The sequence below is a fragment of the Flavobacterium sp. MMLR14_040 genome (genome assembly GCF_033657265.1).
In the GTDB taxonomy this organism is placed as follows: Bacteria; Bacteroidota; Bacteroidia; order Flavobacteriales; family Flavobacteriaceae; genus Flavobacterium.
Genome location: NZ_JAWVWO010000017.1, coordinates 1 through 100652 on the forward strand (window position 1 = coordinate 1; position 100652 = coordinate 100652).

At 34.0% G+C, this 100652-nt stretch carries 82 protein-coding genes; 43 read left to right on the forward strand and 39 right to left on the reverse strand.

The features are described 5' to 3' along the window. Positions 1-290 (forward strand): hypothetical protein (locus tag SD960_RS18375; RefSeq protein ID WP_318805203.1); only part of this gene is annotated, 290 nt, incomplete at its 5' end. 91 nt (positions 291-381) lie between these two features. Here SD960_RS18375 and SD960_RS18380 read toward each other — a convergent pair. The 9 genes from SD960_RS18380 to SD960_RS18420 form a co-directional block, all read right to left on the reverse strand. Continuing rightward, positions 382-1998: an altronate dehydratase family protein gene (locus SD960_RS18380; RefSeq protein ID WP_318805204.1), complete on the reverse strand. Its 1617-nt coding sequence runs from the start codon at positions 1996-1998 to the stop codon at positions 382-384. A 112-nt stretch (positions 1999-2110) separates the two neighbouring features. Further along, on the reverse strand, positions 2111-3553 hold the full coding sequence (locus SD960_RS18385) for a tagaturonate reductase (protein WP_318805205.1): 1443 nt from the start codon (positions 3551-3553) through the stop codon (positions 2111-2113). A 217-nt stretch (positions 3554-3770) separates the two neighbouring features. Beyond that, complete coding sequence (locus SD960_RS18390; protein WP_318805206.1) at positions 3771-4442, reverse strand: bifunctional 4-hydroxy-2-oxoglutarate aldolase/2-dehydro-3-deoxy-phosphogluconate aldolase; 672 nt, start codon at positions 4440-4442, stop codon at positions 3771-3773. A gap of 11 nt (positions 4443-4453) precedes the next feature. Continuing rightward, complete coding sequence (locus tag SD960_RS18395; protein ID WP_318805207.1) at positions 4454-5476, reverse strand: sugar kinase; 1023 nt, start codon at positions 5474-5476, stop codon at positions 4454-4456. Between the two features lie 152 nt (positions 5477-5628). Then, on the reverse strand, positions 5629-7032 hold the full coding sequence (gene uxaC, locus SD960_RS18400; protein ID WP_318805208.1) for a glucuronate isomerase: 1404 nt from the start codon (positions 7030-7032) through the stop codon (positions 5629-5631). Positions 7033-7055: 23 nt separating this feature from the next. Further along, the gene (locus tag SD960_RS18405; RefSeq protein WP_318805209.1) at positions 7056-7847 is read right to left on the reverse strand and encodes a gluconate 5-dehydrogenase; all 792 of its coding nucleotides are present in this window, start codon (positions 7845-7847) and stop codon (positions 7056-7058) included. Positions 7848-7851: 4 nt separating this feature from the next. Further along, complete coding sequence (gene kduI, locus SD960_RS18410; RefSeq protein ID WP_082036969.1) at positions 7852-8688, reverse strand: 5-dehydro-4-deoxy-D-glucuronate isomerase; 837 nt, start codon at positions 8686-8688, stop codon at positions 7852-7854. An 88-nt stretch (positions 8689-8776) separates the two neighbouring features. After that, positions 8777-10093, reverse strand: a complete 1317-nt coding sequence (locus SD960_RS18415) for an MFS transporter (RefSeq protein WP_318805211.1) — start codon at positions 10091-10093, stop codon at positions 8777-8779. Positions 10094-10154: 61 nt separating this feature from the next. Next, on the reverse strand, positions 10155-11600 hold the full coding sequence (locus SD960_RS18420) for an MFS transporter (RefSeq protein WP_318805212.1): 1446 nt from the start codon (positions 11598-11600) through the stop codon (positions 10155-10157). Between the two features lie 454 nt (positions 11601-12054). Between SD960_RS18420 and SD960_RS18425 the strand changes: the two genes are divergently transcribed. After that, entirely contained in the window at positions 12055-12999 is a 945-nt protein-coding gene (locus SD960_RS18425; RefSeq protein ID WP_318805213.1) for an alpha/beta hydrolase, read from the forward strand. A gap of 308 nt (positions 13000-13307) precedes the next feature. Here the strand turns inward: SD960_RS18425 and SD960_RS18430 are convergent, their stop codons facing one another. The 3 genes from SD960_RS18430 to SD960_RS18440 all read right to left on the reverse strand — a co-directional run bounded on the left by SD960_RS18430 (position 13308) and on the right by SD960_RS18440 (position 18462). Beyond that, positions 13308-14738, reverse strand: coding sequence for a PepSY-associated TM helix domain-containing protein (locus SD960_RS18430; RefSeq protein ID WP_318805214.1), 1431 nt, complete (start codon positions 14736-14738; stop codon positions 13308-13310). 77 nt (positions 14739-14815) lie between these two features. Continuing rightward, positions 14816-16048: a DUF4374 domain-containing protein gene (locus tag SD960_RS18435; RefSeq protein ID WP_318805215.1), complete on the reverse strand. Its 1233-nt coding sequence runs from the start codon at positions 16046-16048 to the stop codon at positions 14816-14818. A gap of 20 nt (positions 16049-16068) precedes the next feature. Further along, complete coding sequence (locus SD960_RS18440) at positions 16069-18462, reverse strand: TonB-dependent receptor (RefSeq protein WP_318805216.1); 2394 nt, start codon at positions 18460-18462, stop codon at positions 16069-16071. A gap of 107 nt (positions 18463-18569) precedes the next feature. Here SD960_RS18440 and SD960_RS18445 point away from each other — a divergent pair, with 107 nt between their 5' ends. The 5 genes from SD960_RS18445 to SD960_RS18465 all read left to right on the forward strand — a co-directional run bounded on the left by SD960_RS18445 (position 18570) and on the right by SD960_RS18465 (position 25017). Continuing rightward, on the forward strand, positions 18570-19601 hold the full coding sequence (locus SD960_RS18445) for an AraC family transcriptional regulator (RefSeq protein ID WP_318805217.1): 1032 nt from the start codon (positions 18570-18572) through the stop codon (positions 19599-19601). A 939-nt stretch (positions 19602-20540) separates the two neighbouring features. Beyond that, complete coding sequence (locus SD960_RS18450) at positions 20541-20855, forward strand: hypothetical protein (RefSeq protein WP_318805218.1); 315 nt, start codon at positions 20541-20543, stop codon at positions 20853-20855. Positions 20856-21083: 228 nt separating this feature from the next. Continuing rightward, positions 21084-21773, forward strand: coding sequence for a hydrolase (locus tag SD960_RS18455; protein WP_318805219.1), 690 nt, complete (start codon positions 21084-21086; stop codon positions 21771-21773). An 88-nt stretch (positions 21774-21861) separates the two neighbouring features. Continuing rightward, positions 21862-23646 (forward strand): amidohydrolase, encoded by a 1785-nt coding sequence (locus SD960_RS18460; protein WP_318805220.1) that lies wholly within the window; start codon positions 21862-21864, stop codon positions 23644-23646. Positions 23647-23649: 3 nt separating this feature from the next. Beyond that, entirely contained in the window at positions 23650-25017 is a 1368-nt protein-coding gene (locus SD960_RS18465) for an alginate export family protein (protein ID WP_318805221.1), read from the forward strand. A 129-nt stretch (positions 25018-25146) separates the two neighbouring features. On the opposite strand, the gene SD960_RS18470 is transcribed toward SD960_RS18465, so the two are convergent. Then, positions 25147-25605, reverse strand: a complete 459-nt coding sequence (locus SD960_RS18470; protein WP_318805222.1) for a hypothetical protein — start codon at positions 25603-25605, stop codon at positions 25147-25149. 97 nt (positions 25606-25702) lie between these two features. On the opposite strand from SD960_RS18470, the gene SD960_RS18475 reads away from it, so the two are divergent. From SD960_RS18475 to SD960_RS18490, 4 genes are all read left to right on the forward strand, one after another. Next, positions 25703-26263, forward strand: coding sequence for a 2'-5' RNA ligase family protein (locus SD960_RS18475; protein WP_318805223.1), 561 nt, complete (start codon positions 25703-25705; stop codon positions 26261-26263). Between the two features lie 365 nt (positions 26264-26628). Beyond that, a complete protein-coding gene (locus SD960_RS18480; RefSeq protein WP_318805225.1) occupies positions 26629-27552 on the forward strand; it encodes a helix-turn-helix transcriptional regulator in 924 nt (307 codons plus the stop codon). A 362-nt stretch (positions 27553-27914) separates the two neighbouring features. Next, positions 27915-28640, forward strand: a complete 726-nt coding sequence (locus SD960_RS18485) for an SDR family oxidoreductase (RefSeq protein WP_318805226.1) — start codon at positions 27915-27917, stop codon at positions 28638-28640. A 290-nt stretch (positions 28641-28930) separates the two neighbouring features. Next, the gene (locus SD960_RS18490) at positions 28931-29695 is read left to right on the forward strand and encodes an SDR family NAD(P)-dependent oxidoreductase (RefSeq protein ID WP_318805227.1); all 765 of its coding nucleotides are present in this window, start codon (positions 28931-28933) and stop codon (positions 29693-29695) included. A gap of 91 nt (positions 29696-29786) precedes the next feature. On the opposite strand, the gene SD960_RS18495 is transcribed toward SD960_RS18490, so the two are convergent. The 5 genes from SD960_RS18495 to SD960_RS18515 form a co-directional block, all read right to left on the reverse strand. Further along, positions 29787-30257: a hypothetical protein gene (locus SD960_RS18495; RefSeq protein WP_318805229.1), complete on the reverse strand. Its 471-nt coding sequence runs from the start codon at positions 30255-30257 to the stop codon at positions 29787-29789. Positions 30258-30480: 223 nt separating this feature from the next. Continuing rightward, positions 30481-30921 (reverse strand): hypothetical protein, encoded by a 441-nt coding sequence (locus tag SD960_RS18500; protein WP_318805230.1) that lies wholly within the window; start codon positions 30919-30921, stop codon positions 30481-30483. A 99-nt stretch (positions 30922-31020) separates the two neighbouring features. Further along, complete coding sequence (locus tag SD960_RS18505; RefSeq protein WP_318805231.1) at positions 31021-31494, reverse strand: PepSY-like domain-containing protein; 474 nt, start codon at positions 31492-31494, stop codon at positions 31021-31023. A gap of 86 nt (positions 31495-31580) precedes the next feature. Next, positions 31581-32279 (reverse strand): LytTR family DNA-binding domain-containing protein, encoded by a 699-nt coding sequence (locus tag SD960_RS18510; protein WP_318805232.1) that lies wholly within the window; start codon positions 32277-32279, stop codon positions 31581-31583. Further along, a complete protein-coding gene (locus tag SD960_RS18515; protein ID WP_318805233.1) occupies positions 32276-33316 on the reverse strand; it encodes a sensor histidine kinase in 1041 nt (346 codons plus the stop codon). The genes SD960_RS18510 and SD960_RS18515 overlap by 4 nt, the downstream gene beginning before the upstream one ends. A gap of 165 nt (positions 33317-33481) precedes the next feature. Between SD960_RS18515 and SD960_RS18520 the strand changes: the two genes are divergently transcribed. From SD960_RS18520 to SD960_RS18540, 5 genes are all read left to right on the forward strand, one after another. Beyond that, positions 33482-34867 (forward strand): TolC family protein, encoded by a 1386-nt coding sequence (locus SD960_RS18520; RefSeq protein WP_318805234.1) that lies wholly within the window; start codon positions 33482-33484, stop codon positions 34865-34867. Positions 34868-34877: 10 nt separating this feature from the next. Next, the gene (locus tag SD960_RS18525; RefSeq protein WP_318805236.1) at positions 34878-38162 is read left to right on the forward strand and encodes an efflux RND transporter permease subunit; all 3285 of its coding nucleotides are present in this window, start codon (positions 34878-34880) and stop codon (positions 38160-38162) included. After that, positions 38152-39240 (forward strand): efflux RND transporter periplasmic adaptor subunit, encoded by a 1089-nt coding sequence (locus SD960_RS18530; RefSeq protein ID WP_318805237.1) that lies wholly within the window; start codon positions 38152-38154, stop codon positions 39238-39240. The genes SD960_RS18525 and SD960_RS18530 overlap by 11 nt, the downstream gene beginning before the upstream one ends. An 820-nt stretch (positions 39241-40060) precedes the next feature. Then, complete coding sequence (locus SD960_RS18535; protein ID WP_318805238.1) at positions 40061-40606, forward strand: hypothetical protein; 546 nt, start codon at positions 40061-40063, stop codon at positions 40604-40606. A gap of 273 nt (positions 40607-40879) precedes the next feature. Beyond that, positions 40880-43963 (forward strand): caspase family protein, encoded by a 3084-nt coding sequence (locus tag SD960_RS18540; RefSeq protein WP_318805239.1) that lies wholly within the window; start codon positions 40880-40882, stop codon positions 43961-43963. A 222-nt stretch (positions 43964-44185) separates the two neighbouring features. On the opposite strand, the gene SD960_RS18545 is transcribed toward SD960_RS18540, so the two are convergent. Beyond that, positions 44186-44734 (reverse strand): type 1 glutamine amidotransferase domain-containing protein, encoded by a 549-nt coding sequence (locus SD960_RS18545; protein ID WP_318805240.1) that lies wholly within the window; start codon positions 44732-44734, stop codon positions 44186-44188. Positions 44735-45524: 790 nt separating this feature from the next. On the opposite strand from SD960_RS18545, the gene SD960_RS18550 reads away from it, so the two are divergent. The 5 genes from SD960_RS18550 to SD960_RS18570 all read left to right on the forward strand — a co-directional run bounded on the left by SD960_RS18550 (position 45525) and on the right by SD960_RS18570 (position 48616). Beyond that, on the forward strand, positions 45525-46025 hold the full coding sequence (locus SD960_RS18550; protein WP_318805241.1) for an SRPBCC domain-containing protein: 501 nt from the start codon (positions 45525-45527) through the stop codon (positions 46023-46025). A gap of 198 nt (positions 46026-46223) precedes the next feature. Then, positions 46224-47018, forward strand: coding sequence for a helix-turn-helix transcriptional regulator (locus SD960_RS18555; protein ID WP_318805242.1), 795 nt, complete (start codon positions 46224-46226; stop codon positions 47016-47018). An 83-nt stretch (positions 47019-47101) separates the two neighbouring features. Continuing rightward, positions 47102-47542, forward strand: coding sequence for a DoxX family protein (locus SD960_RS18560; RefSeq protein ID WP_318805243.1), 441 nt, complete (start codon positions 47102-47104; stop codon positions 47540-47542). Positions 47543-47544: 2 nt separating this feature from the next. Further along, entirely contained in the window at positions 47545-47889 is a 345-nt protein-coding gene (locus tag SD960_RS18565) for a dimethylsulfonioproprionate lyase family protein (protein WP_318805244.1), read from the forward strand. Positions 47890-48034: 145 nt separating this feature from the next. Beyond that, positions 48035-48616, forward strand: a complete 582-nt coding sequence (locus tag SD960_RS18570) for a hypothetical protein (protein ID WP_318805245.1) — start codon at positions 48035-48037, stop codon at positions 48614-48616. 194 nt (positions 48617-48810) lie between these two features. Here SD960_RS18570 and SD960_RS18575 read toward each other — a convergent pair whose 3' ends face one another. From SD960_RS18575 to SD960_RS18605, 7 genes are all read right to left on the reverse strand, one after another. Continuing rightward, positions 48811-50229 (reverse strand): gluconokinase, encoded by a 1419-nt coding sequence (locus SD960_RS18575; RefSeq protein ID WP_318805246.1) that lies wholly within the window; start codon positions 50227-50229, stop codon positions 48811-48813. Between the two features lie 5 nt (positions 50230-50234). Next, positions 50235-51551 carry a gluconate:H+ symporter gene (locus SD960_RS18580; RefSeq protein WP_318805247.1) on the reverse strand — a complete coding sequence of 439 codons (1317 nt, stop codon included), beginning with the start codon at positions 51549-51551 and terminating at the stop codon, positions 50235-50237. Between the two features lie 54 nt (positions 51552-51605). Beyond that, positions 51606-52505 (reverse strand): phosphogluconate dehydrogenase (NAD(+)-dependent, decarboxylating), encoded by a 900-nt coding sequence (gene gnd / locus SD960_RS18585; RefSeq protein WP_318805248.1) that lies wholly within the window; start codon positions 52503-52505, stop codon positions 51606-51608. Positions 52506-52620: 115 nt separating this feature from the next. Then, positions 52621-53061 carry a cupin domain-containing protein gene (locus SD960_RS18590; RefSeq protein ID WP_318805250.1) on the reverse strand — a complete coding sequence of 147 codons (441 nt, stop codon included), beginning with the start codon at positions 53059-53061 and terminating at the stop codon, positions 52621-52623. A gap of 95 nt (positions 53062-53156) precedes the next feature. Then, positions 53157-54170 carry a zinc-binding alcohol dehydrogenase family protein gene (locus SD960_RS18595; RefSeq protein ID WP_318805251.1) on the reverse strand — a complete coding sequence of 338 codons (1014 nt, stop codon included), beginning with the start codon at positions 54168-54170 and terminating at the stop codon, positions 53157-53159. A 201-nt stretch (positions 54171-54371) separates the two neighbouring features. Beyond that, on the reverse strand, positions 54372-54767 hold the full coding sequence (locus SD960_RS18600) for a type II toxin-antitoxin system HicB family antitoxin (RefSeq protein ID WP_318805252.1): 396 nt from the start codon (positions 54765-54767) through the stop codon (positions 54372-54374). Positions 54768-54788: 21 nt separating this feature from the next. After that, complete coding sequence (locus SD960_RS18605) at positions 54789-54968, reverse strand: type II toxin-antitoxin system HicA family toxin (RefSeq protein WP_318805253.1); 180 nt, start codon at positions 54966-54968, stop codon at positions 54789-54791. 371 nt (positions 54969-55339) lie between these two features. Here SD960_RS18605 and SD960_RS18610 point away from each other — a divergent pair, with 371 nt between their 5' ends. From SD960_RS18610 to SD960_RS18655, 10 genes are all read left to right on the forward strand, one after another. Further along, the gene (locus SD960_RS18610; protein ID WP_318805254.1) at positions 55340-56263 is read left to right on the forward strand and encodes an SMP-30/gluconolactonase/LRE family protein; all 924 of its coding nucleotides are present in this window, start codon (positions 55340-55342) and stop codon (positions 56261-56263) included. A 387-nt stretch (positions 56264-56650) separates the two neighbouring features. After that, the gene (locus SD960_RS18615; RefSeq protein ID WP_042565432.1) at positions 56651-57244 is read left to right on the forward strand and encodes a TetR/AcrR family transcriptional regulator; all 594 of its coding nucleotides are present in this window, start codon (positions 56651-56653) and stop codon (positions 57242-57244) included. 319 nt (positions 57245-57563) lie between these two features. Further along, positions 57564-58703, forward strand: a complete 1140-nt coding sequence (locus SD960_RS18620; protein ID WP_413230384.1) for an efflux RND transporter periplasmic adaptor subunit — start codon at positions 57564-57566, stop codon at positions 58701-58703. Positions 58704-58714: 11 nt separating this feature from the next. Continuing rightward, entirely contained in the window at positions 58715-61885 is a 3171-nt protein-coding gene (locus SD960_RS18625) for an efflux RND transporter permease subunit (RefSeq protein WP_318805257.1), read from the forward strand. Positions 61886-62015: 130 nt separating this feature from the next. Then, positions 62016-63434, forward strand: coding sequence for a TolC family protein (locus SD960_RS18630; protein WP_318805258.1), 1419 nt, complete (start codon positions 62016-62018; stop codon positions 63432-63434). A gap of 391 nt (positions 63435-63825) precedes the next feature. Continuing rightward, positions 63826-64206 carry a DoxX family protein gene (locus SD960_RS18635; RefSeq protein WP_318805259.1) on the forward strand — a complete coding sequence of 127 codons (381 nt, stop codon included), beginning with the start codon at positions 63826-63828 and terminating at the stop codon, positions 64204-64206. 12 nt (positions 64207-64218) lie between these two features. Continuing rightward, positions 64219-64428, forward strand: a complete 210-nt coding sequence (locus SD960_RS18640; protein ID WP_318805260.1) for a hypothetical protein — start codon at positions 64219-64221, stop codon at positions 64426-64428. A gap of 80 nt (positions 64429-64508) precedes the next feature. Further along, entirely contained in the window at positions 64509-64895 is a 387-nt protein-coding gene (locus SD960_RS18645; RefSeq protein WP_318805261.1) for a VOC family protein, read from the forward strand. A gap of 11 nt (positions 64896-64906) precedes the next feature. Then, positions 64907-65416, forward strand: coding sequence for a DinB family protein (locus tag SD960_RS18650; protein WP_318805262.1), 510 nt, complete (start codon positions 64907-64909; stop codon positions 65414-65416). 9 nt (positions 65417-65425) lie between these two features. Continuing rightward, positions 65426-65887 (forward strand): DUF1440 domain-containing protein, encoded by a 462-nt coding sequence (locus SD960_RS18655; RefSeq protein ID WP_318805263.1) that lies wholly within the window; start codon positions 65426-65428, stop codon positions 65885-65887. A gap of 176 nt (positions 65888-66063) precedes the next feature. On the opposite strand, the gene SD960_RS18660 is transcribed toward SD960_RS18655, so the two are convergent. Then, positions 66064-66225, reverse strand: a complete 162-nt coding sequence (locus SD960_RS18660; protein WP_042565425.1) for a DUF1328 domain-containing protein — start codon at positions 66223-66225, stop codon at positions 66064-66066. Positions 66226-66501: 276 nt separating this feature from the next. Between SD960_RS18660 and SD960_RS18665 the strand changes: the two genes are divergently transcribed. The 8 genes from SD960_RS18665 to SD960_RS18700 all read left to right on the forward strand — a co-directional run bounded on the left by SD960_RS18665 (position 66502) and on the right by SD960_RS18700 (position 77226). Further along, entirely contained in the window at positions 66502-67557 is a 1056-nt protein-coding gene (locus tag SD960_RS18665; RefSeq protein WP_318805264.1) for a pesticidal protein Cry7Aa, read from the forward strand. Continuing rightward, entirely contained in the window at positions 67541-69811 is a 2271-nt protein-coding gene (locus SD960_RS18670; RefSeq protein WP_318805265.1) for a glycosyltransferase, read from the forward strand. The genes SD960_RS18665 and SD960_RS18670 overlap by 17 nt, the downstream gene beginning before the upstream one ends. A gap of 483 nt (positions 69812-70294) precedes the next feature. Beyond that, the gene (locus SD960_RS18675; protein ID WP_318805266.1) at positions 70295-71053 is read left to right on the forward strand and encodes an ABC transporter permease; all 759 of its coding nucleotides are present in this window, start codon (positions 70295-70297) and stop codon (positions 71051-71053) included. Positions 71054-71055: 2 nt separating this feature from the next. Continuing rightward, positions 71056-71835: an ABC transporter ATP-binding protein gene (locus SD960_RS18680; protein ID WP_318805267.1), complete on the forward strand. Its 780-nt coding sequence runs from the start codon at positions 71056-71058 to the stop codon at positions 71833-71835. Positions 71836-71859: 24 nt separating this feature from the next. Beyond that, complete coding sequence (locus SD960_RS18685; RefSeq protein WP_318805268.1) at positions 71860-72714, forward strand: MlaD family protein; 855 nt, start codon at positions 71860-71862, stop codon at positions 72712-72714. Positions 72715-72729: 15 nt separating this feature from the next. Beyond that, positions 72730-75543 carry an AsmA-like C-terminal region-containing protein gene (locus tag SD960_RS18690; RefSeq protein WP_318805269.1) on the forward strand — a complete coding sequence of 938 codons (2814 nt, stop codon included), beginning with the start codon at positions 72730-72732 and terminating at the stop codon, positions 75541-75543. A 6-nt stretch (positions 75544-75549) separates the two neighbouring features. Continuing rightward, complete coding sequence (locus SD960_RS18695; RefSeq protein ID WP_318805270.1) at positions 75550-76023, forward strand: low affinity iron permease family protein; 474 nt, start codon at positions 75550-75552, stop codon at positions 76021-76023. A 3-nt stretch (positions 76024-76026) separates the two neighbouring features. After that, a complete protein-coding gene (locus tag SD960_RS18700) occupies positions 76027-77226 on the forward strand; it encodes an FAD-dependent oxidoreductase (RefSeq protein ID WP_318805271.1) in 1200 nt (399 codons plus the stop codon). 186 nt (positions 77227-77412) lie between these two features. Here the strand turns inward: SD960_RS18700 and SD960_RS18705 are convergent, their stop codons facing one another. Both SD960_RS18705 and SD960_RS18710 read right to left on the reverse strand, forming a co-directional pair. Further along, entirely contained in the window at positions 77413-78366 is a 954-nt protein-coding gene (locus tag SD960_RS18705; protein ID WP_318805272.1) for a bifunctional helix-turn-helix transcriptional regulator/GNAT family N-acetyltransferase, read from the reverse strand. Positions 78367-78604: 238 nt separating this feature from the next. Then, positions 78605-79627 (reverse strand): AraC family transcriptional regulator, encoded by a 1023-nt coding sequence (locus SD960_RS18710; RefSeq protein WP_318805273.1) that lies wholly within the window; start codon positions 79625-79627, stop codon positions 78605-78607. A 232-nt stretch (positions 79628-79859) separates the two neighbouring features. Between SD960_RS18710 and SD960_RS18715 the strand changes: the two genes are divergently transcribed. From SD960_RS18715 to SD960_RS18725, 3 genes are all read left to right on the forward strand, one after another. After that, positions 79860-80345, forward strand: a complete 486-nt coding sequence (locus SD960_RS18715) for a DNA-deoxyinosine glycosylase (RefSeq protein WP_318805274.1) — start codon at positions 79860-79862, stop codon at positions 80343-80345. 257 nt (positions 80346-80602) lie between these two features. Further along, a complete protein-coding gene (locus tag SD960_RS18720; RefSeq protein ID WP_318805275.1) occupies positions 80603-81037 on the forward strand; it encodes a DUF6526 family protein in 435 nt (144 codons plus the stop codon). A gap of 436 nt (positions 81038-81473) precedes the next feature. Next, entirely contained in the window at positions 81474-82394 is a 921-nt protein-coding gene (locus SD960_RS18725; RefSeq protein ID WP_318805276.1) for a hypothetical protein, read from the forward strand. Positions 82395-82710: 316 nt separating this feature from the next. Here SD960_RS18725 and SD960_RS18730 read toward each other — a convergent pair whose 3' ends face one another. From SD960_RS18730 to SD960_RS18755, 6 genes are all read right to left on the reverse strand, one after another. After that, on the reverse strand, positions 82711-84735 hold the full coding sequence (locus tag SD960_RS18730) for a glycoside hydrolase family 97 protein (protein WP_318805277.1): 2025 nt from the start codon (positions 84733-84735) through the stop codon (positions 82711-82713). Positions 84736-84761: 26 nt separating this feature from the next. Next, positions 84762-86006 (reverse strand): glycoside hydrolase family 71/99-like protein, encoded by a 1245-nt coding sequence (locus SD960_RS18735; protein ID WP_318805278.1) that lies wholly within the window; start codon positions 86004-86006, stop codon positions 84762-84764. Between the two features lie 474 nt (positions 86007-86480). After that, positions 86481-87992 carry a RagB/SusD family nutrient uptake outer membrane protein gene (locus SD960_RS18740; RefSeq protein ID WP_318805279.1) on the reverse strand — a complete coding sequence of 504 codons (1512 nt, stop codon included), beginning with the start codon at positions 87990-87992 and terminating at the stop codon, positions 86481-86483. Between the two features lie 24 nt (positions 87993-88016). Next, positions 88017-91037 (reverse strand): TonB-dependent receptor, encoded by a 3021-nt coding sequence (locus tag SD960_RS18745; RefSeq protein ID WP_318805280.1) that lies wholly within the window; start codon positions 91035-91037, stop codon positions 88017-88019. A gap of 25 nt (positions 91038-91062) precedes the next feature. Then, on the reverse strand, positions 91063-92145 hold the full coding sequence (locus SD960_RS18750) for a hypothetical protein (protein ID WP_318805281.1): 1083 nt from the start codon (positions 92143-92145) through the stop codon (positions 91063-91065). Between the two features lie 7 nt (positions 92146-92152). After that, complete coding sequence (locus tag SD960_RS18755) at positions 92153-92677, reverse strand: DUF5004 domain-containing protein (RefSeq protein WP_318805282.1); 525 nt, start codon at positions 92675-92677, stop codon at positions 92153-92155. Between the two features lie 467 nt (positions 92678-93144). On the opposite strand from SD960_RS18755, the gene SD960_RS18760 reads away from it, so the two are divergent. Then, positions 93145-94743, forward strand: a complete 1599-nt coding sequence (locus tag SD960_RS18760; protein ID WP_318805283.1) for a DUF6377 domain-containing protein — start codon at positions 93145-93147, stop codon at positions 94741-94743. A gap of 705 nt (positions 94744-95448) precedes the next feature. Here the strand turns inward: SD960_RS18760 and SD960_RS18765 are convergent. The 4 genes from SD960_RS18765 to SD960_RS18780 all read right to left on the reverse strand — a co-directional run bounded on the left by SD960_RS18765 (position 95449) and on the right by SD960_RS18780 (position 100309). Further along, the gene (locus tag SD960_RS18765; protein ID WP_318805284.1) at positions 95449-96672 is read right to left on the reverse strand and encodes a sterol desaturase family protein; all 1224 of its coding nucleotides are present in this window, start codon (positions 96670-96672) and stop codon (positions 95449-95451) included. 220 nt (positions 96673-96892) lie between these two features. Continuing rightward, the gene (locus SD960_RS18770; protein ID WP_318805285.1) at positions 96893-98179 is read right to left on the reverse strand and encodes a Glu/Leu/Phe/Val dehydrogenase; all 1287 of its coding nucleotides are present in this window, start codon (positions 98177-98179) and stop codon (positions 96893-96895) included. Between the two features lie 451 nt (positions 98180-98630). Beyond that, a complete protein-coding gene (locus tag SD960_RS18775; RefSeq protein WP_318805286.1) occupies positions 98631-99485 on the reverse strand; it encodes an EamA family transporter in 855 nt (284 codons plus the stop codon). Positions 99486-99715: 230 nt separating this feature from the next. After that, positions 99716-100309, reverse strand: coding sequence for a 2OG-Fe(II) oxygenase (locus tag SD960_RS18780; protein ID WP_318805287.1), 594 nt, complete (start codon positions 100307-100309; stop codon positions 99716-99718). Positions 100310-100652: the final 343 nt, after the last annotated feature.

Genomic DNA, 100652 nt, shown 5'->3' on the forward strand with positions numbered 1-100652 from the left:
GAAATATGAGTCATGAACTCGGACGAACGAATAGTTTACCTTGGCTTCCTTTCTCAATCATAAATCTAATCAAATTTCAAAAAACAAATCTAAAGGACGAAGGAGAAATCTCCACAAGTAACTCCGCAATTATAATCGCCAATCTTTGTAGAGCTTCTCGCGGAGATTTCTCCTGCGTCGAAATGACAAACTTTACGATTACTTTGCTAAATGTAGCAGATTTTGCAAACTGCACAAATAATAAGAACAGTACTAAAATGGACTTATATAACTTATATGGTGAGATCTAAAAGCCAAAAGGCAGCCCTTTATGAGCTGCCTTTTTATTAAGTATAGTATATAATATGAACTTATATTACTTATATGGTGACAAATTTCAACCTACAAAGAAACTCCTCTTTTCCAAGGAATAAAGTCGTTTTGGTTTAAAATTGCAGCTTTGGTTTTTACAGTACCGCTAGCCACATCGATAATAAATTCAAGCATTTCGTCAGCCATTTCATCGATTGATTTTTCTCCGGTGATGATTCCACCAGTGTCAATATCGATAATGTCTGACATCTTTTTAGCCAATTCGGTGTTAGATGAAATTTTTACAACCGGTGCAATTGGATTTCCTGTTGGAGTTCCTAAACCTGTTGTAAACAATACCATATTGGCACCCGAACCAACCATCGCAGTTGTACATTCAACGTCATTTCCTGGCGTACATAACAATGTAAAACCTGCTTCATTAATATATTCTCCATAATCGTAAACCCCTACAATTGGTGAAGTACCTCCTTTTTTAGCAGCACCAGCCGATTTCATTGCATCTGTAATTAAACCGTCTTTAATGTTACCCGGAGATGGATTCATATCAAATCCTGAACCTGCATCTACAACTGTTTTTTCGTACCATTGCATTAAGTCTAAGAAACGTTTTCCGTCTTTATCATCTACACAACGGTTAACTAATTCCTGTTCTACTCCACATAATTCAGGAAATTCAGAAAGAATGGTAGTTCCTCCTAAAGCCACTAAATGATCAGATAATACTCCTAAAGTTGGGTTAGCTGAAATTCCGGAGAATCCATCAGAACCACCACACTCTAAACCAATTCTTAATTTAGACAAAGGAGCTGGCTCTCTTTTTATTTCGTTTGCTTTTTTAATGGCTTCGAAAGTATCTTTTACAACACTGCTCAACATTGCTTCAATAGTACCAATTTGCTGTTGATCGTAGATTAAAACAGGTTTTTTACTATTTGGATTAATAGCATCTAAAGCATCTTTGAAGATCTGAATTTGAAGATTCTGACATCCTAAACTCAAAACCGTAGCTCCCGCAACGTTTGGATTGTTTACATAACCAGCCAATAACTTAGCCAGACTATGCGAATCCTGACGAATTCCACCACATCCACCTTGGTGTGTGATGAATTTTACTTCGATATTATTGAATAAATTAGCATCGTTTGAAGCTGCTTCATTTCCTGCACCACCTGTTTCTGTTTTAACCAAAGAACGCAATAACAATTGATAATCGTTTTCTTTTGGTTTCATCAATTCTTTCTCGAAGATATCTTTTAGGATTTCGATGTTTCTGTTTTCACAAAAAACCAACGGAAAAAACAACCAAACATTTTCAGTTCCTACCTGTCCGTCTTCACGGTGATAGCCCTGCCACGTTCTGTCTTTCCACTTGTCTATATTTGGAGAATTCCAGCCAATAGTTTCTGTTTTACCCGTTACTTTATCACTTTCATGTTTTACATTAGCTGTAGAAAGCAATCCGCCTTTTTCGATTCTGGCACTAGCTTTTCCCACTAAAACACCATACATAATAATTCTGTCTCCTACATTAAAAGGAACCATTGCAATTTTATGCTTCATTTTCACATCAGACTCGACAGTAACATCTTGTCCTTCAAAGTTAATCACTTCTCCGGCTGCAAGATTCACTAATGCTACTGCAACATTATCTGAAGGGTTTACTTTTATTAATTTCTTTTGCATGATTGTTATTTTTTAAAGTTGCTAAGTCTCTAAGATACTAAGCTGCTAAGCTGCTAAGATCTGTTCCAAAAACTTAAGAACTTAGTATCTTAGAATCTAAAAACTATTTCAATTAATATTGTTTGCTAAAATTAGCAAAACCTTTTTCTATTCCGTTTTCTTCAATTTCATTTAAGGCCAATACTAAAGCTTTAGATAAACCTTCAATTTTACTTAAATCTTCTCCCCAGAATTCAGTGTTCGCTAATACTTTAGCTACAACTAAATCTGCAGATCCTAATTGCCATGCGTTTTTAAATGCTTCCACTATCTCTGGAGAATCTTTTACAGGTAACGTTTCGTTATTCCAGGTTCCTTTGTAGAACTGAATCAAACTCGCTAATGAAAAAGTCAAATTAACCGGCAATTTTTTATTAGTATTATAATATCCTAATAAACTAGGTAAAACTCTTACCTTGAATTTTGAGATAGAATTTAATGCAATATCAGCCAATGCATGTTTGATAAATGGATTTTTAAATCGGTCCATTACCTCTTCTGAATAGGCTGTAATTTCATTTTTGTCCATATCAAGCGTTTCACTAATTTCACTAATAACGCCGTCTACAAATTTTCCAGTGAAATCTCCGTCAACAGTTTCCATTACTAATTTGTTACCGTACAAAAGCGAAAAAGGAACCATTGCCGTGTGTGCACCGTTTAGAATACGAACTTTAATCATTTTAAAAGGGCGTATATCATCAACGATTTTTACATTCAAATCTGTTTTATGAAAAGGCAATTTTGCTTTTAAATCGTCACCACCTTCAATAGCCCAAAGGAAAAAAGGTTCTGCAGCAACAATTAAATTGTCCTGATAATCTAATTTATTATTGTATTCTTCAATTTCAGCTCTTGGATATCCCGGAACAATTCTGTCAACCAAAGTACTGTGATACGTACAAGCATCTGATACCCAAGTTTTAAATGCATCCTCTAATTTCCATAAATCAACATATTGCAAAATATATTTTTTCAGCGTTTCTGAGTTATAATCAATCAATTCGCAAGGAATGATTGTTACAGCTTTAGATGCATCTCCATTAAAATGTTTGAATCTTTCATATAGTAAAACAGTCAATTTTGCAGGAAATGAAACTGGCGGCTGCATATCCGGAGTATCGCTTTCAATGAATTCAATTCCGGCTTCAGTAGTATTTGAAACAATAAACTGAAGTTCTTCTTCTTTCGCTAAAGCTAAATAATCTGCAAATTCAGTATACGGATTTATTGCTTTTACAATATTAGTGATTAACTCAATATCTTGTATTTTTTCACCTTTTTTAATACCGTTCATAAATAAAGTATAAAGACCGTCCTGATCATTTATCATATTTACCATACCGTCTTTCAAAGGCTGAACCATTGCAATACCAGCATTAAAATCAACTTCTTTATTTAGTTTGTGAAAAGCGTAATCAACAAAAGCTCTTAAGAAATTCCCTTCTCCAAACTGGACAACCTTAATTGGATTTAATTTTTCTAATCCTGTATTTTTTCTGTTTAACTGTTTCATTTTAAATTCTTAAAGTGTTATAAATAACCACTAAATACCTTATTATTTTTATAGAAGTTTCTCTTTTAATTGTAAAAGAAACATTACACTTGTAAGAGTAAAATACAATTTGCTGTGAGGAGTGACAAGCTGTATTTAGCAAGCGTAATGCTCTATTACAAAACGTTAAAATCTAAAAAAAACTGCAATTCAAATAAGGAATCGGTATGATTACTCCTTATTTATTTTTAATATTTTTGATGATATCCAAAACCTGACTCACTTTATTTTTTAAGCCGTCAAAGTCATTTTTATCTAATATATCTTTTGAAATTAATTGTGACCCAAGACCTACACATGTTGCTCCTGCGTTCAACCATGAAGACAAACTCTCCACTGTTGGATAAACACCTCCGGTTGGCATAATATTCGTCCACGGGCAAGGTCCTTTTATCGCTTTAATAAACTCCGGTCCGTAAATATCAGCTGGAAATAATTTTACAATTTCGCAACCTAATTCTTCAGCTCTTGCAATTTCAGAAAGCGTTCCGCAACCTGGCGACCACAATACTTTACGGCGATTACAGGCAATTGCAATATCTTCTCTAAAAACCGGTGTAACAATAAAATTAGCACCTAAACTCATATACAAGGAAGCTGAAGCGGCATCAGTTACAGAACCAACTCCTAACATCATCCCTGGCAATTCAGCCAAAGCATATTTATTTAAAGCACCAAAAACTTCATGAGCAAAATCGCCTCTGCTGGTAAATTCCATTAATCTCGAACCCCCATCATAACAGGCTTTTAGTACTTTTTTACTGATTTCAATATCTGAATGAAAAAATAGCGGAACCATTCCGTTATCTTTCATTTGCTGTGCTACTTCAATTCTTGAATATTTTGCCATTTCTTTATTTTTTATCTTGATACTAATCCCGCAGAATCACCACCAAGCATGTTTTCAACTTCTTTTAACGTAACCAAATTGTAATCGCCGGCAATGGTGTGTTTTAAGCAACAAGCTGCCACTGCAAAATCCAATGCTTTTTGATTATTATTTTGATATTGTAACAATCCATAAATCAATCCGCCCATAAAAGCGTCTCCACTTCCTACTCTGTCTACAACCGGAGTTACCTCTTTTACAGCAGCGTGGTAAATGGCTTTACCGTCAAATAAAACTCCGCCTATTCTTTGATGCGATGCACTTACAGAATAACGTAATGTTGTCGCAACGGTTTTCAAATTCGGAATCAAATCAAATAACTTCGTGTATAAAACCGGAAGCGATTTTTCATCCTGATAATTTGGGTTTACTTTCGGAATTCCCATCATGAAATACGCCGTATCAATATCTCCCAAAATAACATTACTGTACTGTAACATTTCTGGCATAACATCGCTTGGCGCTTTGCCATATTGCCACAATTTTGATCTGTAATTTAAGTCGCATGAAATCTTGATTCCCATTTTGTGCGCCACTTTAATCGCTTCTAAACAAGCTTCTGCAGCGCTCTGAGAAATTGCAGGTGTAATTCCGCTCCAATGAAACCAATCAGCACCTTCCAGAACTTTTTCCCAGTCAATAAGACCTTTTTTAATAGTTGCCATTGAGCTGTGCGCACGGTCGTAAACAACGTTACTTCCCCTTGTTCCGGCACCTGTTTCCAGAAAATAGATTCCTAAACGCTCTCCTCCAAAAATGATATTTTTAGATTCAACGTTCATTTTTCGTATTTCTCTGAGCGCTGATCCGCCAATTTCGTTTTCAGGCAATCTTGTTACAAACTCTGCATTTAAGCCATAATTTGCCAAAGACACACAAACATTAAACTCACCACCTCCATAAGTAGCTCCAAATGCTGTAGATTGTGCAAAACGCAGGTGTCGCTCTGTCGAAAGACGTAACATGATTTCACCGAATGCAACTATTTTACTCATATTATTTTATTATTTTACCAAGTAAAAGGTTTTGTTTTTACCATTAAGAGATTAAGAAAATAAAGTTTTGAGATTAATCAAACGTAACATCGTATAGTATAAACTCTTTCTTCTTGCTTCTATATTCTATTCTCTATATTCTATCTTCTCAATTAAAATTTAAAATACTCTTTCGCGTTGTTGTATGAAATATCAGCAACCAGTTTTCCAATCCACTCCATATCTGCAGGAAGTTCACCTCTTTGTATTTCATCTCCTAAAAGATTACATAAAATACGTCTGAAATATTCATGTCTTGGGAAAGATAAAAAGCTTCTTGAATCTGTTAACATTCCAACAAAACAGCTAATTAATCCCATGTTTGAAAGGGCATTTAATTGCTTTGTCATTCCGTCTTTCTGATCTAAAAACCACCATCCTGAACCAAACTGAACTTTTCCTCTAACGCTTCCGTCGTTGAAATTTCCAATCATTGTAGCCATAACTTCGTTATCAGCCGGATTTAGATTATAAATAATTGTTTTTGTCAATTTATCTTTGCTGTCAAGTGCATTTAAAAACGAAGACAGTTTTTGTGCCTGTGGATAATCTCCAATAGAATCCCAACCTGTATCAGGTCCTAAAATTCTGTGCATACGCGCATTATTGTTTCTTAAAGCACCTAAGTGAAATTGCTGAACCCAGCCAAATTCATGATAAGTTTCAGATAAAAACAATAAAATAGCACTTTGGAATTTCAAAGCTTCCTCAGGAGTTATCGTTTGGTTTTCTCTTTTCTTTTTGAAAATGGAGTTTATTTCGCTTTCTGTAAAGTTTTCAAAATAAATCTGATCTAAACCGTGATCGCTTAATTTACAGCCATTTTGATTAAAGAATTCGATTCTTTTTCTTAATGCAGCGCATAAATCTGTGTAGGTATTAATCGCAATTCCGGATACGTCCCCCAACGTATCCAGATATGCGTTATAGCCATCATTTGAAATAAGGATAGCTTTATCGGGTCTGAACGCTGTACTCATTTTTGTTCCAATTGGGTTTTTAGCCAGTTTCTGGTGAAACTCTAAAGTATCAATTGGATCTTCGGTAGTACAAACTAATTCAGCGTTTACTTTTTTAAGCAAGTTTTGTGTGCTGTATGCTTGAGAATTTATTTTTTCTGAAGTTTCGATATAAATTTTCTCTGCTGATTTTTCATTCAGTAAATCATAAATATCAAAATAACGTGCCAATTCTAAATGTGTCCAGTGATACAAAGGATTACGCATCGTGTACGGAACGGTTTTCCCCCAGTTTAAGAATTTATCCTTATCAGAACTATTTCCGGTAACAAACTGTTCGTTGATTCCTAATGTACGCATTGCACGCCATTTGTAGTGATCTCCGTTGATCCAAACCTGCGTAATGTTGTCAAAGATTTTATCTTCGGTAATAAACTGCGGATTTAAGTGATTGTGGTAATCTATAATTGGCTGATTTTTTGAGTAATTGTGATATAACTCTTCAGCATATTTATTTTCAAGTAAAAAATTATCGTTTATGAAAGTCTTAGCACTCATGTCTTTTTAATTATAATTGAGAATTATTCTTCGTTTGATGGTTTACCAATTGTGGCTAAAATTCCGCCATCAACAAATAAAATATGACCGTTTACAAAATCACTTGCTTTAGAAGATAAAAATATCGCAGCTCCTGCTAAATCACTCGGATCTCCCCATTTTGCAGCCGGAGTTCTGCTAATGATAAAATCGTTAAACGGATGTCCATCAACTCTGATCGGTTTTGTTTGTTCGGTCGCAAAATAACCAGGTCCAATTCCGTTGATCTGAACATTGTATTTTGCCCATTCTGTCGCCATATTTTTAGTCAGCATTTTTAAACCGCCTTTTGCAGCAGCATAAGCACCAACTGTGTTACGACCCAATTCGCTCATCATCGAACAAATGTTGATGATCTTTCCTTGTCTTCTTTCGATCATTCCTTTGGCAACATGTTTGGAAACGATAAAAGGAGAAACCAAATCAATATCAATTACTTCTTTAAAATCGGCAACTTCCATATCGATAAGCGGAATTCTTTTGATGATTCCAGCATTGTTTATCAAAATATCTATTGGTCCAACTTCACTTTCAATTTTAGCTACGGCAGTTTTAACTTCTTGTTCTTCGGTTACATTAAATTTATAACCAACCGCATTAATTCCTTCGCTTTTAAGTTCAGCAACAGCATCATCAATTTTTTGTTGAGATGAATTTCCGTTTACTACAATTGTAGCGCCGGCCTGTCCTAAACCTTTTGCCATTGCCATTCCCAGTCCGTGTGTACTTCCTGTAATAAGGGCAACTTTTCCTTTTATATCAAATAAGTTTGTCATATTCTTATCTTAAATCAGTGATTTTACAAACATCCATATCTCCGTAATCTAAATTTTCACCGGCCATTCCCCAAATAAAAGTATAATTTGAAGTTCCTGAACCTGAGTGAATTGACCAAGGCGGAGAAATTACTGCCTGATGATTGTTCATCCAGATATGTCTTGTTTCCTGAGGTTGTCCCATGAAATGACAAACCGCCTGATTTTCCGGAATATCCAAATAGAAATACACTTCCATTCTACGATCGTGTACGTGCGCTGGCATGGTGTTCCAAACGCTTCCAGGTCTTAGCTCTGTCATTCCCATTTGCAATTGGCAGGTTGTTACAACACTACCGATAATCATTTGGTTTACAGTACGGTGATTTGCCGTTTCCATTGTTCCTAGCTGCAATTTATTGGCTTGTTCCAAACTTACTTTTACAGTTGGATATGTTGTGTGTGCCGGAGCAGAATTAATATAAAATTTAGCCGGATTTTTGCTGTCATCACTTTTAAAGATCACTTCTTTATTTCCGCTTCCAATGTATAATGCATCTTTAAAACCTAATTCATAAGATGTTCCGTCAACCAAAACAGAACCGCTTCCGCCAACATTGATAATTCCCATTTCTCTTCTTTCCAGAAAATATCCAGCTTTAAGCGGATCGATCGTTTCAAGAGTCAAATCTTTTACAGGAACTGCAGAACCTGCAATATAACGGTCGTAATGAGAGTACGTTAAAACAATTTCATTCTCCTGCATTAAATCATCAATTAAGAATTCATTTCTCAATTGTTGTGTATCATATTGTTTAACAGCTTCTGGGCTTGACGCGTATCTTGAACTATATTTTGTCATAATTTTTATTTTAATGTAATCGATTGCACAAAATTATATTTTTATCTTCAAATATCATAATACAAATGAAAAATTATTTGTGTTGATTTTACACTTCTACTTTCTTCATCCTCGGAACTAAAATATGCATGATCAGCCACGCCAGTAAATAAGAGGCTCCGCAGATGCAAAACATAATAAAATATCCCGTTTCTATTTTTCCAAGTTTGGTATAATAAACAAACATATTTTTTTGAATCACTAAAGTTAATAAAATTCCTCCAAGCGCTCCGAACATTCCTCCAATTCCTGTTACTGAGGCAGTTGTCTTTTTAGGAAACATATCTGATACTGTAGTGAAGATATTAGCGCTCCAGGCCTGATGTGCAGAAACAGCCAAACCAATAACTAAAATAGCCAGCCAGATACTTATTGATCCCAGATATTGAGAAAACAATACAGGCAACACTGCAAAGGCATAAAGCAGCATACTTGTTTTTCGTGCTTTATAAGCCGGCCAGCCTTTATTTATTAATTTTAATGGCAGCCATCCGCCTCCAATACTTCCGATACTTCCAATAACGTAAACTAAAGCGCAAGGCCAGATAATTCCTGTTGCAGAAAGTTTATATTCTTTCATTAAGAAATCGGGCAACCAGAATAAGTAAAACCACCATACCGGATCTGTCAATAATTTTCCGATGGCAAAAGCCCAGGTTTGGCGAAAACTTAGTAATTTAAACCATGATACCTTTTCTGTATCTTCGACCTCAGTTGTAATTACTTTATCTGAATTGATATATTCTAATTCGGCCTGAGATAAACGTTTTTGTTTTTCGGGAATTTCATAAAAAACAAACCACAATATCAACCAGACAAAACCCACAATTCCGGTTAAAATAAAAGCCCATTGCCAACCATAATTTTCTGCTACAAAAGGCACAGTCAACGGTACAATGATGGCTCCAATGTTACTTCCGGAGTTGAAAATTCCAGTAGCTAAAGCTCTTTCTTTCTGTGGAAACCATTCTGCTGTAGCTTTAATCGCTGCAGGAAAATTTCCTGCTTCTGTGATTCCTAAAAATACACGAGCAATTAAAAACCCGCCTGTTCCAGTTGCTAATGCATGACCAATTGCGGCCAAACTCCATAAACCTGTTGCTATAGCGTAACCAATTTTAGTTCCTAATTTATCTATAATTCCACCCGCTACCAGCATTCCTAGAGCATAGGCAATTTTAAACGCTAATTCAATATTCGAGTAATCTATAACTTCCTGTTCCGGTGTCCAATGAAAAGCCTCAGCTAAAAAAGGTCGAAGGTAACTAATTACATTTCTGTCTAAATAATTTACGGTTGTAGCAAAAAACACTAAACTACATATTGTCCAGCGGTATTTTCCAATCGCCTGATTAGCTTCATTCATAGGTTTTGGTTGGTTAGGTTAGTTGGTTATTCTATAGCATATAATTTTAAAAAATTGTAATTTAAAGATTTTTAATAGGGCTGTATTTAGGAACTAATGTTTTCATTACGATCCAACCAATTAGGTAACAAACGGCGCAGATAGAGAAAATGATAAAATATCCGGCTTCAATTCCTTTAAAGCCCATAAAAACCATTTCTGTTTCTTTTGCGTGATCAAATAAAAGTCCTGATCCTTTATTAATTAAAGTTGAACCTAAGCCTCCTGCTAAACCACCGATTCCGGTAATAGTTGCAATTGCTTTTTTAGGAAACATATCTCCAACAGTAGTAAAAATATTAGCCGACCATGATTGGTGTGCTGCTCCTGCGATACCAATGATAATAACCGGAATCCAGTAACTGATATATCCTAATGGCTGCGCAATTAATGCTAATAATGGAAAAAATGCAAAAATCAACATCGCTCTCATTCTTCCTTCGTACGGATTCATTCCTTTTTTCTCTACGAAATAAGTTGGCAGCCAGCCTCCAATAATCGAAAGCAACGTAATCATATAAAGCACAAACAAAGGCAAAGCAGCTTGTGTAGAATCCATTCCGTAAACAGAACTTAAATAAGCCGGTGTCCAGAATAAAAAGAACCACCAAACACCGTCTGTCATGAATTTACCAAAGGCAAAAGCCCAGGTTTGTTTGTATTTAAAACAATCTACAAAGGATACCTTTGTTGTAGTTTCAGGAATGTAACCTACAATTTTAGCATCCGCAATATCATCTTGTTGTATATATTCTAATTCTTCGGCGCTAACTCTTGGGTGTCTCTCTGGTTTATCATACATAAAAACCCAAAATCCCATCCAAACAAAACCAAGTGCTCCAATAATAATAAAAGCCATTTCCCAACCAAATGATTTTGCTATAAACGGAATCGAAATTGGCGCTGCCAAAGCTCCAACGGTTGCTCCAGCATTGAAAATACTGGTAGAAAATGCTCTGTCTTTTTTAGGAAAATATTCAGCAGTTGTTTTGATAGCGGCAGGAAAATTTCCGGCTTCACCAATTGCCAGAATAAAACGGGCAAAAATAAATAAGCTTACACTTACGTTGATGACCATTCCGGTGTCGTTAACATTTTTAATGATTTCTTTAGCACCTTCAAAACCTACAAACCAGTTTCCGGTTATGATTCCTGAAGTTGCAATTCCGCAAAATGCATGCAAACACGCACCTACAGACCAAATTCCGATAGCCCAAAGAAATCCTTTTTTAGTATCTAACCAATCCACAAATCTTCCTGCAAACAAAAGAGAAACTGCATAAAAAATAGAAAATAGCGCTGTGATATTCCCGTAATCGTTGTTTGTCCAGTGAAATTCAGGAGCTATAAAATCACTCCATGTTAAAGAAAGTACCTGTCTGTCAAGGTAATTGATAGTTGTTGCAAAAAACAATAGTGCACAAATACTCCAGCGATACTTTCCGGTGTTTTTTTTGATTTGATTCATAATAATGTAATGGTTAGGCTAGTAATGTTTATAAATTTAAAATTTTTAATCTCACAAATAGAGTTTTGGCTAAGTATTGATCCTGAACCATATAACTTCGCTCTGTGCAACAAAATTTCAAATAATGTAATCGATTGCACAAATATAGTTCTTAATCTTAATATTCCAAATAAATTATATAAAAAATTATTTTGATGGTATAAATAAACATTTCATATAAAAAAAGGAACCCAAATTTACACATTAAATAATATATTTGTTAAAACTGTAGATGTGAAATTCATCCGATTTACGTGTCAAAATAGTACTAAAATCGGCACTTCAAAATCAATTTATAACAACTATTCTTATCGAAAGCGAAATAATACTTTTTAAGGATTCTTAAACACTTTTAATCAATAAAAAAATATAAATTTGAATAACACCTTATAATAATCTATTAAAACTTTATACATTGAAAAAATTAACAGCCTTTATCGTAAAAAACTCCTTTTTAAGCCTGATTTTTATTTTAGGGATAACCAATTTGTCACAAGCGCAAAACCAGATTATCCCGCTTTGGAAAGTGATTCCGCAAGAAATTAAAGCACCTGATTATAAGGAAAAAGAAGATATTAAAGATGGAAAAGTACAAAGCACAAGTCAGGTTTCTATCCCTACTTTAAGTGTTTTTTTACCAAAAGGAATCAAACAAAATCAAACGGCTGTAGTTATTTTTCCTGGCGGAGGATATACACATCTGGCCATTGATAAGGAAGGAACTAAAGTGGCTGAATGGTTTAACTCTCAGGGAATTGTTGCTTTTGTTTTAAAATACAGATTGCCTAATAATTTAATTATGACGAATAAAACTGTTGGTCCATTGCAGGATGCGCAGGAAGCTATTCGAATTGTAAGACTAAATGCTGCGGTATGGAATATTGACCCTAATAAAATTGGTGTAATGGGATTTTCTGCCGGAGGACATTTGGCTTCAACTTTATCAACGCATTATGATGACAGGGTTTATGAAACCAGTTCAAAAATAAGTGCCCGTCCCGATTTTTCACTTCTGATTTATCCGGTAATTTCTATGGAAAATGATATTACACACAAAGGATCCCAAATTAGTTTATTAGGCGAAAACGCTTCACAACAGGATATTGATTCCTTTTCTAATGAAAAAAAGGTTACCGCACAAACTCCACCTGCTTTTTTAATACATGCTACGGATGATGGTGCTGTTTTGCCTGAAAATAGCATTAATTATTATTTGGCACTTAAAAAAAATGGAGTTACAGCCGAGTTACATTTATATGAAAAAGGAGGTCACGGTTTTGGTTTAGGCGTAAATGATACAAGCAAATTCTGGACAAAAGCTTGTGAAGAATGGCTTAAAAGTAATGGGTATAAGAATTAAAAATTAAAAACGCATTTTTGTCGAGAAACGAGGGATCTCCACAAGTAGCTCGATAAAGATTAGCAATTTACTTTTGCGATTATATATTCTGTCTTTTTTTTTCAAGCAGATTTGGCAGACTTAGCAGATTTTTTTTGATTTTTAACTGGATTTAAATCTTTTAATCCTATAATCTGTGGCAAAACATTTATACTCAAAATAAACCCATTACGTACATTTTTGGGTAAATACAAAAAGGCAAAACTCATAAAGTTTTGCCTTTTTTAATCAAAAAAAAAAAGAAATTAAAAAACAATTTAATTATTATTCTAAGCAGTTAATTCTTTTTCTGCTCTATTTTTTAGTTTAGAAACCGGAATTTCTTTAGTAGCAACTTTAGGTTTTGCGGGTGATTTTTTACCGAATTTCTGTTTTCCCCACCAGATTATAAAACCCGTGATAGGTAAACTTGCTGAGATTAAACTGGCGAAAAAAGCCAAAAATTTTCCTGTAAGACCAAGTACGCTTCCAACGTGAATATCATAATTCATTCTGCGAATTTTATCCGGTATATTGGCCTCTACATATTTTCCTGAAAAAGGCGTTTTTATAGATATTTCCTTTAAAGTTTGCTGATCAAAACTATAACGATCCATATTATAGAAAGTATTTTTTTGTTTGTATACAAAAGCTCCAATGGCATCTGCAGGTTTATCCGGAACAGTTACTAAAATTCCGGCCGCCTGAGGATTTTGTTTGGAAAGATTTAATAACACTTTATCAACTGTCGTAATATTAAAAGCTTTCACAATCGTTGTATCAGATTTTGGAGATTCACGGTTTTCTGTTAATGGCTTTCCTCCGGATGTTACCCAATATAAGGATTTACTCCACCAGCCAAAACTCCACACTAAACCCGTCATCGAAATAAACAAAAGAAAAATCATGCTATAAAAACCCAATACATTATGTAAATCATAATTTAAGCGTTTGAAAGTAGCCGAAAACTTGATTTTAAAACTTTTATCTCTTATGGATTTAATCCATTTTGTAGGCCACCACAAAACGATACCTGAAATCAATAAAAACACAAAAATCAAAACCGCGACACCTACAATTGGTCGGCCAATATCGTATGGCAGCCACAAAGCACGATGTCCGTTCAGTATAAATCTAAAGAAATCAGGAGATTCACTTCTTGAAACAGATTTAATATTTAATACTTCTCCTGTGTAAGGATTCATATAAACACTGGTAAAAATACCGCCTCTTCTTCTTTTTGATTTCTCTTCTTTACCTTTTTCCTTGTCTTTTCCTCTTACTTTGTTTTTTTCTTTACCTTCTTGGTTGTCGTTTTTAGCAACATCGTTTGGGTTTCTTCCCTTACCTTCTCCTTTTTTATGTTCTGCTTTTCCGTCTCTGCCTTTACCTTCTTTTTTCTCAGTAAAATAACCCACTATAGCGGCATCTTCCTTTCCTCCAAAAGTTACGCTTGTGGCATGTTTGCCTTTCATTGTTTTATCTGCAATTGTTACCAGTTGCGAGGGCAATAAAAAAGCTTGTTCTTGTGGTTTTACAAATCTCCAGTCTTCGATAAAATCCTTGATTTCATTTTCAAAAACATAAATACAACCTGTAAGGCTGACAATAACTACGATAATTCCAGACGCTAATCCGAGCCACAAATGCAGCCAGGCCATAACGCGCTTAAAAAGCGATTTTTTACTTTTTTTCTTATTTGGTTTTGAAGAAGAAAACATATTTTAATACGTATAATTAAGGTAAATAAAAAAAAAGCCGCAAACCTTTACAGGAAAGGTTCACGGCTTAAAAAAAATTAATATTTTAATTTTTGAATAGCAGTAATTTGTCCGCCTTCTACTTTCATACCTCTTGTAGCAACCGCAGTTGTACCGTTGATTGTATAGATCCAGTTTCCTTCAGGAGTATTGATACCAATAATGGCAGAGTTACCATCTTCTGTAGTGATATTATAACGGCTTGTTGCAGATGTTAATGTTGCAGGCGCATTGGTTACCCATGTAAAAGTTTGGTTGTAAACATCGGCTACAGCCAATTTAACAGCTCCGTTATTTTTACCTGCATTTCCGTACATCAACAATAAAAATTTACCTTTTGAAATATAACTTGTAGAAGAAATTTTATATCCTCCTGATTTTTCTTCAACATTAAAGAAATAAGACTGATCAAACTCTGTAGTTCCTTTTTTGATTTTTACAATTGCAGATGGTTTTGTAGATACTAAAACGGCGTTACTAGTAGCAATTGCACCAGAGAAACCGTAAGCATCCCCATTTTCATCCTGAAATAATCCGTTTGTAAAATAAGCTCCCAAATAACTTGTACGGTTATCTTTGATTACTTTTTCTAATTTAAGTTCAGGATAGTTGTAAACCGCAACCCATGTACTATCAGGATTTACAGTTCCAAAGTTATCCACTCCGTCACCTTTGATACTCATGTATGGCATAAATACTTTATCGCCCACTTGGGTTGCCCATGTAAAGAAAGCTCTTTCTCCGTTTCCGGCAAGGATTTTAGTATCTTGTTGTGCCTGACCTGTGATAATTGATTGTTCAGCATCAATTTTGTACATCATTGCAATAGATGCAGCTCCGCTTCTTGGAACCTTAACTGTTAAAATATCTTTGTTTACCGCTGCAAAAACGTGAACAGTTTCTGCCTGAAAATCAGATTTTTTAACTAATTTTCCTTCTGCACTCAAGTTGTAAGTTGTTACAGCTCCAGGATTTCCTTGTCCATATAATAAACTAAAAAAGTTGTTTTGAGCTGTAATGTAGTAACGGTAAGATCCGTCTTGTTCGATTCCGTTACCAATTGTACTTATTGATCCTGTTGAAACATCATCTGTAGTTAACAAATAATCAGCGATACCTACAGCTCCTGTAGTTGCAGTAATGATATATTTTGTTTTACCGGTGTCAACTCCACCTCCGTTTTCAGATCCTGTATTTTCATCGCTGCTGCAAGAGAATGCAGTAAAAGCTATTAAAGCTGAGAATAAAGCTAATTTGCTACCTTTTTTCATGTTATTATGGTTTTTAAAATTTATTTATTTGATTTATTAAAGAAGTATCTGAATTTTATATAAAAAGCGCGACTTGGTTTTTGCAGTGAAAAATTGTCATAAAGCTTATTGTCAAATGCATTTTTACATTCAAGAGCAATATTATATTTTCCGTTTGCCAGTGTATATACTACATTAAAATCGTGGTTGTATTGCGCTGGAATATCTAACTTATCTTCTTTGGTTCCCATACTTGGCCATGACAAATAATATGTATGAACATATAGAAAGTTATATCCAACAGATAAATTATTACCTTTCTTAAATAAGTCATTAAAAAATACTGTTGCATCGTAGTTACCAAACATATATGGAATGTTAGGGATTCTGTCTTTATAGAAATAGGAGACGTACTCTTGTTCCGGCTCATATTTCGTCATGTTTCGTAAATTCTGATACGTCATATTTACACCAGTTGTAAATTTATTGCGGTATGAGTATCTAATCTCTCCGTCAACACCGTAGTTTGTCATTTTACCAAGGTTAACAGAGTAGCTGTCAACCTGATTTGTAAACAAGGTATTTCGAATAAAATCCTTCGCATTACGATACATAAAATTCACATCAAATGTTAATGCATTCGCCTTATTAAAACTGGCCTGATAACTTAAACCTAAATTATAGTTGTAACTGGCTTCTGGCTTTAAATCGATATTTGAAGCAACATTATCGTTCGGACTTCCAAAAAGTTCTCGCGAAGACGGAAGTCTGTAACTTTTCTCAAAGGAGCCTTTTATCTGTAAATTTTGTCTTAAATAATAACTGCTTGCAAGACCGTAACCAAGTGTAGAAGTATGATCTTCATATCTTTGATAAGCAATATCACCCGTATTGCCGCTCGGATTATAACTTCTTGAGTAGTTGGTATGTAAATTATAATCTTTTAAAAATAAAGAAGTACTCCATTTTTCATTATAATCGAATTTATACCCCGCGCCTAAAATGTTTTTTTGTGTTTTTCTGGGCTGCTGATAAGCCACAGATTCTGGAACTAACTCATCTTCTTGTTTACGATCAAAAGTTGTAAACGTGTTATTTAGCATAAAAGAATGTCTTTCGCTTAATGTGTATGTTGCATTTGCAGTTACGATACCATTATTATCACGAAGCTTCATTAAAGTTCTGCTTTTCTCTCCTCCGTTACCGGGATATGTTATTGATTCTCCAAACCAGTTATATTTTATGAAAGTCGTGTCAACCGTTTGTTCTTCCCCAAAATTATAATTTCCGTTTACATTCAAATTCAAACCTTTTGTAAATAGATCTTTTACCTGATATTTTATTGTTGGCATTAAAATATTACCCTGAGAATATCGGCTTCCAAAAACTGCTTTCATTCTTGCTCCTGTCTGAATATCGGCCTTGTTTTGTCCGCCTGTAAAACCAATTAATAATTTATCAGCATATTTTTTTCCTGTTACACCAATATTTACAATTACTGTTTCGTTATGGTACGTATCGTGAAATCTTCTTACTCGTGCATTTGGAAAATATTTACCGGTATTTAAGTCTGCTGCTTCAACATTTACCCAGTAATTATTATCAGAATAATTCTGGAAAGCATTGATTTCAGTAGTAAATCCGCTTTTTGCCGTATATCCTGCATTTATGGCACTTTTATGTGTATTAAATGATCCAAAAGAATACGAAGCGTCTATATAAGTTCTTGGCTTAGAGTTCGTCACAATATTTACAGCACCACCCAAAGCATCTCCGCCAAGCCAAATAGGTACTACACCTTTATAAACTTCAACGCGATCGGCAAGATTGATGGGAATATTATTCAACTGAAAAGAAGAACCAAAATTATCCATCGGAATTCCATCAATAAAAACTTTAATTTGATTACCCGAAAAACCATTAATAGAAAGCTCTGACTGAGAACCTACTCCGCCCTGCTCACGAACGCGTACTCCTGAAACACGGTCTAATGCGTGTGATAAATCCAATGTAGTATTATGCAGTTTTTTAGCATCTATCGCCGTAACACTATATGCTTGTTTATTTACTTTGTCTGTTGCTGTTCGTCCCAGCACTGTAACACTTTCTAATTCCTGTAATTCACTTTCTAATTGAACCTGAAAATTAATGTCACTATTTAAAACTTCAATATGCTTTTTATAGTTCGAAAAACCAATTGCGGTAATTTTTAAAGTATATTTTCCCGGCTTAACATTCTTGAAAGTAAAGTTTCCATTTTCATCAGAAATCATGCTTAAGTCAGTTTTTTCTATAAAAATTGTCGCATACGGAATTGTCTGCCCAGAATTTTCTTTGACCTGTCCGGTGATCGAAACTCCTTGGTTTTGCTGGGAAAATGATAATAACGAAAAGAGAAAAATTATACTTGAGAATAAAAATTTGTAAGTTGTCATGTGTTTAATTAGACTAATTATAAATAACTTTGCCGCAAAAGTACTCTCAACTACTCCAAAAAAGTTAGGGAAAAACGGATTATTATTTTGTAAAAACGGATTATATTTTGAAAATCAAATCGACATTATCAGCCTACGAAAAACCAATTTTAAAAATTGAAATAAAAGAACATTATGACCCAAAAAGTCATTTATCTGAAGAAAATATTCAAATAGAAAACGGAGATTTAGAAAATATAAAAAGTACCATTTTAGCGACAGACGGAATGGTTTTAATTGATACTCAGATGTATTTTGAGAAACCTCAAACAGAAGTATTTGAAATTAGCGACGAGTGTATCGTGATGGATTTTATAAATTGCAATAACATTGAAACTGATATTGAGCAGCTGGAAAATGAAAAATATCTTAAAGATAACACACACAATATTTTCTATACCACAAAATTTAAAGGCACTTTTAAAATTCCCGCTTTCGAACAAACGAATTACTTATGTATTATTTTAACAAAAGACTTCTATTATAATATTATAAATGAAGATTGGGAACTACACAAAAAATTTTCAAAAAACATTCTTCTTAAAAAATCCACTTATTTAACTTCAAAATATATTCCGTTTACTGCGAGCATTCAATGGATTATACACGAAATTAAAAGCTGTACACGTCAGGGAGCTTTAAAGAAAATGTATATTGAAACCAAAATTAAAGAATTGCTAATTCATCAGCTCGAAGCGATTATTGAACAGCCGTTAATTAGCGAAAATGTAAATGAAGACGAATACGCTAAACTACAGGAAGCCAAGCTAATTATTGAAAAAGATTGCGCCCATGCTCCTACACTAACAGAACTTTCCAGAATGATTTCGTTAAACGAATTCAAGCTAAAAAAGGGTTTTAAAGCTTGTTTTGGAACTACTGTGAAGAGTTATATCATCAAACTCAGAATGGAAAACGCAAAGGAATTATTTAAAAGTAAGGGCTTGACTGTAAGCGAAGTGGCCTATAAATGTGGTTATAAAGATGTTTCACATTTTTCGGCTGCTTTTAAAAGTTTTTATGGCTTTTCTCCACAAAAAATAAAAATTAACTGGGATATTATCAACTTCTGGATTACCGGAATTCTTTTATTAGGTTAAATAAAAAAGGGTTTTCAAATTAGCTAACGTGTAGCCAATCTAAAAACCCTATAAAAATTAGACAGTATTGTATTTATTTTCAAAATGATACAACGACCACGATCAATGATTTGTCAAATTTTGTTTTAACTAAACTTGTTTTTTTCCAAAAAACCTGTAATATAAAAGCAAGAGATATCAAAAGTCAAAAACTCCCGTATCCTTACTTTCAAAGCGCAAAACTACAAGCTACTTTTTAAAATAGCTTACGGTTTTCCACATTCTAACATTATTTAAAAAGAAAGTTACTAAGTCGCTAAGGTTCTAAGATGCTAAGCTCTTCTTTATTAATATTCTACATTTTTCATTCTTAAGAAATCAGCAATTAAAAATTTTAATTTTTTTTCTTGTCCTGGATTAAGTCATCAAGATCTCTCTCACTTATACATTTGTAAAAGAATTTGTAGTTCTTAGAAAGTCGAAAGTTTCATTCCTAAAAAAGCAATTAAAAGCAAAGAATTAGTTCTTGTCCTAGGTTAAGTTATCACCTTCTTTTTAACTGCTACATTTGTCAAATAAATTAATAAGTTCTTAGAAAAATTGATGATTCTTAATTCTTAAAAAAGACAATTAAAAACAAAAATTTAGTTCTTGTCCTAGGTTAAGTTATCACCTTCTTTTTAACTGCTACATTTGTCAAATAAATTAATAGTTCTTAGAAAAATTGATGATTCTTAATTCTTAAAAAAGACAATTAAAAACAAAAAATTAGTTCTTGTCCTAGGTTAAGTTATCACCTTCTTTTTAACCGCTACATTTGTCAAATAAATTGGTAGTTCTTAGAAAAATTGATAACCTTAATTCTTAAAAAAACAATTAAATAAAAATTTAAGTTCTTGTTCTAGATTAAGTTATCACAATCTTTTTAACTGCTACATTTGTAAAATAAATTACTGAATCATGAAAATATTAGAATTTTTAATACTCGGAAAAAACGAAGAAATCTTACCAATTTTACTTCGACTTGTAAACGCAAATGAGAATTGGAATGGAGTAAGTTTCAACGATGAAGTAATTGCTCAAAAACATTTTCTAAACAACAAAATCGATATTGTTCTGTTGAGTTCCGGAATCGAAGATCATATCGAAAAAGAGTTTACTTCTTTTTGTTTAAAACATCAGCCAGAAGTAGAAGTAATTGAACATTTTGGTGGCGGAAGCGGCTTATTAAAGTCCGAAATACAACACCGATTATATCTTAAAGGAAAAATTTAGGTACCAGAGATTTCCTTTTTAAAATTCACTAAAAGCTTTAAATATCGTATTCACGAATATCCAATGTTAAATTGACGATATATCGTTAAAATCTTTATTGCCTTTTTTGAAAAACCTTTTAAAATCAACGCTTTAAAAATAAGGCATTCCATTTGAATGCAAGACGTTGAAAATCAAATGCAAAATAATTTAAAAAAAACCATTTATCAACAACAAAATTTAATTATCATGAAAAAATTAATCTTAACAGCAGCTTTATTATTTGTAACTTTTATAGGTTTCGCACAAAAACCAAGTCCGGCATTACTAGATCCAACAAACCATACATTGGTACTTATTGATTATGAAAGCCAAATGGCATTTGCAGTAAGCAGCATTCCAATTGATCAGCTTAGAAACAACACCGCTTTAGTTGCAGGAGCTTCAAAAATCTTCAAAGTTCCAACAATTGTTACAACCGTGGCCGAAAAATCATTCAGCGGACCAGTTTTTAAAGAAATCGAAGAATTTTATCCACAAAAAACTTCAAACTACATTGATCGTACTTCAATGAATACATGGGAAGATGTTCCTGCTCACAAAGCAATTACTGAAAAAGGTAAAAAGAAAATCGTTTTTGGAGGATTATGGACAAGTGTTTGTATCGTAGGACCAACATTATCAGCGATAAACGAAGGTTATGATGTGTATGTTATTACAGATGCAAGTGGAGATGTTTCTAAAGAAGCTCACGAAATGGCTGTAACCCGCATGGTTCAGGCAGGTGCTCACCCAATAACTTCATTACAATATTTATTAGAATTACAACGTGACTGGGCACGTCAGGGAACTTATGTAGCCGTAACAGACCTTGTTAAAAAATACGGTGGTGCATACGGTGTAGGTGTACAATACGCTCACGAAATGCTAAAACACTAATTAAAAAATTGTTATTAGTTGGTTGACCGAAAAGGCTGTGTTAAGTCACAGCCTTTTTTTTACCCAAAACCCAATAAAAACCATTATTATGAAACTGAATATCAAAATACTAGCCTTTTTATTAATCATTTCGTTGCCTATTTTCGCTCAAGGCAAAAAAGCCACACTTATCGTTCATCATGCCCTTATTCATACTTTGGATGATAAAAACACAATTGTTGAAGCTATGGCTGTAGCCGATGGTAAAATTTTGAAAACAGGAAAAAACAGTGAAATTTTAAAATTAAAAGACAAAAAAACCACTGTAATAGATGCAAAAGGAAAAGTAATTATTCCGGGACTATTTGATTCTCATATGCATATTATTCGTGGCGGAAGATTCTTTAATACCGAATTACGCTGGGATGGCGTTCGATCTTTAAAAAGAGCTTTGGCAATGCTGAAAGAGCAGGCACAAAGAACTCCAAAAGGACAATGGGTTCGTGTTGTTGGCGGGTGGAATGCTTATCAATTTGAAGAAAAAAGACTACCAACTCTGGAAGAAATAAACGAGGCAACAGGTGATGTTCCAACTTTTGTTCTTCATTTGTATGGACACGCTTATCTTAACAAAGCCGGATTAACAGCTTTAAAAATAGATGCAAATACACCAAACCCAAATGGCGGACTTTTAGAAAAAGATGCCAGCGGAAACCCAACCGGATTATTGGTTGCCGAACCAAACGCGTTTATTTTATACTCAACACTTTCTAAACTTCCTGAACTTTCTCCGGAAGAAAAAATAAACTCAACAAAACAATTCATGACCGAAATGAATCGTCTTGGAGTAACAGCCATTATTGATGCAGGAGGTGGTTTTCAAAACTTCCCTGACGATTACGGCGTAACAAACGGATTATGCAAAGACAGTGATCTTACCATCAGAATGCCTTATTATTTGTTTGCTCAAAAAGCAGGAAGCGAACTTAACGATTATACAAAATGGGTAAGCACAGTCGAAATTGGCGAAGGCTGTGACGATCACGATACAGATAAAGTAGAATATCACGCTCAGGGAGCCGGAGAAAACCTGGTAATGAGCGCCGGAGATTTTGAAAACTTTGACAAACCAAGACCCGAATTAAGTCCTGCAATGGAAGGTCAGCTAAAATCTGTTCTTTCTCTTTTGGTAAAAAACAGATGGCCTTTTAGAATTCATGCTACTTATAATGAAAGCATTACACGTTTCTTAAACGTTATTGAAGAAATTGATAAAGAAACACCTTTAAACGGACTTTTATGGTTTTTCGATCACGGAGAAACGGTTTCTGTAGAAAATTTAAAACGTATTAAAACTTTAAACGGAGGTTTGGCAATTCAGCACAGAATGGCTTATCAGGGAGAAAGTTTTATTAAAAGATATGGAAAAACGGCTGCTGCAAACACCGTTCCGCTAAAAAAGATTCTTGACATGGGAATCAAAGTTGGAATGGGGACCGACGGAACTCGTGTTGCCAGCTACAATCCGTGGGTTGGTTTGTATTGGCTAACAACCGGAAAAACTCTTGGCGGTTTAAAATACATGAACGACGAAAATATTCAGGACAGAACTGCTGCCTTAAAACTTTTTACCTACGGAAGTGCACAATTAATTAATTTAGAAAAAGACCGCGGAATGCTTGCTGCAAATAAACTGGCTGACTTCGCCATTCTTTCTGATGATTATTTCAACACGCAGGAAGAAAAAATATTAAACATCGAATCTGAACTTACTGTTGTAAATGGAAAAGTGGTTTATGCAAATGATGCTTTTAGAACCTTTGCACAGCCAACTCCAAAAGCAATTCCGGATTGGAGTCCTGTAAACTATTTTGGTGGATATCAAAAAAACTAAATTATGAAGAATATATTTCGATTATTGTTGCTTTTGGGAATTACTTTTTCGGCAAATGCACAACAAAGACCAGTTTTTCAAAAGCTGCGATATGACGATGATTTGACTTATTTGAAGGATTCTACCAGAAATTGGTACGAAAAAATCAAATATATTCCACTCAGCCAAAACAGTAACTATTATGCTAGTATTGGCGGCGAGGCAAGATTGCAATATACTTATACCATAAATGATAAATGGGGCGATGACTCTGATGAAGGCGACGGTTATGTACTTTCTCGTTATTTGCTTCATGCAGATGTTCATTTAGGAGCTTTCAGGACTTTTGTTGAATTGCAAAGCAGTTTAGCCAACAGTAAAATGGATCCAAGTCCGGTTGATGAAAATGAACTGGACTTTCATCAGGCATTTCTGGATATTGATTTTATTAAAAATGAAAACGAACGATTTACATTACGTTCAGGAAGACAGGAAATGTCGTACGGGTCACAGCGCTTAATATCAGTTCGCGAAGGTCCAAACAGCCGCCTTGCTTTTGATGCTGTCAAATTATTTTACAGAAAAAACAATTGGCAAACAGACGCCTTTTATACGCATCCTATCGCCAATAAACAGGGAACTTTTAATGATGAATTTAATGAAAACGCGCAATTCTGGGGAAGTTATACTGTAATTCATAAAGTTCCTTTTATTCAGAATATTGATTTTTATTATTTAGGTTTATGGAAAAAAAGAGCCGTTTTTGATGATGCTGTTGGAGAAGAAAATCGCCAGTCTGTAGGAACAAGAATCTGGAAAAACAAAGGAAACTGGAAATATGATTTTGAAGGATTGTATCAATTCGGAAACGTAGATCAAAAAACCATTTCAGCCTGGACCCTTTCTTCCTTTGCCTGTTATACTTTTTCAGAAGTAAAATTCAAACCTGAAATTGGACTTAAAACAGAAATTATTTCAGGAGATAAAAGTTCAGACGATAATCATTTACAAACCTTTAATCCCTTATATCCAAGAGGTGCCTATTTTGGATTAGTTGCTTTAATTGGTCCATCCAATTTAATTGATATTCATCCTTCGATTGATTTTACATTAACTGAAAAATTAGGCCTTGGATTTGATTGTGATATTTTCTGGAGACAAACGATAAATGATGGTATTTATGCGCCAAATATGCAATTGTTGTATTCCGGAAAAGATACCACAGAGCGTTTTATAGGCTCACAATTCATCTCTAACTTAGATTACACTGTCAATGATTTTCTATCCTTTACATTAGAAAGCGGTTGGTTTAATGCAGGTTCATTCTTAAAAGAAGTGGGTACAGGAAAAGATTATTTTTATGCAGCGTTGACGGCGCAGTTTAAATTCTAATAGTAAAGAATTGTAGATTCGATTTGTTTTGTAGGGGATGGATTTTAATCCGTTCCCACGCGAATATTATTTTATGCAGCTTTAACGGCACAGTTTGAATTTTGATTTTAAAAAATCATGAGTCCCGATCTATTGACGGCTAATTTTCAAAGTATTTAAAATCGAACATGCTTGTAGATAATCATTATCTTTTTCATCTACACTTTTCTTATCTGAAATTGAACATGAAAATTTAAATTTTATTCCAGAATGGATAATTATCCATGAATATTCTAATGTAGAGTATTCAATGAATCTATGACATTTTAAAAATACATCAAAATCAGCGATTTTAGAAAGCGAAAAAATATTATATAATTCATTTTTGACATCTTCTTCAATATATATTTTATCATCAAAATACTCAAAAATTAATGCTTGATTATTTTCTTTATTTACAAACCAAAATTGATTTCTATCAACTTTTCTATAACTCCATAAATATTTTGGAAAATTAAGAGTTAAACCAAGTTTTGGTAAATCAAAGACTAAAATGTTTTTGAATAATATTCTTGAAATTGCTGTATTAAATAATCTCTTTAGATCCATAATATCATTTCTTAATAATGTAAAAATAGAAATCAAAGCTTACTAAACAACATTCAAACTCAATTTAAATTTTAAATTTGTGTAAATCAAATCACAAATGGAAAAAAAATATTCGGTTGCCATTTATCCTTCAAAAGATGTAATTGATGCCGTCAAAACAATGAAGGATTATTTAAAAAGCAAAATAGATTGGTACAATAGCTGCAATTCTGTAGCGCATATTACGATCTGCGAATTCACCATTGACGAATCTCAAATCGATAAATACAAACAAAAGCTTTTTAAAACCTGCGATACGTTTACTCCTTTTCAGGTAAATTTAAATCATTTTGGATCTTATGTAAATGGCGCATTTTTTATTGCTCCAAATGAAGACTCAACTAACCTTTTAAAGCCGATCATGAAAAAAACTCAGGAAGCTTTAAAACCTTTAAAATTGAAGAAAAGCGATGATCCTCATATGTCTATTGGCAGAAAATTAATTCCCGAAAATCTTAAAATTGCTTCACAGCTTTTTACCACAATTAATCTTGATTTTTTATGCTGCGAAATTGTATTAAGAGAACTGGATCCTGTTAAAAAACAGTTTTTTGTAATTGATACTTTTAATTTTGGCAATAATCCATTGCCAGAATTAATTCAGGGGAGCTTGTTTTAGTTTTGCCACTAAGGCGTTGAGACACAAAAATTAAAAAACACAATATATAAACATAGCCAACGGTTTCAACCGTTGGAGCACAATACATGCACAATACATTTTTACAATACATTTTCATAATACATTTTCATAATACATTTCAATAATACGTCTCCCACGGTTGAAACCGTGGGCTATATTTAAAAAATACCAATGAACTTCAACCATTACAAACAGAAATGCTTTTTGAAGTTTCTTGCGCTTTTTCTTTAAGAATAAAAAAAGAAAAGAATCCCAACAAAATAAACTTTGTGCCTTAGTGCCTTTGTGGCAAAAAAACATCCTGTAAATATTTTTCGTATATTTGAATTTTACAATTCACCTTTATGAAAACTCTGGATTCATTTTATCAGGATATTACCGAAGGTTCCACTGTTGAGCCAAGTTCTTTATTACCCAACGACATAAAAAAAGAAATCGGTCACTTTAATATTTTTGACATCAAAGAACTTTTAGAAAGAATGCAGGGAAAATCGTTTATGCCTTATGACAGAAGGGCTTATTACAAAATAAGTTTGATTCGAGGCAAAAACAGATCTGAATATGCAGATAAAATAATCGAAATAGAAAAACAGGGATTATTATTTGCTACACCAAAAATTCCGTATAATTATGTTCCTCAGGATACCAATCAGGCCGGGCAATTTTGTGTATTTACCAGTGAATTTCTATCGAAAAACAAAAGCGGAATCGATCTTGATGAACTTCCAATCTTCGCTTCAGACGGATATCCGATTTTTCAGCTTACAGATGAAGAAGTTTCAGAAGTTGAATTGATTTTCAATAAGATACAAAAAGAAATCAACTCTGATTATGTTTATAAATACGATTTAATCCGAAATTATGTTGCAGAATTAATTCACTTCGGACAAAAATTACAACCCATAACAGCACTTTATTCCAAGCATAATTCAGCAGCTAGAGTTTCCTCATTATTTGCAGAATTACTGGAAAGACAATTCCCTATAGAATCTCCACATCAAAGATTAGAACTTCGAACTGCCAAAGATTTTGCAGAAAGATTATCCGTTCACGTCAACCATCTAAACAAGGTTTTAAAAGAAAACACCGGAAAAACAACTACCGAATTAATCAGCAACCGATTAACAAACGAAGCCAAAATCCTTTTAAAACAAACGGATTGGAACATTTCTGAAATTGCGTATTCACTTGGTTTTGAAGAATTGGCACATTTTTCCAACTTCTTTAAAAAACAAACAACGATTACGCCTTTGGCTTTTAGATTGTAGATTTTAGATTTTGAAAATTGGAATTGGAAACTTGAAACTTGAAAATTAGATATTTAAAGATTGATTCGTTACAAAAAAAATCTGCGATAATCTGTGTTTTCGCTTGCGAATCCGCGTCATCCGCGTTCGATTACACGCCTGTAAACTTTAGTCGATATAACAAGTGAGATTGCTTTCGCCACGGAGAACACGTCGTTCCTCGCAAGGGCTAAACTTTGCTTTTAAAATTGGAATTTGGAATTTAAAAAATTCTAATCTAATTTCATTTTGATTTGAATTTCGCAAACATCGGTTTGATATTTACAACTCTCCACTCCTACTTCACTCCTACCTTTGTCTTATTAATTTAAAGATCAGAAAAAATGGAATTATCAAACAACAAAATTTTAATAACCGGTGGTGCAAGCGGCATCGGACTTGGACTTACACAAAGATTTATTGAAGAAAACAATACCGTAATTATTTGTGGACGAAGAGAATCAGTTTTAAATGAAGTAAAAGCAAAATTTCCAACCGTAATTACAAAGGTTTGTGATTTATCCAGCGAAAAAGAACGAATTGCCCTTTATGAATGGATTTCTGAAAACCACAGCGATTTGAATGTTTTGGTAAACAATGCGGGAATTCAAAAATGGATTTCTGTTGATGATGAAGGTTTTTATGAAAGTATGAAAACGGAACTTGCAACTAATATAGAAGCGCCGTTACATTTAACTTCACTTTTCATCAACTTAAAATCACTTTCAACCGTGATGAACGTAACTTCGGGATTGGCATTTTCACCATTTGCAAAAGTTCCCGTTTATTCAGCAACCAAAGCCTTTTTCCGTTCGTTTACGCTTTCACTTCGCCATATTTTAAAAGCAAAAAACATTGAAGTGATTGAAATTATTCCGCCAGCATTGAATACCGATTTGGGTGGAGTTGGTTTGCACAACGCTCATCCAAGCGTTGCTGACTTTATTGTTTCAATTTTTGAACAATTAAAAGAAGGTAAAAACGAATTGACTTTCGGAACCAGCGAAACCAGATTAAACGCAAGCGTACCGGAATTAAAAGCTTCGTTTAATGCGTTACATGGTAATTAATTATTGTTACGCATAATTTTAAACACATAGAAACATAGATATTCTATACGCTGAAAAAAGGCATTTCATTTTATTAAAACAAACATAGAAAGATAGATTAGCTAAACTATTTATTAGAAACTAGTTTCTTTTTTCAATCTTTTAACTCAAAATAAAATCTATGTTTCTATATGTTTAATTTTTTTCATGCAGATTTGGCAGATTTAGCAGATTTTTTTTAATCCATATAATCATTTAATCTGTGGCGATATTTCATAATGTAAAATCAACAATCTAAAATCTAAAATAAAATGGCAGTAAATACAAAAATCGCTTTAGTAACAGGCGGAAGCAGAGGTTTAGGAAAAAACATGGCAATTGCAATTGCCAAAAAAGGAATTGATGTAATTATTACATACAACAGCAAAAAAGAAGAAGCTGATGCAGTTGTAAAAGAAATCGAAAGTTTAGGTCAAAATGCTGCGGCACTTCAATTAAATGTTGCCGATTCAGGAACTTTTGATTCTTTCTTCGAAAGTGTTTCAGTAACTTTAAAAAACACTTTTAAAACTGATAAATTTGATTTTCTTGTAAACAACGCCGGAATCGGAATACATAATTCTTTCGTTGGCACCACTGAAGCTGAATTTGATCAATTAACTAATATTCAGTTTAAAGGACCATTTTTCCTGACTCAAAAAGCACTTAACGTAATGAATGATGGCGGTGGAATTGTAAATATTTCAACTGGTTTGGCAAGATTTTCATTTCCTGGTTATGCAGCTTATGCTTCAATGAAAGGTGCAATCGAAACTTTAACAAAGTATCAGGCAAAAGAATTAGGTGCGAGAAAAATTAGAGCAAATGTTGTAGCTCCTGGCGCTATCGAAACTGATTTTGGCGGCGGAGTTGTTCGTGATAATGAACAAATGAACCAACAAATTGCTTCGGTTACTGCGTTAGGAAGAGTTGGTTTACCAGATGATATTGGCGGGGTTGTTGCTTTTTTATGTACTGAAGAGGCACGCTGGATCAATGCACAACGCATTGAAGTTTCCGGCGGAATGATGTTATAAGAATGATGTTATAATTTAACTAAGTCCACGATCGGTTAAGCCCGGCAAGTTTCAAAACTTGTCGGGTTTGCTATTAAAAATCTATTGATTTTTACAGCATGTTTATTTCGATCCTTTTAATAAATTCACCGGTTTTATCGAAGATGATATTGTACAGTTTTTTATCTTTTTTTGCTTCTGCAATGTATGTTTCATTATTTTTATCATCAATCATATAAAAAATCTTGCCGACAGGCTTGACTTTTCCTTTGGCCGGATAATTTTTCTTCAGGTAATTTTGAGATTTTAAAGGCAATTTGACAATTGTAATTTGTGTTTTTAAGGATTTAAAAACGCCATTACTATCATAAAGTACAATTGCCTTGCTTTTTGCGTCAGCATTAAACGATCCTTCAAAATAAACATCATCACCTTTACCATACTCAATAGACCACACAACATTTTTTTTAGAATATTGTTTTTCAAAAGATTTCGTTACATTTTCTGGCGGTACTATAATACCATTTTGTGCTATTAAAAAATTGCAATATAAAAAAGCCATGAATAGTAAAATATTTCTCATGTGATAATTATTATAAGTTTAAAGCTACAAATAAAATAATTAAAACTAATATCTTCCTAATGAAAAATGAATAAAGTTTTGCATTTTACTCTCCTGATTGAATTTCAGATATCAGTTATCTAATTTCTTATAAAACAAAACCCGACAGATTTTTTAAAAAATCGATCGGGTTTGTCTTTTCAATATAATTGAATTAGTAAGCAACCTTTTATTTACGTTAGTTTTACAACTGAACCTCTCCTTCTTTATTAAAAACAATATCATAAAATTTGATATTATTTTGTCCCTCGACTTTATATGTGGTATTATTTTGAGCATCAATCACTAATAAAATTTCCTTCGCAGGCTTAGCCGGATATTCTTTTTTAAGATAAAGCTGTGCTTTAAAAGGCAGTTGATCTATCTGAATTTGTGTTTTGTAAGCCTTAAAAACTCCTTTTCCATCATAAACGGCGTATGCTTTAGTTGTGCCTGTTTCGTTAAATTTTGCTTTAAATTTTATATCATCTTTCTGATCCCCCTGTTCCATCGACCAAAGTGCTGCTTTGTTAGGGTATTGTTTCTCAAACGCCATTTTTACATTAGCAGGGGGTAAAACACCTTTTTTTTGCCCCATTACCAAACTACTAATTAAAAAAGCTGCGGCCAAGTAAAAATTTTTCATGATTATAAATTGATTTTTATTCTGGCAATAAAAATACATCTTTTTACAACATGAAGTATAAATCTTACAAAAATTAACTTTTCGGCTTTTTATAGATTACTAATCTTTCTGAATACTAACATCAAAACCACCATTTTTATCGAAGACAACATCATAAAATTGCGAATTCTTTTCAACGCCTACCTCATATGTCGTTTTATTTTTATCGTCAACCACAACTGCAATTTCATGAATGGCTTTTGCAGGATAATTTTTTTTCAGGTAAGTCTGCGCTTTCTGTGGCAACTGACTGTAAGGAATTTGTAATTCGTACGCTTTTAAATATCCTAAATTATCATAAACAGCAAGTGCCTTCGTATTTTTATCCGCATTAAACTTAGCTTCGTATCTAATTTCATCATTATCATCGCCAACATATTCTATTGACCAAACCGGCACTTTATTAGGATATTCTTTTTCAAAATTAAACCTTACTTTTTCAGGCGGAGTAATTTTTCCCGTGGGCATAATTCCATTTTGTGCCATCAAAAAACTGCTGCAAAAACATGCGAAAGCAAAAATTATGTTTTTCATGATTCCATTATTTAATTAAACAACCTTTAAAATTAAGTAATAAAACTACTACTTTTAAATGAATTTAAAATGAAACCAGTAAAATTTTATTTTTTTAATCGATCAGATAATTCTCTTTTATATGTAATTCCAATCGGCAGTTTTTCTTTTCTAATAATCACAAAATCCTTCTCCGTTTCATCGATTTTATCGAGCGCCACAATATATGATTTATGAATACGCATGAAATTTTTCTCCGGAAGACATTTTTCAAATTCACTTGTTGTGATTGATGCCAGGTATGTTCGTTTCGTTGTGTGCAATTTCACATAATTTCCAAAACTTTGTGCGAACAAAAGCTGATCTAATTCAATATCAACAAAATAACCATCTACTTTTACACTTACAGAATTCACGATTACTTCGTCTTCTTTTGCTTTTACATTTTCTGTTCCGAAGAAACGGTCAACGGCTTTTAAAAATCTTGGAAAATAAATGGGTTTCAAAAGATAATCGATCACGCCATAATCATAACTTTCTAGAGCAAATTCAGAATAAGCTGTCGTTAAAATTGTTTTCGGGTGTGTTGGAATAATTTTTAGCAATTCCATTCCTGAAATTTCCGGCATATTAATGTCCAAAAACATCAAATCGACTTTATTTTCACGAAGATAATCCATCGCTTCAATACCATTGTATCCCTGAAAAACCAACTCTAATTGCGGATTTTGCTTGATATAATTCGCCAGAACGTAATGCGCAGCCGGCTCATCATCAACAATTATACATTTTTTTGGCTCTTTCATTCTACAAACTTTTTCAGTTGCAATTTCAAATCTACGATATAAGTGTTTTTATCGTCCTGAATATTCAATTTATAGTCTTTTCCATAAAGCAAATTCAAACGTTCGATCGTATTTTTTAATCCAATTTTAGTCGACACTACATCTGTTTTTTTATTCGGAATCGAATTGACAACATGCAAATGCAGCAAACCGTTTTCGACCGTAACAATAATTCTCACAAAACATTTTTCGATGGCGCAGGTTCCGTGTTTAAAGGCATTTTCAATAAAGGCGATTAATAACATTGGCGAAACTTTATAAGCATTTTCGTTGTCGATTTTGCAATCGTATGTAATATCACAACGGTAGCCTACTCTTTCTTTTTCGAGTTGTACATAACTGTTTATAAATTCGAGTTCATCTTCTAGAGATACACATTTTTTACTATTACTTTCCAGCTGATAACGCATCAATTGCGATACTTTCATGATCAGATCCGGTGTTCTTTCCGGAAATTCCAAACTAATACCGTAAAGCGTATTAAAGGTATTGAATAAAAAATGAGGATTCAATTGTCCTTTCAAAGAATTCAGCTGCATTTCATTAAACAACAAAGCTTCGTCGGTTTGTTTTCTGTGAATTCTGTAGAATTTAAACACAATAATCGGACTCAAAATACAAACCAAAGTTCCCAATACACTTGCCAATTGGTACACATAACTTCGCTGATGCGAGTTTTGATACAAACGGCAATTACTAAACATTTCGAGCATCATAATTTCGTATAAAACGATGGAAAAAACGAAAACTCCAAATAATGTCAATAATATATAAGTGACCGGACGGCGGGTTTTGAATAAAATTGGCAGGAGAAAAAATCGGTTAAACTGGGCATGCATATATAAAATGCAGTAAAAAAAAATCCCCATTAAAATAGAAGTAAAAGAACTAAATAACATCCAGTCATTTTTTAACGTGTAGATGGTAAATGAAAAGGCAACAACGGCAACTTCCTGCCACCATTTGTTGTCCAATATGTTATCAAATTTCTTATTCATTTTTAATACTTAAATAGTTTACAAAGTACGGACAAATATTTAATTTCTTTTTCCAAAAAATGACGAATTGAATTTGTCATTTATTATTGCAGTACATCATTTAAGATGACATTTATCAGCTTAAGAGAAATAATTTTGTTCTATAATTTGATACCACGAACATTTATGTATTTCAAAAAAATTACCTTATTATTTTTCTTGATTTTTGCATCAATCGGTTACTCACAAAACCTGACTTTAAAAGAAGCCATAAAAACGGGTCTTGAAAACTACGGTTCGATAAAAGCAAAAACCAATTACACCAGCGCTTCGCGAGAGACTCTCAAGCAATCTAAACGCGATTACTTACCTAATTTAAACTTGTCTGCCCAACAAGATTACGGAACTATCAACGGGCAAAACGGAGCTTTATATGGTTTTAACGGTTTAGGAACAGCTTCTTCGGGACCTGCCCTGCCGGATCAAAACTGGAATTCTGCTTTTGGTGCTTTGTATTTAGTCAACATGAATTGGGATTTTTTCACTTTTGGAAAAGCAAAAGAAAGAATCAATTTGGCGAAAGTTGATGTTAAGGCGAAAGAAAATGACCTGAAGCAGGAAATGTTTCAGCAGGAAATCAAAATTTCTGCCGCTTACCTTAATTTACTGGCCAGCCAACGATTACTGATTTCGCAGCAAAAGAATTTAGATCGCGCCGAAGTTTTTAAAAGAACAGCCGTTGTAAGAGTTAAAAACGGATTATTGGCAGGAGTCGATTCTACTTTGGCTACAGCCGAAGTTTCAAAAGCTAAAATCGCTTTAAATCTGGCGAAAAACTTCGTTAAGGAACAAAACAATAAACTGGTCGATTTGATGGGCGTTGCGCCACAGGATTTTGTTACCGACACTTTGTTTGTAAGCAATATTCCGAAAGCACTTTTAACAGAAGAAAAAACTACTGATAGCCTTCATCCGTTATTGCAATTGTACAAAACGAGAATTGATTACAGCAATCAGCAGGTTAAATTATACAAGCGATTTTATTACCCAACGATGACAGCTTTTGGTGTTTTACAAACCAGAGCTTCAGGATTTAATTCGGATTATATTACAGATCAAACAGCCTTTACCAGAAATTATTGGGATGGTGTAAATCCGGATCGCACGAATTATTTGGTGGGAATTGGAATCAGCTGGAACCTGACAACACCTTTTAGAATGAGCAAACAAGTAAGCGCTCAGAAATACGTTTCGCAAGGTTTGCAGGAAGAATACAATCAGGCGGACAGGGAATTAAAATCGCAATTGAATTTTGCCGATGATAAAATAAAAATTACACTGGAAAATTATGCCGAAGCGCCAATTCAGGTAAATGCTGCCCAGAAAGCGTACTTGCAAAAATCGACTTTATACAAAAACGGTTTGACTGATTTGACTGATTTAACACAGATTATGTACACCTTAAACCGTGCCGAAATCGATCGTGATATCGTCAATAATAATGTATGGCAATCGTATTTGCTAAAAGTAGCCGCTACGGGCAATTTCGACTTATTTATAAATGAATTTTAATTAGAGCCTAATGAATTTAATACGTTTCGCACTCCGCAAACCCATCTCCATATTAGTATTGGTTGCGGGTCTATTTTTCTTCGGAATTGGTGCCATACAGGACATTAAGGTAGATATCCTGCCAAAAATGAACTTGCCGGTTATCTATATCGCGCATCCGTTTGGAGGTTATACGCCAGACCAGATGGAAGCTTATTTTGCTAAAACTTACGTCAACATTTTACCCTTTGCAAATGGTGTAAAATCGGTTGAAACCAAAAATATTCAGGGGTTAATGATCATGAAATTAACCTATTATGAAAACACAAATATGGCGCAGGCTGCAGCCGAATTAAGTTCGCTTTCGAACAGGATTCAGGCGGCATTTCCTCCCGGAACACAGCCTCCATTTATCATTCGTTTTGATGCTTCTTCTTTGCCAATCGGACAATTGGTTTTGAGCAGTAAAATCAGATCTAATAATGAATTGCAGGATTTAGCCAACGTTTATGTGCGTGCGTCGTTTACTTCTATTCCTGGTTTACTTTCTCCGGCACCTTTCGGCGGAAGCCCAAGAACTATTGAAGTTAACGTTGATCCTGATTTGTTGCGTTCGCACAATATGACGCCGGATCAAATTGTTGAGGCGATTCGCATCAACAACCAAACGGCTCCTTCGGGAAATGTTAGAATGGGCGATATCAACTACATTACGCCAACCAATAATACGATTAAAGAAGTTAAGGATTTTGAAAATATTCCGTTGTTTAAAGGAAGTGTTCAAAACTTAAAATTAGGCGATGTTGCCACTGTAAAAGATGGTGCGGATATTACGGCGGGTTATGCTTTGGTAAACGGAAAACGTTCGGTTTACATTAGTATCGCAAAAGCCGGAGACGCTTCGACCTGGGATGTGGTTCAGAAATTAAAAGCGGAATTGCCTAAAATTCAAAGTACACTTCCTGAAGATGTACAATTATCATACGAATTTGACCAGTCGGTTTATGTAATCAACTCGGTTAAAAGTTTAATTACGGAGGGAATTATTGGTGCGGTTTTAACCGGATTAATGGTGTTGCTTTTCCTTGGCGACAGACGTGCGGCATTGATCGTAATTCTAACGATTCCAATTTCGATTATCTCGGGAGTTTTATTCCTGAAATTATTCGGACAAACCATCAACTTAATGTCTTTAAGCGGATTGGCACTAGCGATTGGAATTTTGGTGGATGAAAGTACCGTAACCATCGAAAATATTCACCAGCATCTCGATATGGGCAAACCCAAGGCACTCGCCATTTGGGATGCCTGTCAGGAAATTGCATTGCCAAAATTATTGATCTTGCTTTGTATTCTGGCTGTATTTGCACCGGCATTTACCATGGTTGGTATTCCAGGAGCGTTGTTCTTGCCTTTGGCTTTAGCAATCGGATTCTCAATGGTGATTTCGTTTTTACTTTCTCAGACTTTTGTGCCTGTAATGGCCAACTGGTTAATGAAAGGTCACGCAAAACACGAACATGGTCCTGAAATTACAGATGATGAAGCAGAGTTTAATGATTGCGGTCTAACGCCGGAATCTGAAAAAGATCTGATTACACAGAAAAAAGGCTACGTTGAAAAAGACGATACTGACGGAAACGGTAAAATTGGTGCTTTCGAGCGATTCAAAATCCGTTTTATGAGAACGCTGGATCGATTATTTCCTCATAAAAAAGCGGCGGCTATAATTTATCTTGTTTGTGCCATTGCCCTTGCGGTTACCTTTATCACTTTTATTGGAAAAGATGTTTTCCCGAAAGTAAACTCAAGTCAGTTTCAGTTAAGAATGCGCGCTCCCGACGGAACCCGTTTGGAACGTACCGAAGAAAAAGCCATTATCGTTTTGAAAGAATTGCAAAAAATGGTGGGGAAAGAACATATCGGAATTTCATCTGTTTATGTGGGTCAGCACCCGTCGTTGTTCTCGATTAACCCGATTTATTTGTTCATGGCAGGTTCGCATGAAGCCGTATTTCAGGTGAGTTTAAAAGAATATCACACCGATATGGACGACTTTAAAGACGACTTTAGAGCTCGAATTAAAAAAGTGCTTCCGGACGTTAAACTTTCTTTTGAGCCAATCGAATTGACCGATAAAGTTTTGAGCCAGGGATCTCCTACTCCAATTGAAGTTCGAATTGCCGGAAAAGACAAAAAACGAAATGAGTTATATGCGAATCAAATTGTAGAAAAACTGAAAAAAATCTCTTATTTCAGAGACGTACAAATTGGTCAGCCAATTCATTATCCTGCAATGAATATTGATATTGACAGAACGAGAGCTGCAGAATTGGGCGTTGACATGAATGATATTTCACGTTCGCTTGTAGCTTCGACCTCATCATCAAGATATACAGAAAAAAATACCTGGGTCGACGAAAGAGCCGGATTATCATATAATGTTCAGGTACAAGTGCCTTTGAACAAAATGAAAAGTAAAACAGATATTGGAGAAATTCCGGTATTAAAAAATTCGCTTCGTCCGGTTTTAAGTGACGTTGCCAAAATTACACCGGCTTATGTAAGCGGTGAAAATGACAATTTAGGGGCTATGCCATACATTACCGTTACAGCCAACATTAGCCAGACCGATTTAGGTACGGCAGTAAAAGATGTGGATGCAACAATTAGTTCATTAGGAGAGTTACCTCGTGGTTTGTTCATAACTCCAATTGGATTAAGTAAAGTATTGAGCGAAACATTAAGCAGTTTACAGGTTGGATTATTGGTTGCCATCTTCGTAATCTTCTTAATGTTAGCCGCTAATTTTCAATCGTTCAAAGTTTCATTGGTTATTTTAACTACGGTTCCGGCGGTAGTTTTAGGAGCTTTATTAATGCTAACGATTACGGGTTCAACGTTAAACTTACAATCGTATATGGGAATCATCATGTCGGTTGGAGTTTCGATTGCCAATGCCGTTTTACTGGTCACCAATGCCGAACAATTGCGCAAAAAAAATGGAAACGCCTTAGAGTCTGCACGAGAAGCTGCTGCTTTGCGTCTTCGTCCGATTATCATGACATCGGTTGCGATGATTGCGGGAATGCTGCCTATGGCGATTGGTCATGGCGAAGGAGGCGATCAGGTTTCACCGTTAGGTAGAGCCGTAATTGGCGGGTTATTATTTTCGACTTTTGCCGTATTATTAATCCTGCCGCTTATCTTTGCGTGGGCACAAGAAAAAACAACAACGCAATCTGTTTCTTTAGATCCTGAAGACGAAGAAAGCATCCATTATATCTCATCATTAAAACCTAAAAATGAAAAATAAAATTATACAATCGACCCCATTATTGTTTGTAGCGATATTTTTTCTAAGTAGCTGTAATTCTAAAAAAGAAGAAACAGTTACGGCAGAATTAGAACCTAAAACGGAAACGTTTCTTTTAGAGAAAGAAAAACTAACGACCGAATTGCGTTTACCAGCCGAATTAACCGGTTTTCAACAAGTTGATCTATACGCAAAAGTAAGCAGTTTTGTAAAATTGCTAAAAGTTGACATTGGTACCAAAGTAAAAAAAGGACAGCTTTTAATTGTTTTGGAAGCGCCGGAAATTAGTTCTCAATTGGCTGCAGCCGAATCAAGACTAAAATCGATGGAAGCCATTTACACGACAAGTAAAAGCACGTACAACCGTTTGTATGAAACCAGCAAAGTCGAAGGAACAATTTCTAAAAATGATTTAGAAATGGCAAGCGGAAAGAAAAACTCTGATTACGCACAATATCAGGCAGCAATTGCGGCCCACAAAGAAGTTTCGATAATGAGAGGTTATCTTGAAATTCGCGCTCCGTTTGATGGTGTTGTAGCAGCAAGAAACGTGAATTTAGGAACGTTTGTTGGTCCTGCAGGAAAAGGTTCAGATTTGCCTTTATTGACGATTCAGCAGCAGGATAAATTACGTTTGGCGGTTTCTGTACCGGAGCTTTATACAGGATATTTGCATGAAGGCGACGAAATGAATTTTAACGTAAAATCATTACCTGAAAATTTTAAAGCAAAAATTACCAGAATGTCAGGAGCTTTAGATTTAAAATTACGTTCTGAGCGTGTTGAAATGGACGTTATCAATACCAAAAAAGATCTTTTACCGGGAATGGTAGCCGAAGTTCTATTACCACTTAACGCGAAAGACAGCACGTTTGTAATTCCAAAATCAGCTTTGGTGAGTTCTTCTGAAGGTTTGTATGTGATCAAAGTTCTGAACAAAAAAGCAACAAGAGTTGAAGTGAAAAAAGGAAGAGAAATCGACGATAAAATCGAAATTTTCGGTGATTTAGAACGCAAAGATAAACTGGTAAAAATTGCCAGCGAAGAAACTAAAGAAGGCGATATTATAAACGAATAACCTGCGTTTAGCTTTCTATTTAGTGATTACCAAAAACTGTACGCAATTATTTAATGCGGCATTTTAAATCAGGAATGGTTTAGAATGTAAATCACAATTTGCCTTGAGGGCAGCACTTTTTATTGAGTGCTGCCCTTTTTTGTTTTATTTGTTGTTTCGCAGAGATTCGCAAAGGTAGCGCGGAGGTTCGTTGAGTTTTTTTAATTAATCGCACAAAGACGCTAAGGCGCAAAGTTTTATTATCATTTTTTGTCAAACCTATTGTCACCCTGAGCGAAGTCGAAGGCTTATGAAACCGAAAATAATCTCGGCAAAGTCGCAAGGGCGCGAAGTTTTTTTTCTCAGTTTGTGTCATTTCGAGGAACGAGAAATCACACTAGAAGCTCGACAAAGATTGGCGATTTTGCATGCGTAGAATGGATTAAAATCCATCCCTACAATATGATCCGTTCCTCCGGAACTCTTTATGAAATTGCAAAGGAAAGATTTATTTTGTAGCAAGAGATTAAAATCCCTTGAATCGCAAAGTAACCCCAATTTTGTCATTTCGACGCAGGAGAAATCTTCGCAAGTAGCTCGATAAAGATTGGCGATTTTGTGTGTGGAGTTTCTTGCAGAGATTTCTTGTACCTCGAAATGACAGACTTTGTGGTTATATTTTTTTTTTTTAGAATAACTAATAAACAGGTAAAAGTACTTGGTTGTTTAGATTGGCAAATCGATACTTTTGATAAAATAAATTGAGCGAATTATGGATTTCCGTAATATGACTGATTACTAATTGATAATCTTTGTTCTAAATAATTAAAAACAAATAAACATGAAAAAGTTATTATCAACAATTTTAATACTTGGGACGTTTCTAGCTTATTCTCAAAAAGAAAACATTGAATCATCAACTCGAATATTAATTGATAAAACACAATTTACAAGAATTAATAAAGACTGGAATACAACCGCTGAATTTAAATCAGGAATAGGGGAATCTGTAAATTTCTTTCCCATAGAAGTAATTGATTTAAAATCAGGTGTAAAAACTAATGCTTTGCAATTAGACATGTATATAAAAAATCCAGACATTCGTAAAACAGCTTGGGTAGGAATTGATGAGGTTGAAGAATTTATAAATTTTGTAGAAGATAATGTAATTCCAAATTTAGACTTAAAGTTCAAAGGCAAATCTTCAGAATTTATTTTTAAAGCTAAAGAAATGACCTTATCATATTTTATTTATGAAAAAGATCGTAGAATTAGCATCAAGTTAAATAGTTATGACGACGATAAAATTTTAAACTATACTTTTTGGACAGAAACACAAGTTGATAAAATTCCAAAATTACTTACCGTTCTTAAGGAAATTAAATAATTTGAGAGTCTTTTGATTGAAAAGCAAGCTATAGTTCATTATTTCTAGGATTGAATATTAACTTTTGAGGACGAGACAAAGATTTTAGACAGTTGGGAAATTTTTCATCAAACATTAAGGAATAAAAACACTGCCTTCTCCTTACTTAGACGTTCATAATAATTGGAAAATAAATGGCAATACGTGATAAAATAGTTATAAAAGCAATAAATAATTGATTTTAAACTCGGTCAAAGAATTAATTAAAAAATCGTAGAAAAAAATAAGATATTTATGAGTAATCATTTGTTTATAATTGGTATTAATGAATACTTAAACCAAAAAAAATTATCTAGTTGCATCAATGACTGTAATGATTTAAAAGATGTACTTTTAGAAAAATTTGATTTCGACACAAGTAGCGTATATGAAATATACAATGAAAATGCAACGAGTAAAAAAATTCAAGATGCATTACGAGGATATATAAAGCAACTTAATGAAAATGATAACCTAATAATTTACTATTCCGGTCATGGTGAATTTGATGAAGTATCCAATACAGGATTTTGGGTTACTTATGAAAGTAATGATTATACAGATTATATACCTAATCAAACAATAGTTAATTATTTAAATAACCTTAAATGTAAGCATGTTTTTCTAATTTCTGATTCTTGTTTTTCTAATAGTTTATTACTCAATGGTAATTTTAAAAAACCTACTGAATATTTTGAAAAACAATCAAGATGGGCTTTAACATCTGCATATAATGAAGCTAAAGACTCAGATCCCGATTCAAATACACTTTTTTGTGAAAAAATTCTTGAATATTTATACCAAACAGATAAAGATTTTAGAGTTACAGAACTGATAGAGTTCGTAAAAAGTAGTTTTGAATTAAATGAATTTCAAACCCCTCAAGGTGCGCCATTACAAATTACATCTCATAAAGGAGGTGAATTTATATTTAAAATTCAATCACCTATCGACAACAGAAAATTCAAAGGTTATAATGATCTTAATAAGATCTTAAAATTTTACAAGAGAAATACACAATTTACAGAAACTATTACTTTTGAAGACAAATCTTTGAAAATAGGTTATATATTATACAATGAAGTGGATCCTGTACTAAAAAAAACGGCTTATTACCTTTACCTGTATGATGGTACTAATCAAATTAAGACACTTAAACATTTAAAGGAAAATCAACCTCAAATATTTAAAGAAAAGAACTTGATTATATTTATTACATCTGAAAAAGGTCAAAAAAATAAAGAAATTAGGAGAAAAAACATTCAAGATAAGTTTAAACCAATAAGTATTTTTTATATTGAGGAATTCATTAAAAATCATTGCACTCCTCAATTTGAAATTGAAGAAGATTCAAAATACTTAAATATTTCAAATTTTGTTTTACCTCCATTTAAACATCAGGATGAATCTAATGATATAAAAGAAATATTTACAAATTGGTTTGAAAGTACTGATAAACCTATATTTGTGATTAAGGGTACTGGAGGAATAGGTAAAACTACAATAGCACAGTATCTTGCAGATAGTTTGTTAAACGAAAATCCTGAATTGTATGTACTATTTATAGATTCTGTACAAATTAAAGATAGTTTACTAAAAAATAAAAAAGCTGGTAGAATTAATATTTACAATTTTTATGAAGCTTTACTGGAAACTTATGATAATACTGAAGAAAAACTTTCTGAAGAATTGTTCAGACTAAACCTTGATGCTGGAAATATATTAATAATAATCGACGGCTTAGATGAGGTAATATCTAAGATTTCAAATTTCAATATAGAAGAATTTATTTATTCTATTAAAAATTTTAGTAACGAACTAGGACATGCTAAAGTTATAATAACATGTAGAACATATTTTTGGAATATAACTGAATTAAATGACGAAACTTTTAAAATAATTGAATTAGAGCCATTCAATGAAGGACAGGCTAGAGAATTATTTAATATATCATTTAATAATGATGAAAAAAGAACAAATAAAGCAATTTCAATTGCTTCTGAATTTAAATACCCATCTTCAACAGAGGAGAAAGAATTTATATATCACCCTTATGTTTTAGATATTGTACAAACAATAGTAAATAATGAAAAAGAAGATGTCAATTTATCAGAAAGTGACTTAATCTCTAATTATTTAAGTAAAAGCAATAAAACAGACTTTATCATTTATAGGGTCTGTCAAAGAGAAAAAATTAGAGTTGGCCAAATTGATGTTGATGAACAAATTAAGTTTTTAATTAATTTTTCAGTTAATTATAGAGGAATTATTAGAACAGTTGATTTAAAATCAATTATTGAGGATTCAATTGGTCATTCTATTGATTTAAACAATGTAGAAGCTTTTAAATCGCATCCATTTCTTAAAATAAGTGATCAATCAATAGTTTTTAGATACGATTTTTTAACAGATTTATTTAAAAGTATTTATGTAACTAAATATTTAACTTTAAAAACCATAACATTCGATTCGCAAAAGGATTTTAAGTTTATTGAAATTGTAAATGAAAGTTGTTGGTATGGATCCGCGTTTAACAACGACATATTAAATAGAATTTCACAATGGACAGATGATGAATTTCTGCAAATTTTTGAAATAAAAACTCATACACAAACATCGGTTGAATTGGATATTATAATTAAAAGAAAATTTATTGCTAACCTTTTCAATTTGTGTTTAACAATAAATCATCAATTCAAAAGTAACAACACTGAAGACAATACGTATATTTTAACTTCATTATTCGAAAATAGTACAAATTATATTGATGATCTCAGTATTGTTAACTTGAATTCTGACAAAAATATCCGTTTTAATTTTTCAGATAAATCAATAACAAATGGTTATTTAGACAATTTTAATGACTTTACTAAATGCATTTTTAATGAAAATACAAAATTTATAAATTGCACTATTTTAAATATCAAATTAGATACTACAACAAACAATTTAAATAAAAATCAATTTATTGATTGTTCGTTTGATTCTACATTTGATACATCCTTTCAATTGAAAGAATCTAATGTAGATAGTTATAATGAGGCACTAAAAAATTTTTTAAATCAATTTTTTAAATTATTTTTTAGTAATGGTAGACTTGGTAGACAATGGGAACATAAAGTTATTTCTCCTCGATTTAGAGGCATAAACAAGTTAAAAATTGATTACAATAATTTTATAAAATTGCTAAGAAAACATGAAATCCTCGATGCAACAAGTGAGTTGAATAAAACTAAATTTGCAATTACTGAAAAGGCAAAAGAGGCAGTAATAAAATTCACAAAAGATGGAACTGTAGATATTATTATATTAAACATATTCAATCAACTTAAAAAGTAATCATAACAGCTTGCTACGATTTTTTTAATCATCCCCACGCTCTACAAAGTACTCTTTTCTCAAACGCTGCGCGAACGTCTCTGACTTCGAGCCCGCAAAGTGATAAAATCCTTAACCACATAATTTGGATAATAGAAAAACACTGATAACTAATAATTAAAAAAAATGCAAGACCAAAATTAGTCTTGCATTTTTTGTAACTTGATAAATAAAAACATCTTTTTACACTGTCTGACGCTCGTGTTTACCTTCTTTAATTTCTTCCACCATTTTTTTATTAAAAGCGGGTAAATCATTTGGGTTTCGGCTGGTTACTAATCCATTGTCTACGACTACTTCTGAGTCTTCCCATTGTGCTCCGGCATTTATCAAATCGTTTTTAACAGAGAAGAACGAAGTTATTTTTCGACCTTCTAAAACATCAGCATCTACCAGAATTTGAGGACCATGGCAAATAGCTGCTACTGGTTTTTTACTTTCAAAAAAGGAACGTACAAAATTTACTGCAGCTTCTTCTCTTCTCAATGAATCAGGGTTTAAAACGCCTCCCGGAAGCACCAAAGCATCGTAATCTGCTTCATTTGCCTGATCTAATACTACATCAACATTATATTCGTTGCTCCAATTACCGTCTTTCCAGGATTTGATAGTTCCTGATTTCAAACTTATGATATCTGCATTCCAACCTTGCTCTTCCAGATAGGCTTTAGGCGATGATAATTCTGATTCTTCAAAACCGTTTGTTGCTAATATGGCTATATTCTTTTTCATAATTTTAAGTATTAAAATGTTATTAATTTTGATTTACTTAAAATTAGTAATTTCATAAAGCCTGCGAAAACAGGGCATGTTAAACCTTTCTTTAATAAAAGTTAATTATTTGAAATTCAGATTTTTATTAAAAATTAAATTGAAATTATATAAAATTGATGTCAATTCAGTTTACTATTTTATAGGATGAAAGCTAAGAAATAATGTATAAATTAGTGAGTACGAAAATGAAAGACATTTCAGGAAAACTAGAATTACCAACAAAAAAAACTCGCCTTTTTAAATCGAGGTTTTTTTTATGAAAATGATTGCCCTAGCCCCGATAGAAGTGGAAATCCTTTTGTGTAATGAAATGGAACAAAAGATTGAAACGGATAGCGGGAAATAGCTTCTAAAATTCCAATAAATAAATTCTAAATTCCAATTTTTCATGTGTTTGTTACTATTTGAATTTTTGATTTCAAAAGCCTTCGACTCCGCTCAGGATGACAACAGAATTCAGAAGAAAACATGCCTAAAACTTTGCGTCTTAGCGACTTTGTGGCATAATTCTAAAAAAACTTATCAAAAAATTTGCGAAACCAAATAGTTGCGCATATATTTGCAACCAATTAGTTTCTTAATTACGATTTAAAAAATAAAAATTATGGCACTTATTAAGTCCCAGAAGCGCAAAGTTTTCTAATTTAGATTTTCTTGCAAGATTTTATTTGCAAATTTGCACGAATATTATAAAATACTTCTTAACCAACTTGACGACATATTATTAACAATAAAAAACAGAGAAAAAATGAAAAACGATTTATTATTTGATTTTACTGTAGACAAACCATCAAAAACAGTAGTGATAACAAGAGAATTTAATGCCGAATTGCCTTTAGTTTGGGATGCTTTTACAAAGGCAGAACTTCTGGATCAATGGGTGGCGCCAAAGCCATTTTCGGCAAAAACAAAATACATGAATTTTGAAGTTGGCGGAAGAAGATTCTACGCGATGGTAAGTCCTGAAGGACAAGAACGCTGGTCGGTTCAGGAATATACTTCGATTACGCCGAAAACGAATTTTAAAATGTACAATACATTTGCAGACGAAAATGAAAACCGACAATTACCGGGTTCTGATTGGGATTATGTTTTTAGTGAACAAGACGGAGTTACAACAGTCAATATTACCATTTTCAACGAATCTTTGGAACGCATGGAGAAAATGATTGAAATGGGCTTCATACAAGGCTTTAAAATGACTATTGATAACTTAGAAAAGGTGTTGGAAAGTTTATCGCAGCGATAATTAATCTTTTACATGTGTAAAATTTTGTTTCACGCTTATTAGGCAGATTTAAGCAGATTTATTTTTTAGTAAATTATAATCTGCTTAAATCTTTTAAAAATCTGCGTGAAACAAAAAACTTTGCATCTGAGCCTTTGCGAGATTATTTTTCAAACTCCTGAAATAAATCTTATTTTTGATTAAGAATTAATCTTCAATATGATTTCTATAAAAACATTTGATCAGGCTGCAGATTTACAAAATCCAAGACGTGTCTTAAAATACGTTCTTGTTTTTTGCACCTCAGGTTGTACAACAATTTCTGTAGATGAAAATGAGTTTATATTAACCCCAAATGCTGTTATTACGATAACTTCCGGGCAAATTCATTATTTCAAAGATATTCAAAATGCCGCGGGATATATTTTAGAATTTACCTATAATTTTTTCTGTAAAGATGATACTGATATGGAATTGATTTTCCACAACGGATTATTTTGTCATTTTGCAATGAATGAAATGATTCTGGTCGATAACAGTCAAATCATTATTAAGCAATTAGAAGAAATCAGCAAAGAATTAACCGAAACACCTTATCAATATCTCATCTCCATTCATAGCCGAATCGAATTAATACTGATCGAAATTAACCGAACTAAAATCAATCGTGGCGACGAAATCTACAAACCCGATGCCTTGTTTCTTCATTTTTTGGAAACTGTTCTGAAAAATTTTGAAAAGAATCTTTCGGTAAACGAAATCGCAACTCTCATTGGCACAACGGAGGCCAAACTAAATGAACTTTCGAAATTACACACCAACAAAACGGCTCAAAATGTAGTCTTCGGATTAATTATTTCTGAGGCAAAACGTTTGTTTAATTACGAAAAGTTATCGGTAAAAGAAGTCGCTTATGCTTTAGGATTTAATGATCCATTTTACTTTTCGAACTTCTTCAAGAAACACACGAATATTTCTCCAAAATCGTATAAAGAAAAAGTTCCGCATTTATAATTACATGCTTTTTCTAAGATTCTCTATTCTTTCGCACGGGCGGTTATTACATCTTTGTATCTCTAATTACGAATTAAAAGTATATGAAAAGATATCAGGATTTTGCAGTCTTGCTTTTGCGAATAGCATTGGCAACGGGTTTTATTTCTGCCGTTTCGAGTCGGTTGGGTTTATGGGGAAGTTATTCCTCTGGCTGGGAAAATTTTTTGGCTTACGCCGAAAAAGTAAACTCATTTGCTCCCAAAAGTTGTATCCCCACAATCGCCATCACCGCTACTATTGCCGAAACACTTTTAGCATTACTCTTACTAATTGGTTATAAAACCAAATGGGCTGCAATTGGCACATCAATCTTAACTTTATTATTTGCCTTTGCTATGACGTATTCTTTTGGTTTAAAAGATCCCTTAGATTATTCGGTATTTGTGTTTTCTATGGCGGCTTTTCTTTTATCAACAGTAGAGCAATATAAGTGGAGTTTAGATGAGATGATTTCGAAAAAGCAACAAATTAAAATTCAATAAAAATGGAAAAACAAATCACAAAAACCAGTGAAATAAATTGGAAACCTTTAATCGAAGAAGGTGTAAAAACAGACGGAATCTTTGTAAAAACTTTGTATTACGACGACGTTGCCAAAAGACCTACAGCCTTTTTATCCAAATTTGAACCGGGAGCTTCGTACCCAAATCACAGTCATCCCGCGGGAGAAGAAATCTTTGTTATCGAAGGCGAAGTGCGCTCCGGAAAAGATGAATTAAAAAAAGGCGATTATTTGTACATGCCACCCGGAAGCACACATTCTGTGTTTTCTAAAACCGGATGTATATTATTGTTTAAAGTGCCGGAGGAAGTTGTTATTTTGAAGTGATTATCGATCGATTAGAATTTTTAAAGCCTTTGAAAATGTTTTATTTTTTAAAGGCTTTTATATTTTAATTTACTTTCCTGATAAAAAATAATTTCTAATTTTATCAACTATAAAAAGTCCTAAGTTTTTATCATCTAAATATTTTATGCGAGAAAATATACTATTAATTCTTCAAATAATAACTGTTGATTTTTTTACAGCATTTGGTTTATATACTTTCCTGTTTTTAATTGTTTCCATTTTTACAAAAAAACCAGTATTAAAAAAAATAGATGAAGAAGCTAATGGTTTTATTGCTTTCGCCGGAGTAATTTATTTTACAGTCTGGATAATTGGTATTTTTGTTTTTTATGCAGACAGCAATACCGAAGAACAAACCAGCATGCTTAGCAGAATGTTCGGAAAATATTGGTTCGGATATTGGGTTCAACCTCTTTTATGGGTTTCGCTCACGCAATTATTACGAATTAGAACTATCCGAAAAAATGTATTATTGAGAATATTGTTTAGTTTTTTGCTGATATTTTCAATTGAAAAATATGTAATAATGATGGTTACTTTTCATCGTGATTATTTACCGAGTTCCTGGACAATGTACAATGAATTAAGTATTTATCCATCAAACTTTTTTCTGATGCTTTTAGCAAAAATATTAATGTTCTTATTATTTGTAGGGATTTACCATTTGATAAAAAGCAGAATAAAAATAGTACTAGAAAGGAAATAATTATTTCACAGAGACGCACAAAAAATCACAGAGATTCTCTAAGATTCTTTATCACTTAACTTACGTAAAGTTTTATTTCACGCAGATTTTAAAAGATTTAGGCAGATGTAAGGAGATGATTAGCATAATTTACTAAAAATAAATCTGCTTAAATCTGCCTAATCTGCGAAACAAAAAAAAATCTTTGCTGTATCTCACAAATCTTTCAATATTGGATATACTTTTTTAAACTTATTAAAAGCGTTTTCATAAACCTCTTTATAATTTGTATTGGGATAAAAAATCTTTCCGATTTTGTGTTCGGTTGCGACATTATTCCCTTGAGATTTCATGCCAATCATAACAGCGCCCCAGGCAGAACCTTCAATAGTTTGGGAAGTTTCTACGGTCATCTGAAAAACATCGGCTACCATTTGAAGCCAGAGTTCACTTTTACCAAATCCACCGCTCGCCATTACTTTGGTTTGTTTTCTTTTTTCGGGATCGGGAATTAAAATTTCGGTTATTTGAAACAATCCAAACAGAATACCTTCTAAAGTTGCTCTCACCAAATGCGCCTGAGTGTGGGTAATCTGCATTCCTAAAATAGATCCTTGTGCAGCAGCATCCCAAATTGGCGCTCGTTCGCCCAATAAATAAGGTACAAAAAGCAAACCATCTGATCCGGCTGGAATTTTTTCTGCTTCTGAAAAAAGAATTTCAAAAGACTGATTGGTTTTTAGCAAAGTTTCCCTAAGCCATTGCAAAATAATAGCGCCGTTATTTACCGCACCCAAAGTAAGATATTGGTTCTCCAACAAATGATAACATTGTGTTCGCATTTGTTCATCAAGATAGGGTTTGTCTATTGGTAATCGCACGGCTCCGCTTGTACCAATGGTTAACGCAATACAGCCTTTGTTCATTGCTCCTGTTCCTAAATTTGCCAATGCACCATCGCCTCCGCCAATTATATATAGAAAATCGTCTGAAATTCCTTTGCAATGATGTGTTACTTCACAGACCGTTGATAATTGTTCGGGTTTCAGGTTTAAGAAATCTAATATTTCTTCATCCCATTTTAGAGTATGAATATTCAATAATCCTGTTCCGGATGCCATTGAAGTATCTGTATAATATTCATTCGTAAGATGATGCCATACATATTCTTTAATGCTAATGAATTTATAGGTTTTTGAAAAAATATCAGAATCAAATTCTTTAAACCATGCTATTTTTGTCATGGGCGAAAAAGGATGAATCGGGATTCCGGTTTTTTGATAAAAATATTTTCCTTTTTCAGAATTTTTGAGTTTTTCTGCAATGGAATTTGCTCTGTTATCCGCCCATAAAATAGCATCGGTTAAGGGCTTTCCGGTTTCATCAATCGCAATAATACTTTGCATTGCTGAGCTAAAACTGATAAACTCCGGTTGAATTCCTATTGTGATTTCGGTAATGCAATCTTTAACCGTTTGTAAAATTTGTTCAGGATTTTGAACACTCCAATCCGGTTTTGGATGATACATTGGATAAGTCATTGCGACTTCTTTGATGACATTTCCCTGTTTGTCAAAACAAATGGCTTTTGTGGCTGTGGTTCCAATATCGATGCCTATATAAAATGATTCCATGTTTTTTATTTGATCCATAAATTGAGCACCAAAACGCCTATTAATCCCATTACACCAATAATGGTTTCCATCACTGTCCAGGTTTTAAAAGTATCTGAAATGCTGATACCAAAATATTCCTTAAACATCCAGAATCCGGTATCGTTAACATGAGAACACATTAAACTTCCTGCACCAATAGACAACACCATTAACTCCGGGCTTACACCAGAAGCCAATACTAAAGGCTGAACAATTCCTGCTGCGGTTAATCCCGCAACTGTTGCAGATCCCAATGCAATACGAATAATGGTCGCAATCAGCCAGCCTAAAAATAAGGGAGAAAGTGATGATTTTTCGAAAAACATACTTAAATCATTTCCCATTCCGCTGTCTATTAAAACTTGTTTAAAAGCACCTCCTGCAGCAATTATTAAAATAATCATGGTGGCAGAACTCATGGCACTACCCGATTTATCCATAATATCCTGCATTTTTCTTCCGCGAAAAATTCCTAAAGAAAATACGGCAAAAAGAACAGCAATCAACATTGAAGTGGTTGGATTTCCAATGAAAAGTAAAACAGAACGTATTGAACCTTCCGCTAAAATTAATTCACTAAAAGTTGCAGTTGCCATTAAAAAAACGGGAACTAATGCTGTTAGAATACTGATTTGAAAAGAAGGCATTTCGGCTTCTGTAAAAGTTTTGCTTTCGAATAATCCTTTCGGCGGAAATGCCTGAATTTTTTTGATGAATTCAGGGAAAACAATTCCGGCAACAAATAAGGCTGGAAGTGCTACTAAAAGTCCGTAAAGTAGTGTTTTACCAATATTGGCTTTGAAAATTACTGCAATTGCTGTTGGACCGGGATGCGGCGGCAAAAATCCGTGCGTTATAGAAAGTGCCGAAGCCATTGCAATTCCCAGATAAATAATGGGCTGTTTTGTGCTTTTCGCCACAGCAAAAACCATCGGAATTAAAATAATAAAACCGGCATTATAAAACATGGAAATTCCTACTGAGAAACCCGTAATAACCATTGCCCATTTGATATGCCTGATACCAAAAGAATCAATCATTACAGAGCTTATTCGCTGGGCAGCACCACTGTCTGATAACAAATTACCCAGAATAACTCCGAATGCAATAATTAAAATTAAAGATCCGAGTGTACTTCCAATTCCGGACTGAATTGAATTTATTAAATCAGGAAAAGGCATTTGCTTTGCGATTCCCACAAAAAAAGCGGCAATAATTAAAGCGATAAAGGCATTAAGTTTAACTCCGGAAATAAGAAGCAATAATAAAAGAATACTGGCAATCAGAATCAGTAAAGACATGGATTTGAATGTGATAAATGATTAATAACTGTATTCGAAATAGCTAAATAACTTTTATTCGCTTTTTTCTACAGCGTGTCCGCCAAACTCATTTCGAAGTGCCGCTACCACTTTTCCGGAAAACGTATCCGACATTTGAGAACGATAACGCATCATGATAGAAAGGGCGATCACAGGAGTTGGAACACCTAAATCTAAAGCTGTTTCTAGAGTCCATTTTCCTTCGCCAGAGGAATGCATAATTCCTTTTATTCCGTCTAGTCTTGCATCTTTAGAAAAAGCATTTTCGGTTAGTTCCATCAGCCAGCTGCGAACCACTGAACCGTGATTGAACAATTTAGCTGTTTTTTGAAAATCGATATCAAATTCTGAATGTTCAAAAACCTCAAATCCTTCTGCAATAGACTGCATCATTCCGTATTCGATACCGTTATGGACCATTTTAGTAAAATGTCCGCTTCCCGCAGCTCCGGTATATAAAAATCCATTTTCAACAGAAATATCTTTGAAAACTTTTGCTACATAATCAAATACATCAGCGTCTCCGCCAATCATAGTACAAGCTCCGTGTAAAGCTCCGGAAGTTCCGCCAGAAGTTCCACAATCTAAAAAATCGATTCCATGTTCTTTTAGTTGTGCATAACGGCGTTTTGAATCGTTGTAATTCGAATTTCCGCCATCAATAATAATATCGCTTTTTGACAAATAGGGCAATAAAGAAGTAATAACAGCATCTACAATTTCGCCTGCAGGAACCATTAGCCAAATTACTCTTCTGTCTGTAAGCTTTCTGCAAAGTTCTTCAACAGAAAAAGCGGTTTCAATTCCTTCCTGACCAATTTTTGAAACAAAATCAGCATTGACATCCTGTGCAACAACATCATAATTGTTTCTTTTTAAATTCAAGGCGAGATTAAATCCCATTTTTCCTAATCCTATTATTCCTACTTGCATGTGTGTTTTTTTATTATTTGATTCGTAAAAATATTACTTTCCGTGCTTTTAATTGTTTCAATTTTGATTTAATATGTTAAATAAAATTGATTCCGAACTATTTCGTTGGTTGTTCTTACCTCAAATCTTTTTTGATTACGAGATATTTCAAATCAGTTTTTCCAACATTACTAATGCCGTGCTCCATATTTGACGGACAATAGAAACTGGTATTTGGTCCGGCAGTTGTAGTTTTTCCATCCAAATAAAATTGAGCTGTCCCTTCCAGAATATAAAAGAATTCTTCTTCCACATGATGATGCGGTGCGTGTGTAGATTTTCCAGGTTCGACGATACTCATTTTGAGTGTGTTTTCCTGAGTGAAATTTTTATCACCAAACCAATATTGGTATCCTACTTTGGTTTTTGTTGCTTTATCTAAATCAAAATGATTGACGCAGTTTTCAATAGTATATTTTATCTCTGTTGGCGTTGTTTCTTTTTTTACTTCCTGAGATTGTATGGTTTGTGTTATTAAAGTTACGATCGCAACTTTAATTGTGGTTGATAGTTTCATGGCTTTTTTATTGTAATAATACAAAAAAATGGTTTTGGTTAAATACAAAAAAGCAAGCTTTATCGGCTTGCTTTTTATTTTATAAACTCTACTCTTTAAAATTTAATGGCAATTTTACCAATCGTACTTCCCGATTCTAGTAGTTTATGTGCTTCTTTAAAATTAGAAACCGTTAAACCATTTAAAGTTGCTTTTAAAGTCGATTGAATCGTGCCATTATCCAATAAATCAGCTAATTTGTTTAAAATATGATGTTGCGCTATCATATCTTCGGTTTGAAACATCGAGCGTGTAAACATCAATTCCCAATGGAAACTGGCACTTTTACCTTTTAACTGACGAAGATTCACACTTTCGACAGGATCACTTATGGAACCAATATGACCCTGAGGTTTTATCAACTCTACAAAGGCATTCCAATATTGATTGACATCAACAAAATCTAAAATAAAATCAACTTGTTGAAAACCGGCGTTGCGAACTTCTTCAATCAAATTTTTATGATTTACTACAAAGTCGGCGCCTTGTTGTTTACACCATTCGATCGATTCAGGACGTGAAGCTGTTGCGATTACAGTTAAGCCTGCTACTTTTTTAGCCAGTTGAATGGCGACTGAACCTACTCCTCCTGCTCCGCCAATGATCAAAATGGTTTTACCTTTATCTTTTTCTGCGTCAATTCTAATTCTGTCAAATAATATTTCCCAGGCTGTCAAACCTGTTAATGGCATCACAGCAGCTTGTTCTATCGAAAGTGATTTTGGTTTTCTGCCAACAATGCGTTCGTCAATAAGTTGATATTCGGCATTACTGCCCGGTTTGGTAATATCTCCGGCATAATATACTTCGTCACCTACTTTAAATAAACTGACCTGATCGCCAATGGCTTCTACAGTTCCTACGGCATCCCAGCCTATAATTTTTGGTGTTTCTAAAACAGTTTCTTTGGCACTATTCTGGCGTATTTTAAAATCTACCGGATTCACCGAAACAGCCTGAACTTTAATTAATAAATTATGTCCTTCGGCAGTTGGTTTTGGAGTTTCAAATGTTATAAAACTATCTTCTTTTTCTATTGATAATGAGGTTTTAAATCCTATTGCTTTCATCTTTTTATGTTTTGATTTAAACTAATACTACAAAGATATGCACAAAGAAGAATCTGGAAATTGTACAAATTCGTTATGAATTTGTATATGTTTATCGTTTGGGATTATAATGGTAAATCTAAACTGAACTTCAGCTCTACAATATTTATCATTCCTTGATTTATCATTCCTTCGGAATTTTTACTTTTTTGCTTTTTTGACTTACAATTCTACTGCCAGAAGTTCTTTTCCTAAATTATGTAAGGCGCTTTCTATTTTTAGACGCTGTTCTAATCTTGGATTTCTATGACCTGATGCGTAGTGCTGAATTTGTTTTTGATTTATACCTGTAATTCTTTCAAGTGCCGAGTTTGTAAATATTCCTTTGTAATAATTTAATAAACTGGCAGTATCAAACTTATAAATCAATTCATATGATTTCTCCAAAAATCCTGGTTTATCATCATCATTCAATTCTTTTAGCGTTTCAATACAGTCTAATATATCTTGTTTACATTCCTGAACTGTGTCACCGCCACCGACTATTGCTTTTTCATTCTCCGCATAGCCCCAAAAACCATCTTCGTTTCTTTCGATAATAATTTTAATTGTTTTCATACTTATCTATTTTTTGAGATCCTAAAGTCCCATCTCTTTTCTTAATTTCTGTTCTAATCCTTTTCCAATTTCTTTCGATCCATGATTGGGAATCACAACTTGCTTACCCTCTTTTTGATAAATCTCATGACTTCCTTTCCCTTGTCTTACGAATACCCAACCGTTTCTTACCGCCTCCCTAATAAATTCCTTTGATTTCACTTTTAAATGACTTACAAAGATAGTAAAATTACTATCTTTAGATTATGTTTTATTATAAATTTTGAAAATCAAAGATAGTATAGAGATGTCAAAAAAGTAAGAAAATATTTACTTTTATCATTTCTTATAAAACTAAACCTCTTGCCTAGCCCCGATAGAAGTGAAAATCCTTTTGTGTTCGCCGTGGCGGACACAAAAGATTGAAACGGATAGCGGGACAAGTCGTCTTAAAAAACATAATTCTTCTGCTCCTAAAAAAGAATATCAATGCCAGCGAGAGCTTGCTCATGAAGAAATTAACACAAGAACCATAAAAACAAACTATATTAGCTTTTCATTTTTTTTTAAAGCAAACGTTAAAACTTTTCACTATGAACCGCCTCCAACTTAAAATAAAATCACATCTACTATTTTTCATCGCTTTTACTTTTACAAATTTCATATACGCTCAGCTATCAGAAGGCAACAACCATAACTTAATTGCAAAAGGCGCGGTTCTCACAAAACTATCCGATCAATACAGTTTTACAGAAGGCCCTGCCGCAGACAAAAAAGGAAATATTTATTTTACCGATCAGCCTAATAACAGAATCATGAAATGGTCGGTTAATGGAGAACTTTCTGTTTTTATGGAAAATGCAGGAAGAGCTAACGGTTTATATTTTGATCACGAAGGCAACCTTTTGGCTTGCGCCGATGAAAAAAATGAAATTTGGAAAATAGACCAAAACAGAAATACTACTGTGTTGGTAAATGACTTTGAAGGAAAAAGGCTTAATGGTCCCAATGATCTCTGGGTTGATCCCAAAGGTGGTGTCTATTTTACCGATCCTTTTTACAAAAGAGATTACTGGAAACATACCTCCAAAGAAATAGAGAAAGAATGTGTTTACTATTTATCTCAGGATAAATCTAAAATTATTAACGTTGACGATGAGCTTATAAAACCCAATGGCATAATTGGAACTTCGGATGGAAAAACGTTATTTGTAGCGGATATAGCAGCAAACAAAACATACTCTTATATTATCAACAGTGATGGTTCTTTAGGCAAAAAAACTCTTTTTACTGAATCTGGTTCAGACGGAATGACAAGAGACGAGTCCGGAAACATTTACTTAACCGGAAAAGGAGTTACTGTATTTAATCCAAAGGGAGAAAAAATAGCCCATATTGATGTTCAGGAACCCTGGACAGCCAATGTTTGTTTTGGAGGAAAAAAATTTAAAACATTATTTATAACTGCTGGCAAAAGCGTTTATACGTTAGAAATGAATATTCGGGGAATGAAATAAGCAATGGATATTGTACCAAATACTTTTGTTATTCTCACTTTGGGAAACCAAACCTTATCAATAAACTGGACTAAAGTCCAGTTTAATGGGACGAATATTTTTATAAGATGAGATTGTTTTGCTTCTAAAAACCGAACAATTTTATCAACTTTATTTATGTTTTTTGATTTTGACGACGTTTTTGCAAAATACAATATCTGAAAAACGCTTAAAAAAGAATTCAAATTTGTATAAAAACAAAATATCTGATTATTTAAATCCTTAAGAAAGCCTTATTTTTCGGCATCTATATCACGATAAGAAAATATTATGACTATTTTATTTCATTATTAGAAAAACGGTGTTACATTTGCCTAACAGTGTTAAACAATTTAATACTTAAATAAAATGGCAAGTAAAGATCGAATATTAAGACAAAAAGAAGAGACAAGAAGTAACATTCTTGAGGCTGCTTATGCTATCGTCAAGGAAGAAGGATGGCAGGGTCTTAGCATGCGAAAGATTGCTGATAAAATTGAATACACCGCTCCTATTATTTATGAATATTTTTCTAATAAAGAAGCTATTTTAACTGAATTGACCGGAAAAGGTTTTATAAAGCTAGCTAAGGAACTTCAAAATGCCAAAGCTAAATTTGAAAAACCAGAAGATCAAATCGAAGCGATGTGGATGGCATACTGGGATTTTGCCTTTACGGATACCGAAATGTATCAGGTAATGTTTGGTGTGCAAATGAACTGTTGTTCTCAGCAATGTTCGGCTGCTGAAGCCCCTTATAAATTGTTTACGGCGGTGATTGCTGAAATTATGAAAGACAGTAATCCGAGTCCGGAAGTTATTAAACAAAAGTATTTTACTTTCTTTTCTGTTATTCACGGTTTGATCGCGATTAACATCATTAACAGAAGTGAAGTAATGGAAACTATCAACAATCAAATCCTTAAAGATGCGATTGGCGGAATCATAAAATCAATTCAATAAAAAAAATTTCATTTTAACTTAACAGTGATAAATGATTTAATGGGTAAATTTGCAAATCCTTTTTTTTACAATTTTACTTAACAACGTTAGAAAATTTAATTAACGTAATTTAAAGGTTTTTTTAATCCTTTACTTAACACTGATAAATAATTTAATACCGATTTATGAAATATAATTCGAATGCATTATTATTTGAAATTTTGCACCAGTTTACTTAACAACGTTAGAAAATTTAATAGACATAAATATGAATTTCCAGAATACCACAAATAAAATTTTTAAAAACGAGAATGTCCAACAAATTAAAACCAATATTAAAATGAAAAATGTAATTATAACCAGCTTTATTCTTGCGCTTGTACTAAGTAGTTGTGCAGATAAACAACAGGCTCCAGCTCCTGCAGCACCGCTTTTGCCTGTTTTAGCTATCCAGAATTCAAATGCTGTTACTGATGCTGAATATCCTGCTTCGATACAAGGAACTGTTGATGTAGAAATTCGCCCTCAGGTAAGCGGAAACCTTGATCGCGTTTTGGTTGATGAAGGTGCTTATGTAAATAAAGGTCAGACTTTATTCAAAATAAACGAACGCCCGTTTCGTGAGCAGTTAAACAATGCTTTGGCTAGCCTTCACGCTTCTGAAGCTGCTTTGATCAACGCTCAGTTAGAAGTTGATAAATTAACTCCTTTGGTACAAAACAAAGTAGTTTCTGATTATCAATTAAAAACGGCTAAAGCTTCTCAAAAAATTGCCGCTGCAAATATCGAACAAGCAAGAGCAATGGTAGAATCTGCCAAAATTAATTTAGGATATACAAATGTGACAGCCCCAGTGAGTGGTTATATTGGAAGATTACCTAAAAAACAAGGAAGTTTAGTTTCAGCATCTGATATTGAGCCTTTAACTAAATTATCTGATGTACATGAAGTTTTTGTTTACTTCTCTTTGGGTGAAACAGATTTCATCAAATTTAAATCTCAATACGCAGGAAATACTCTTGGTGATAAAATTAAAAAATTGCCTCCTGTAACTTTGATTTTGGCTGATAATACTGATTATGGAAAATCAGGAAAAATTGATATGGTCGACGGTCAGTTTGATAAAACTACGGGAGCGATTACTTTAAGAGCTACTTTTCCTAATGCAAGCGGAACTTTACGTTCTGGAAATACAGGAAAAATTCGTTTAGGAATTAACCATGACGATGCAATCCTTGTTCCGCAATCGGCAACTATTGAAATGCAGGATAAAGTATTTGTTTTCACTGTAAACAAAGAAAATAAAGTAAACAAAATGCCTATCACAATTATTGGTAAAAGCGGTACAAACTATCTTATTAGCGATGGTGTAAAATCTGGTGACCAAATTGTGGTAAGCGGAATTGACAAACTTCAGGAAGGGCAAGTTATTCAGCCTCAAAAAGCAACAGCAGTTGCGCAAATCATTACTAAAAAATAATTTTTACGAAAATGTTCAAAATATTTATACAAAGACCTGTACTGGCAACTGTTATCTCCATTTTATTGGTTATACTCGGTGTACTTGGACTTACAAAATTGCCTTTACAACAGTTTCCTGATATTGCACCGCCATCGGTTTTGGTAACGGCTGTTTATCCGGGAGCGAATGCAGAAACGGTTTTACGTTCTGTTGCACCATCTCTGGAAGAATCTATAAATGGTGTTGAAAACATGACGTACATGAGTTCTACTGCCAGTAACGATGGTACTCTTGCTATTACTGTTTTCTTTAAATTAGGTACAGATGCCGATCAGGCTGCGGTAAACGTGCAAAACAGAGTTGCTCAGGCAACAAGTCAATTGCCGGCAGAGGTTGTTCAGCAAGGTGTAATCACGGCAAAACAACAAAACAGTTTTATCATGGCGATTGGTATGTATACCGAAGATGAGTCAAAATACGATCAGACTTTTGTTGCTAATTATGCTCAAATTAATATTATTCCTGAAATTAAACGTATTCCGGGTGTAGGTTCTGCCAGTATTTTTGGTGGAGTAAAAGATTATTCGATGAGAGTTTGGTTAAATCCAACTCAAATGTCGACTTACAACGTGACGCCAAACGAAGTTATGGCAGCGATTCAGGACAAAAGTTTAGAGGCTGCTCCGGGTAAATTTGGAGAAAGAAGTAAAGAGGTTTTTGAATATGTAATTAAATACAAAGGAAAACTTACCAAACCAGAAGATTATCAAAATATTGCAATTCGTTCTAATGCTGATGGTTCTATTCTTCGTTTAAAAGATGTTGCCAGAGTTGAACTTGGTTCATATTCTTATAACAGTTTAACACGTTTAAATGGTAAAAAAGGAATCGTAATTGGAGTAATTCAGTTAGCGGGTTCTAACTCAAATGATATTCAGGTTGCGATTAACAAATTGATGATTAAAGCATCAAAAGATTTCCCAACGGGTATCAAACACAATATTTTCTATAGCACAAAAGTATCTTTAGATCAATCGATCGATCAGGTAAAACACACTTTATTAGAAGCTTTTATCCTGGTATTTATTGTGGTATTTATCTTCCTGCAAGATTTTAGATCAACATTAATCCCGGCTATTGCTGTACCTGTAGCAATTTTAGGAACGTTCTTCTTCATGCAATTATTCGGATTTTCGATCAACCTTTTAACGCTTTTCGCATTAATTCTGGCGATTGGTATTGTGGTCGATGATGCAATTGTGGTCGTCGAGGCCGTGCATGCGAAAATGGAGCACAAACATTTGTCTCCAAAAGTAGCAACACATGAAGCAATGCACGAAATAACGGGTGCTATTATCTCGATTACGCTGGTAATGGCTGCTGTATTCCTGCCGGTTGGTTTTATGGAAGGCTCAACAGGAGTTTTCTATCGTCAGTTTGCTTTTACGATGGCAATTGCAATTGTAATTTCAGCCGTAAATGCTTTAACATTAAGCCCTGCCCTTGCCGCTTTATTCTTAAAAGATAATCACGCAGCAAATGAAGACGGAAGCGCTCCTTATGTGAAACAAGGCTTTAAACAAAAATTCTTTAACGGATTCAACAAAAGTTTTGATTCATTGACAAACCGTTATGTGGGCGGATTAAAATTCTTAATTCGTAACAAATGGGTTAGTTTAGGAGGTTTGGCTTTAATTACTTTCGCAACTGTGGTAATGGTTAAAACTACACCTTCAGGATTTATTCCAACAGAAGATCAGGGATTTATTGCGATTGCCGTAAATACTCCTTCCGGAACATCTCTTGACGGAACTCAAAAAGTAATGACTGAAGCTGAAAACACTTTAAGAGGTCTTGATGCGTCACGATTTGTAACCGCGATTTCTGGTTTCAACTTATTGACAAACTCAACAAGCCCGTCTTCTGCAGTAGTTTTCGTATTGCTTAAGCCAAATGAAGAACGTGGAAAAGTAAAAAATATTGATGAAATTATGAATGAAGTTCGTGGCAAATTGGGCGCAATTTCTGGCGGAAGTTTCTTCGTATTTAGTTTCCCAACTGTTCCTGGATTTAGTAACGTTGAAGCTTTAGATTTGGTTCTTCAGGATAAAACCGGAGGTAAACTGGATAAATTTAGTGGAATTTCTCAAAACTTTATCGGAGAATTGATGAAACGTCCTGAAATTGCTGTAGCCTTTACTTCTTTCAAAGCCGATTATCCTCAATTGCAATTGGATATTAATGATGCAAAAGCAGATCAATTAGGTGTAAAAGTTAAAGATATTCTGCAAACCATGCAAGCTTATTTTGGTAGTGCGCAAGCGTCTGACTTCAACCGATTTGGTAAATATTACAGAGTTGTTGTTCAGGCAGATATTGCAGACAGAGCAGATCCATCAGCGATTGATCGTGTGTTTGTAAAAAATAAAGATGGAGAAATGGTTCCGTTAAATACTTTGGTAAAACTAAGCCGTATTTATGGTTCTGAAACTGCTTCGAGATACAATTTATTTAACTCAATTGGTATAAATGCAATTCCGAAACCTGGTTTTAGTTCCGGAGATGCCATTAAAGCAATTGAAGAAGTGGCAGCACAACAATTGCCTGCAGGTTATGGATTTGAATTTTCTGGACAAACCCGTGAAGAAATTTCTTCAGGAGGTCAGTCGGCAACAATTTTCCTATTGTGTTTGATATTCATTTATTTCCTACTTGCTGCACAGTATGAAAGTTACATCTTGCCTTTAGCAGTAATTCTTTCAATCCCTGCAGGTATTTTTGGAGTTTTCGTAGCCATCGGTTTAACCGGAATCGAAAACAACATTTATGTACAGGTTGCATTGGTAATGCTTATTGGACTGCTCGCCAAAAATGCCATTTTGATTGTCGAATTTGCCGTGCAGAAACGAAAATCAGGTCAGGCATTAGTAAAAGCTTCTATAGACGCTGCAAAATTACGTTTACGTCCAATTATCATGACGTCTCTGGCTTTCGTAGTAGGATTAATTCCGATGATGAGTGCCACAGGACCTTCTGCTCAGGGTAACCACTCTATTAGTATTGGTGCCGCCGGAGGTATGATTTCGGGAGTAATTCTTGGGTTGTTAATCATCCCGGTTTTATTTATCGTATTCCAACATTTACAAGAAAAGGTTTCCGGAAAACCGGTAGCCGTAATTCATAACGAAGAAGAAAAATAAGAATGGAAAATTATATAACGACAATCCTGGTGACCATTATTATTGGCATCGCCTATATATCGTACAAAATCGCTAAAGATCTGGATAACAGAAAAGATACTTGTACAGAAATTTAATGACAACATATAAAATGAAAAAGTATATAACCAAAATCGTGATGGTCGCCATTTTGATCACCACAATAATATCCTGTAAGGTTTCAAAGGATATTGAAACTCCAAAAGATGCATTTCCTGAAAATTTCAGGAATGCATCAACTTCAACAGATACAACGAGTATTGCCGATGTGGAGTGGAAAAATTTCTTTACAGAGAAAGATGTTATTCAATTGATTGATAGTGCTGTGGCAAGAAATAATGATTTGCAAATCGCTACCAAAAATATCGAAATTGCTCAATACAGATTCACACAATCAAAATGGGGAAATGTACCTCAGGTAAATTTATTTGTGAATGCAAGTACGAGCAATCCGTCTGACAATAGTTTTACGGGAATGAATTTGAATCAGGCTTTGGGTCAAAAGCATATTGATGATTATTCTGCAGGAGCTTCACTTTCGTGGGAAGCTGATATTTGGGGAAAAATCCGCAATCAGAAAAAAGGTGCTTATGCAGGTTATCTTCAATCTGAAGAAGTTAGAAAAGCATTGCAGACCAATATTGTAGCCAATGTTTCAAAAGGATATTACAATCTTTTGATGCTGGATGCACAATTAGAAATTGCAAAACAAAACGTAAAATTAAATGATAGTACCACTACTATCATCAAATTAAAATATGATGCAGGTCAGGTAACATCATTAGCAATTCAACAATCTGAAGCTCAGAAATTAAACTCAGCGCAATTGATTCCGTTATTGGAACAAAACATTGCCATTCAGGAAAATGCTTTGAGCGTATTGACAGGATCTTTTCCAAATTCAAAAGAAAGAACTACCCGTTTGAGTTCACTTGAAGTTAAAAACAATAACGCAATCGGAATTCCTTCTAGTTTAGTAAGCAGAAGACCTGATGTAAAAAGTGCAGAACTGGCTTTAAAAGTTGCCAATGCTAATGTTGGAATCACAAAAGCTGATTTGTATCCTGCATTGAAAATTACGGCTCAGGGTGGAGTTAACTCTTTCGAAACCAGCAGTTGGTTTAACATTCCTGCTTCGTTGTTCGGAACTGTTGCCGGAGGTTTAACACAGCCTTTATTCAACAACAAAAGAGTTAGAACGCAATATAATATCGCTGTCGCGGAAAGAGAAAAAGCAGTTTTAACTTTCAGACAATCAGTTTTAGTTGCTGTAAGCGAAGTAGCTGATGCTTTGGTAAGAGTTGAAAAATTAGAGCAACAGGAAACTTTTCTGCAAGAACGCGTAAAAACATTACAGCTAGCAATTAAAAATTCGAATCTGCTATTCAAAAACGGAATGGCTGAATACCTTGAAGTACTTTCTGCGCAGGCAAATTTACTTCAAAGCGAATTAGAATTAGCTGATATTAAAAGACAACAACTTTCTGCCAATACCGAGTTATATCGCGCTTTAGGCGGAGGCTGGAGATAATACCCGTTTTTAATTATTTATTTGAGATTACGCTGCAAGACTTTGGTTTTGCAGCGTTTTTTTTTGGTTTGCCACGAAGGCGCTAAGGCGCAAAGTTTTTTTTGGATGCTGATGACACGGATTCGCAAGCGAAAACACGGATGGTCGCGGATTTGTCTTTGCGAGGAACGAAGCAATCTCAATTGCTGGATCGACAAAAGTTTACATCATCATATATTATCTATTCTCTTTAATCTATTCTCTTTAATCTATTCTCTTTACTCTAAAATTCTAAAATCCAACATCTGTCCCAAATGACCCTAAAATAGTCGCAAATACCTATACTTTATAAAAAATAACATTGGTAGATTTGTATTAAGTAATTAACAAATAACTATTTAAATATTAACCAATGAAAAAAGCAAAGATGATTTTCTGGATTACAACTATTATTATTTTCCTGTTTGAAGGTGTTATGCCGGCACTGACTTCTCAAAGTGAAATGGCAAAAGAAGGAATCAGGCATCTTGGATATCCTGAGTATTTTGGAAATGCCTTAGTCGTTTTTAAAATTATCGGTGTATTGATATTAGTGATTCCGCAAGTTTCAAATCGTGTTAAGGAATGGGCTTATGCTGGTTTTGCTTTCGATTTTATATTTGCTTCAATAAGTCATTTTGCGGTTGATGGAGTTGATTTTCAAGGCTTTTTTCCTTTAATCTTTTTAGCGATTTTGGCGGTCTCCTATATTTATCACCATAAAATAGAGCAATATAAAAACATCGCTTTATAAATTCAATAACTGATGATAGAAGTTTTTAAAACAAATGTTCAGGAAATGGAGCAATCAAAAATGATTGTGGTGAAACTTCTTGAGCATTTTCCAAACAGCATCATCAATTTTGATCTCGAAGATTGTGATAAAATTTTGCGGGTTCATGCTGCATCCATTTCAAATCACAGCATTATCGAACTTTTAAATTCTTATGGTTATCATTGCGAACCTCTTCTTTAAAGATACAAAATATTGATTTTTAGAAGTTTAATTTTAAAATCGTAAATTTGGTTGTAGCAGTAATCTTAAATAACAGAAAAATGAACATACCAAAAAATCATCAGGTTGTAATGCCGTATTTAATTGTAAAGGGAGCATTAAAATTTATAGAATTTACAAAAAACGTTTTTAATGCGACTGAATTACAAGCGCCATTATTGCGCGAAGACGGAACTGTTCAGCATGCTGAAATCACGATGCACACCAGCACCATTATGGTGACAGACGAAACCACAGATTTTAAGGTGCAAAATGCCAACTTATTTGTATATGTACCCAATGCCGATGAAAGTTTTAAAAAAGCAATCGCTGAAGGTGCAACAGTTTTAATGGAATTAAGCGATCAAAATTACGGCAGGACTTGTGGTGTAACAGATTCCTTTGGAAACATCTGGTGGATCACATCAGTAGATAAATTGACCATTTAAATTTAAAAAAAATGAAAACAATAGTGCAAAAAGATATTGTTGAGACATTCAAAAAATTAAACGGAATTCTTTCTGAATTTTCTGAAAGTGAATTAAATACCGTTCCGTACAAAGGAAGCTGGACTGCTGCACAAACAACACAGCACATTATTCTTGTCTGTTCCGGTTATCCCGAATTATTTGCCGGAAAAACCGAAAAAACTACCAGAAAACCTGATGAAAAAATTAAAGAGATTGAAAGCATCTTTTTAGACTTCAATACAAAAATGGATGCGCCCGATTTTGTAAAACCTGACATTAAGGACTACAGTAAAAATTCGTTAACTTTAGCTTTGCTAAATATAGAATCTGATTTGCTAAATGCTTCAGAAACTTGTGACTTAACGCTCACCTGCCTGGATTTTGAAGTTCCAGGATTTGGAAAATTCACCATTTTAGAATGGATTTATTTTGGTTTAATTCATGCCCAACGACATACAAAGCAATTACATGATATTTTTAGTTATGCTACGAAACTCTAAAATCATTTTATGAAATCAAAAGCGGGAACAATATTTTTAGCAGGATTAATTGCCGGAACACTTGATATTTTAGCTGCTATTTTTATCTACGCCATTCTTTTACAAAAAAGTACTCCAATAAAAATTCTGCAATCTATTGCCAGTGGAATATTCAAGAAAGAGGCCTACAATAACCCACAAATGGCTTGGTACGGATTGGGTTTCCATTTTATAATTGCCCTGATTTTTGCCTGGCTTTACTTTATTATTTATCCCTATTTAAACTTCTTAAAAAAGAGTGCCCTCGTTTCGGGATTTCTTTATGGCATTTTTGTCTGGATTGTAATGAACTTAATTGTCCTTCCAATTGTATTTCCGGTTTTACCGGCTAAACATTTTGATTTTCCTTTAATTTTATCGGTCTTAATTCTTATATTTTGTATCGGTTTCCCAATTGCTTTTATAGCGCGGAAGTTTTATTCTTTTAAATAAATATTCAATTTTCTTAACCATTATACGACAAACGCGACAGGTTTTAAAAACCTGTCGCGTTTACCCGCGTAATACCACTTGAAACTTGAAACCTGAAACAAAAAAACAACAAACAAAAAAAAGCGACACTCCCCAAAGTATCGCTTTTTTTGATTTATGTAATAATCAGTTTATCACTAAACTTTTCTTCTTCCGCTTATTAATGAAAGTATAAATAATACGATAAATATGAAGAATAAAACTTTTGCGATACTAGCTGCTCCAGCGGCAATTCCACCGAAACCAAATATTCCGGCTACTATAGCTAGAATAATAAAAATGACTGTCCAACGTAACATATGATTTGTTTTTTTAGTTAATAAAAGTGACTTTTTGGGTCTGTTTGTTATTCAAATTTCTTTCTTAAATAAAAGCTTTATTAACTCTATCCGATAATTTATTAGCGCAATCAAATATCAAACACAATAAATTCGGAAATAGCGAAAAAGTATCAGAATTCCAATTTTAATCTTATAGAATTCCCATGAAAATGCTTTTGAGTTAAATTTTTAGTCGATTGGATTAATCCCAGCCTTGCCTTCGATCTAATTTTAGATAATATTTAAAAAGAACGTATGGAATTGGCTACAAAACATGGTGTGATACTTGAAAAAACCGAAAGGTCTTTTGAAGAATTAGGAGTTTTAAATCCTGCCGTTTTTCAAGACGGAAATTCAGTACACATGTTTTACAGAGCTGCAAAAAAAGGTAACTTTTCTACTATAGGATATTGTCGATTCGAAGGACCAATGACCTTGGCAGAAAGAAATGCTGAACCAATCTTTGTTCCCGAATACATTTATGAAATTCATGGAGTTGAAGATCCGAGGATTACAAAAATTGATGATTTGTATTACCTCACCTATGTTACTTATGACGGAATAAATGCGTGCGGAGCTTTAGCGGTTTCGAAAGATTTGAAAAAATTTAAAAAGAAAGGAATTATTACGCCGAGATTCATTTTGAATGAATTTACGAACCTGATTAGAAAACATTTAGAAAATCCAAGTATTGCAAAAATACTTGCTTTTAATGTCAAAAGAAATTATCCTTTGACAGAAACTATTAAAGAAAATCTATTTGTGTGGGATAAAAACGTGGTTTTATTTCCCAAAAAAATAAATGGAAAATTTGTTGGATTACACCGCTTATTTCCATCTATACAAATATTTAGTTTTGAAAAGAAAAAGGACCTGACAGAAGATTATTGGAAAGATTATTTAAAAAATCTGCCTGATTATCTGGTAATGGAACCAAAATATGATCATGAAACAAGTCATATTGGTCCGGGTGCTCCTCCTATCGAAACTCCGGATGGCTGGTTGCTTATTTACCATTCATCCGAAAAAAGAGAAAAAGGATTAGTGTATCATGCCTGCGCTGCAATGCTGGATATAAATAATCCTCAGATAGTTTTATCAAGGTTAAAAATACCGCTGATAACACCATCAGAATACTATGAAAGACATGGTTATGTAAATTATGTAGTTTTTCCAACTGGAACAGCCATTTTTGACGACCTTCTTTATATATATTATGGTGCTGCCGATGACAAAATTGCGGTAGCCTCTGTGAACTTAAATGACTTATTAAACGAATTAAAAAGTAATCCCCATGAAAGCAATATCTAATAAATCAAAAATCGTTTTTTTATCAACATTTCCACCAACACAATGTGGAATTGCTACTTATACGCAGGATACAATAAAAGGTATTACCGATGTTTTTGGTAAATCTATAGCATGTGAAATTTGCGAATTGGTTAAGGAACCAAAAGAAAATCCAACACAGGCTTTTACTTTAAACACCAATAACAGGGAAGAATACTCAAAAGTTGCCGAAGAAATTAATGATGACGAAAGCATCAAACTAGTTCATATTCAACATGAATTTGGATTGTTTGGCGGAAATTACGGCGACCATTTATTAGATTTCTTGAATGTGATCAAAAAACCGGTTACGTTTACGTTTCATACCGTACTTCCTAACCCGAATAACGAATTAAAAACATTTGTAAAATTACTTTTGAGTTATAGTAATTCTGTATTTGTGATGACCAAAAGATCTGAAGAAATATTGATTAACGATTATAACATTCCACAAGATTTTATTACAACAATATCTCACGGAACTCACGTTGTAGTTTATGAAGCACCGGAAACGGCAAAAGCAAAATTTGGAATTCAAGACAGAAAAGTGTTATCAACTTTTGGCCTTTTAGGCGAAGGAAAAAATATTGAAACAGGTTTAAGATCTTTACGCAAAATTGTTGAACACACGCCAAATGCACTCTATTTGATTATTGGCAGAACACATCCTAATTTAATAATTGATGGCGTAGATACATACCGTGAAAAACTAGAAGCCATCGTTAATGAATTAGACTTGCACGATAATGTTCGTTTCATTAACCAATATCTTGAAACAGAAGAACTTTTAAGCTATTTGCAGGCTACAGATATTTATCTGTTTACATCCAAAGATCCAAATCAGGCAGTAAGCGGCACTTTTTCTTATGCAATGAGTTGTGCTTGCCCAATTGTGGCATCGAAGATTCCGCATACAAAAGAAGTCCTTACGGAAGATTCAGGAATTCTGGTTGATATTGGAAATGAAGACCAATTTGCAGAAGCAGCAATAAAATTACTTTCTGATGAAAATCTAAGAGAAGAAATGGGTAAAAACGCCTTTAGAAAAACCCGTGCCTGCTCTTGGGAAAATATAGCAATTGCGCACATCAATACATACAAAAAACTGATTGAGGATACAACAGAAATTAAATTTACATATCCGCCAATTGAATTAGCGCATGTTAAAAAAATGACAACAGAACTTGGAATTATCCAATTCAGCAAAATTTCTGTTCCGGATCTTTCTTCAGGTTATACTTTAGATGATAATGCAAGAGCTTTGGTAGCACTTTGTATGCATTACAAACTTACAGAAGACAAAGCCGATTTGCCTTATATTTTAATTTATCTGGATTTTATCGAACGTTGCCAAAAACCAAAAGGCAATTTCATGAATTATGTTGATGAAAACAACCGCGAACATATTGAGCAAAATGCCGAAGTAAATCTGGAAGATTCTAACGCACGCGGAATCTGGGCATTAGGAACAGTTGTTTCTATTAGAAAAATTTTGCCTGAAGCAATTGCAAAAAAAGCTTCAAAATGTTTATTGAATTCTTTAAAATGGGCCGAAACTATTCAATCGCCTCGTTCTATAGGTTTTGCAACAAAAGGTTTGTATTTATATCACAGTGCTGTTCCTAATTTATATGTGGCAGCCATTATCAATAAGCTAAATGCTAAATTGTTGTATAATTACGAGGTTCATGCCACTAAAGACTGGAAATGGTTTGAAAATTATTTAACATATGGAAACGGAATTTTACCGGAGTCTATGCTTTATGCTTATTTGGTTACCAACAAGCCTATTTACAAAAAAGTGGCTATGGAATCGCTTGATTTCTTAATCTCTAAAACTTATAAGGGCGATAATTTCAAAGTAATTTCAAATAATGGCTGGTATCATAAAGACTCAGAGCCTGCAGAATATGGAGAACAGCCAATTGATGTTTCATACATGATTCAGACCTTAAATTCGTTCTACGGCGCATTTAAAAACCCTGAATACAAACGTTTGATGAAAATTGCATTCAACTGGTTCTTAGGTAAAAATCATTTGAACCAAATTATGTACAATCCGGTTAGCGGTGGTGGATATGATGGTTTGGAAAAAGAGAATGTCAATCTAAATCAGGGTTCAGAATCGACAGTTTGCTATTTAACCGCAAGATTAATAATGGAGAACCTGAAATTATCTGAAAGTAAAGTTATTCCGTTAATGAACGCAAAAACCGACATGGCCATTAATTCATAATATTTTAACTATACCAATAACTATATTTAAGTAACAGTTGTTACCGTAAAATCCCTTCCTTAATGGAAGGGATTTTTTGTTTTTTAAGGGGATTCTGGTAACTGCTTAAGAAAATTTTACCGCAAAGCACGCCAGGTTTTTTGACCATTGAGTTTTTATAAAAAGAGAAAAGTTCGAAAAGCTAAATCAAAACAAAGCTTTGCGAAATTTATGTTTTCTAAACATACGACCAGAGAAAAATCTTTGTGTGCTTTGCGGTAAAATAATTAGCTCGCATAAAATTATCCCTATAAAATCTAGTCCCGACGCAACGTAAATTTTTTAAAGTTATTGTTTTCAATGTAAATTATATAAACCTCAAAAAAAGTTATGTAATATTTTTCGTTAACAATTAGGATAACTTTAATATTAAATAAGAAAGGAAATTAAAATATGTTAAAATATTGATTTTCAATCTAATCTCACCAACTAAAACAACTTATTTTGATACTCACTTTAAAAAATACATTCGAAGAAGTAGGAAATGCAACGTTGTTTGCAAAGCAGTTTTTTAAGGAAGTATTCATACCTCCTTACGAAACCAGACAGTTTTTGAAACAATGCTATGTCATCGGATATAAATCATTGCCGCTTGTAGCGATAACAGGTTTTATTATGGGACTTGTACTTACCATGCAATCACGACCAACTTTGGTAAAATTTGGTGCCGAATCCTGGTTGCCGGGAATGGTGGCGCTTTCGCTAATAAGAGAAATTGCACCTGTTATTACAGCCCTAATTTGTGCAGGAAAAATTTCATCTGGAATTGGTGCCGAATTAGGCTCCATGAAAGTAACAGAGCAAATTGATGCTATGGAGGTTTCTGCCATTAATCCTTATAATTATCTGGTTGTAACGCGCATTTTAGCCTGTACATTAATGGTGCCGATATTAGTTTTTTTTGCAGATGCAATAGGAATTATGGGTGGTTTTGTAGGTGTTAATATTCATGGCGATGTCAATTTTTACAGATACCTGACACAAATTATTCAGTCTTTGGAATTTTTGGATTTGATTCCGGCAACGATAAAGACTTTTTTCTTCGGATTTTTTATTGGTATGATTGGATGTTATAAAGGATTCAACGCCGCAAACGGAACCGAAAGTGTGGGTAGAGCCGCAAACTCCGCTGTTGTAACGGCATCTTTGACCATTTTTATTATAGACATGATAGCCGTGCAAATAACCGATTTATTTTTTTAAAGATGATCAAGGAAGAAAAACATATAGAAAAAGAACCGAAAGCTAAAGACAAAAAAGCGATCATCGAAATCAAGGATTTGCACAAAACCTTTGGCAAAAACAATAAAGTTTTGCAAGGCGTAAATCTTACCGTAAACAAAGGCGAAGATTTGGTGATTTTAGGCCGTTCTGGTTCCGGAAAATCGGTTACTATAAAATGTATTGTTGGTTTAATAGAACCCGACAAAGGCGAAATCAAGGTTTTTGACGAAAATGTCTTGCATCTTAAAAAAACTGAACTCAATGAGATCAGGGTCAGAATTGGATTTTTATTTCAAAGCGGCGCCTTATACGATTCAATGTCAGTTAGAGAAAATTTAGCCTTTACGTTAAGAAAACACAAAAGAGATTTAAGCGCCGAAGAAATTGAAAGTCAAGTTATTGAAGCACTAGACAGCGTAGGTTTAAGTGAGGCTATTGATAAAATGCCATCTGAATTATCCGGCGGAATGCAGAAGAGAATTGGCTTAGCCAGAACTCTGATCTTAAAGCCAGAAATTATTTTATATGATGAACCAACAACCGGTTTAGATACGATAACATCAAGAGAAATCAGCGAATTGATTCTCGACATAAAACATAAGCGCAAAACAACTTCGATCATTATTACACACGATATGGCTTGTGCCAAACTTACTGCAGACCGTATTATGGTTTTAAAAGAGGGTGTAATTCATGCCGAAGGAACATACGAAGAATTAGAAAAAAGCGAAGACGAATGGGTACGCTCTTTTTTTCAATAAAAAAACAAAAACAAAATAGAAATCATGGATAAGCAATCTGGATATACTTGGAAATTAGGAATGTTTGTAACAATTGGTTTGTTGCTTTTTATAATAGCAATTTACTTTATCGGGAAACAAAAAAACCTGTTTGGTTCTACATTCAACATCACTTCACAATTTAAAACCGTGAGCGGTTTAGAAGTTGGTAACAATGTTCGTTTTTCAGGAATAAATATCGGAACGGTCGAAGAAATCAGATTAATAAACGATTCTTCGGTAGTGGTAAGTATGGTTATCAAAGATGAAGTTCGCGAATTTATTAAAACAGACGCCCGCGCCAGCATTGGTTCTGATGGGTTAATGGGAGATAAAGTATTAACGATTTCTCCTGGAGTAAAATCTACAAAACCAGTTGAAAATAACGGTACAATTGCTTCTGTAAACGGAATCGAGATGAACGACATCATGAAAAGCGTTAAAAAAAGTGTTGACAATGCCGGTATAATTACTGAAGAACTGGCCATTTTTAGTCATAGTATGAACAACGGAAACGGAGCACTCGCAAGATTAGTTCGCGATGATAAAATGGCAAACAGCGTTTCAAATACCCTTTCAAATCTTGAATCAGGCACAAAAGGTTTCAGCGAAAATATGGAAGCTGCAAAAAGTAACTTTTTACTAAAAGGATACTTCAAGAAAAAAGAAAAAGAAAAAGAGAAAAAGAAAGAAGAACTAAAAGAGCAAAAAGAAGAGCAAAAAGAAAAGGCTGAAAAAGCACAAAAGGAAAAAGAAGAAAAAGCGAAAGAGCAAAAAGAAAAAGAAGAAAAACAAAAAGAAGAAGACGCCAAAAAAGCAGAAGCTGAAAAAAAAGAAGCTGCTGACAAAGCCAAAAAGTAATTTAAATACACGCCTATGAATTCGTCTTTCAAAAATATTGCCTTAAAAATACTCAAAGTAACAGGAATAACAATAGCATCTATTTTGCTGTTGTTATTTGTCATTCCGCTATTATTTCCCGGAAAGATAGCTTCTGAAGTAAAAAAAATAGCCAACGACCGATTGGATACAAAAATGGAATTTTCGAAATCGAGACTTTCATTTTTTACGCATTTTCCGTCGTTAACCGTTTCTCTTGACGATTTATCACTAACCGGTTCTGCGCCGTTTGGAAACGATACTTTGATAAAAGCAGAACAGGTTGCGTTTGGTATTAACTTAAAAAGGCTGATTTTTGACAATGAAGTAAAAATCAATAAATTATACGTTTCTAATGCCTTAATAAACGTAATGGTGAACCAAAAAGGACAAGCCAATTACAACATTTATAAGGCTCCGGAAGAAGACAAAAACAAAGCCGACGATCCCGAAGAAGGAACAGCGATTCGGTTAGAACGTATTGATCTTGAAGATTGTCACGTAAAATACAACGATCGATCTGCAAAGATTTTGATTGATGCAAAAGGTTTCAATTATGTCGGAAAAGGAAATCTAAGCGAAGATATTTTTGATTTAAATACTGATGCTAAAATTGACAACATTGATTTTTATTATGACCGAACTGCTTACCTGAGAAAGAAAGAATTACGTGCCGATTTAATTACCAGAATTAACACGCATGCGCTTTCGTTTATTCTTCAAAAAAATGAATTAAGAATCAATAAATTACCTTTAACTTTTACCGGTTTATTTACGATTTTAAGAGATGGTTATAAAATAAATATTAAAGCAGCTTCAAAAAACACAACTGTAAAAGATTTATTTTCTGTTATGCCGCCGGAATACTTAACCTGGCTGGATGAAACCGAAATTTCCGGAAAAAGTGATTTGCTTTTGTCTTTTAGAGGAAATTATAATGTTTCAAAAAATCAAAAACCAGATTTGGCTTTCAATTTAAAAATAAATGAAGGCGCGATAAATTACCAAAATGCACCCGCTCCATTGACTGATTTTCAAATGGATCTCAATACCGTTTTACCTTCTCTTGATGTAGAAAAACTATTAATCAACTTAAGAACCTTAAAGTTTAAAGTTGGTGAAAAAGATTATTTTACCGCTTATCTGCATAGCAAAGGATTTAACGAAATGACTGTCGATGCAAGCGTAAAAGGCGCGCTCGATCTGGCCACAGTTGATGCTGCTTTGGGTTTGAGTTCTATTGATTTAAAGGGAATTTTAAAAACAAATATTCAGGCGAAAGGTGTTTTTAGTACTTCAAAAAAACTGTTTCCAAAAACCATTGGCGGAATTTCATTGCGAAACGGCTCTCTAAAAACAGACTCCTATCCTAACCCAATTAGTGATATTACTTTTATTGCCAACGTACTCAACAAAGCCGGAACATTTGAAGACTTAATTGTGGCTGTTGCTCCGGCATCTTTTGTTTTTGAAGGAAATCCGATGTATGTAAACGCAACGCTTTCTGACTTTAATGACTTGGTTTACAATGCCAAAATTAAAGGCGAATTGAATGTTGGACGAATCTACAAAGTATTTTCTCAAAAAGGTGTCGACATTACCGGCTGGGCAAAAGCAGATCTTTCTTTAAGAGGAAAACAAAGCTACGCCACAACCGGACAGTACAATAAACTGGATAATCGCGGAACTATTATTCTTAAAAATATTAAAGCAACCTCTGAACTTTTTCCGAAAGCATTTTATATCAAACAGGGAAATTTCCGTTTCCAGAACGAGAAAATGTGGTTCGAAAAATTTGATGCTTTTTATGGAAAGTCAGATTTTGCCATCAATGGATATCTGCTAAATACAATCAATTACTTTTTGGAATCTCACGGAACTTTGAGTGGGAATTTCAACTTGAAATCAAAGCTGATTAATGTTGATGAATTTATGGCGCTCGAAAAAGGCGAAAATACAGATCGAAATATTGAAGTACAATACGCCAAAGAAGATCATCCAAAAATGAGCGGTGTTGTTATTGTGCCAAAAAATCTAAATGTTGGCTTAACCGCAAACGTTAACAAAGTTGAATATAACGGACTTGTTTTAAACAAACTAACCGGAAAAGTTGGTATTACAAAAGCAGGCTTTTATCTCGAAAACACCAATTTTAACATCATCGATTGTATTTTGGGAATAAACGCTACTTATAAAGATGAATCGCCAACTGCGGCGCATTTTGATGCTCATTTTACGGCTAAGGATTTTAGCGTGCAAAGAGCTTACAAAGAAATTCCGATGTTTCATGATATGGTTTCTGCTGCCGAAAAAGCACAGGGAATTATTAGCGTTGATTATAATATAAAAGGAGATTTGAACGGAAATATGGGGCCAATTTACGAATCACTTGAAGGTGGCGGAACTTTAAACCTTCGCGACGTCAAAGTAAAAGGATTGAAATTATTTGATGGAATAAGCTCCAAAACCGGACAAGACGGCCTGAATAATCCGGATATGAAAGGCATTGAAATTAAATCATCTATAGATAATAATTTAATTCATATTGAGCCATTTACATTTAGCGTTGCCAGTTTTAAGCCTACTATAAAAGGTACTACAAGTTTTGACGGATTACTGGATTTACGAATGAGATTGGGGCTTCCGCCGTTTGGTCTTGTTGGATTTCCAATTGTAATTACAGGAACGCACGAAGATCCTAAAATTAAAATATTTAGCAAAACCGGTCAAAAAATTGACGATGCCATTTATGACGAGAAAAACAACAAAGTGATTAAGGAAGAAAAAGTCAGCAAGAAACGAAAAAGTTAGAACCAAATGGAAAAGAAAAAACAAAATAGTGCATTCGAAAAATTTGCTTCCCGTGTTTCAAAAGCTGCAGGAAGCACAACAGCTTTTTTAAGTGCTTTTTTAATTGTGGTAGTTTGGGCCGTTTCCGGCCCTATTTTCAATTATTCTGAAACCTGGCAATTGGTTATTAATACAGGAACAACAATTATCACTTTTTTAATGGTTTTTTTAATTCAGAAAGCACAGAATAAGGACTCACTTGCCATTCAGTTGAAATTAAACGAATTGGTAGCTTCCAATAAAAATTCAAGCAATAGTCTGGTCGATATTGAAAGTATGACCGAAGAAGAAATGATTATTATTCAAAAATATTATCACAGACTAAGTGAACTTGCTAAAAATGAAGTAAGCATCAAAGCTTCACATTCTATTGACGAAGCCCATGACCAACACGCACGCAAGGATAAAAACAGAATAAAAACACGTACCAAAACCAAATAAAAAATGAAGTTACGCTCATCAGAAACTTACTGGCCATTAAAACATGCAATGGATATAAGCTATCCGTCATTAGACTCAGATATTACTACTGAAATACTAATTATTGGCGGTGGAATTACCGGTGCATTAATGGCATATAAACTTATTAACGAAGGAAAAAAGGTAACCATTATTGACCGCCGTGATATGTGTAATGGAAGCACTGCCGCCAGTACCGCATTACTTCAATATGAAATTGATGTATCTCTTCATGATCTTATAAAACTAAGAGGAGTCGACTGTGCCGTTAACAGCTATATAAACGGAAAAAAAGCAATTTTTGATTTGCGAATAATATGTGATGCCATAAAAAGCGAATGCGGATTTGAGTTTAAAAAAAGCATTTATTTTTGTTCTCTTAAAAAAGATCTTCCGTTTTTAAAAGCCGAATTCAAATGCCGAAAAGAGCATGGCTTTGATGTAACCTGGCTTGAAAGATGGGATCTTGAAAAAATGGGATTAAATGCTATTGCAGCAATAGAATCTAAAACTGCCGCAGTAATGGATCCGTATAGAATGGCGCAGGATTTACTCGTTTATTGCGAAAAAAAAGGACTGAAGATTTACGATCGTACCAACGTTACTTCTACCCAAAATCAAAAAGGAAAACTCGTTGCACATACGGAAGATAAATGTACGATAACAGCAGATCATATTATCAATTGCACCGGTTACGAAAGTACCGAAACACTTACTGAAAAAGTGGTCGATTTAAAAAGTACCTACGTAATCGCATCCGAAAGCCTTCCTGAATTACCAAAAGTATTTAAAAATGCTATTTTATGGGATACGTCTACACCTTATGTTTATTTTAGAGCAACCCCGGATAATCGAATTATTATGGGAGGAGGCGATGAAGATTTTAGAGATGCGAAAAAAAGAGACAAACTATTACCCAAAAAAGAAATTTATCTTTTAAAGAAATTCCAAAGAAAATTCCCAAAAGTAAAATTCAAATTAGATTATTCCTGGGCAGGAACTTTTGGCGAAACCAAAGATGGCTTACCGTACTTTGGAAAACCGAATCCAGACAAAAACGAACATTACGTGCTAGGCTTTGGCGGTAACGGAATTACCTTTAGCGTTATTGCAATGAACTCCATTCTTGATTCTATAAATAACAAACAAAATCAGGATTTGGAGTATTATAGGTTTGGGAGATAAGGTTCAGGAGGTTCAAAGGTACAGAGTTGCAGAGGTTTTTTGACCAATGTTTAACTGTAGAGGTGCACAGCAATGCGTCTTCGTATAGTTTTAGACGCACTGCTGTGCGTCTCTACGAAAAATATTCCATGAAAAATAACGTATATTTTAAATCTCTGAACCTTTGAACCTTTGCCACTTTGAACCTCACTCAATAATAAGCTCCATCTGAATATTACAACGTTTATAAGGCGTTGCCAAACCAGAAACTTTCTCAAAACCCAATTTATGATATAAGTTAATCGCCGGTTTAAGGATTGTATTACTTTCCAGATATAATTTTGATGCGCCAAGTTCTTTAGCGCTTTTTACAATTGCTTCACCAAGCAGCCAGCCAATACTTTTTCCCTGTGCTTTTGGCGAAACAGCCATTTTTGCCATCTCAAAATCATATTTTTTGTCCTTCATTTTAATAAGGGCACAAACACCAACGGGTTCATTTTGATATAAAGCAACCAAAATCTTTCCGCCTTTATCCAAAATATATTCTTTGGGATTATCCAATGCTTTATAATCCGCTTCTTCCATTTCAAAATACGTTGATATCCATTCTTCATTTAAAGCTTTAAAAGCGTCCTGATATTCGGGAGTATATTCTATAATCTGAACATCCTGGCTTTCACGCATTTTTTTCTGTTCGTTTACTCTTTTAAACAATGATTTTTGCTCCAGTAAAAATTCCCATTCTTCGAGTGCAGCCCACAAATTATGATTTGATTCAGCAATCAGAGATTCAACAGCAGCTTCAACATCAATACATTGTAACTTTATTTTTTTAGACAGAATTAATCCTTTTTCTGTCAAAGCCACAATATTTCTGCGTTTATCTGTTGTTTTTAAATTATCATTCACAAGACCTGCGGTAATCATTTCCTGAACAATTTTACTTACTGAAGGTTGCGAATGCCCAATTTCATTAGCAATTTCAGTAATTGTAATTTCTCTTTCTTCTGTAAGTGTATAAAAAACCGGAAACCATTTTGGCATAAAATCCGCTCCGTATAATTCGTAAACTTTTGCAGCATCATCTGTAATTATTGCTGTCATTAAACGCAAACGGCTTCCTAAAGCCACCTTACCTACTTTATTAAAAAAATCCATTTTATAATTGATTACATAATTAGTTATGTAAATATATGTTTTTTTTTAGATACTGAGGTTTTTTTGAGTAACAAAGTTGCAAAGGAACATAGGTACAAAGGTTTTAAAAATGGCTACGGTGCGTGTTTATAATACTATTTTACAAAAAATGTCATAAAAAAAAGACGTACAAAAATGTACGCCCTTGAAGAAAAAACTTTGAACCTTTGCTACTTTGTAACTTTGAACCTCTAAAAAACTAAGCCGTAATAGCCAACGGATTTAAATTGAATTTATATTCTTTTGGGCTGCAATTGAATTTTTGCTTGAAGATTTTAGAGAAGTAGCTTCGGCTTGTAAAACCAATGCAATACACAATTTCAGAAATATTTAAGTCCGAAGTTCTAATCAAAATTTCGGCTTTTAAAACACGCATATGTGTAATATAATCATTAACCGTGCGATTGTGAATCATTTTAAAACCTTCCTGCAATTTATTTGGTGACAGACCCGATTTTTTGCTTAATGATTTAATTGTAAATGGTTCTTCAGGATTGGCTTTTATAGCTTCAGAAAGTTCTTTGATTTCTTCCATCTCTCTTAAAGTCAAACAGTTTGTATCTTTTGTAGCAGCAGCTAAATCATCTGTATGCTGTTGAATTTCCATGGCAAGAATAATTCTTAAAATACCTTCTTTCAACAAATTACGAACTATTCCGCTTTGAGTAACAGCATTTAACTGCTCTATTTTTTCGGCAATTCTTAAATTATACGAACCTATATAAAAGAAATCTTCGACAGTATTTTTACCAAAAAAAGTTTCTCTCACATTCTCGTTCAATGAATGAGTTTGATTAACAGTGACATGAGTTCCCACAATAATCAAAGTAAATTTTGTTTTTTTATCTTTTTCAAAAAATAAAACATGTTCCTGATCTTGTTTAGAAGAAAGAATTGCTGTCTGAAACGTTTTTAATTTTCGTTCTTCGCCCGTAATTCCAAAACTATGAGATAAATTACCTTTAGAACAATAAGCAAAATAAACCGGAGACGATTTTAGGTTTAAGATATTCATTCGAACATCGGCAGAAAAAGTCATATCAAACTGCACATACGAAATATCATCATTAAATGAAGCACCTGTAATAGATCCTTTTGCAAAACTATTATTGACTTCCAAAGTATATTCATCCAAATCGAAAGTTACTTTTCCTCCTACGTTTAAAGTTAACTCCTCAAAAATATTTTCGATTTTCTCTGTATTTATAGTTACTATTTTCATTTTGCGTGGATTTAAAAATTCTACATTCTATTTTTAATAGATCTTCGAGAAACTTTTAAGAAACAGAAACATTTCTTTTAGACGTTGGATTTCCTTAAAAATCTATCTGTCAAAGTTCGTTTAATGACCTTCCGAAAATGTTATATAATTTTTGTAAATTGTTTTATAATTACCTCTAAATAATTATTTCTACTATTTAAGATTTTTTCCTCCATATAAGTAACCTGCCAAAATGAAAAGTTTCTCTTTCGCTCCAATAACCTCTAATGATGCTACTATTTTAATTTTAGGCACCATGCCCGGCACTAAATCATTAGAGCTCAATCAATATTACGGTCATAAACAAAACAATTTCTGGAAATTTATATTCACTATTTTAAAAGAAGATTTTTCAGATGATTATGAAACCAAAAAAGCACTTTTACAAAAAAATAAAATAGCACTTTGGGATGTGTTGCAATTTTGCGAACGAGTGGGAAGTTTAGACAGTGCCATAAAAAATGAAATTGCCAATGATTTCGAAACTTTCTTAAAAAGTCATCCTAACATAAAAACCATACTTTTTAACGGACAAAAAGCGGCGGCTTTCTTTAAAAAATATGTTCATCTTCAAAAAGAATATCAATTAATCATCTTACCATCATCAAGTCCGGCCAATGCGAGTAAAACTTTCCAGTCTAAATTAGAAGAATGGAAAATTATTGAAACCTTAATTTAAAAATTCAATATTTGAATTCTATAATAAAATCATTTTAAAATGTAACAAAAAACGACCGCTTCTAAAATAATTTTACCAAAGGTTTTAAGATATTTAAAATAATTAATCCTTTTAATTTATATGGACTCACTACTTATAAATTATTGCCAGGGAATTAGATTATAAAATATTGGTTGTTAGTTTATTTTTAAATAAAAGCTATTCTTCATTGAATAGCTTTTATTAATTTAAAGCTAGTATTTAATGCAGAAGAAATCATGAAAATTCAAACATATTCAAACCATATTAGATTTTATTCATGGCATCATTTTATTTATTATCCTGTTTTGATCGCGTTTTTGGCAGGAAGTATCTATTTTGTCTGCAACACAAACGATAAATTAATCTGGACATTTATAAGTGTCTGCTTTATTTTTTTGTTCTGTCTTGCTTTTATGCTGCGTCAGCATTATGCAATTACCCTCCAAAACAGAATTGTTAGACTAGAGCTTCGTTATCGTTATTTTACACTCACCGGAAAAAGATTAGAAGAATTTGAATACAAATTAACCGACGATCAATTATTTGCCCTGCGTTTTGCGCCAGATAATGAACTGCTAGGTTTAATCGACGATGCCATCAAAAATAATCTCTCCGGCAACGCCATCAAAAAGGCAATTGTTCACTGGCGAGGTGATTATAACCGTGTTTAGCAAAACAAAAAACAACTTCCATTAGTCTCTTTTAGAGGCTTTTTTTTTGAATTAAACAAAATATCAATCAAAAATAAACCAACTCCCGGTATCTTAACAATCTGGGCGTGCCACCATCCTGCTAAGGGGGCAAACTTACCTTGCGCATATTCGCCCCCTTATCAGGATGCTGTCGGGCTATCCGCTCCGCGCGGCGGATTGCTCCTATCCCTCACGCGACATTCAGTATTCAAAAAAAAAATCAGTTTTTAAAACATTCTTACAAAATTAATTCACTAAAAAAAACACAAAAGTATCTTTATTTTTACAAAATAAAACATACAATACTGATAATCAAATAAATCTAAAAAATAATAAAATAAAAAAAGTAAGAAGAACGTTTTTTTTTGTTAACTTTAATTGCTAATTTTTGTCAATAAACCTAAAAAACAATCCTATGAAAAAATTATTTTCTTTGTTGGTTATTTCACTTTTTTGGTTTTCAGCTCAGGCACAAACCACAGCCGAAATTCCCGCCGAAACCACTTTACCTACTTTACAAAATAATAACGATTTAGAAGATCTTCAGGATTATGATGTCAACGAATTGCCCTGGCACGCCAGACGCTTTAAATTTACTGCCGGAGCATTTTTTCCCCTAAACAACACGCAGATACAGGTTGGAAGAAATAGTACCGATACAGGAACCGAGATAGACCTCGAAAACGATCTGGGATTTTCAAAATCGAGCGTCTCCTTTTTATCAACCTTTGAGTGGCGTATTTCAAGAAGATCAAGACTAGGTTTTGAGTATTTTAATTTAGACAGAACTTCATCAAAAACTTTAGAAAGAGACATTACTTTTGGCGATAACACTTATAACGTAAATGCCAGAGTGAGTGCTTATTTTAACGTTCAGATTGCAAGAATCGCGTATGGATATGCCTTTTTATCTAAACCAAAATACGAAGCGGGTTTATTAATAGGATCCCACGTTATGTTTGTCGATTTAGGTCTGCGCCTTGAGGGAGAAGGGCAAAGCCTTGAATATAGAGATAGTTTTAATTTTACCGCACCATTGCCAGATGTTGGAGTCTGGGGAGAATTTGTTCTGGGAGAACGCTTTGGTCTTTATGTAAATGCCAATTACCTCGCCGTAAAAATCGACAATACCGACGGTAGAATTCTGAGTTATAATCTATCTCTATTATATAATGTACACAAAAACTTCAGTCTAACTGCCGGATACACAGGACTTAATTTTAAAATTGATACCATAAGAGAGAGACTAAACGGATATCTAAAATGGGGTTACAATGGTCCTACGCTTTCAGCAGCCTATACTTTTGGAAATCATGTTAAGCTTTATAAACATTAGTTTTTTAAAAAAGGTGCTGAGGGACTAAGGTTCTAAGGTTATTCCTTAAAACTTGAAATGACAAAACTACTCACAAAACAAAAAAATCCGCGACAATCCGTGTTTTTCGCTTGCGAATCCGCGACATCCGCGTTCGTTATTACCCTCCTATAAACTTTTGTCGATATAGCAAATGAGATTTGCTTTCTTCTTCTTAAAGACACAAGTTGCGCTAAAATAACTTACATCACTTATACGGTGAAAAAATAACAAACCCGATATCTTCTTAAGACATCGGGTTTCTTACTCAAACATAACTCAAAATAAACTTAAACAATTATTTCTGTACCGGAGAAAATTTTATAGCTGTTCCTCCGCCAGCTGCGAGTTTAATATCCAGAACTGTTTTGCTATTTACTTTTTGTTTTGAAATCGCCACCGGATAAGGATTTGTTTTATAATTTGCTCCTGCTCCATCGGCATAAATTTCGGCTTCGTATTCTTTTCCTGAATCTAAAAATGATAATGCCACTTTTAAATCTCGTGCCTCTTTATTTGTTATAGAACCCAAATACCAGTTTTTCTCGTCCCAGTCTTTGCGGACAATTGTGGTGTATTCACCAATTTTAGAATCCAAAACTTTTGTGTCTGACCAATTGCACGGAACTTCTTTTACGAACTGAAATTCCGGTTTTCCTTCGTAATTCTCAGGTAAATCTGAAGCCATTTGCAACGGACTAAAAACAATTACATACAAAGCCAATTGATTTGCCAAAGTCGTTTGCACACGCGCTCCGGATGGTGTTTTATAATCAAAATTGAAATTCCCCGGTGTATAATCAAAGGGTCCTGAAAGCATTCTGGTAAAAGGCAAAGTCGTTAAATGTTCCGGCGTATTTCCTCCATCTACAGACCAGGCGTTGTATTCCTGACCTCTTCCGCCTTCTTGCGACATAAAGTTTGGATAGGTACGCTGTAAACCTGTTCCTTTTATAGGTTCGTGATTGTCTATCATGATATGATATTTCGCTGCCGTTTCCATTACTTTTCTATAATGGCGAGCCCCGTATTGACTGTCATGCCATTCTTTCTTATCCAGATATTTGTTTACGTAACCTGTTTTTACGGTATTTACGCCCATTTTTTGATACAATTTAAAAGCATCTTCCAGCTGACTTTCGTAGTTTTTTGTAGCTCCGGCTGTTTCATGATGACCAATTAAACGAACATTTTTCATTGCTGCATATTTGGTAATTTCTTCCAGATTAAAATCAGGATAGGGTTTTACGAAACTAAAAGCAGATCCGTCGGCAGTCCAGTCGCCGTCCCAGCCTTCGTTCCAGCCTTCGACAAGAACACCGTCGAAATTGTTCTTCGCAGCAAAATCAATATATTCTTTGGTGTTTTTTGTGGTTGCTCCATGTTTTGGGCCTTGACCCCAAGTGAATTTCTCGAGATGCATTCCCCACCAGATTCCAATATATTTTGAAGGCGTTATCCAGGAAAGATCTTCAATTTTTGAAGGATCGTTTAAATTCAGCATGATCGTGGAAGTTGCTAAATCTCCCGGATTTTTACCCACAATAATCGTTCTCCACGGCGTTGTAAATGGCGTTTCGGCATATACCTTGACACCATCTGCCCAAGGCACCAATTCGCTTTTATATTGTTTGTTATTAACTTTTAATAATGTCATTGAGGCAAAATCGGTCAAATTGGCTTCGTGAATGGCAACAAATAATTTTTCTTTGGTTTCAAAAGTAGCCGGTGTGTTTATAGTATCTGTTTTACTAACAGGCGTTTTGCGATACGTACTTTCATAGTAACTGTTTTCTCTGTGAACCGGAATCCACCAAACCTCGTTTTCTGATTTAAAAGTAAACTGCGTTGCTTCATCAGCAATTTTTACTTTGTTTAAATGAGGCTGTTTTGGAAAGAAATAGCGGAATCCTACGCCATCATCAAAAACCCTGAAAATAATATCCACCAAACGTTCTTCTCCTTTTGATTCTTTCAAATGAACAATCAATTCGGTGTGATGATCTCGCACTTTTTTGAATTCGCCCCACGGCTGTTCCCAGGTTTCGTCAGACGTTTTTTCTTCGGTGGAAACCACTTCAAAACCTTCGGTCATTTTTTGGATTCCCTGAAATTCAAATCCCATCAAAGACGGCTCAATAACCGATTTTCCATTCGATGAAAAACTGTATTGCGGCTGACCCGAAACAGTTAATTCAAAAACCAATTGGGTAGTTTTTCCAGGCGAACTGATTGTGTATGTTTTTTTAGTACCAGCACTGCACGCGTAAATCAAAATCGACGCTAAAGCAATTAAACAGTATCTATATCTTCTATTTTTCATTATTTAATTGTATTAATTACAACTCTTTATTTAATTTCATTGATCAATTGTTTTGCTTTTGCAGGCTGTGCCGAAACAAAATAATTAAAAGCCTGATCTAATTTTTGCTGCACATCAGCATTGTTTTTCTTTTCGATTCTTAAATTGTACATTTTACTGATTTCAGGAAAAACCGATTCGGTGTTTTTTACTCCGGCAAAAGCTTTTACTTTTTCGATGTAAGTGTAACCAAATTCTACTGTTGGTTCGAACATCGTTCCTTCTCCAAAGTCATTCCATGTAATTAATTGCAGATAGTTTAGATTGGCATTTTTTGCCATCGAAAGTGTTTCATCAAGCGTAACGCCGTTGTTGTGTTCGATTGTCCATCCAATCGCTGCTCCGCCTCCGCCTTCGGCATAAAAATCTTTAAAACCGGGATAAGCACTTCCTATAGCAACATTCAGTTTTGGTTTTGTATTGGTATAAAAATTTGTCAAATAAGTACTGTTTTTATACACCCAGGCATATTCTCCCGAAGCATTTGTGCCCGCTTCTACGGACTGATCCCAAAGCGTAATAAAAGTAGGTTTTATAGTTATGGTATTAAAAACATTCGTCCATTCTGCCGGCGTTTGCAATACGATTGGCCCAAAATTTAATAACAATGGTTTTCCGTTTACTTTGATGTAATTCGCATCATCAAAATAATTTTTCTCCATATAAGCCAAATCGGTTTTTGCTGCGGCTGTAACCGAAATTGCTTTTCCGGCATCGACAGCACTTTTTGTTACTCTGTCTTCGTAAACAATGGCATATTCTAAACCAACTTTATCAAGCATGGCGATTAATTGTTCTGTATTTTCTTTGACCATTCTGTAATCAAAAACGTCGTAAGTGCCGTACCAATCGATTAAAACACCATCGATTCCCGAATATTTCATTAGTAATAAATGGTTTTCGATCACATTTTTATCGCCTGAATGGTAAGGGCCAATTAGGGGATAATAATACGATGCAATTTCTCTGCGATTGTTTGCGCCTACCGTGTTCGGATTTTTGTTGGCCATTGTCCAGTGATATCCCCATTTTTTGTCGGCACTGCTTTCGTTGGTTTCAAACCACGGCATGTAGTGCACGTAAATTTTGGTGCTATTTGTTTTTTCAATCGCAACGGGCGCAACTATTTCTGGTTCTACAGGTTTATCTGAACCTTTGTCATCGCTGCTGCAACCGGCGGCGATTAAAATATTCAAAATCCCAAAAAACAATAATGTGATATATCTTTTCATATTTTTTTGTTATTTGTTTTATTTTTTTGCCACTTAATTTTCTCACGCAGATTTTGCAGATAAAGCAGATTTTTTTTTGCCACAGATTAAAAGATTGTTACAGATTTTTTAATCATTTTAATCTCTGCTAATCTGTGGCTAAAAAATTATTTCACGCAGATTATTTTCATTTTTGTCATCCTGACGGAGGAAGGATCTTCACAAGCATCTCTACAAAGATTGGCGATTTTCTGTACGGAGTTACTCGCGAAGATCCTTCCTCCGTCAGGATGACAATTACACTAAAAAAAACAGCGTGAAAAAAAATCATTTTAATCCTTTAATCTGTGGCTAAAATTATTTTCACACAAACAAAATAAATCTGCTTTATCTGCAAAATCTGCATGAAAAAAAATCATTTTAATCTGTGACAAAAAAAATAAAAGATGTCAGCCTTCCACGATTAACCAACATGGAAGACTGACATTCCAGAATCTAGTTTACAGGATATCCTGGATTCTGATTAAGGTTTTTATTTGTGGTCATTACACTACTAGGAATTGGGAAAATCGCTTTGTATTTTTCTGTCGCTCCTTTTTCCCACCATGAATCGAAGAACGTTCCAAAACGAATGTTATCCGTTCTTCTTCTTCCTTCAAAAGTAAATTCACGAAGCAATTCCTGATCAACGTAAGCAAGATCAATTGTAGCTGGCAATTCTGTTCCGGCGCGTGTTGCGATTTGCTGTAAAAATGGTTTTGCCAAATCTGCAGATCCTAAACGAACGTAACATTCTGCCTGCATCATCAAAATTTCGGCATAACGAATTACGACAAGATCGTGATCGCGTTCCCACATTTCGCCTGCTTTCATTTCGTATTTTCCTAAACGAATACCTTCATTTTCTTTGGCATCGGCAACACTTGTTACGGCTTCTGTGTAGGTTAATGGTTCTCCATTATCCATCATAATTACTTGACCGGTTGCTAAATTAATCTGATCTCCGGCCACCATACATTTTCTTCTTTTATCAGTTGCTTCAAATGCAGAATAAACGCCTGGTTGTGCGCACATTCCGTTGGCGCTCCAAGGATAATCACCAATGGCAGAAAGCGTTAATTTATGCAGATAATGACAAGACATTGATGACATATAATTTCCAACAGTTCCCGCTTTTGAATCGTACGGAATTGCAAAAATAATCTCTGGTGATTTTTCATTTTGTGTTGCAAAATTGGCGAAGAAATCAGGCGCTAAAGTATAACCCGTAACTTTCTGGCACATGTCGATACAATCCTGCCAACGCGGCGTTCCAATAAAAGCTTCTGAATTTAAATACAATCTCGCCAATAACGAATACGCCACATTTTTAGTAAATTTAGAATACACTACATTCGAAGTTAAATGCGGAAGCGCGTCCAATAATTCTTTTTCCACAAAATCATACACTTGTTTTCTGGTCGAATTTGATGGCAAAGAAGTATCCTCAAAATTGACTACGATTGGCACATTCCCAAACATATCAAGAAGATTGTAATAGTAATAGGCTCTCAACGCTTTTAATTCGGCATAAATAGGTGCTTTTGCGGCATCTGTCAAAGACGATTTATCGATTTGATAAATGATCGAATTGATCTTTGCGATTCCGGTATAGTTGTAACGCCAGGCCGAAAGAATCATACGATTGTCTGGTTTCCAGGTGTGTTTTTGTGCATCCTGATATTGTCCGCCATCGTACCAGTTTGTTCCTCTTGTTGGAATCGTGGCTTCATCTGAAACCGTTTCATTCAAAAAGAAAACGTATTCGCAAGTTGGGTAATTGTTCGAAATTCCGTCGGCAAATCCTCTTAATGAAGAATAGGCGCCACCAACCAATGCATCAATTTCTTTTGACGTATTCCCAAAGTTTCCGTCTTCTACTTTATCATACAAATCTTCGTTTAATTCTGTACATGATATCGTAAAAAGCATGCTCATCAATATTGCAGCTGTTATTTTGATTTTCATTTTTTATATTTTTGAGTTAATCGCTTAATTATTAAACGTGAAATTTAATCCAACAGAAATCGTTGTTGGGCGAGGATAATTGTTATATCTGTCAATTCCAGGCGCTGCCAATCCGGTTAAATCCATTACTCCGGTTTGGTTGATTCCGTCTTGGGCATTTAGACCAATTTCAGGATCAACACCTTTGTATTTTGTAAACACGGCAAGATTTTCGCCCATTAAATACATTCTCAATTTTGAACCTTTTAATTTCAATGGCAATGTATATCCAACAGAAACGGTTTGAAGTCTAAAGAAAGAAGCGTCTTCGATCCAGTAACTTGAGTATTTTGGTGCCGAGGTAATACCTGTATTCAGGAAATCATCGGGAACATTAAAAGCCGGTAATCTGTTTGGGTCGTTCAACATCATGTTTGTTGCGTTTAATGCTTTTTGACCAAACATTCCATAACCTGAAATTCCTAAATCAAAATTTCCATACGTAAAATTCATTCCGATACCTAAAGTTAAATCCGGTTGAATATTTCCTAAATCTCTTTTATCAGCATCTACCAAAACATCGTCCAGGACTTTTTCTCCGGCCGCATTGTAGTACAACATTTTTCCATCGGCGCCAAGCCCTGCACTTTCAAATCCCCAAAACGTCCCAACCGGATATCCTTCGGCAATAATTTGAGAATATTGTCCGGACATACCCGCTAATCCGTGTAAAGATCCGCTGTAAATGACATCTGTTTTATAGGTTGGGTTGGATAGTTTTTCGATTTTTTGAACGTTGTGTCCTAAAGTTAAATTGGCATCCCAGGTAAATTTATCCCCTTTTACGATGTCTGCATTTAGCGTAAGCTCTACTCCTTTGTTGGACATTTCACCTACGTTTGCCAACATATTCCCCACTAAATAAGGCGGTTGCGGCACTTCATACGTATATAATAAATCTCTTGTGGTTTTAGAATACCATTCGAATGAACCTGTAATTCTGTTAAATAAACTAAAGTCTATACCCACGTTTACTTGTTCTGTAGATTCCCATTTTAAATCAGGATTTGGGTTTTGTTTTGGAGAATAAGCCAAACTCCACGTTCCTGTAACCGGATCGTAATAACTATCATTACCCACTCCTAAAATCGAAAGTGATTTGTATTCCCCAATTCCGTCCTGATTACCGGTAATTCCCCAACCCACTCTTAGTTTTAAATTGCCTAACCAATCTTTAGACGAAGTCATAAAATCTTCGTTAGAAATTCTCCACGCCGCAGATGCAGACGGGAAAGTTCCCCATTTATTGTTTTCTCCAAAACGGCTTGAACCGTCACGTCTTACCGTTGCAGTCAATAAATATTTGCTGTCGTAACCGTAATTGGCACGCGCATAAAACGAAACTAAATTTGATTTTCCTTTGTAAGAGTACACATCGCCTAAACGATAATTGTAACCTGCACCTAAATTATTATAACCAAAAGCATCAGTTACAAAACCAGAACGCTGTGCGCCAAAACCATTGTAAACATTTTCAAGATATGAATATCCTGCAAGTGCGCTAATGTTATGTTTATCAATAACTTTAGTATAATTTACATACAATTCGCCTTGTGCATTGGTATATTCCGCATAAGTTTTTTGGGCATAACCGCCTTCTGTTCTTCCTTCCATAACGGCGTATGAAGGTTTGTATGTACTTCCCTGCATCGCATTATGTTCTAATGAAATATTGGCAACTGCCATGAAATCATTTAGGAATTTAACCTCAGTTTTAAAATAACCTAAAAGTCGGTGTCTTTCATTATCAACTGTTCTGTTGGTTAAAATCTCCACCGGATTTTCATAGATATTTCCGCCTACTGAAGAAAAATCTCCATTTGCATCATAAACCGGAATTGTTGGATTTAGGTTATACGCTCGCTCAAAAATTCTGTAATCAATTGGGTGCCATTTATCGATATTGGCAAATAGTCCCATATCAAATTTTACGGCTTTGTTGTCTCCAAGATATTGGTACGCGTTTAAGTTTCCACTAATTCTTTCTAAACCGCTTGTTTTAATAACGCCTTCATTATTCAAGTATGAAAGTGAAGCTCTGAAACCGCTGTCTGTTTTACCCGAATTGATGCTTAAAGTATGCGATTGCGAAATGGCAACTTGCTCGATTTCTTTTTGCCAGTTGGTATTTCCGCCGTAATCAACAGCGTCAAGATTTCCTGTTTGACGAACCTGCGCTCTCCATTGGTTTGCCGATAAAAGATCTAAATTATCAGCTACATAACCTACGCTTGATAAACCGCTGTAAGTAACAGAAACACCTTTTGTACCCGATTTTGTGGTAATAATAATTACTCCGTTTGCTCCTCTTGAACCATATATGGCTGTCGCCGAAGCATCTTTAAGAATGTCTACCGATTTAATATCTGAAGGCTGAACGACATTGATATCAACGCCCGCAATTCCGTCAACTACAATAAGCGGACTATTACTTGCAGTTAAAGAAGTTCCTCCGCGCAAGCGTAAAGTAGAACCCGCTGCAGGATCTCCAGAAGGACGAATCACATTCAATCCCGCTACTTTTCCCTGTAAAACCTGTTCTGTTGAAGAAATTGTTCCTTTAACCAAATCATCTGCACCAACGGTCGAAATGGCTCCGGTTAAATCTGATTTTTTCTGAGTTCCGTATCCCACAGAAACAACCTGAACTTCTGCCAGTTGATATCCGTCATTTTGCAAACGAACATCGATATTTGAAGAAGACGAAGTAATCTGAACTTTTTGTGTTGATGAACCTATAAACGAAACTTCGATGGCACCTCCTACGGCTACATCTAACGAAAATTTCCCATCAAAATCTGTTGTGGTTGCGTTTTTTGTACCCACTTCAATTACCGAAGCGCCCGGCAAAACACTTCCCGTATTGTCATAAACGGTACCTGATACTTTCTTTTTTCCCTGCGCAAATATTCCTGCCGAAAGGAAAAGCATGAAAATCATGAATACCACCGATTTAGTACTCCACATTTGATGCAGGACTATTTTTTTATTTTTACTACTATTCATTTGAATTGGTGTTTGGTTTGATAGATTATTTGTCTAAAGTTTTAAGCGGAATGGTTGTATCCGAAATCGTTTTGTCTTTATTGTCTTTGACCAAAACATGAATTTCACTTAAATTCGGAATTCCCTGAAGCTCTGAAACCAAATTGACAAATCCTTTTATTTCAGCAGTTCCGCCTGAAAACTCACCCGCAATTACTTTGCTTCCGGCTGTAATCGTGTAAAGTAATTTGTTTACGCCCGGTTCATTATTTTTTCTGTACATACCCAGAAAATCTTTTTGGCTAATTTGTAAAGGAAAAAATCCAAATACCGGCGGTGGTGGCGGCTCATATGCTCCTGCGTAAATGATCTGGTCACCAGAATTAGTAGTCCAGTCTTTTGCTACAAACAGGAAAGAAATGTTTTCCATAACAAAACCCGGTTCTGTATTATAATATTCCTGCGGAATCAAATCCATTCTGTAAAAACCATTTCCAAGATCTTTAAGCTTTGTTTTTTCAGATACATCCGGAAGCCAGGCCTGATATTCCTGTGAAACCGCCCAGTTATTTAAACCACTGTGAAAATGAACACTCGGAACTCCTGCAAAACCATCTTTTAAGTTTGAATTAAATAAAATACTAACCGGTTTATCAATTGTTGGTTTTGCGGGATACGATCTGATTAACTCATTTGCAGTATAAAACGACGAAAAATCAGTGTAAGTTACATTGGCAACATCACTTTGTTTAGATCCGTTTTTGTTTTTTAAACGAAACCAAAATCCATCACCCGCCGCAATTTCTGCCGGAGTTTTAGAGAAATAAACCGTTGGGGTTAAAGTGAAACTCCAGATTTTGTTTCCTTCATAATGCAGCTTTGCAAAATCAGAAGAATTTTCCCAATTGCCCGCATCCGGTTCAGATGGTGACCACATCCACATATACAGGTCTTCGTTTTCGGTAAAAGTTGATGCTGACATGTCAAAATACCACGTAACCTGCTCATCATATTTGTAAACTACAGGAAACGATGATATTGGTCCCACAGCTCCTGCAGCTTCCTGAGCCTGCATAAAATTTGGAGCCATTAAAAGGGCAAGTAAAATTGTATATAGAAATTTTTTCATATTACTTTTAGTTAATAGCATTTAATTTGAATACATAAGATACAAAGGCAATTCCGTCAGAAGAATGCACTAATTGAAGTTCCATTTCGTCGTTGTTTCCAGGAACTGAAGTCAGTCTGAGTTCGTCTGTTTTTTGTGTTTTTTGAGCGTCGCTGTACAAATAAATTCGAACCGGACCGCTTGCATTAGTTGGTTGAAAATCGGAACTTAATCTCCAAAATCCCGTTTTGGCAAACAATGGAGGAACGTCTCCCAGAACTTCATAACTTGTTGGATTCATACTTTCATCTACGTTAAATTTGATTTTAAAATCCTCGTAGTTAAAATACGTACTCAAGTTTTGTTCACTTGGTTCGATGGCATTTGCCTTAGCAGATTCATCAACCATTTTCAAATTTGTTAATCCCCAATTTCCATTTACTTTCTCATAAAGGGTAATCGGATCAACGTAGCTTCCGTCTTCTGTATTATCACAACCAACGGCCATGAAACACATCAAAACAGCTAACCAATAAATACTTTTACATTTCATAAATTTGTGGTTTGTTTCGTTAGTTTTTTTGTCTCTTTAAAGACATGACGAAACTAGATGTTAAAAAAATCTAAAAAAAAACATCTGAGAAAAATCAAGATATATTTTGAGTTAATATCAAACTAATTATTTAATAATCAGCATTTTATAATATTTTGCTGATTCAAAAAATCAAGACGTTGTTTAGATCAAATTGCATGTTTTTTTAATGGTAATAATGACAATATGCAAATTTATACATGTATTTTTTTCACTATACATATATATAATTGCTTTTTATTGTATAATTGCAAATTATTAGACTACTTTTAACATTTAGGAGTGATTTGACTTTATAAATCACACATTTCTAAATACAAAAGGCTAATTTTAAAGTTGCTCAATCATCAACTCTTTTAAAATTATTCTGAATTAAAACGAATTAACACTACAAATCAAAAACTAACTTTACCCCTAACCAAAACACCATGCGAATAATATTGATTCTGTATTTTTTTATTGCAGGTTTTTCTCTGGCTGCGAAAGAGAAAAATCCTGTATTGGAAGAATTGGATAAAGTGCTTCTGAAAAAAGAAGTGTACTTAAAAAAGAAATATCATAAAATTGCAGCCTTAAAAAAAGACGTTTCAAAATTTACTTTGAGCCAAAATAACGAGCAATTGTATAATTGTTATATGTCGCTGTTCGAAGAATATAAATCCTTTAAATATGATTCTGCTTATTATTATTTGGAAGAAGCAAAAATCAAAGCCATTGTTTTAAAAGATCCGAAGTTTTTGGCTAAAAGCCGAATTAAAGAAGGTTTCGTATTGCTTTCCTCCGGATTATTTAAAGAAGCAATTGATACTTTGAATGTTATCGACGACCAAAAACTTGACCAGAAAAATAAATTCGAATATTATTCCATAAAAGCCCGCGCTTATTATGATCTCGCTGATTATAATAAAGACCAGCGTTTTAATATTCATTATGTGCAACAAGGAAATCATTTCCTGAAAAAAGCTTTGGAATTAATTGGAACCAACAGCAACGAATATTGGGCAGCAGAAAGTTTAAAACGCTTAAAACAACAGGATTGGCGTGGCGCCGAATTTGCCTTTAGCTACTGGATAAACAACTATAATTTGCCTCCGGATTACTACGGAATCGCAACTTCGAGTCTCGGTTATATTTATTCGGAAAGAGGATATACCAAAAAAGCAATTTATTATCTCGCTCTCGCCGCTATTGCCGATGTTAAAAATGCCACGAAAGAAACGGTTGCTTTACGAAATCTCGCCAACGAACTCTTTAAAATGGGCGAATTAGACAAGGCAAATGAGTACATTAATATCGCGATGGACGATGCTACTTTTTATAATGCAAGACATCGAAAAATTGAAATTTCGTCGATTTTGCCTATTATCGAAAAAGCACAATTAAATAATGTAAAAGACAAAAATGACAAACTCGAAAGAATCATTATTCTGCTAACAATTCTGACTTTGATTATTATTTTGTTTCTGATTATCATCTTCAAACAATTAAAAGAAAAGAATAAAGCCCGCAAAATTATGGCTTCATCCTACGCGCAATTACAGGAAATGAATGTGAGTTTAAGTGAGGCCAATGCTATTAAGGAAGAATATATTACATATTTTATTAAGGCGACTTCAGCTTTCATCAATAAAATAGATCATATCCAGAAAAGTACGCTTCATAAAATAATTACGAAGAAAACCGACGAAGTTATTGCGAGTTTAAAGCGCTATAATGTAAAGGAAGAACGAGAAAATCTATTCCATCAATTTGATGAAATCTTCCTCAAATTGTTCCCCACTTTTGTGACCGATTTTAATAATTTATTTCCAAATGATCATAAATGTGTGGTAAAAAAAGGTGAACTTTTAAACACTGAACTCCGCATTTTTGCCTTGTACCGATTAGGGATTCAGGACAGCAGCCAAATGGCAGAATTTCTGGAACTTTCTGTAGCTACAATTTATACGTACAAAACGAGAATCAAAAGCAAATCACATTTTAAAGATACTTTTGAAGAGAAGATTATGGCTATTAAAACGATATAATTTTTTGCCCACGGATGGAACGGGTTAAAAGGATTTTATGTTGCTCCAGTGGAGCATCATATTTATAGAAAATATATACGTTTGTGAATAAGTTCCAACGGAGCAGCATATTTATAGAAAATATATACGTTTGCGAATAAAACTCCAGCGGAGCATCATATTTATAGAAAACATATACGTTTGTGAATAAAGCTCCAACTGAATAAAAGCTCCAGCGGAGCAGCATATTTATAGAAAATATATACGTTTGCGAATAAAGCTCCATCGGAGCAGCATATTTATAGAAAATATATACGTTTGTGAATAAAGCTCCGGCAGAGCATCATATTTATAGAAAATATATACGTTTGTGAATAAAGCCTCAGCGGAGCATCATATTTATAGAATATATATACGTTTGTGAATAAGATCCAGCGGAGCATCATATTTATGAAAATATATACGTTTGTGAATAAAAGCTCCAGCGGAGCAGCATATTTATAAAAAATATATACGTTTGCGAATAAAGCTCCATCGGAGCAGCATATTTATAGAAAATATATACGTTTGTGAATAAGCTCCAGCGGAGCGAAATATATCACCCCAATGGGGTTCGTTTACGTGATTTTAAATGTTTCTATAAATATGATGTCCCGCTGGGACTTTGTTGGGATACATAACAATAAAAAATCATTTTACTCTGTGAAATCTATGGCAAAAAAAAAATTATTCTGAAGTTTCTAACTGAAGAATCACATTCTGATAACGCTTGCTCAACGAGAACAATTGCTCCGCAAAAATCATAATCGCCAGCGGAACAAACAAAAATGCCATTAAATCTTCTTCGTATAAAAAATAACTGCTTACTATAAAAATTCTGCCATATTCCAGGTAATAAATCCATCTGCGCTGTTCTAATAAAGCACCGCAGTTAACCAACGTTATCAGAATAAAAGTCAAAACAAAAACTTTATCAAAAAGATTTAAAAAGTCGAAATAATAAGTAAAAACAGTTAGAAATAAAGTGCAGATTCCCAATTGAATATAAAGATAATTACGAAATCTTAATCTTTGATGCGGATTACTTTTATCCTGCAAAAAGCGCTTTTCTAATATCGGACGAATATCCTGATCCATATGCGCGGGACTTCCAAAAATGGCTTTCCATCTGGCTTTAAAACCTTTGGAACGTTTCCATAATTCGTAAATTTCAAAATAATAATGAAAATGCTGCCAAAGAAAACTGTAGCTTTTCAGCGGATGCGTTAATCCGTATTTTGGTTTTTCTTCTTCTTCCTGGAAAGTTCCAAAAATACGATCCCAAAAAGTGAACATATCTCCGTAATTTTTATCCAGATATTTCTCGTCAGAGGCATGATGAACACCGTGAACGGATGGCGTTACAAAAACATATTCTAACCATTTTATTCTGCCAATAAGCTGTGTATGTGTAAAAAAGGAATATGCACCATGCACAATCAGCATCGTGATTACCATTGTAGGATGAAAACCAACAAGTGGAAGAATACACCAAAAACCAGTTCGTACAACCGCCTGAAAAGTAGTAATTCTGGCTGCAGCCGTAAAATTAAATTCTTCACTATGATGATGCACAATATGCGCCGCCCAGAAAAAATTGACTTCGTGACCCAGTCTGTGGTACCAATACCAGACAAAATCGGTCGCGAGAATTAAGGCAAACCAAACAAAAATATTGCTGGGAATGTCAAAAAATCGGTAATTATTATAGATAAAATAATAGAGCTGATAAAAACTTGCGGCCACAAAAAGATTGATTAATCTTTCGGCAATACCAATACTAATGTTCGAAACAGAGCTTTCGTAATTGAAAATCTCAGGTCTTTTTTTGCGCTGTGCCAGTTTAAATTCCAAAAACAAAAAAATGAAAAACGCCGGCATCGCAAACGCCAGAAAATTAATATGTTCCATTTTAAAAATTACTTTTTTGATTTATTATAGAAGTAATAACAATCGATTTATTTTTAAACACATAGAAACATAGCTTTTTGGAATCTAAAAAAGACGTTTCACTTGCATTAACAAACATAGATAGCTATGTGTTAGAAACTAGTTTCTTTTTGATTTGTCTTTTTCAAAATCATAAAATCTATGTTTCTATGTGTTTAATTTTTATTAAGCTCAAAAGATTTTAATTCTGTTTAAATTTTGGTGCTTCCAGTGCCACTTCTTTCACAGCTTGCGTATCGGCAACTTTTTGCAAAGCAATGACATAAGCCGCAATACGAGGCGTTACGTTGTGTTTTGCCGCAATTCTGAAAACAGTTTCAAAACCTTTTTCCAAAATATCTTCCAGACGCGTATTGATTTGGTGAATTCTCCATGATTCTAAAAGCGAATTCTGAAGCCATTCAAAATAAGAAACCGTTACACCACCCGCATTTGCCAAAATATCCGGAACAACCAACACATTATTCTCGTGCAAAATCTGATCAGCATCTGATGAAACCGGACCATTTGCTCCTTCTACAATTATTTTAGCTTTAATATCCTGAGCATTTTTCTGCGTAATAACATCTTCTTTTGCCGCCGGAATCAAAACATCAACTTCCAAAAGCAATAAATCTTCGTGTTTTATCGCCACTGAGTTTGGATATCCCTTGATGCTTTTATTATTGAGATTATAATATAAAATCAGTTCAGGAATATTAAGTCCGTCCGGGTTATAAAATGCTTCAGAAACATCGCTCACCGCCACAACTTTCAATCCTTTTTGATGTAAAAACAAAGCCGAATGCAATCCTACATTTCCAAATCCCTGAATGGCAACCGTTGATCTTGCAGGTCTTAATTTTAGTTTTTGAAGCGCCAAAAGTGTAATAATGCTTACGCCTCTTCCGGTTGCTTCTACCCTGCCCAAAGAGCCTCCGGAATGCAAATGTTTTCCAGTTACAACAGCATGAATTGGTTTGCCGTGAAGCAATGAAAATTCATCCATTAACCAACCCATTTCGTCAGGACCGGTTCCCATATCCGGTGCGGGAACATCTTTTTCGGGACCAAAAATATCAGATAAAGCTTTTGTATACGCTCTGGTTATTTTTTCTAATTCTTTTTTAGAAAGTGTTCTCGGATCGCAAATAATACCGCCTTTTGCTCCTCCAAACGGAATTCCCGTTACGGCAGATTTCCAGGTCATCCAGGCTGCCAATGCTTTTACTTCGTCAAGATTTACGCCATTATCATAACGAATTCCGCCTTTTGATGGTCCCAAAGCCGTGTTGTGAATTACTCTGTATCCTTCAAAGTTTTGTACGTTTCCGTTATCCAAAACAATAGAAAAATTAACGACAATTTGTTTTTCAGGTCTTTGCAATTTTTGCCTGATTGATTCGTCAAGATTAAGAATATCTGCCGCGATATTAAAACGATCAATCATAGACTGAAAGGGATTCTGTTTTATTATTTCTGTGCTCATTTTTATATTTTTAATTGGGGTTATTTTTTTGATTTAGAATTTTACCTGACTCTTTTTCAAGAGAATTGTTATTGTAAACAATTGCCTGTCTGCAACACGGAATCTTGATAAGACAGCACTGCATCATTATGTTGGTATTTCTATTTGATCTCATTTTATTGATTTTTTAAATAGTTCTAAAAAAAAACCTTTCATGGTGCATGAAAGGCTAAAAAAAAAATAACTAACAAGTTCCATTTTCTATTAACGCCATTTCATTACATAGTTCATCATGCAACACATCGTGAAGCTGCACATGACCTGAATGATATTTTGGCTATAGTTTCTCATTGTTGAAGCAAATTTATAAATATATTTTATAAATTCTATAGAATTAGTAGAGTTTATTTTAATTATTTTAAAACTTAATATAAAAGAACCTGTAAATTAACGCATTAAGCAGACAAAAAATTTACTTAAATTGAGAAATAACAATCAAAATAATGGCAATTAAGGCCAAAAAGATACCGATAAAGTTAATTTTGGATAGTTTTTCTTTGAAAAAAAACAGGCCAACAAGACTTCCTAAAATAATAACTCCCATATTCATTCCGGCAAAAACGGTGGAAGGATTTTCTGAAAATGCTTTATGCGCTTTTAGGTAAAACAGAATATTCCCGAAATTAAAAAGTCCGACCAAACTTCCGAAAAGGATATTTTTAGCTTCTAATTTCATCTTTTTAATTGCAACATTATAAATAACGATAAGCAAAGAAACCGCCAATGAAATATCAAAAACAATAAATAAAGATGTGGTATAAGGCAAATTGGTATAAAGTGCAATTTGTTTGAAAAGGATATCGATTAATCCGAAACCTAGTAGAACCACAGCAGGATAAATCCATTTGTTTTCTTTGTTTGCTGATTGTTTTTTTAAAATGAACAACAGCGCTAAAAAACCTACAATGATTCCCAGAACTTTATAAGTATTGAATTCTTCCTTAAAAATAAACCAGGCGGCAAGAATCGGAATAAAAAGCGACAATCTCTGTGCTGCATCTGTTTTTACGATTCCCATATGCTTTATGGATGCGATCAAAAACAAGAAAACAACCGGCAACAGAATTCCTATTGCAAGATAAATATTCCACGGCGCAGTGATGTGAATTTGAGAAATATCCGGGCTAAAAGTGAGGTAACACAATAGGAGGGCAAACACATAATTGAAGGTTACAATTTGAATTGGATTTCCGTTATATTTACGAGTGATTTTAAAAATTACACCAACCGTTACGCTACAAAGAATACTTAAAATAAGAAACAACATATCATTATATTTTAAATACAAAAATAAGGTTTATCTCTTTTATACTTTCAAAAAAACACGATTTAATCCTGCCATCTGGACACTAATATAAAAATAACATGAATTGCACGAATTGCACGAATTGTCACGAATTAGTTTGTAAAATTAATTTCACAAACTAATTTGGTCTATAGAAATTTGTGAAAATTAGTGTAATTAGTGTTTAATATTTATGTCGCCACGAAAACATTTTAATCACTCTTTAACCAGCCAGTAATGCTCATTCTTGTATTTTGCGTAACCAAAACCTCATGAACTAATTCGTTACTTTTAAAGAAAACTGTTTTTCCCTGAGTTGGGGCAATTTTTTGATTGTTATTTTCCTGATGAATCATTAATTCACCACCATCTGCCTCCTTCCAATTACTATTTAAATAACTGATCATCGAATATTTTCGACTCGGATTATTTTTGAATTGATCTAAATGTTTCAGGTAAAAATCGCCCGTTTCGTATAATGAATAATGAAATTCATAACCGGTAATTCCGGCGTAACAGCTTTCGTTTAAGTATACTATGAAAGCATCTATTTTATCGAAAAATTCATTTTCGAAAACATTATTGTGCTTTTTATCAAGCCAATAAATAGAATCGCTTCTGATGGCACCGTCATAAGACAGTTTCTCTGAATTACCAATTCCGGCAGCCAGAAGTAAACTTTTCTCGTTTAAATCTAACAAGTTTTGTTTTAAATGATTTGCTAGTTCAGCACTTAAAAAATGCTCTGATATTCCTACTTTATTCTCAATATAACTCGAAATCAAATCTTCGAAACCATTTTCCATTTTGTTTTTGGGAAAGACTACAATTACAGCCAACGGAGCAAGGTAGAGGAAATAAAAATGGTAATGGGTTTATTTTCAATAAATAAAAACTAAACCTGTTAGCTTTGGCGTACTTGTCATCTCGACGAAGGAGAGATCACACTAGAAACTCCACAATCTAAATCGACAATCTTTGTAGAGTTACGCGTGTGATCTCTCCTTCGTCGAGATGACAAACTGTACAGAAACTTGAATGAGTTGTCCTGAAAAAGGTTGACTGGATTAATAATATAAAATTAGTTAAATCGGAACAGAATTAGTTTTGTTCCGATTTGTTTTTTTCCATCTTTTTAGTTTTATCTGG

Coding starts and splice junctions, on each gene's coding strand:
- SD960_RS18380 (WP_318805204.1), bottom strand. CDS start 1,998: ATGCAAAAGAAATTAATAAAAGTAAACCCTTCAGATAATGTTGCAGTA.
- SD960_RS18385 (WP_318805205.1), bottom strand. CDS start 3,553: ATGAAACAGTTAAACAGAAAAAATACAGGATTAGAAAAATTAAATCCA.
- SD960_RS18390 (WP_318805206.1), bottom strand. CDS start 4,442: ATGGCAAAATATTCAAGAATTGAAGTAGCACAGCAAATGAAAGATAAC.
- SD960_RS18395 (WP_318805207.1), bottom strand. CDS start 5,476: ATGAGTAAAATAGTTGCATTCGGTGAAATCATGTTACGTCTTTCGACA.
- uxaC (WP_318805208.1), bottom strand. CDS start 7,032: ATGAGTGCTAAGACTTTCATAAACGATAATTTTTTACTTGAAAATAAA.
- SD960_RS18405 (WP_318805209.1), bottom strand. CDS start 7,847: ATGACAAACTTATTTGATATAAAAGGAAAAGTTGCCCTTATTACAGGA.
- kduI (WP_082036969.1), bottom strand. CDS start 8,688: ATGACAAAATATAGTTCAAGATACGCGTCAAGCCCAGAAGCTGTTAAA.
- SD960_RS18415 (WP_318805211.1), bottom strand. CDS start 10,093: ATGAATGAAGCTAATCAGGCGATTGGAAAATACCGCTGGACAATATGT.
- SD960_RS18420 (WP_318805212.1), bottom strand. CDS start 11,600: ATGAATCAAATCAAAAAAAACACCGGAAAGTATCGCTGGAGTATTTGT.
- SD960_RS18430 (WP_318805214.1), bottom strand. CDS start 14,738: ATGTTTTCTTCTTCAAAACCAAATAAGAAAAAAAGTAAAAAATCGCTT.
- SD960_RS18435 (WP_318805215.1), bottom strand. CDS start 16,048: ATGAAAAAAGGTAGCAAATTAGCTTTATTCTCAGCTTTAATAGCTTTT.
- SD960_RS18440 (WP_318805216.1), bottom strand. CDS start 18,462: ATGACAACTTACAAATTTTTATTCTCAAGTATAATTTTTCTCTTTTCG.
- SD960_RS18450 (WP_318805218.1), top strand. CDS start 20,541: ATGAAAATATTAGAATTTTTAATACTCGGAAAAAACGAAGAAATCTTA.
- SD960_RS18455 (WP_318805219.1), top strand. CDS start 21,084: ATGAAAAAATTAATCTTAACAGCAGCTTTATTATTTGTAACTTTTATA.
- SD960_RS18460 (WP_318805220.1), top strand. CDS start 21,862: ATGAAACTGAATATCAAAATACTAGCCTTTTTATTAATCATTTCGTTG.
- SD960_RS18465 (WP_318805221.1), top strand. CDS start 23,650: ATGAAGAATATATTTCGATTATTGTTGCTTTTGGGAATTACTTTTTCG.
- SD960_RS18470 (WP_318805222.1), bottom strand. CDS start 25,605: ATGGATCTAAAGAGATTATTTAATACAGCAATTTCAAGAATATTATTC.
- SD960_RS18475 (WP_318805223.1), top strand. CDS start 25,703: ATGGAAAAAAAATATTCGGTTGCCATTTATCCTTCAAAAGATGTAATT.
- SD960_RS18480 (WP_318805225.1), top strand. CDS start 26,629: ATGAAAACTCTGGATTCATTTTATCAGGATATTACCGAAGGTTCCACT.
- SD960_RS18485 (WP_318805226.1), top strand. CDS start 27,915: ATGGAATTATCAAACAACAAAATTTTAATAACCGGTGGTGCAAGCGGC.
- SD960_RS18490 (WP_318805227.1), top strand. CDS start 28,931: ATGGCAGTAAATACAAAAATCGCTTTAGTAACAGGCGGAAGCAGAGGT.
- SD960_RS18495 (WP_318805229.1), bottom strand. CDS start 30,257: ATGAGAAATATTTTACTATTCATGGCTTTTTTATATTGCAATTTTTTA.
- SD960_RS18500 (WP_318805230.1), bottom strand. CDS start 30,921: ATGAAAAATTTTTACTTGGCCGCAGCTTTTTTAATTAGTAGTTTGGTA.
- SD960_RS18505 (WP_318805231.1), bottom strand. CDS start 31,494: ATGAAAAACATAATTTTTGCTTTCGCATGTTTTTGCAGCAGTTTTTTG.
- SD960_RS18510 (WP_318805232.1), bottom strand. CDS start 32,279: ATGAAAGAGCCAAAAAAATGTATAATTGTTGATGATGAGCCGGCTGCG.
- SD960_RS18515 (WP_318805233.1), bottom strand. CDS start 33,316: ATGAATAAGAAATTTGATAACATATTGGACAACAAATGGTGGCAGGAA.
- SD960_RS18520 (WP_318805234.1), top strand. CDS start 33,482: ATGTATTTCAAAAAAATTACCTTATTATTTTTCTTGATTTTTGCATCA.
- SD960_RS18525 (WP_318805236.1), top strand. CDS start 34,878: ATGAATTTAATACGTTTCGCACTCCGCAAACCCATCTCCATATTAGTA.
- SD960_RS18530 (WP_318805237.1), top strand. CDS start 38,152: ATGAAAAATAAAATTATACAATCGACCCCATTATTGTTTGTAGCGATA.
- SD960_RS18535 (WP_318805238.1), top strand. CDS start 40,061: ATGAAAAAGTTATTATCAACAATTTTAATACTTGGGACGTTTCTAGCT.
- SD960_RS18540 (WP_318805239.1), top strand. CDS start 40,880: ATGAGTAATCATTTGTTTATAATTGGTATTAATGAATACTTAAACCAA.
- SD960_RS18545 (WP_318805240.1), bottom strand. CDS start 44,734: ATGAAAAAGAATATAGCCATATTAGCAACAAACGGTTTTGAAGAATCA.
- SD960_RS18550 (WP_318805241.1), top strand. CDS start 45,525: ATGAAAAACGATTTATTATTTGATTTTACTGTAGACAAACCATCAAAA.
- SD960_RS18555 (WP_318805242.1), top strand. CDS start 46,224: ATGATTTCTATAAAAACATTTGATCAGGCTGCAGATTTACAAAATCCA.
- SD960_RS18560 (WP_318805243.1), top strand. CDS start 47,102: ATGAAAAGATATCAGGATTTTGCAGTCTTGCTTTTGCGAATAGCATTG.
- SD960_RS18565 (WP_318805244.1), top strand. CDS start 47,545: ATGGAAAAACAAATCACAAAAACCAGTGAAATAAATTGGAAACCTTTA.
- SD960_RS18570 (WP_318805245.1), top strand. CDS start 48,035: ATGCGAGAAAATATACTATTAATTCTTCAAATAATAACTGTTGATTTT.
- SD960_RS18575 (WP_318805246.1), bottom strand. CDS start 50,229: ATGGAATCATTTTATATAGGCATCGATATTGGAACCACAGCCACAAAA.
- SD960_RS18580 (WP_318805247.1), bottom strand. CDS start 51,551: ATGTCTTTACTGATTCTGATTGCCAGTATTCTTTTATTATTGCTTCTT.
- gnd (WP_318805248.1), bottom strand. CDS start 52,505: ATGCAAGTAGGAATAATAGGATTAGGAAAAATGGGATTTAATCTCGCC.
- SD960_RS18590 (WP_318805250.1), bottom strand. CDS start 53,061: ATGAAACTATCAACCACAATTAAAGTTGCGATCGTAACTTTAATAACA.
- SD960_RS18595 (WP_318805251.1), bottom strand. CDS start 54,170: ATGAAAGCAATAGGATTTAAAACCTCATTATCAATAGAAAAAGAAGAT.
- SD960_RS18600 (WP_318805252.1), bottom strand. CDS start 54,767: ATGAAAACAATTAAAATTATTATCGAAAGAAACGAAGATGGTTTTTGG.
- SD960_RS18610 (WP_318805254.1), top strand. CDS start 55,340: ATGAACCGCCTCCAACTTAAAATAAAATCACATCTACTATTTTTCATC.
- SD960_RS18615 (WP_042565432.1), top strand. CDS start 56,651: ATGGCAAGTAAAGATCGAATATTAAGACAAAAAGAAGAGACAAGAAGT.
- SD960_RS18620 (WP_413230384.1), top strand. CDS start 57,564: ATGAAAAATGTAATTATAACCAGCTTTATTCTTGCGCTTGTACTAAGT.
- SD960_RS18625 (WP_318805257.1), top strand. CDS start 58,715: ATGTTCAAAATATTTATACAAAGACCTGTACTGGCAACTGTTATCTCC.
- SD960_RS18630 (WP_318805258.1), top strand. CDS start 62,016: ATGAAAAAGTATATAACCAAAATCGTGATGGTCGCCATTTTGATCACC.
- SD960_RS18635 (WP_318805259.1), top strand. CDS start 63,826: ATGAAAAAAGCAAAGATGATTTTCTGGATTACAACTATTATTATTTTC.
- SD960_RS18640 (WP_318805260.1), top strand. CDS start 64,219: ATGATAGAAGTTTTTAAAACAAATGTTCAGGAAATGGAGCAATCAAAA.
- SD960_RS18645 (WP_318805261.1), top strand. CDS start 64,509: ATGAACATACCAAAAAATCATCAGGTTGTAATGCCGTATTTAATTGTA.
- SD960_RS18650 (WP_318805262.1), top strand. CDS start 64,907: ATGAAAACAATAGTGCAAAAAGATATTGTTGAGACATTCAAAAAATTA.
- SD960_RS18655 (WP_318805263.1), top strand. CDS start 65,426: ATGAAATCAAAAGCGGGAACAATATTTTTAGCAGGATTAATTGCCGGA.
- SD960_RS18660 (WP_042565425.1), bottom strand. CDS start 66,225: ATGTTACGTTGGACAGTCATTTTTATTATTCTAGCTATAGTAGCCGGA.
- SD960_RS18665 (WP_318805264.1), top strand. CDS start 66,502: ATGGAATTGGCTACAAAACATGGTGTGATACTTGAAAAAACCGAAAGG.
- SD960_RS18670 (WP_318805265.1), top strand. CDS start 67,541: ATGAAAGCAATATCTAATAAATCAAAAATCGTTTTTTTATCAACATTT.
- SD960_RS18680 (WP_318805267.1), top strand. CDS start 71,056: ATGATCAAGGAAGAAAAACATATAGAAAAAGAACCGAAAGCTAAAGAC.
- SD960_RS18685 (WP_318805268.1), top strand. CDS start 71,860: ATGGATAAGCAATCTGGATATACTTGGAAATTAGGAATGTTTGTAACA.
- SD960_RS18690 (WP_318805269.1), top strand. CDS start 72,730: ATGAATTCGTCTTTCAAAAATATTGCCTTAAAAATACTCAAAGTAACA.
- SD960_RS18695 (WP_318805270.1), top strand. CDS start 75,550: ATGGAAAAGAAAAAACAAAATAGTGCATTCGAAAAATTTGCTTCCCGT.
- SD960_RS18700 (WP_318805271.1), top strand. CDS start 76,027: ATGAAGTTACGCTCATCAGAAACTTACTGGCCATTAAAACATGCAATG.
- SD960_RS18705 (WP_318805272.1), bottom strand. CDS start 78,366: ATGGATTTTTTTAATAAAGTAGGTAAGGTGGCTTTAGGAAGCCGTTTG.
- SD960_RS18710 (WP_318805273.1), bottom strand. CDS start 79,627: ATGAAAATAGTAACTATAAATACAGAGAAAATCGAAAATATTTTTGAG.
- SD960_RS18715 (WP_318805274.1), top strand. CDS start 79,860: ATGAAAAGTTTCTCTTTCGCTCCAATAACCTCTAATGATGCTACTATT.
- SD960_RS18720 (WP_318805275.1), top strand. CDS start 80,603: ATGAAAATTCAAACATATTCAAACCATATTAGATTTTATTCATGGCAT.
- SD960_RS18725 (WP_318805276.1), top strand. CDS start 81,474: ATGAAAAAATTATTTTCTTTGTTGGTTATTTCACTTTTTTGGTTTTCA.
- SD960_RS18730 (WP_318805277.1), bottom strand. CDS start 84,735: ATGAAAAATAGAAGATATAGATACTGTTTAATTGCTTTAGCGTCGATT.
- SD960_RS18735 (WP_318805278.1), bottom strand. CDS start 86,006: ATGAAAAGATATATCACATTATTGTTTTTTGGGATTTTGAATATTTTA.
- SD960_RS18740 (WP_318805279.1), bottom strand. CDS start 87,992: ATGAAAATCAAAATAACAGCTGCAATATTGATGAGCATGCTTTTTACG.
- SD960_RS18745 (WP_318805280.1), bottom strand. CDS start 91,037: ATGAATAGTAGTAAAAATAAAAAAATAGTCCTGCATCAAATGTGGAGT.
- SD960_RS18750 (WP_318805281.1), bottom strand. CDS start 92,145: ATGAAAAAATTTCTATATACAATTTTACTTGCCCTTTTAATGGCTCCA.
- SD960_RS18755 (WP_318805282.1), bottom strand. CDS start 92,677: ATGAAATGTAAAAGTATTTATTGGTTAGCTGTTTTGATGTGTTTCATG.
- SD960_RS18760 (WP_318805283.1), top strand. CDS start 93,145: ATGCGAATAATATTGATTCTGTATTTTTTTATTGCAGGTTTTTCTCTG.
- SD960_RS18765 (WP_318805284.1), bottom strand. CDS start 96,672: ATGGAACATATTAATTTTCTGGCGTTTGCGATGCCGGCGTTTTTCATT.
- SD960_RS18770 (WP_318805285.1), bottom strand. CDS start 98,179: ATGAGCACAGAAATAATAAAACAGAATCCCTTTCAGTCTATGATTGAT.
- SD960_RS18775 (WP_318805286.1), bottom strand. CDS start 99,485: ATGTTGTTTCTTATTTTAAGTATTCTTTGTAGCGTAACGGTTGGTGTA.
- SD960_RS18780 (WP_318805287.1), bottom strand. CDS start 100,309: ATGGAAAATGGTTTCGAAGATTTGATTTCGAGTTATATTGAGAATAAA.